This window comes from Lysinibacillus sp. GW247-5R2A (genome assembly GCF_059424475.1).
Map to the genome: position 1 here is coordinate 55,336 of NZ_JBWKZL010000006.1, position 115,343 is coordinate 170,678.

The 115,343-nt window shown below is 38.0% G+C and carries 108 protein-coding genes, 1 riboswitch and 1 other annotated feature (2 of these 110 only partly in view); of the genes, 25 read left to right on the top strand and 83 right to left on the bottom strand.

Annotation, left to right across the window (positions count from 1 at the left end; all coding sequences use genetic code 11):
- The 4 genes in view from AC07YC_RS10805 to zapA are tightly spaced (at most 59 nt apart) and all read right to left on the bottom strand, a layout consistent with a single transcriptional unit that may run on beyond the window.
- Positions 1-2,342 carry the 5' portion of an endonuclease MutS2 gene (locus AC07YC_RS10805; protein WP_494919342.1) on the bottom strand. Its footprint begins 25 nt before the window's first position, so 2,342 of the gene's 2,367 nt are visible here — the first part of the coding sequence; it begins with the start codon at positions 2,340-2,342; its stop codon lies off the left edge, out of view.
- Positions 2,343-2,360: 18 nt separating this feature from the next.
- Complete coding sequence (gene polX, locus AC07YC_RS10810) at positions 2,361-4,070, bottom strand: DNA polymerase/3'-5' exonuclease PolX (RefSeq protein WP_494919343.1); 1,710 nt, start codon at positions 4,068-4,070, stop codon at positions 2,361-2,363.
- Positions 4,071-4,129: 59 nt separating this feature from the next.
- Complete coding sequence (locus AC07YC_RS10815; RefSeq protein WP_025114525.1) at positions 4,130-4,669, bottom strand: CvpA family protein; 540 nt, start codon at positions 4,667-4,669, stop codon at positions 4,130-4,132.
- A gap of 5 nt (positions 4,670-4,674) precedes the next feature.
- Positions 4,675-4,935 (bottom strand): cell division protein ZapA, encoded by a 261-nt coding sequence (gene zapA, locus AC07YC_RS10820; protein ID WP_336635444.1) that lies wholly within the window; start codon positions 4,933-4,935, stop codon positions 4,675-4,677.
- Between the two features lie 135 nt (positions 4,936-5,070).
- On the opposite strand from zapA, the gene rnhC reads away from it, so the two are divergent.
- Complete coding sequence (gene rnhC / locus AC07YC_RS10825) at positions 5,071-5,997, top strand: ribonuclease HIII (protein WP_494919344.1); 927 nt, start codon at positions 5,071-5,073, stop codon at positions 5,995-5,997.
- Positions 5,998-6,202: 205 nt separating this feature from the next.
- On the opposite strand, the gene pheT is transcribed toward rnhC, so the two are convergent.
- The 3 genes from pheT to AC07YC_RS10840 all read right to left on the bottom strand — a co-directional run bounded on the left by pheT (position 6,203) and on the right by AC07YC_RS10840 (position 10,828).
- Positions 6,203-8,620: a phenylalanine--tRNA ligase subunit beta gene (gene pheT, locus AC07YC_RS10830; protein WP_494919345.1), complete on the bottom strand. Its 2,418-nt coding sequence runs from the start codon at positions 8,618-8,620 to the stop codon at positions 6,203-6,205.
- A gap of 12 nt (positions 8,621-8,632) precedes the next feature.
- Positions 8,633-9,670: a phenylalanine--tRNA ligase subunit alpha gene (pheS, locus tag AC07YC_RS10835; protein ID WP_336635441.1), complete on the bottom strand. Its 1,038-nt coding sequence runs from the start codon at positions 9,668-9,670 to the stop codon at positions 8,633-8,635.
- Positions 9,671-10,063: 393 nt separating this feature from the next.
- Positions 10,064-10,828, bottom strand: a complete 765-nt coding sequence (locus AC07YC_RS10840) for a TrmH family RNA methyltransferase (RefSeq protein WP_036119455.1) — start codon at positions 10,826-10,828, stop codon at positions 10,064-10,066.
- A 195-nt stretch (positions 10,829-11,023) separates the two neighbouring features.
- Here AC07YC_RS10840 and AC07YC_RS10845 point away from each other — a divergent pair, with 195 nt between their 5' ends.
- Positions 11,024-11,419 (top strand): (deoxy)nucleoside triphosphate pyrophosphohydrolase, encoded by a 396-nt coding sequence (locus AC07YC_RS10845; RefSeq protein ID WP_494919346.1) that lies wholly within the window; start codon positions 11,024-11,026, stop codon positions 11,417-11,419.
- Positions 11,420-11,426: 7 nt separating this feature from the next.
- Here the strand turns inward: AC07YC_RS10845 and AC07YC_RS10850 are convergent, their stop codons facing one another.
- From AC07YC_RS10850 to AC07YC_RS10860, 3 genes are all read right to left on the bottom strand, one after another.
- Positions 11,427-12,404, bottom strand: coding sequence for a sensor domain-containing diguanylate cyclase (locus AC07YC_RS10850; protein ID WP_494919347.1), 978 nt, complete (start codon positions 12,402-12,404; stop codon positions 11,427-11,429).
- A 27-nt stretch (positions 12,405-12,431) separates the two neighbouring features.
- On the bottom strand, positions 12,432-13,223 hold the full coding sequence (locus AC07YC_RS10855) for an alpha/beta fold hydrolase (RefSeq protein WP_494919348.1): 792 nt from the start codon (positions 13,221-13,223) through the stop codon (positions 12,432-12,434).
- A gap of 150 nt (positions 13,224-13,373) precedes the next feature.
- Positions 13,374-14,723 (bottom strand): FAD-binding oxidoreductase, encoded by a 1,350-nt coding sequence (locus AC07YC_RS10860; protein ID WP_494919349.1) that lies wholly within the window; start codon positions 14,721-14,723, stop codon positions 13,374-13,376.
- 163 nt (positions 14,724-14,886) lie between these two features.
- Here AC07YC_RS10860 and AC07YC_RS10865 point away from each other — a divergent pair, with 163 nt between their 5' ends.
- From AC07YC_RS10865 to AC07YC_RS10875, 3 genes are all read left to right on the top strand, one after another.
- The gene (locus AC07YC_RS10865; protein ID WP_494919350.1) at positions 14,887-16,296 is read left to right on the top strand and encodes a glycoside hydrolase family 18 protein; all 1,410 of its coding nucleotides are present in this window, start codon (positions 14,887-14,889) and stop codon (positions 16,294-16,296) included.
- 117 nt (positions 16,297-16,413) lie between these two features.
- A complete protein-coding gene (locus AC07YC_RS10870; RefSeq protein ID WP_336635434.1) occupies positions 16,414-16,581 on the top strand; it encodes a YfhD family protein in 168 nt (55 codons plus the stop codon).
- A 12-nt stretch (positions 16,582-16,593) separates the two neighbouring features.
- Complete coding sequence (locus tag AC07YC_RS10875; RefSeq protein ID WP_089985723.1) at positions 16,594-16,785, top strand: H-type small acid-soluble spore protein; 192 nt, start codon at positions 16,594-16,596, stop codon at positions 16,783-16,785.
- A gap of 50 nt (positions 16,786-16,835) precedes the next feature.
- Here AC07YC_RS10875 and AC07YC_RS10880 read toward each other — a convergent pair whose 3' ends face one another.
- The 3 genes from AC07YC_RS10880 to AC07YC_RS10890 all read right to left on the bottom strand — a co-directional run bounded on the left by AC07YC_RS10880 (position 16,836) and on the right by AC07YC_RS10890 (position 19,719).
- Positions 16,836-18,986, bottom strand: coding sequence for a bifunctional diguanylate cyclase/phosphodiesterase (locus tag AC07YC_RS10880; RefSeq protein ID WP_494919352.1), 2,151 nt, complete (start codon positions 18,984-18,986; stop codon positions 16,836-16,838).
- A gap of 190 nt (positions 18,987-19,176) precedes the next feature.
- The gene (locus AC07YC_RS10885; protein ID WP_494919467.1) at positions 19,177-19,353 is read right to left on the bottom strand and encodes an RNA polymerase sigma factor; all 177 of its coding nucleotides are present in this window, start codon (positions 19,351-19,353) and stop codon (positions 19,177-19,179) included.
- Positions 19,354-19,359: 6 nt separating this feature from the next.
- Positions 19,360-19,719 (bottom strand): sigma factor, encoded by a 360-nt coding sequence (locus AC07YC_RS10890; RefSeq protein ID WP_494919354.1) that lies wholly within the window; start codon positions 19,717-19,719, stop codon positions 19,360-19,362.
- A 236-nt stretch (positions 19,720-19,955) separates the two neighbouring features.
- Between AC07YC_RS10890 and sspI the strand changes: the two genes are divergently transcribed.
- Positions 19,956-20,165: a small acid-soluble spore protein SspI gene (sspI, locus tag AC07YC_RS10895; RefSeq protein WP_008179231.1), complete on the top strand. Its 210-nt coding sequence runs from the start codon at positions 19,956-19,958 to the stop codon at positions 20,163-20,165.
- Positions 20,166-20,243: 78 nt separating this feature from the next.
- Positions 20,244-21,623, top strand: coding sequence for an FAD-binding oxidoreductase (locus tag AC07YC_RS10900; RefSeq protein ID WP_494919356.1), 1,380 nt, complete (start codon positions 20,244-20,246; stop codon positions 21,621-21,623).
- A gap of 40 nt (positions 21,624-21,663) precedes the next feature.
- Here the strand turns inward: AC07YC_RS10900 and AC07YC_RS10905 are convergent, their stop codons facing one another.
- From AC07YC_RS10905 to AC07YC_RS10960, 12 genes are all read right to left on the bottom strand, one after another.
- Positions 21,664-22,176: a GNAT family N-acetyltransferase gene (locus AC07YC_RS10905; protein ID WP_025114512.1), complete on the bottom strand. Its 513-nt coding sequence runs from the start codon at positions 22,174-22,176 to the stop codon at positions 21,664-21,666.
- 17 nt (positions 22,177-22,193) lie between these two features.
- Positions 22,194-22,901, bottom strand: coding sequence for an amino acid ABC transporter permease (locus tag AC07YC_RS10910; protein WP_494919358.1), 708 nt, complete (start codon positions 22,899-22,901; stop codon positions 22,194-22,196).
- 11 nt (positions 22,902-22,912) lie between these two features.
- On the bottom strand, positions 22,913-23,617 hold the full coding sequence (locus AC07YC_RS10915) for an amino acid ABC transporter permease (RefSeq protein WP_336635429.1): 705 nt from the start codon (positions 23,615-23,617) through the stop codon (positions 22,913-22,915).
- A gap of 24 nt (positions 23,618-23,641) precedes the next feature.
- Complete coding sequence (locus tag AC07YC_RS10920; protein ID WP_494919359.1) at positions 23,642-24,466, bottom strand: transporter substrate-binding domain-containing protein; 825 nt, start codon at positions 24,464-24,466, stop codon at positions 23,642-23,644.
- Positions 24,467-24,485: 19 nt separating this feature from the next.
- Positions 24,486-24,764, bottom strand: a complete 279-nt coding sequence (locus AC07YC_RS10925) for a glutaredoxin family protein (protein ID WP_494919360.1) — start codon at positions 24,762-24,764, stop codon at positions 24,486-24,488.
- 12 nt (positions 24,765-24,776) lie between these two features.
- Complete coding sequence (locus AC07YC_RS10930) at positions 24,777-25,790, bottom strand: LLM class flavin-dependent oxidoreductase (RefSeq protein WP_494919362.1); 1,014 nt, start codon at positions 25,788-25,790, stop codon at positions 24,777-24,779.
- A gap of 21 nt (positions 25,791-25,811) precedes the next feature.
- Positions 25,812-27,164, bottom strand: a complete 1,353-nt coding sequence (locus AC07YC_RS10935) for an LLM class flavin-dependent oxidoreductase (RefSeq protein ID WP_494919363.1) — start codon at positions 27,162-27,164, stop codon at positions 25,812-25,814.
- A gap of 185 nt (positions 27,165-27,349) precedes the next feature.
- A complete protein-coding gene (locus tag AC07YC_RS10940) occupies positions 27,350-28,246 on the bottom strand; it encodes a LysR family transcriptional regulator (RefSeq protein ID WP_336635424.1) in 897 nt (298 codons plus the stop codon).
- A 306-nt stretch (positions 28,247-28,552) separates the two neighbouring features.
- Complete coding sequence (gene argF, locus AC07YC_RS10945; RefSeq protein ID WP_494919364.1) at positions 28,553-29,518, bottom strand: ornithine carbamoyltransferase; 966 nt, start codon at positions 29,516-29,518, stop codon at positions 28,553-28,555.
- A gap of 313 nt (positions 29,519-29,831) precedes the next feature.
- The gene (locus AC07YC_RS10950) at positions 29,832-31,337 is read right to left on the bottom strand and encodes a thiol-activated cytolysin family protein (protein WP_494919366.1); all 1,506 of its coding nucleotides are present in this window, start codon (positions 31,335-31,337) and stop codon (positions 29,832-29,834) included.
- 221 nt (positions 31,338-31,558) lie between these two features.
- Positions 31,559-32,647, bottom strand: a complete 1,089-nt coding sequence (locus tag AC07YC_RS10955) for a M42 family metallopeptidase (RefSeq protein ID WP_008179256.1) — start codon at positions 32,645-32,647, stop codon at positions 31,559-31,561.
- A 97-nt stretch (positions 32,648-32,744) separates the two neighbouring features.
- Positions 32,745-33,230 carry a dUTP diphosphatase gene (locus tag AC07YC_RS10960; protein WP_336635421.1) on the bottom strand — a complete coding sequence of 162 codons (486 nt, stop codon included), beginning with the start codon at positions 33,228-33,230 and terminating at the stop codon, positions 32,745-32,747.
- A 105-nt stretch (positions 33,231-33,335) separates the two neighbouring features.
- Here AC07YC_RS10960 and AC07YC_RS10965 point away from each other — a divergent pair, with 105 nt between their 5' ends.
- The gene (locus AC07YC_RS10965) at positions 33,336-33,728 is read left to right on the top strand and encodes a hypothetical protein (protein WP_008179260.1); all 393 of its coding nucleotides are present in this window, start codon (positions 33,336-33,338) and stop codon (positions 33,726-33,728) included.
- Positions 33,729-33,755: 27 nt separating this feature from the next.
- Here the strand turns inward: AC07YC_RS10965 and AC07YC_RS10970 are convergent, their stop codons facing one another.
- The 24 genes from AC07YC_RS10970 to citZ all read right to left on the bottom strand — a co-directional run bounded on the left by AC07YC_RS10970 (position 33,756) and on the right by citZ (position 57,527).
- A complete protein-coding gene (locus AC07YC_RS10970) occupies positions 33,756-34,019 on the bottom strand; it encodes a DUF1294 domain-containing protein (RefSeq protein ID WP_025114501.1) in 264 nt (87 codons plus the stop codon).
- Positions 34,020-34,151: 132 nt separating this feature from the next.
- Positions 34,152-34,511 (bottom strand): 50S ribosomal protein L20, encoded by a 360-nt coding sequence (gene rplT / locus AC07YC_RS10975; RefSeq protein WP_004226314.1) that lies wholly within the window; start codon positions 34,509-34,511, stop codon positions 34,152-34,154.
- A gap of 55 nt (positions 34,512-34,566) precedes the next feature.
- Positions 34,567-34,767 carry a 50S ribosomal protein L35 gene (rpmI, locus tag AC07YC_RS10980; RefSeq protein ID WP_004226312.1) on the bottom strand — a complete coding sequence of 67 codons (201 nt, stop codon included), beginning with the start codon at positions 34,765-34,767 and terminating at the stop codon, positions 34,567-34,569.
- Between the two features lie 31 nt (positions 34,768-34,798).
- Complete coding sequence (gene infC, locus AC07YC_RS10985) at positions 34,799-35,302, bottom strand: translation initiation factor IF-3 (protein ID WP_025114499.1); 504 nt, start codon at positions 35,300-35,302, stop codon at positions 34,799-34,801.
- A gap of 413 nt (positions 35,303-35,715) precedes the next feature.
- Positions 35,716-37,647, bottom strand: a complete 1,932-nt coding sequence (thrS, locus tag AC07YC_RS10990; RefSeq protein WP_494919370.1) for a threonine--tRNA ligase — start codon at positions 37,645-37,647, stop codon at positions 35,716-35,718.
- Positions 37,648-38,075: 428 nt separating this feature from the next.
- A complete protein-coding gene (gene dnaI, locus AC07YC_RS10995; protein ID WP_494919468.1) occupies positions 38,076-39,005 on the bottom strand; it encodes a primosomal protein DnaI in 930 nt (309 codons plus the stop codon).
- A 27-nt stretch (positions 39,006-39,032) separates the two neighbouring features.
- Positions 39,033-40,397: a replication initiation and membrane attachment family protein gene (locus AC07YC_RS11000; RefSeq protein ID WP_494919371.1), complete on the bottom strand. Its 1,365-nt coding sequence runs from the start codon at positions 40,395-40,397 to the stop codon at positions 39,033-39,035.
- Positions 40,398-40,413: 16 nt separating this feature from the next.
- Positions 40,414-40,884: a transcriptional regulator NrdR gene (nrdR, locus tag AC07YC_RS11005; RefSeq protein WP_008176873.1), complete on the bottom strand. Its 471-nt coding sequence runs from the start codon at positions 40,882-40,884 to the stop codon at positions 40,414-40,416.
- 182 nt (positions 40,885-41,066) lie between these two features.
- On the bottom strand, positions 41,067-42,089 hold the full coding sequence (locus AC07YC_RS11010) for a glyceraldehyde-3-phosphate dehydrogenase (protein WP_494919372.1): 1,023 nt from the start codon (positions 42,087-42,089) through the stop codon (positions 41,067-41,069).
- A 204-nt stretch (positions 42,090-42,293) separates the two neighbouring features.
- The gene (coaE, locus tag AC07YC_RS11015) at positions 42,294-42,887 is read right to left on the bottom strand and encodes a dephospho-CoA kinase (RefSeq protein ID WP_336635417.1); all 594 of its coding nucleotides are present in this window, start codon (positions 42,885-42,887) and stop codon (positions 42,294-42,296) included.
- A 13-nt stretch (positions 42,888-42,900) separates the two neighbouring features.
- Entirely contained in the window at positions 42,901-43,773 is an 873-nt protein-coding gene (mutM, locus tag AC07YC_RS11020; protein WP_494919373.1) for a bifunctional DNA-formamidopyrimidine glycosylase/DNA-(apurinic or apyrimidinic site) lyase, read from the bottom strand.
- A 12-nt stretch (positions 43,774-43,785) separates the two neighbouring features.
- On the bottom strand, positions 43,786-46,413 hold the full coding sequence (polA, locus tag AC07YC_RS11025) for a DNA polymerase I (protein WP_494919374.1): 2,628 nt from the start codon (positions 46,411-46,413) through the stop codon (positions 43,786-43,788).
- A gap of 57 nt (positions 46,414-46,470) precedes the next feature.
- Positions 46,471-46,617: a hypothetical protein gene (locus AC07YC_RS11030; protein ID WP_494919375.1), complete on the bottom strand. Its 147-nt coding sequence runs from the start codon at positions 46,615-46,617 to the stop codon at positions 46,471-46,473.
- 175 nt (positions 46,618-46,792) lie between these two features.
- Positions 46,793-47,209 (bottom strand): DNA polymerase I, encoded by a 417-nt coding sequence (locus tag AC07YC_RS11035; RefSeq protein ID WP_336635414.1) that lies wholly within the window; start codon positions 47,207-47,209, stop codon positions 46,793-46,795.
- A gap of 184 nt (positions 47,210-47,393) precedes the next feature.
- Positions 47,394-48,404: a protease modulator HflC gene (hflC, locus tag AC07YC_RS11040; RefSeq protein ID WP_494919377.1), complete on the bottom strand. Its 1,011-nt coding sequence runs from the start codon at positions 48,402-48,404 to the stop codon at positions 47,394-47,396.
- Entirely contained in the window at positions 48,404-49,366 is a 963-nt protein-coding gene (gene hflK, locus AC07YC_RS11045; protein WP_494919378.1) for an FtsH protease activity modulator HflK, read from the bottom strand. The genes hflC and hflK overlap by 1 nt, the downstream gene beginning before the upstream one ends.
- A 99-nt stretch (positions 49,367-49,465) precedes the next feature.
- A complete protein-coding gene (locus AC07YC_RS11050; protein WP_336635412.1) occupies positions 49,466-50,179 on the bottom strand; it encodes an LrgB family protein in 714 nt (237 codons plus the stop codon).
- Positions 50,176-50,544: a CidA/LrgA family holin-like protein gene (locus tag AC07YC_RS11055; RefSeq protein WP_036119530.1), complete on the bottom strand. Its 369-nt coding sequence runs from the start codon at positions 50,542-50,544 to the stop codon at positions 50,176-50,178. The genes AC07YC_RS11050 and AC07YC_RS11055 overlap by 4 nt, the downstream gene beginning before the upstream one ends.
- 381 nt (positions 50,545-50,925) lie before the next feature.
- Positions 50,926-52,458 carry a two-component system histidine kinase PnpS gene (gene pnpS / locus AC07YC_RS11060; protein ID WP_336635411.1) on the bottom strand — a complete coding sequence of 511 codons (1,533 nt, stop codon included), beginning with the start codon at positions 52,456-52,458 and terminating at the stop codon, positions 50,926-50,928.
- A complete protein-coding gene (locus tag AC07YC_RS11065) occupies positions 52,455-53,171 on the bottom strand; it encodes a response regulator transcription factor (RefSeq protein WP_324728880.1) in 717 nt (238 codons plus the stop codon). Before AC07YC_RS11065 ends, pnpS begins: the two co-directional genes overlap by 4 nt.
- Positions 53,172-53,224: 53 nt before the next feature.
- Positions 53,225-53,665 carry a MaoC/PaaZ C-terminal domain-containing protein gene (locus tag AC07YC_RS11070; protein ID WP_336635410.1) on the bottom strand — a complete coding sequence of 147 codons (441 nt, stop codon included), beginning with the start codon at positions 53,663-53,665 and terminating at the stop codon, positions 53,225-53,227.
- A 282-nt stretch (positions 53,666-53,947) separates the two neighbouring features.
- Complete coding sequence (gene mdh, locus AC07YC_RS11075; RefSeq protein WP_008176851.1) at positions 53,948-54,886, bottom strand: malate dehydrogenase; 939 nt, start codon at positions 54,884-54,886, stop codon at positions 53,948-53,950.
- 183 nt (positions 54,887-55,069) lie between these two features.
- Positions 55,070-56,332: an NADP-dependent isocitrate dehydrogenase gene (gene icd, locus AC07YC_RS11080; RefSeq protein ID WP_025114483.1), complete on the bottom strand. Its 1,263-nt coding sequence runs from the start codon at positions 56,330-56,332 to the stop codon at positions 55,070-55,072.
- 79 nt (positions 56,333-56,411) lie between these two features.
- The gene (citZ, locus tag AC07YC_RS11085; protein ID WP_025114482.1) at positions 56,412-57,527 is read right to left on the bottom strand and encodes a citrate synthase; all 1,116 of its coding nucleotides are present in this window, start codon (positions 57,525-57,527) and stop codon (positions 56,412-56,414) included.
- Between the two features lie 238 nt (positions 57,528-57,765).
- On the opposite strand from citZ, the gene AC07YC_RS11090 reads away from it, so the two are divergent.
- Complete coding sequence (locus AC07YC_RS11090) at positions 57,766-58,731, top strand: AI-2E family transporter (RefSeq protein ID WP_336635408.1); 966 nt, start codon at positions 57,766-57,768, stop codon at positions 58,729-58,731.
- Here the strand turns inward: AC07YC_RS11090 and AC07YC_RS11095 are convergent.
- The 8 genes from AC07YC_RS11095 to AC07YC_RS11130 all read right to left on the bottom strand — a co-directional run bounded on the left by AC07YC_RS11095 (position 58,715) and on the right by AC07YC_RS11130 (position 69,043).
- On the bottom strand, positions 58,715-59,104 hold the full coding sequence (locus AC07YC_RS11095; RefSeq protein WP_008176844.1) for an FxsA family protein: 390 nt from the start codon (positions 59,102-59,104) through the stop codon (positions 58,715-58,717). The genes AC07YC_RS11090 and AC07YC_RS11095 overlap by 17 nt on opposite strands.
- 226 nt (positions 59,105-59,330) lie before the next feature.
- Entirely contained in the window at positions 59,331-61,091 is a 1,761-nt protein-coding gene (gene pyk / locus AC07YC_RS11100; protein ID WP_336635407.1) for a pyruvate kinase, read from the bottom strand.
- Positions 61,092-61,116: 25 nt separating this feature from the next.
- Positions 61,117-62,076, bottom strand: a complete 960-nt coding sequence (gene pfkA, locus AC07YC_RS11105; RefSeq protein WP_008176840.1) for a 6-phosphofructokinase — start codon at positions 62,074-62,076, stop codon at positions 61,117-61,119.
- Positions 62,077-62,388: 312 nt separating this feature from the next.
- On the bottom strand, positions 62,389-63,345 hold the full coding sequence (locus tag AC07YC_RS11110) for an acetyl-CoA carboxylase carboxyltransferase subunit alpha (protein WP_008176839.1): 957 nt from the start codon (positions 63,343-63,345) through the stop codon (positions 62,389-62,391).
- Entirely contained in the window at positions 63,338-64,195 is an 858-nt protein-coding gene (gene accD / locus AC07YC_RS11115) for an acetyl-CoA carboxylase, carboxyltransferase subunit beta (protein ID WP_008176835.1), read from the bottom strand. The genes AC07YC_RS11110 and accD overlap by 8 nt, the downstream gene beginning before the upstream one ends.
- A 24-nt stretch (positions 64,196-64,219) precedes the next feature.
- Positions 64,220-64,861 carry a FadR/GntR family transcriptional regulator gene (locus AC07YC_RS11120; RefSeq protein ID WP_036119555.1) on the bottom strand — a complete coding sequence of 214 codons (642 nt, stop codon included), beginning with the start codon at positions 64,859-64,861 and terminating at the stop codon, positions 64,220-64,222.
- Between the two features lie 132 nt (positions 64,862-64,993).
- A complete protein-coding gene (dnaE, locus tag AC07YC_RS11125) occupies positions 64,994-68,077 on the bottom strand; it encodes a DNA polymerase III subunit alpha (protein WP_494919379.1) in 3,084 nt (1,027 codons plus the stop codon).
- Between the two features lie 21 nt (positions 68,078-68,098).
- Positions 68,099-69,043: a DHH family phosphoesterase gene (locus AC07YC_RS11130; protein ID WP_336635405.1), complete on the bottom strand. Its 945-nt coding sequence runs from the start codon at positions 69,041-69,043 to the stop codon at positions 68,099-68,101.
- A gap of 90 nt (positions 69,044-69,133) precedes the next feature.
- On the opposite strand from AC07YC_RS11130, the gene AC07YC_RS11135 reads away from it, so the two are divergent.
- A complete protein-coding gene (locus AC07YC_RS11135) occupies positions 69,134-69,439 on the top strand; it encodes a YtpI family protein (RefSeq protein WP_008176828.1) in 306 nt (101 codons plus the stop codon).
- A gap of 52 nt (positions 69,440-69,491) precedes the next feature.
- Here the strand turns inward: AC07YC_RS11135 and AC07YC_RS11140 are convergent, their stop codons facing one another.
- The gene (locus AC07YC_RS11140) at positions 69,492-70,799 is read right to left on the bottom strand and encodes a DRTGG domain-containing protein (protein ID WP_025114473.1); all 1,308 of its coding nucleotides are present in this window, start codon (positions 70,797-70,799) and stop codon (positions 69,492-69,494) included.
- A 152-nt stretch (positions 70,800-70,951) separates the two neighbouring features.
- Positions 70,952-71,635: a metal-dependent hydrolase gene (locus tag AC07YC_RS11145; RefSeq protein WP_494919380.1), complete on the bottom strand. Its 684-nt coding sequence runs from the start codon at positions 71,633-71,635 to the stop codon at positions 70,952-70,954.
- A 231-nt stretch (positions 71,636-71,866) separates the two neighbouring features.
- Between AC07YC_RS11145 and AC07YC_RS11150 the strand changes: the two genes are divergently transcribed.
- A complete protein-coding gene (locus AC07YC_RS11150) occupies positions 71,867-72,955 on the top strand; it encodes a M24 family metallopeptidase (protein WP_336635403.1) in 1,089 nt (362 codons plus the stop codon).
- A gap of 140 nt (positions 72,956-73,095) precedes the next feature.
- On the opposite strand, the gene ald is transcribed toward AC07YC_RS11150, so the two are convergent.
- Positions 73,096-74,211 carry an alanine dehydrogenase gene (gene ald / locus AC07YC_RS11155; RefSeq protein ID WP_336635402.1) on the bottom strand — a complete coding sequence of 372 codons (1,116 nt, stop codon included), beginning with the start codon at positions 74,209-74,211 and terminating at the stop codon, positions 73,096-73,098.
- Positions 74,212-74,613: 402 nt separating this feature from the next.
- Between ald and AC07YC_RS11160 the strand changes: the two genes are divergently transcribed.
- Positions 74,614-75,063: a universal stress protein gene (locus tag AC07YC_RS11160; protein ID WP_008176818.1), complete on the top strand. Its 450-nt coding sequence runs from the start codon at positions 74,614-74,616 to the stop codon at positions 75,061-75,063.
- Between the two features lie 58 nt (positions 75,064-75,121).
- On the opposite strand, the gene AC07YC_RS11165 is transcribed toward AC07YC_RS11160, so the two are convergent.
- From AC07YC_RS11165 to mbcS, 5 genes are all read right to left on the bottom strand, one after another.
- Positions 75,122-76,051, bottom strand: coding sequence for a class I SAM-dependent methyltransferase (locus AC07YC_RS11165; RefSeq protein WP_494919381.1), 930 nt, complete (start codon positions 76,049-76,051; stop codon positions 75,122-75,124).
- An 89-nt stretch (positions 76,052-76,140) separates the two neighbouring features.
- Positions 76,141-76,644 carry a thiol peroxidase gene (gene tpx / locus AC07YC_RS11170; RefSeq protein ID WP_036119564.1) on the bottom strand — a complete coding sequence of 168 codons (504 nt, stop codon included), beginning with the start codon at positions 76,642-76,644 and terminating at the stop codon, positions 76,141-76,143.
- A 137-nt stretch (positions 76,645-76,781) separates the two neighbouring features.
- A complete protein-coding gene (locus AC07YC_RS11175) occupies positions 76,782-77,411 on the bottom strand; it encodes an RDD family protein (protein ID WP_336635400.1) in 630 nt (209 codons plus the stop codon).
- Between the two features lie 12 nt (positions 77,412-77,423).
- A complete protein-coding gene (gene sppA, locus AC07YC_RS11180) occupies positions 77,424-78,437 on the bottom strand; it encodes a signal peptide peptidase SppA (RefSeq protein ID WP_494919382.1) in 1,014 nt (337 codons plus the stop codon).
- Between the two features lie 184 nt (positions 78,438-78,621).
- Complete coding sequence (gene mbcS / locus AC07YC_RS11185; RefSeq protein WP_494919383.1) at positions 78,622-80,205, bottom strand: acyl-CoA synthetase MbcS; 1,584 nt, start codon at positions 80,203-80,205, stop codon at positions 78,622-78,624.
- A gap of 187 nt (positions 80,206-80,392) precedes the next feature.
- A riboswitch (TPP riboswitch) is annotated at positions 80,393-80,491 on the top strand.
- 86 nt (positions 80,492-80,577) lie between these two features.
- Between mbcS and thiM the strand changes: the two genes are divergently transcribed.
- From thiM to thiE, 3 genes are read left to right on the top strand one after another with little or no spacing between them, the layout of a single operon-like run.
- On the top strand, positions 80,578-81,345 hold the full coding sequence (gene thiM / locus AC07YC_RS11190; RefSeq protein ID WP_494919384.1) for a hydroxyethylthiazole kinase: 768 nt from the start codon (positions 80,578-80,580) through the stop codon (positions 81,343-81,345).
- Positions 81,333-82,157 carry a bifunctional hydroxymethylpyrimidine kinase/phosphomethylpyrimidine kinase gene (thiD, locus tag AC07YC_RS11195; protein ID WP_494919385.1) on the top strand — a complete coding sequence of 275 codons (825 nt, stop codon included), beginning with the start codon at positions 81,333-81,335 and terminating at the stop codon, positions 82,155-82,157. Before thiM ends, thiD begins: the two co-directional genes overlap by 13 nt.
- On the top strand, positions 82,147-82,788 hold the full coding sequence (gene thiE, locus AC07YC_RS11200) for a thiamine phosphate synthase (protein ID WP_336635396.1): 642 nt from the start codon (positions 82,147-82,149) through the stop codon (positions 82,786-82,788). Before thiD ends, thiE begins: the two co-directional genes overlap by 11 nt.
- Before the next feature lie 73 nt (positions 82,789-82,861).
- On the opposite strand, the gene AC07YC_RS11205 is transcribed toward thiE, so the two are convergent.
- From AC07YC_RS11205 to ezrA, 5 genes are all read right to left on the bottom strand, one after another.
- Positions 82,862-83,080, bottom strand: coding sequence for an alpha/beta-type small acid-soluble spore protein (locus tag AC07YC_RS11205; RefSeq protein WP_008176803.1), 219 nt, complete (start codon positions 83,078-83,080; stop codon positions 82,862-82,864).
- Between the two features lie 152 nt (positions 83,081-83,232).
- On the bottom strand, positions 83,233-84,447 hold the full coding sequence (gene thiI, locus AC07YC_RS11210) for a tRNA uracil 4-sulfurtransferase ThiI (protein WP_336635395.1): 1,215 nt from the start codon (positions 84,445-84,447) through the stop codon (positions 83,233-83,235).
- Positions 84,447-85,601 carry a cysteine desulfurase family protein gene (locus AC07YC_RS11215; RefSeq protein WP_494919386.1) on the bottom strand — a complete coding sequence of 385 codons (1,155 nt, stop codon included), beginning with the start codon at positions 85,599-85,601 and terminating at the stop codon, positions 84,447-84,449. Before AC07YC_RS11215 ends, thiI begins: the two co-directional genes overlap by 1 nt.
- A 118-nt stretch (positions 85,602-85,719) precedes the next feature.
- Positions 85,720-86,187 carry a GNAT family N-acetyltransferase gene (locus tag AC07YC_RS11220; RefSeq protein WP_494919387.1) on the bottom strand — a complete coding sequence of 156 codons (468 nt, stop codon included), beginning with the start codon at positions 86,185-86,187 and terminating at the stop codon, positions 85,720-85,722.
- Between the two features lie 84 nt (positions 86,188-86,271).
- Complete coding sequence (ezrA, locus tag AC07YC_RS11225; protein ID WP_336635392.1) at positions 86,272-87,975, bottom strand: septation ring formation regulator EzrA; 1,704 nt, start codon at positions 87,973-87,975, stop codon at positions 86,272-86,274.
- Between the two features lie 162 nt (positions 87,976-88,137).
- Here ezrA and hisJ point away from each other — a divergent pair, with 162 nt between their 5' ends.
- Complete coding sequence (gene hisJ / locus AC07YC_RS11230) at positions 88,138-88,932, top strand: histidinol-phosphatase HisJ (protein ID WP_494919388.1); 795 nt, start codon at positions 88,138-88,140, stop codon at positions 88,930-88,932.
- Between the two features lie 24 nt (positions 88,933-88,956).
- Positions 88,957-89,436: a GAF domain-containing protein gene (locus tag AC07YC_RS11235; protein WP_336635390.1), complete on the top strand. Its 480-nt coding sequence runs from the start codon at positions 88,957-88,959 to the stop codon at positions 89,434-89,436.
- 82 nt (positions 89,437-89,518) lie between these two features.
- Here AC07YC_RS11235 and AC07YC_RS11240 read toward each other — a convergent pair whose 3' ends face one another.
- A complete protein-coding gene (locus AC07YC_RS11240) occupies positions 89,519-91,210 on the bottom strand; it encodes a sensor domain-containing diguanylate cyclase (protein WP_494919389.1) in 1,692 nt (563 codons plus the stop codon).
- Positions 91,211-91,871: 661 nt separating this feature from the next.
- On the opposite strand from AC07YC_RS11240, the gene rpsD reads away from it, so the two are divergent.
- Positions 91,872-92,474: a 30S ribosomal protein S4 gene (gene rpsD / locus AC07YC_RS11245; RefSeq protein ID WP_336635388.1), complete on the top strand. Its 603-nt coding sequence runs from the start codon at positions 91,872-91,874 to the stop codon at positions 92,472-92,474.
- Positions 92,475-92,804: 330 nt separating this feature from the next.
- On the opposite strand, the gene AC07YC_RS11250 is transcribed toward rpsD, so the two are convergent.
- The 4 genes from AC07YC_RS11250 to AC07YC_RS11265 form a co-directional block, all read right to left on the bottom strand.
- On the bottom strand, positions 92,805-92,990 hold the full coding sequence (locus AC07YC_RS11250; protein ID WP_036220879.1) for a hypothetical protein: 186 nt from the start codon (positions 92,988-92,990) through the stop codon (positions 92,805-92,807).
- Between the two features lie 67 nt (positions 92,991-93,057).
- On the bottom strand, positions 93,058-93,912 hold the full coding sequence (locus tag AC07YC_RS11255; RefSeq protein WP_336635368.1) for a malate synthase: 855 nt from the start codon (positions 93,910-93,912) through the stop codon (positions 93,058-93,060).
- A gap of 536 nt (positions 93,913-94,448) precedes the next feature.
- Entirely contained in the window at positions 94,449-95,645 is a 1,197-nt protein-coding gene (locus AC07YC_RS11260; RefSeq protein WP_494919390.1) for an MFS transporter, read from the bottom strand.
- A 91-nt stretch (positions 95,646-95,736) separates the two neighbouring features.
- The gene (locus tag AC07YC_RS11265; protein WP_336635366.1) at positions 95,737-96,285 is read right to left on the bottom strand and encodes a MarR family winged helix-turn-helix transcriptional regulator; all 549 of its coding nucleotides are present in this window, start codon (positions 96,283-96,285) and stop codon (positions 95,737-95,739) included.
- A 537-nt stretch (positions 96,286-96,822) separates the two neighbouring features.
- Between AC07YC_RS11265 and AC07YC_RS11270 the strand changes: the two genes are divergently transcribed.
- Both AC07YC_RS11270 and AC07YC_RS11275 read left to right on the top strand, forming a co-directional pair.
- On the top strand, positions 96,823-98,028 hold the full coding sequence (locus tag AC07YC_RS11270; RefSeq protein ID WP_008176772.1) for an iron-containing alcohol dehydrogenase: 1,206 nt from the start codon (positions 96,823-96,825) through the stop codon (positions 98,026-98,028).
- Positions 98,029-98,172: 144 nt separating this feature from the next.
- Positions 98,173-98,979 (top strand): cobalamin-binding protein, encoded by an 807-nt coding sequence (locus AC07YC_RS11275; protein ID WP_494919391.1) that lies wholly within the window; start codon positions 98,173-98,175, stop codon positions 98,977-98,979.
- Positions 98,980-99,031: 52 nt separating this feature from the next.
- On the opposite strand, the gene tyrS is transcribed toward AC07YC_RS11275, so the two are convergent.
- A complete protein-coding gene (gene tyrS, locus AC07YC_RS11280; protein WP_336635363.1) occupies positions 99,032-100,300 on the bottom strand; it encodes a tyrosine--tRNA ligase in 1,269 nt (422 codons plus the stop codon).
- Positions 100,301-100,386: 86 nt separating this feature from the next.
- Positions 100,387-100,595 (bottom strand) — a binding site (T-box leader).
- A 102-nt stretch (positions 100,596-100,697) separates the two neighbouring features.
- Here tyrS and AC07YC_RS11285 point away from each other — a divergent pair.
- Together AC07YC_RS11285 and AC07YC_RS11290 are read left to right on the top strand one after the other, a co-directional pair.
- On the top strand, positions 100,698-103,775 hold the full coding sequence (locus AC07YC_RS11285) for a transglycosylase domain-containing protein (RefSeq protein ID WP_494919392.1): 3,078 nt from the start codon (positions 100,698-100,700) through the stop codon (positions 103,773-103,775).
- Between the two features lie 111 nt (positions 103,776-103,886).
- On the top strand, positions 103,887-104,768 hold the full coding sequence (locus AC07YC_RS11290; RefSeq protein ID WP_494919393.1) for an NAD-dependent epimerase/dehydratase family protein: 882 nt from the start codon (positions 103,887-103,889) through the stop codon (positions 104,766-104,768).
- A gap of 52 nt (positions 104,769-104,820) precedes the next feature.
- Here AC07YC_RS11290 and argD read toward each other — a convergent pair whose 3' ends face one another.
- The 5 genes from argD to acsA all read right to left on the bottom strand — a co-directional run bounded on the left by argD (position 104,821) and on the right by acsA (position 111,045).
- Complete coding sequence (gene argD / locus AC07YC_RS11295; protein WP_494919394.1) at positions 104,821-105,951, bottom strand: acetylornithine transaminase; 1,131 nt, start codon at positions 105,949-105,951, stop codon at positions 104,821-104,823.
- A gap of 73 nt (positions 105,952-106,024) precedes the next feature.
- Positions 106,025-106,810, bottom strand: a complete 786-nt coding sequence (gene argB / locus AC07YC_RS11300) for an acetylglutamate kinase (RefSeq protein ID WP_494919395.1) — start codon at positions 106,808-106,810, stop codon at positions 106,025-106,027.
- The gene (gene argJ / locus AC07YC_RS11305; protein ID WP_494919396.1) at positions 106,773-108,005 is read right to left on the bottom strand and encodes a bifunctional glutamate N-acetyltransferase/amino-acid acetyltransferase ArgJ; all 1,233 of its coding nucleotides are present in this window, start codon (positions 108,003-108,005) and stop codon (positions 106,773-106,775) included. Before argJ ends, argB begins: the two co-directional genes overlap by 38 nt.
- Before the next feature lie 43 nt (positions 108,006-108,048).
- Complete coding sequence (argC, locus tag AC07YC_RS11310; protein WP_494919397.1) at positions 108,049-109,083, bottom strand: N-acetyl-gamma-glutamyl-phosphate reductase; 1,035 nt, start codon at positions 109,081-109,083, stop codon at positions 108,049-108,051.
- A gap of 234 nt (positions 109,084-109,317) precedes the next feature.
- Complete coding sequence (acsA, locus tag AC07YC_RS11315; RefSeq protein WP_494919398.1) at positions 109,318-111,045, bottom strand: acetate--CoA ligase; 1,728 nt, start codon at positions 111,043-111,045, stop codon at positions 109,318-109,320.
- Positions 111,046-111,374: 329 nt separating this feature from the next.
- Here acsA and AC07YC_RS11320 point away from each other — a divergent pair, with 329 nt between their 5' ends.
- Genes AC07YC_RS11320 through AC07YC_RS11330 form a run of 3 tightly spaced genes read left to right on the top strand, consistent with a single transcriptional unit; the run spans position 111,375 to position 113,839 of the window.
- Positions 111,375-112,007 (top strand): GNAT family N-acetyltransferase, encoded by a 633-nt coding sequence (locus AC07YC_RS11320; protein WP_336635356.1) that lies wholly within the window; start codon positions 111,375-111,377, stop codon positions 112,005-112,007.
- A gap of 24 nt (positions 112,008-112,031) precedes the next feature.
- Positions 112,032-112,679 (top strand): acetoin utilization AcuB family protein, encoded by a 648-nt coding sequence (locus AC07YC_RS11325; RefSeq protein WP_336635355.1) that lies wholly within the window; start codon positions 112,032-112,034, stop codon positions 112,677-112,679.
- Complete coding sequence (locus AC07YC_RS11330; RefSeq protein WP_336635354.1) at positions 112,679-113,839, top strand: acetoin utilization protein AcuC; 1,161 nt, start codon at positions 112,679-112,681, stop codon at positions 113,837-113,839. Before AC07YC_RS11325 ends, AC07YC_RS11330 begins: the two co-directional genes overlap by 1 nt.
- Positions 113,840-113,958: 119 nt before the next feature.
- On the opposite strand, the gene ccpA is transcribed toward AC07YC_RS11330, so the two are convergent.
- The gene (gene ccpA, locus AC07YC_RS11335; RefSeq protein WP_494919400.1) at positions 113,959-114,963 is read right to left on the bottom strand and encodes a catabolite control protein A; all 1,005 of its coding nucleotides are present in this window, start codon (positions 114,961-114,963) and stop codon (positions 113,959-113,961) included.
- A 174-nt stretch (positions 114,964-115,137) separates the two neighbouring features.
- Positions 115,138-115,343, bottom strand: the end of a protein-coding gene (locus AC07YC_RS11340) for a bifunctional 3-deoxy-7-phosphoheptulonate synthase/chorismate mutase (protein ID WP_008176746.1). Its footprint extends 880 nt past the window's final position; the window shows 206 of its 1,086 coding nt (coding positions 881-1,086); its start codon lies beyond the right edge, outside the window; the stop codon is at positions 115,138-115,140.

Below are 115,343 nucleotides of genomic sequence, written 5' to 3' on the forward strand. Positions count from 1 at the left end.
CCTAAGCCCCCTTCGCCGGCTTCACCAAAACGGAAGGATTTCACACGCTTATTGTTTTTCAAATAGCTTTGAATACCTTGGCGTAAAGCCCCAGTACCAACACCATGGATAATAGATACCCGACCATAATTCGCAAGTAAAGCATCATCAATATACTTTTCTGTCCTTAAAATTGCATCTTCATAGCGCTCTCCACGCAAATCCAATTCTAATTTCACATGGCCATTTCGATTTTTCACACCAGCTGTCCGTACAATAGGCTCTTTTTCAGGCTTAATATATTCCAAATCACTATCAGAGATTTTCATTTTTAAAATCCCCATTTGGACAACCCATTCAGTATTCGAAACTTTTTCTAACAAAGTACCTCTTTGACCATAGCTTAACACCTTTACCTCGTCTCCGACAACTAAGTTTTGCGCTCGGGCTTTTACTTGTGCAGCTTTTTTTAGTACTTTATTATCTTCAAGCGGTGTTGCTTCTTCCAAACGCTTACGCGCTTCAATTAGTTCATGCTCTTTAACAACTTGGTTGGCATTTTTTCGCATTTCTCTTAGCTCAGCAATAATGCCTTCCGCTTCATGTTTCGCTTCTTCTACAATTTTACGAGCTTTTTCTTTAGCTTTCTTATCAAGTGCCTCTTTACGCTCATCATAGGCTTGTAATTTATCTTGCAGCTCTTTACGTAAGCTCTCTGACTCTAACAATAATGCATGGGAACGCTCTGCATCATCTTCCGATTGACGACGTGTTTCCTCTAATGAAGCAATCATCGATTCAACCTCATGTCGATCTGTTCCTGTAAAACCTTTAGCACGCTCAATAATGGTTTCAGGGAGCCCTAAGCGACTGGAGATTTCAAATGCATTCGAACGTCCAGGAACACCAATTAGTAGACGATAGGTAGGACTCAATGTTTCTATATCAAATTCTACACTAGCATTGGCAACACCAGGTCGATTATAACCGTATGCTTTAAGCTCAGGGTAGTGAGTCGTTGCCATCACACGTGCACCACGACCATGCACCTCGTCTAAAATAGAAATGGCTAAAGCTGCCCCTTCTTGTGGGTCTGTACCTGCTCCTAACTCATCAAAAAGAACAAGTGACTCATCATCAAATTTTTGTAAGATGTCGACAATATTGACCATATGAGATGAGAATGTTGAAAGCGATTGCTCTATAGATTGCTCATCACCAATATCAGCAAACAATTGTTTAAACACAGCAAGCTGAGATCCATCCAATGCTGGTACTGGTAACCCAGCTTGAGCCATTAATGTACACAAGCCCACTGTTTTTAATGTTACCGTTTTACCACCTGTATTTGGACCCGTAATGACTATTGCCGTAATGTCTTTCCCAAACTCAATATCGTTTGGCACAGCTGTATCTATTGGTAATAGAGGGTGGCGTGCACGAACAAGTCGGATATAGCCATCCTGATTCATTTTAGGCATTGTACACTTATTGGCTTGTCCATACTTGCCTTTAGCTAAAATGACATCGATATCCCCTAATACCTTTACTAAGTTAAATAAATCTGGTGCTACATCTTGCACCATTGCGCTTAATGTTAGTAAAATTCGTTCAACCTCGGCCTGTTCTTTCATTTTCAAACGATGAATTTCATTATTCGCTTGGACAATAGAATCTGGCTCAATGAATAAGGTTTGTCCAGAAGAAGATTGGTCATGAACGATTCCACCATAATGATGACGATATTCCTGCTTAACGGGAATAACAAAGCGATCATTCCGAATTGTAACAAGTGTATCAGAAAGCATTTTCGATGCATTACTGCCACGGATTAAGCTCTCCAATTTAGAGCGTACCTTTGCTTCCTCTGAGCGTAAGGATTGGCGAATAGTTCGTAAAGTTGTACTAGCCGAATCTAAAACTGCCCCGTTATCATCAATACAGTTATTAATTTCATGCTGTAATCCCGTTAATACAGGCATTGTTTCCTTTTTGGCGATAAAATGGGGAATTTCAATCACTTCATCGGCTTCCAAATCCTCAATAAAATTGCGAAGAATTCTACTAGCTCGAATTGTACTAGAAATTTCCATCAGCTCTATTGCCGCTAACATGCCTCCTATTTGGGCACGTCTTGCAGATGGTCGAACATCAAATATTCCACCCATCGGTACATTACCTTTTACACGTAAAATGGATAAACCTTCGTCCATTTCTTCTAATAGTTGTACTACTTTATCAAAGTCAGTCTGTGGTACAAGCTCCTCGATGGCTGATTTCCCAATTGAAGAAGTACAATGAGTAGCCACTTGTTGCCGTACTTTATCGTATTCTAGTGTTTTCAATGCGCGTTCTGCAATCACTGAGAACACCTCCTCAACCTATTTATTTCGTCGTATGAACGCCTCAAATTGTTCACGCGTCCATGTATTCACAATCAAATCTTTTGGTATCCATGCTCTATTGGCATAGCGAACTCCAATATCCATAAAACGTAGATGGGCGATATCATGCGCATCCGTATTAATCGCGATGGGCACACCTGCTGCTAAAGCCATCTCTAAATGTTCCACACATAAATCAAGACGATATGGATTAGCATTTAACTCTAAAATTTTACCATATTCCTTCGCCCAGGCAATTAACTGTTGCATATCAGGATTATAGCCATCACGATCTTCAATAATTCGCCCTGTAGGATGGGCAATCATATGGACATAAGGATTTTGCATAGCTGTCAGTAGGCGTGCCATAATTTTTTCCTGCGTTTGTGTAAAACTTGAATGTATAGAAGCAATTACAAAATCTAATTCGCGCAAAACTTGATCATCAAAATCTAAGCTACCATCCGGTAATATATCCATTTCTGTCCCTGAAAATAAATGAAATTCTGGGTGAGCTACATTAAATGCCTCAATTTCCACTCGCTGTTTTTCTAAACGCTCTGGTGTTAAACCATTTGCGACTTTTAGAAATTGGGAGTGGTCCGTAATAACGCTATATTGATAGCCACGCGCTAGTAATGCCTTGCCCATTTCTGCAACAGAGTATGCACCATCTGACCACGTCGTATGCATATGCAAATCGGCCTTAATATCTTCTAGTCGAACCAATTTTTGGATATCCTCCGTTTTGTCAAATTCTACTGTCCCTGTACGCAAGCTTGGTGGAATCCAAGGTAAATCAAAATGAGCAAAAAATGCCGCTTCATCGTGAAATGTTAGAACAGATCCATCTTCCTGCTCCACACCATATTCACTAATTTTTTCACCTCGGGCTTTTGCAAGCTGGCGCATGCGTACATTATGGTCCTTTGAACCTGTAAAATGATGCAAAGCAGTCGCATATTCCGTATCCTTCACTAAGCGAAAATCAACGCTTACTGGCTCATCTAAGTCCAAGATCACCGAAATTTTTGTATCTCCTGCTGCAACGACTTCTTGGATGGCTAATGTATTTAATAATTGTTCACGGACTGCCTCAACCGCTTCCGTTACAACAATAAAATCAATATCTTTACTAATTTCCACTGCACGACGGAAACTTCCAGCTACAGAAAAACGTTCCACTTCCTCCATACTATCTAGAAGGGCCTCTATTTGTAAAACCACAGGCTCTAGCTGCCAAATGGGTAGACGCTCAGAGCGATTAGCTAAATTGGCAAGTTCCTTTAAAATTTTCTCCTCTGTTTTGGCAGCAAAGCCAGCTAATTCACGAACTTTGCCCGCTTCACAAGCCGCCTTTAAGCTTTCTGCTGAGTCGATGCCTAGCTCTTGGTGAAGCTTGGCTATCTTTTTTCCACCCAAGCCTGGCAACTTTAACAATGGCAATAACCCTTTAGGGACAATCTCTTCTAGTTCCTTTAGCAAACTTGACTCACCTGTTACCATCAAATCCTCAATAACAGCAGCCGTGCCCTTGCCAATTCCTTTTAGTTTTGTCACATCATCCATTTCACTTAATGAACGCTCGTCTCCTTCAAGTGCCGTAGCTGCTTTTCGAAAGGCGGATACCTTGAATGGATTTTCACCTTGTAATTCCATATACAGAGCAATTTTTTCGAGCGTGCGAATAATGGTTTTTTTATTCACCAATAATTCCTCCTATCGTAAAAACACTTCTCTCCAAACAGAGAGAAGTGCATAGTTGACTATTGCATATAAATATACCACCAGTTTTGGAACATCTTTGTAATAACCGGTGTATGCTCCAAAATAAGACCACTTAACAATGACTTCGACATTAAATTTTGTATGCTATCAATCGGTAGTAGTGCGCATACATATAGCAAAATAAACATAATTAAATAGTTTTCAATCATGCCGAATAGCGCTCCAAGCCAACGATTTACTGTGTTCAGTACAGGTAAATAAGCAATAAAATCAAAAATCGATGCCACAATTTGTAATGTTATTTTTACGGCAAAGAAAATTACCGCAAAAGCAATTACACGATAGAATGTGCGGTCTAAATCTAGACTGTCTATCACGACACCAAGACTACCTGTCTCAGTAACTCCTGGATACGGAACCCAAAATACAAATTTTTGTGCTAATGGCTTATAATAAATATACGCAACAATTAGGGCTACTATAAAGCTGACAATGTGCATCATTTGTACAATGAAACCACGTTTTGCACCGACACCAATTCCAGCTAACAGTACCACTAATATGATTAAATCTAACATTCTCTTCAACCCTTTAATTTTTTCAATTCTTCTTCCAGCTGCTCCAGCCGCTCTTTTAATAGTAAATAATCATGTACTGTATTTACTGCTGTCAGAACAGCAAGTTTTGTGCTATCAAGTGAGGGATTATGTACGTTCATCTCGCGCATACGGTCATCAACAATCGAAGCGACAAGTCGCATATGGCCAATGGATTCCAAGCCGACCATTTTATATGTATGACCATATATTTCCACAGAAATTTTATTCTTTTCTTGTTTTTCCATAGTCGCACCCCCCTATAAATTCGATACATGCAAGATTTTTTTGGCTTGCTAGCACCATCACACAAAAAAGCTATTTATTATCATACCATGAAAGGTATAAAATTGTGAACAATGAGGACAGAAAGGATCGATTAAATGTCAAATATTGTACTTTCCATTTCAACAAATATTCAAAAAGAGGTGATGGCATACTATGCATCCAATTATATTGAACGCAAGGCTGCTGGTGTAATCTTCGCCGCAAAACTACCAGATACCTCCATAACCATGTATAAATCAGGAAAATTAATGTTTCAGGGTGGTGGAGCTGAACGTGAAGCTGCCCGCTGGGGGACCATTGAAAAAACATCGAACTCGAAATTATCTAGTATTGGAGCAAAGGGTGATACACTACCCGACCAATTTGCAGCGATGTCCGTATTAGGCTCAGATGAAACAGGCACTGGTGATTATTTTGGTCCTATCACAGTAGCTGCCGTGTATGTACCTGCCTCCAAAATTGAACTGATCAATGAGCTTGGTGTCAAAGATTCAAAAATGTTATCGGATGATTATATGCGGAAAATTGCTCCTGATTTACGCGCAGCTTGCGTTCATAGTGTGCTTGTCTTACGCAATGAAAAATATAACAGCTTACAGGCAAAGGGCTACTCCCAAGGGAAAATGAAAGCCATGATGCATAACAAGGCACTGCAAAACACACTGACAAAAATGGCTCCAGAAAAACCTGAGTGTATTTTAATTGATCAGTTTGCAGAACGAGGCGTTTATTACAATTACTTAAAAAATGAACGAGAAATTGTACAGGAAAGCGTGTACTTTTCTACTAAAGCCGAGCAATTACATGTAGCCGTGGCTACAGCATCCATTTTAGCTCGTGCTGCGTTTTTAAAGGAAATGGATCGACTCAGTGAAATAGCCGGTTTAGAGTTAATGAAAGGGGCGTCTAACAAGGTAGATGTGCAAGCTGCACGTATTTGGCGTAAACAAGGCGAAGAATTTCTACGCTCCATTACAAAATGGCATTTTGCTAATACAGAAAAAGCGAGAAAGATGATTTAAAAAACATGAAGCTCCAAACGAAAAAAGATTGTCTAAATGACAGTCTTTTTCTTTACCCACATAAAGTAATTGTAGTTATTTTCCATGAGAAAGTCATTATCCGTATGACGGTGTAAGAAAAATGACAAAAGCCATCGAGAGTAAACTTCTCGATGACTTTTGACTAAGTCTGAGACTATCTAGTACGACAGTCTTTTTTATAATTTTAGCGTACTTCTGTACCATCGATTGTAGCAATTGCTTTTAGCACTTTATTGTGGGCAGCTACTACTTCTTCGTCTGTTAACGTGCGTTCTGGGTCGAAGTATGTGAGCGAGAATGCTACGGATTTTTTCCCTTGCTCCATTTTCTCACCCTCGTAAACGTCAAATACGCGGATATCCTTCAATAATTTCACACCAGCTACATTAATAGCTTTAACGACTTCGCCTGCAGTTGTTGTACGGTCCATAATAAGTGCGATATCACGAGACATTGCAGGGAAACGAGGTACTGGTTTGTAGGAAAGTGGCGCTTCTTGATCAGTTGCATTTAATAGAGCAACAAGATTCATTTCCATAACATACGTATCTTTTACACCCCATGCCTTTTCCTCTGCAGGGTGTAGTCCACCAATAATACCAACTTGCTCGCCATCCAATACTATACGAGCTGTACGGCCTGGGTGTAACCCATCAATTTGTGCTTTTTCAAATGAAATGCGATTTCCTAGGCCAAGCTTGCCAATAACACCTTCTATTACACCTTTTAAGACGAAGAAATCTACAGCTTTTTTCTCGCCTTGCCATGCGTGATCTAGCCATTTCCCTGTAAGGACGGCTGCAAGATGCTCTTCTTCGAAAGGTTGCCCTTCCTCCGATTGACCAAGGAATACTGAGCCAATTTCATATAGAGCTACACTGTCTGCTTGGCGGGCAACATTATAGGCTGCTGCTTCAATTAAGTGTGGAACTAGGCTTTGTCGTAATGTAGAGCGTTCTTCACTCATAGGCATTAGTAAACGAGTGACTGGTTCAGCTTTCAATGCAAATCGTTGTGACAGCGCATCAGATGTTAATGAATACGTCACAGCTTGATACAAGCCAGCACCCTCCATATAATTACGAACAACACGACGATTAGCTTGATAAGCGGTTAAACTACCTACTTGTGTAGCACCCTCTGGTAATGTCGTTGGAATCTCGTCGTAGCCATAAAGACGAGCAATTTCCTCTACGATATCCTCTTCGATTTTAATATCCTGACGACGTGTTGGTGCATCAATAATTAATAAACCATTTGCAGCTTCTACTCCGAATTTTAAGCGCTCTAAAATAGAAAGCATATCCTCTAATGCGATTTTCATACCTAAACGTTCGTTAATAAAATCTGGTGATACGACAACACGCGCTGGAGTTTTATCTAAATCGTCGACCACACATGTACCTTCCAATACTTCACCACCAGCTAATGCAGCAAGTAATGTAGCAGCACGTTCAGCTGCAGGTAAAACACGATTCGGGTCTACCCCTTTTTCAAAGCGTGCAGACGCATCAGATCGAAGGCCAAGGTGACGAGATGTTTGACGCACTGTTAAGCCGTCAAAATAAGCCGATTCAATGACAACAGTCGTTGTAGAATCTGTTACCTCAGAATTAGCACCGCCCATTACACCAGCAATAGCAACTGGCTCTTTGCCATTCGTAATAACTAAATCTGACGCTTTTAATGTACGTTCTTGGTCATCCAAAGTTGTGATTTTCTCACCCTCGGCTGCTTTACGAACAACGATTTCACCTGTTGCTAGGCTATCATAGTCAAAGGCATGAAGTGGTTGACCATATTCCATTAACACATAATTCGTTACGTCCACTACGTTATTATGCGGGCGTACACCTGCTGCCATCAAACGATTTTGAAGCCACATCGGTGACTCCCCAATTTTGACGTTTTTCACAACTTTTGCGACGTACATTGGGTTTGCTTGCATATCTTCCACACGAAGCTTTAGTAAATCCTCTGCTTTTTCGCTGGCGGCCTGATAAGAGATATCTGGATACTTTACTTCCTCTGACAGGATAGCACCCACCTCATATGCTACACCTAGCATTGAAAGTGCATCTGATCGATTTGGTGTTAAACCAAGCTCTAGCACTGTATCTCGTAAGCCTAGAATAGCCAGTGCGTCCGTTCCTACTTGCGCATCTTCTGGAAGCACGTAAATGCCCTCAGAGTACGCTTTAGGTACAAGCTTACCTTCAATACCTAGCTCTTGTAATGAACAAATCATACCATTCGATTCATGTCCACGAAGTTTAGCTTTTTTAATTTTAATACCGCCTGGCAAATGGGCACCTGGACGAGCCACAATTACTTTTTGACCAGCATCTACATTGGGAGCACCACAAATAATTTGTTGAGGCTCTTCTTCACCAACATCCACTTGACAAATATTTAATTTATCGGCTTCTGGATGTTTTTCCTTTGATACTACATATCCGACTACAACTTTTTCCATTGGATTTGCACGATCAATGACTGCGTCTACTTCAATTCCTGAACGTGTAATTTTTTCTGCTAATAGCTCAGGTGCTAAGTCCTGTGTATTGACATAATCTTTTAACCATTCTAATGAAACTAACATGTTTTATCCCCCTTACGCCTCTGTTCGCTCGAATTGTGATAAGAAACGAGTGTCACTCGTATAGAAATGTCGAATATCGTCGACACCATATTTCAACATGGCAATACGCTCTGCACCAATACCAAATGCGAAACCAGAAACTTTCTTCGGATCATAGCCAGCCATTTCTAAGACGTTTGGATGAACCATACCTGCGCCTAGTATTTCAATCCAGCCAGTGCTCTTACATACGTTACATCCTGCACCACCGCATTTAAAGCATGAGATATCCATTTCAACAGATGGTTCTGTGAATGGGAAGAAGCTCGGACGAAGTCGAATTTCACGTTCAGCACCAAACATTTTTTTTGCTAAAGTATCTAAAGTTCCTTTTAGATCACTCATACGAATATTTTCGCCAATTACTAAACCTTCAATTTGCATAAATTGATGTGAGTGCGTGGCATCATCATTATCACGACGGAATACTTTCCCTGGACATATGATACGAATAGATTCACCTTTTTTAGCTTCCATAGTACGAGCCTGTACAGGCGAAGTATGAGTACGTAATAATATTTCCTCGGAAATATAGAACGAATCTTGCATATCACGAGCAGGATGACCCTTTGGTAAATTTAATGCTTCAAAGTTATAGTAGTCCTTCTCTACTTCAGGACCCTCTGCAATTTCATAGCCCATGCCAATAAATAAATCTTCAATTTCTTCAACGACACGTGTCAATGGATGGCGATTCCCTACTTTTATTGCACGTCCAGGTAATGTAACATCAATCGACTCACTTGCTAATTTTTCAGCAATAGCCGCTTCTTCAAGAACAGCAGCTTTTGACTCTAATACTGCTGTTACGTTTTCACGAACATTATTCACTAAAGCACCCATTTTTGGTCGCTCTTCAGCTGATAATTTACCCATTCCTTTTAATAAATCAGTAATAGGTCCTTTTTTCCCTAAATATGCAACACGTACTTCATTTAATTCTTTTAGACTTGCTGCAGCTTCAATTTTAGCAAGTGCTTCTTGCTCTAATTGTTTTAATTGCTCTTCCATGATAAAACCTCCTTAGAAAATTAACGCCTGTTTTTAGGCATAAAAAAACTCGCCCCTAAAAAAGGGACGAGGACATATTCGCGGTACCACCCTAGTTATTGCAAGGCCAATATCCTTACAATCACTTCATTCACATAACGACTTGATCAAGCCGGCTTACCTTTACAGCATCAAGCTGGTCCCGGTAGCTGCTCGCGGGCTGAATTCAAAATTGCATCGGTACGGCGTTGGCTCTCAATCTCCGGCCACACGCTCCCTGTCGTCCATTCACAATTTTTACTACTTCCCGGTCATAGCATTTCATATTTAAACTTACATTTTAGAATTGATTATACAATAACGATCAGTTGCAAATCAAGGGGCAACTAGCGGAAACCCGCATGATTCTGTCGATTATTTCACAAAGCCATATAAAACTATACCAGTTGCCACAGCTACATTAAGTGATTCAGCCTGACCAAAAATTGGAATAATTATATTTTGGTCTGTCATTGCTAAAAGCTGTGGCTGAATACCACTACCTTCATTCCCCATAATAATCGCAAATGCACCAGTATGCTGAATGTCGCTATATGGCACGGCGTCTTCATCCAATGCCGTACCAAATACTGGAACTCCTTGATCCTGTAAAAAGTCTACACATTCCGTTAACTCTTCACGTACTACAGGGATGTGGAAATGTGAGCCTTGTGCAGCTCGTAACGTTTTAGGGTTGTAGACATCGGCACAGCCCTTCCCTAAAATAACGGCATCTAACCCAGCTGCATCGGCTGTACGAATCATCGTCCCAATATTGCCCGGGTCTTGAACAGCATCGATCAATAACACTTTACGCCAAGATGCCTTTACTTCCTCCTCTAATGCAGGCTGTTTACAAATAGCAAAAACACCTTGTGAAGTTTCCGTTTCCGCAAATTCCTTCGCTACTACTGACGTCACCTCTACAATAGCAATTCCATCAATTGGCCATAGCATCGGTAAATCTACACCTTCACGTACAATAATTTGCAGGACTTGCTCTTTATTTTTTAATGCTTCTTCTACAAGGTGAAAGCCTTCGACTATGAATTCACCTGATCGTTCCCGTTCTTTTCTTGTCGTCGCTAATTTTTTCCAATATTTCACTAGCGCATTTTGCGTAGATTCGATTCTCTTCATTGCTACCTCTTACCGCCTTTTTCCTATATATTGACCATTATTATACCTTAGTAAATACTAAATTTCATAGCTATGTGAGAAAACTGTTTTTTCTAGGACACGTGTAATTTTAATGCAGTGTCTAACAACTCCATCATGCTATAATGATACATACTTCGTAATAATTTTACAGTATCGAGAAAAAAGGTGAGCCAGATGAAAAAAACAATACATGTAGTTGGTGCCATTATTGAAAATGATCAACAAGAAATTTTCTGTGCTTTAAGAAATGCCCATATGGTACTCGCTAATTATTGGGAATTCCCTGGTGGTAAAATTGAACCCGGCGAAACTCCCCAGCAAGCACTTTATCGAGAAATTCTTGAGGAATTCAATTGCGTCATTCAAGTTGGTGATCTAGTGACCGAAACTCTTTATGAATACGAACAATTTTTTGTTCACCTAGAAACTTATCTAGCCACTATTGTTAAAGGTACGCCACAAATATTGGAACACGCTGAAGCAAAATGGGTTCCTCGTCAGCAATTGCTTAAGCTTTCTTTTGCACCTGCCGATTTACCTTCCATTGAAAAATTATTAGCGGAGCCATAACACATATTTACTTCATATCAAAAAAGTGAGTCACTTGGTTACGGCCATTTTTTTTCGATGCATACAAGGCATCATCCGCATTTTTTAGCAATGTCGTACCAGTATCTTCTGATGTGACGGTTGCCATTCCAATACTTATCGTCACCTGACCAGCTGGCCAATGATCTAATGCAACTGTTTTTCTAATTTGCTCCCCTACCTCTTTTGCTGCGGCAATCTCAGTTTCCGGTAAAATCATGACAAATTCCTCACCACCATAACGAGCAACGGTATCTTCTTTACGCGCTCGTTGTGTTAATAGCTGTGCCAATTGTGCAAGAACATCGTCACCTACTTGATGTCCAAACGTATCATTAACTTTTTTAAAATGGTCAATATCAAGAATACATAGTGAGAAAGGCTTAGCTGATGCATAATAACTATTGAGCTGTTGTTCAAGTTTATCTTGAAAGAATCTTCTATTTTTTAAACCTGTTAGTTTGTCTGTCTCCGACAATTCAATTAAAGTGGCATTCACGGCTAATAATTTTGCCTGTTGTTGTTCAATTTCTACATGAATTTGCTCCAAATTGGCTAATGCCTGTTCTTTTTCTTGGTAGGCTGCCTCTAGTAGCTTTTTAGCTGAACGTAACTCTTGTTCATAATCAATACGCTTTTGCATTTTGACTAAAATACAATCTATTCGCTCTACCGTATCTTCCGTGTACAATTTAGCATTCATTAGAAATGGTATAGCCATCCCTTCCTTATGTTTGAGATGAATAAACAATTCCTCGACTTGCTGTTCTAAATTTATTATCGGATAAAAGTACGAGTGAAAAATTAATTTATTAGCAGCAGATAGAAGTATCTCTAAATGTTGTTGCAGCAACTCCACCTGCTCAAAGCCTATCCAATTTAATAAGGTGTGATTGACCTCTGCAATTACTCCTTCGTGAGTGATGGAAAGAAAACCACATGGCGCATCATTAAGTCGTTGTTCCATTTACAATAATCCTTTCATTATTCTTCCCTACAAAAAACCCGTAATACACTGGATGGTTTCATTTGGGTGACTAATGTGAGGGTAATGTCCTTTCGCTTCCATTAAGCTAAAAGTACTGCTTTTAATATGTTTATGTAAATAATCTCCTACACTTATAGGCACAATACTGTCCTCAGAGCATTGAATAATTAAAACTGGGACTGTTACCTTTGATAATTCATTTCGATAATCCGATAAAAATGTTACCTCGGCAAATTCTCTCGCAATGACAGGGTCTGCAGATTTAAATGTTTGTTGGAGCTCATCCGTTAATGCTGGATTTTCAGGATTGCTCATTGCGATAGGAGCCATATAGCTTGCCCAACCAGCAAAGTTCATCTCCATCATATCTAATAATTCCGCAATATCACTACGCTCAAATCCACCCATATATTCACCATCATTTAAATAACACGGAGAAGGTCCAATCATAATCAATTTTTTAAAGTATTCAGGTCGTTTAATGGATGCAAGTAATCCAATCATAGAACTAATAGAATGTCCTACAAAAATACTTTCCTGTAATTTTAAAGATTCAATAACATCCAATAAATCTTGCACGTAGCCTTGCAAATTTTGATATTTCTCTGATGTATAGGCATTTTTATCTGAGCTTCCAGATCCGACATAATCGAATAATATAATTTTATATTTGTCCATAAATGCAGGCGTAATAAAACGCCACATGTTTTGATCACAGCCAAAACCATGTCCAAAAATAATCGGTTGATCTCCTTGTCCAATTACTTTCACATGATTACGAACAACAATATTTTCCATCCTACTGACTCCTTTTTAGAAATATATGTAATAGTTTTATTGTGACCTTTGGTACTGTAATTATCAAGATTAAATTCCACTTATAGATTGGACATGCTTTCACTATAAAAAGAGAGCAGCAATGCGTCCGCATACTGCTCATCTTATAGACTATAACCATTTGCTAATAGGCGGAATACTTTGTGGAAATTGAAATACATTAAATGGATCATATTTTGTTTTCACTTCTCTCAACCTTCTAAAATTACGACCATAATAGGCTGTTGGCCAATCTTGAATAAATCGATCTGGGAAATTAACATAATCGCCTGTGGTATATGGCGATAAAGCCCTCCGTATGTCCTCCACCCATTTTATATTTTGCCTTTCTTCGTCTGGTTTTTTCCAAGAGGTATTGTATTCTTGAGCCATTATTGCATTTCGGTAGAAATAGGCTGTGTGATTGGGCGCAATTTCACTGACGGCTCCTCTTAAGGATTGCTGCCAAATTGTCGTATTAGGGTTAGGAGCATGCGTTAAAAAATCCTTCATTCTCTTAATGGCCTCAAAAGGAAGCGGTCTCTCAATAAAGGAGCCTGATCTTTTATAGAGCACTGGTTGATTACCACTTGGTAGATCAAAAAATTCTACAGCCTTGATATAGGGTACTTCCTTTATCCCTATATTTATTGGTGAACCTGCCTTTCTTAACGGTCGAAGAAGTTTTTTTAATTCCGCTGCGGAACCCACAAATTCTCCTTGAGATACGATCTCCCCAACTTCCTTCGTCTTTAATTCAATTTGTGATGTCAGACGCCTATCAGTAAATGGAGCCCATTTTTGCCATGTATCAAAAGCAAGCTCAAAATCGCTCCATCCCCATGTGATGGAAAAGAGCGAAACTTCACTGATAGCATGGAGCTTGAATGTGAATGAAGTGACAATACCGAAATTGCCACCACCGCCACCACAACTGGCCCAAAAAAGGTCATTATTGTGTTGCCTATTTGCTTGGATCTTCTTGGGCCCATCCTCCCCACTTGCAATCACTATCTCTATTTCAAGGAGATTATCACAAGTTAGCCCAAAAAGTCGTGACAGCATGCCAATCCCTCCCCCAAGGGTTAAGCCAACTACGCCAACGCTACTTTCTGTACCAGCAGGTATTGTTACACCTTTTTCCCATAATTCTCTGTATACCTTCCCTAAATTGGCACCAGCCTCGATTTTGGCCGACATGTCTTGGAGATTAATCGTCATATTATTCATGTCACTTATATCAATCACAAGTCCCTTATTTACTAATGAAAAATTTTCATAGCTATGCCGGCCACTGCGAACCCTGAAAGGTTCACTGTTTTCCCTTGCCCATTTTAAGGCATTGACCACATCTTTTGTTCTTTGACAAAATACAATTAAACTCGGATATTTGGAATTATTTAAATTATTATTCGTCCGCGCTTGTTCATAATTCGGATCTTCAGGAGTAACGATTCTACCTGTAAGTTTCGCTTTCTTCACCTCAAACCCCTTCCCCATACCACCTAATTTATGTCATATCCTATGCTAGATATCCTAGGGAAAGAATTTGAAGCCTTAAGCTTTTGTATATCACTTATAAAATACTCATTTCATCATTTGAATCATATGATGCAGTAATGAACTATCATTTAGGAGGTGTTCTATGATTATCCATGTAGTAAGTGCTGGGGAAACGCTTTGGCATATAGCCAATCGTTATGGGGTATCTATGCAATCTATTACCCTGTTAAATGCGTTAGCTACACCAGATCAATTAGCCATCGGACAATCACTTGTTATCCCTTCATCGTATACCACTTATACCGTGAAAGGCGGAGATACCTTATGGTCGATTGCCCAACAATTCGGCGTTCCGCTACAAGCAATCATTGCAGACAATCATCTAACGAACCCTGATATGTTAACACCTGGCACTAAATTAATTATTCCACCAGTCGTTCATATTGTGCAGCCTGGTGAAACTTTATGGCACATAGCTCAAAATTATGATACGACCATCCAAGCAATTATTGCTGCAAATCATATTAACAATCCCAATATGATTTATGTTGGTGCCCAACTAATCATCCCAAGAAAATTACCACTTATCGAAGTAAATGCCTATTCTTACCAGCCATCTGAGGAAGCAATTGATTCCATTAATGCTGTTAGTCATCTACTTACTTATTTTAGTCCTTTTGCTTACAAGATGAAGGAAGACGGTACATTACAGCCTATAAATGATGAAAAAATGATAGCAGCTGCACAGGCTAAAAACATCATTCCTATGCTAACCCTCACTAATTTTACTTCAACAGAAGAAGGCTCTAATTTGGCACATGTTGTCTTGTCCAATGAAGAGTTACGTGTCAAAGTGATGAATAATGTTTTACAGGTGATGCAAGAGAAGGGCTATCAAGTTTTGAATATTGATTTTGAAAATGTTTTGCCTGCTGATCGAGAAAATTACAATGCATTTATCCAATTAGCAGTGGATATGCTACATCCAAAGGGTTATCTCGTATCAACTGCACTGGCACCTAAAACCAGTGCAACACAAGTTGGAACGTTATATGAAGCACATGATTACGAGGCACATGGTCGAATAGCAGATTTTGTAGTTTTGATGACATATGAATGGGGATATCGTTTTGGATCTCCTCAAGCCATTTCTCCTATTAATGAGATGAGAAGAGTTGTTGAATATGCACTTACAGAAATACCTGCGGATAAAATTTTATTAGGCTTTGAGCTCTATGCCCGTGATTGGTTATTACCTCATGTCAAAGGTCAAGAAGCCGAGACATTTAGTCCACAGGAGGCTCTTAATCGAGCCATTAAATATGGTGCCACCATCCAATATGACCAAACAGCGCAATCCCCATTTTATCGTTATGTCGATGAACAAGGAAGAAATCATGAGGTATGGTTTGAGGATGCGAGAAGTGCACAAGCTAAATTTGACATGGTCAAACAATATAATCTTCGAGGAATTAGTTATTGGGCTTTAGGTTTCCCATTCCCACAAAATTGGGTACTTTTAAATGAAAATTTTTCTATAAAAAAACCTTGATTTTTTTATTGTGCACGCAACTAATAAAGATATGCTACATTTCCCGATTTTTTCCCATGATAAAAAGCTCATTTCAGAGCCATATTAAGATATACCAATTTGAAAGGAGCAACTCACATGGGAAGAGACAATAAACAAGGTCAAAGTAACAATAAAGGTTCATTACCTCAAACGCCAAAAAACCAGAAAATCGCCCCTAATAAGGTTAGTGAGGAATTTTCTCAAGAGTTCATGGAGCTGATAAATACAGTAACGCAAAAACAGCACAACAAGAAGCAAAAATAAGGGGGGCTTCAGTTGGATTTTCAACGTGCACATGAAATTGTCGCCTCACCGTTAGAATATGAAGTGAGCTATAATGGCGTTTCCGTTTGGATCGATAAAATCCATGCTGATGAGAAAACAGCGACTGTTCTCCTGCGTCGTTCTTTAGGGGAAAGTTCAGATGTGGATATATCCGAACTTAAGGAAGAATATCTCGTTCACTAGAAAGGAAAGAACCTGCTTCATTTTTACCTAAGCAGGTTCTTTGCATTGCTTTACATACTATAATGTTCTTTATATTGAAGCTGCGTTAAGACTTCATCTACATGGTGGTGCAAATCATGAAAAGTTTCCGAAATTTGCTGAGGTGAAATCGGTCTACTAAATAAATAACCTTGAATATAATCACATCCACCTTCCATTAGAAACGACAGCTGCTCAACCTCTTCGATGCCCTCCGCCACAACCTTCAAGCGTAAATGCTTCGCCATTGAAATAATCATTGACACAAGAGCCTCATCATTTGGATTATGCTGAACATTTCTCACAAAAGTACGGTCAATTTTTAGACAATCAATGGGAAAATCCTTTAAATAGGATAAAGATGAATATCCTGTGCCAAAATCATCGACTGCTATTTGAATACCGAGCGCCTTTAATTCATGCAGTAGCTGTGTCATTTGATCAATATTCATTGTCATACTTTCCGTAATTTCTAATTGCAAATGATGAGCATCCAATTTCGAACGCTGTAATATATCACCCACCATTTCAACTAAATCCTGTTGAAATAATTGTCCAAGTGAAAGATTCACAGCCACTTTGATTGGAGGTAATCCTTGTTCTTCCCATTGTTTCGCTTGCTGACAGGCTGTTTCTAATATCCATTTGCCAAGAGGAATAATGAGACCACATTCTTCTGCAATCGGAATAAATATTTCAGGTGACACAAATCCTCGATTTGGATGTCGCCAGCGCACTAATGCTTCAACTGACTCAATCGCACCACTCCTTAAATTTACCTGTGGTTGATAATCTAAATAAAATTCGTTATTGGCTAACGCATTATGTAAATCTTGCTCTAACAATATACGATCTGCTATTCCTTTAGACATGTATGGCTTATAGAAAAGAAATCTTTGCGGTATTTGTCTAGACTCTCGCATGGCTAATTGAGCATGCATCAATAGCTCTTCACCCGTCCACTTTTCCTCCTGTAAGGCAATTCCCATATTTAAATTGCCATTTAACGAAAATAATTGTACTTGTAAAGGTTTTTTCATGGCACTTTTTAAATTCAAACAAAATTGTAATAGCTCTTCAATTGTCTTTACATGGTTAATATAAATGACAAATTGGCCCTCTTGTAGTTTGGTGGCAAAATAATGCGGTGGTAGGATCGTTTGTATACGTTCTGCCACTAGCTTCATCATTTTATTAGAATGACTGATCCCTATGGAAGAACGAATGGCTGCAAACCGATCAATTTCAATGGCAATAATCGCCTTTTGATGTCCATTTTCATGTAATTTTTCTTTTAATGTTTTAAGTAAAAAGTGCTCATTTGGTAATAGTGTAATATCGTCATGATAGGCTTGGAATTGTAGCTCCCGTTGTGATTGTTCAAGATCCTTCTTTATTTTTAACAGTTGTTGAAATGGTTTTTCAACAGATGTATAATAAATCGCCTTTAGGAAAAAGTAAAACGCTAAAAATTGATAGATAAGGGCGGAGAAATCCCATATCGCATGCGTATCTTGGCTTATAATAAAAAACGTATCACTTACAATGAGCGAGATAGCTGCACTGATGAGCCACATGGAACGCTTTGGCATTTTCTTAAAAAACCTACTAATAATGTTAATCGTTATTAGTTGAAGAACAATAGAAAATAGGTGTACGATATTATCAAGATGATCTATCCATTGCAATGGCAATAATTTTGGTGAGATATATACAAGGAGAATACTTGCTATAACAAAAAGTACAGAACCGCTATAACTAAGAATTCGATGCTTCATTGTTAATTGTTTTTTAGGGTATAAAATAATGAATAAAAAGCCGAGTGATAAGTAAAAACGTATTAATATATGTAAAGTATCCTCCATAAAGGCCCATCTGATGGAATGATTATGGGTAAAAAATAAACTGACTAATTCAAGTAATGCTAATATAAAAAACACATTTCCTATGTATAAAGTTTGATTTGATAGTAAGTGGGAAAAAACTAAATACGATTGTATGGCAATTGCCATCGTAAATACAATAATTAATACTTGTATAATCAATTTTAAATTTGTATAAATTTCACCTTGAAAAACACCATATATTTGATTGCTAAAACTTAATAATGGTATGACCAGCAGTAATGGTAATACCATGTACCAAACCTCTTTTTTATCGATCTGATTAAACCATTTGCCCAACACAAACCCTCCATACTACTATGTAAAAAAATCGCTAGGTATTTTTAACTATCATAATTGAATAATTTATGTAAAATTGTATTTTTCTTTGACTACTTACAAATCATAACACTTTTATCGTAATTTGTATGCATTCAAGTGAAGTATGCTAATATTCATTTTATTACAATATTAGCATACTTTTGATATATTATTGCTTTTTTCTCACTTCAAAATCCTTATTTCTTATCTTCTTAATGATTCTTTGCCTTCTTTTTTTACTGGCTTCTACTGAAAAACCTAGTATATTAGCGATGTCTTGATCACTGAGATTTTCTACATAATATAAGTATAAAATGCTCCTTTCTTCCTGTTTAAACTGGCACATCAAACCTTATAGAAAGTTGGAACTTTGTGGATAGTTATATTCCTCCCGCTCAAACTCATGACGAAGAAAATCAAGGGTTTCATCATCCACTGTTGCTATTTTCTCTACATAGTTTTTTTCCTTTATTAATTCATTTAATAGTTCTCCTTTTATTGTGGAATAAATATAACCAGATAATTGTCCTTTTGTTGGATCTGCCTTTAGCCATGCCTTCCAAACAGCAATAGCCGCTACTTGACGATAATAATCATAATCTTTATAAATTCTCAAACTTGTAAGAATAGAGCTAATCATCGGTTGCACGCTTTCCAAGACTTCCTCAAATGATTGGGTAGTTGTGAGCTTTCGATCGTTACGAATGGTCACTTGTCTCTTCCTATCGACTATGCACAGTCTAATATTCCTAGGTGACATTATCTTAAACCGGTTATTTCTCGAAATCGAATGTTCACTTTTATCATTTGATCGCTTAATATGGTTCAAATTCCTCTCAGTATTCATCATAATTACAGCTTATTTTTGTAAATTTGATATATTTTCTTTGGCATTTCGTACATATTAAAACGATACTTGGACAAATTACTAGTAAGGAGGCGAAATAGATGAATTTTCAAATTAGAGATGCGATTACAGCCAATGTACACGGTCAATCTGCAGCAGAAATTAAAGACATTGTTGAAGATGCCATTAGCCGTGGAGAAGAGCATTTACTGCCAGGACTTGGGGTATTTTTCGAAAAATGGTGGAAGCAATCAAGCTCCACTGAACAGGAAGCATTCGTTCAAAAGTTAGAAAAAGCATTTGCAAACTGATTTTTTATAAGCAATGCATTCCATTTCCAATAAATGCATGATAATGTTTTACTTATCAGAAAATTTGGAGGGATTGGAATGACTGTTGCAGTAGAATTTATTGTCAATCAACTCAAACAGGTATTATTAGAAGAACAAGTGTCAACAAACGAAACGGTACGACAGCTACATGGTAAGGATGAATCCCATCATCCGATGAGCTTACCTGATATCGTTGTTTTTCCCCGTTCCACCGCTGATGTCAGTGCCATCTTAAAAGTCGCGCATGCACAACGTGTTCCAGTTGTACCATTCGGTGTTGGCTCAAGTCTTGAAGGAAATGCAATTCCCATAGCAAATGGTATTTCAATCGATTTCTCTGAAATGAATGCTATTTTAGAAGTTAGACCTGAAGACCTTCTTGTAAAAGTACAGCCAGGCGTCACACGTTCACAATTGAATAAAGAATTAAAAAAGCATGGGCTACAATTTACAGTGGACCCTGGTGCTGATGCCACACTAGGTGGTATGGCAGCTACTAATGCTAGCGGCACTACTGCGGTTCGCTACGGTGTGATGCGCGATCAAGTTCGCGATTTAGAAGTAGTACTGGCAGACGGCTCTGTCATCCATACAGGAAATTTGGCAGCGAAGTCCTCATCTGGCTATCATTTAAACGGTTTATTCGTTGGCTCAGAAGGTACGCTTGGTTGCTTTACAGAGCTTACACTGAAAGTATATGGAATACCTGAATTTGTGACCGCAGGGCGGGCTGTCTTTAATACAGTCGGTGATGCTGTCAGTTCCGTCACAGCATTATTACAAACAGGAATATCAGTTGGTCGGGTGGAATTGGTCGATGAGGCCTCCATTCAGCAAGCCAATATTTATAATGACACTGCCTTTAGCGAAAAGCCGACACTCTTTTTAGAGTTCCATGGAAATGAAGCAGGTATGCATGCAGACATAGCATTTGCTACAGAAATTTTTGAGGACCTTCATTGCCTATCTGTTGAGTTTGAACACGATAATGCTGGACGTAATAAGCTTTGGGAAGCACGCCATTCATTGGCCTATGCTTATATGCATGCTCATCCTGGTAAAAAGCTTATGTCGACAGATGTTTGTGTTCCTATTTCCATGCTTGCAGAAACTATTTTATATGCTAGGGAGCAACTAAATACTGTTGGACTAGCAGGAGGAATTGTCGGGCATGTAGGAGACGGTAACTTCCATGCACTGTTAATGTTAAATCCCGATGATGCGGAGGAGCAGGCAAAAGCCGATCGCTTCAACGAGCACATCGTTCAATATGCACTACTTCGTGGAGGCACATGTACAGGAGAACACGGTGTTGGAATTGGCAAGATGAAATATCAGGCTACTGAACATGGTAGCTCCCTTGCTGTCATGAAAAGTATTAAGATAGCACTTGACCCCCTTAACATCATGAATCCAGGGAAAATTTTCTCCCTCTAGCCATAAGAAACCGCTGATTCCAATAATCAGCGGTTTTTATTTATAAATCATAGCGGAAGCTCTTTACTAATATATCTCCCTTATAAAATTCCTTCGACTCATCTCTTACAAAACCTAATGATAAATAAAGATTAATGGCAGCCTGCATAATATCTCCTGAATGCAAATATAGGGCTTGATCCTGTCTCTTTCTTGCAAAGGAAAAGCTTTCCTGTAATAATTTCTTGGCCACTCCCTGCCCTCTCCCTTTTGGATGGACCCCCAATAAACGCACGATGGTCGATTGAATATTAAGCTCAGGCAGCCCATATGCTTTCTCCGCATCGGTAAATAATTGTAGTCCACCTAAAATCTCATCCCCTCGCTTTGCAACTAGTATCGTTTCGGCGTTTGGATTGCCAACGGATGCTCGAATATCATTTAAATACGAAGCCCAGTTCTCTGGGTCCTTATAATCCTTTTCATATTGCCCATAGCTTTCTACTAGAACCTCAAGATAATTTGCATAATCTTCCTCTTGTAAATGTTCAATAACAATTTCCGCTATTGTCATATATTATCCCCTTTCTACTATAGGCCACTTTTACTATAGGCCGTTACTCTTTTTTCAATACGATGTGAGATCCATTCTGTAATAATTGAAATCCCCCAATAAATGATACCAACCGCAATGAAAGCCTCTAAAAACTTCAAGTTCACAGAAGCAACAATGTTCGCCACTCCTGTCAATTCTTTAATCGACAGAAAAAAGGCTAATGATGTAGCATGTAAAAAACCAATAAAGACATTCGTAAAATTAGGAATGGACTTACCAAATGCTTGGGGTAAAATATAACGTCGCATTGCTTGTGTAAAGGTTAAACCTATTGCATACGCCGCTTCCAATTGCCCTTTCGGTACACTTAAAATACCAGAACGAATAATTTCCGATGCATAAGCACCTGCACTGAATGTTAGTGCAAGTATGACAAAAAATAATATTGGAATGGAGCTGGATTGAAATGATAAGTGGAAAGTATTGGCCACAACATCCACAAGCATGGGTAATCCAAAATAAACAAGCATGATATGCATGATAATAGGTGTGCCTCTGAAAAAGGAAACATAAAAATTTAAGAAGGGTGTCAAAAATTTTATTTGTTTTATCCGCACAAAGACTATAAGTATTCCTATTACAATGCCTAATAAAACAGGTGTAAATGTCATGAATAGAGTTAGCGGTATTACTCTACTAATTTCTCGTAATGCCACTAACACAAATGCAATATCAATGGTCATAGCACTTCCCCCTAATGAGTGGCAACTTCTTTTGGCATATAGCGGTTGAAATAACGTTCATTGAATTTGAATATTTTTTCAAGAATTATGACAATCGCAAAGTAAACGATCGATAATGCCACATATATTTCAAATGCCCGAGTTGTGGACGCGATTAAAGTTTCTCCACGCCCAACCATATCCATTACACCTATGGAAAAAGCGAGTGATGTATCTTTTAACGAACTAATCATTGTGTTCGCTATATTTGGAAAAGCAACGCGGATTGCTTGTGGGAAAACAATTCGTAGAAAAGCCTGAGGACCGCTTAAGCCTACGGAATAGGCTGCCTCCATTTGCCCGCGGTCAACAGTTAATATGGCTGCACGAAATATTTCAGCAAAGGCTGCCGCATTGCTCAAAGTATACGTAATAATGACAAAATACATCGCATCCATTCGAGTAACATCAATATGAATGAGCTTGAGGAGTGCTGGTACACCATAAAATACTAAAAACAACTGCACTAAAATGGGTGTGCCACGAATAAATGAAATATAAATTGTAATAAGTTGCTTTAATCCTGCTACGTTTAGAAGCTTTGGTATAGCTAGCATAATTCCAAGCACCATACCAAAAAGTATGGAGAACACTAGTATTTCAGCTGTTACTGGTAAATACTGAAGCAATGTCGGAAGTACTTTCGCAATAAGTACGAAATCAAAATTATTATCCATACTTCTTTCTTCCTTTCCTGATTGTTAGAAGTCTACTGTGTAATCATCTCCTAACCATTTCTTACTTAGATCGCTAATCACTCCCTCTTTCTTTAGCTCAACAATGGCATCATCTAAACGCTCTTGTAACTTCACTTCATCCTTATTTAATAAGAAATAAACCTTCGAATTTAATAATGCATCCCCAACGACCTTTTGCTGTGCCTCATTGCTTTCGTTATAGTATTTCACCGCAAAGGGTGTCGTAATAATGGCATCAATACGGCCACTTGCCAGTTGATTATTCACATCGACTGAACCTGAAGAATAAACGATATTTGCGCCTAAATGATGGTCCTTATTATATTTTTCAATAAAGACAGCGGAGTTACTTGTTGGCGAAACGCTCACATTCTTTCCTTTCAAATCTTCAATAGATTGAATCTCATTATTCTTTTCATTAACGGTCACCTTTAATGGGAAAACATTATAGGGTTCTTTATTAAATAAAAACTTTTCTTCTCGTTCACTATTAACTTCCATTTGATGGGCAATAAAATCTATTTTTCTTGTTTCTAAACTTAGTAATAAATTTGAAAATTCCATTGTTTTCAATTCGAATTCATATTCAGGTAGCTTTTCGTCGATTGCTCGAACTAGTTCTACATCATAGCCGGTTAAGTTTCCTTTTTCATCTATAAAACAAATATTTGGAAATTGTGTACCTGTACCGACAATAATTTTTTGGACATCTTTCCCACCCTGTGCTGTTTTTTGTTCATTTGAACCTCCGTCCGATTTTTCCGAACTCGCACATGCTGTTAATAGCGTCATCAGTAAAAGTAACAGCAAAAACAATATTTTTTTCATATATTTCCCTCTCCTTTTTCTATATATGTGAGGGTAAGCCCACGGCAAGTGCATTCTTTACATGCTCTAATCCAATTTCTTTTATGGCTCTATAGACACCACTTTCACTCGAGCCAATTTCCACAATCGGCACATAACGAACGCCATATTTTAAGTCAAGAATGTCTCTAAATGTATCATTATTAGTTACATCGACTGTTTTATAGGTCATATGCTGTTCATATAAATACGCTTTTATATCATCACAATAGCTACATCCCTGCTTTGACCAAACAATAATATCTCTTGTCACTGTCATTAATTTTCCTCCTTAGCTTACCGTTACTTGTTGCTGTAGCTTTAAATGAACAGGACTTAAAAGCTCAAAGGAGCGTTGCCGTTCAAATTCCTTTCGTACAGGCGTGTGTAAAATGAATTCATCTATTTCATATTGCACGTGAAAATGATCCAGTAGATTTTTAATTTCTTCTGGCGACCCATAAACGATATCCGCATCATATTGTTTGACCGTATATGCCTCTCCAGATTCCTGCCCAAATTTTTCTGCTAGCTCTACTGATTGTAAAGTCAATGTTCTACCGCTTGCTAAATGGACTTTTATAATTTTTTGCTCTTCAATCAAGCCTTTTGCCTCTTTATTTGTCGGTGCTGCAACGGCTGCAATCGAGACAGCAAAGTGACCATTTGGATGATGTTCACGATAAATGCTAGACGACTGTGCCAATAATTCATTGTCGCTATTAATAAATCGGGCAAAGACAAATGCAATACCAAGTTTCCCTGCAAGTTCTGCACTTTGCGGACTTGCCCCTAATAAGAATAGAGACGGCTTTACTTTCGGAATGGGTGTTGCTTGCACGCCATGGAGATTATGATTCGTAGGTACGTTTTGTTCAATTAATTGCTGTAAAAATGTTAGTCTTTCCTCAAAGTCCTCTCCTTGATTGAGCGTGCCATATTGTAAAGCTTTTGTAGAAAGCGGTAAACCACCTGGTGCCTTCCCAATGCCTAAATCAACGCGCCCCGGCTCTAATGATGCAAGAACATGAAAATTTTCAGCTACTTTGTATGGACTGTAATGCTGAAGCATGACTCCACCAGACCCAATGCGAATAGACGCGGTTTTTGCAAGTAAATAGGACACTAATACTTCTGGAGATGACCCTGCCAGTGCATCCGTATGATGATGCTCCGAAACCCAAAAACGAGAGTAGCCTAACTGTTCTGCTTTCTGTGCCAATGCGACCGTTTTTTGTAAGGTTTGCTCATTGGTAGCTCCATCAATAATTGGACTTTGATCTAATATGCCTAATGTATAACTCATACACAGCCTCCTTAATTTCACTTATTCAAATAAATTTACTAGGTTTTTAGACAGACGTTTGATATACCGGCTTTCTTTAAATGGTAAACCTAAATTCCCACGTAATGTATCTGCTTCATAGTCTTCTCGATAAAGTCCTCTAGCTTGTAAAATCGGTACTACTTTATCAACAAAATCCTCTAAGGCACCTGGTACCGTTACACCAATTATGAAGCCATCTGCTGCCTCCTGCTCAAACCATTCCTGTACAAGATCTGCCACCTGCTCTGCCGTTCCAAAAAATGCTGTTTTAGGAGTTGCCTCTCGTAAAGCAACCTGACGTAATGTAAGTCCCTCCTGCTTAGCATAGCGTTTAATATAATCAGTCGTACTTCTAAAGCTATTGGCTCCAATATCACCTAGCTCAGGAAACAGTGCGTCCACATCATATTGTGTAAAATCATGATGATCAAAATAACGTCCAAGATAAGCCAAAGCACGGTCAATGGAAACTAATTCAACAATTTCCTGGTATTTTGCCTCTGCTTCCTCCACTGTATCGCCAATGATTGGGGAAATACCGGGAAAAATCTTTACCTCATCTGGATTTCGCTCAAATGCTGCAATCTCTGCTTTTACTCTTTTATAAAATTTTTGAGATTCTTCAATAGATGCTCCATGTGTAAAAATGGCATCTGCATCCTTGGCAGCCAACCGAATCCCAGCATCAGATGCCCCAGCCTGGAATATAACTGGCTGACCTTGCTTTGTTCGTCCAATATTAAGTGGACCTTGGACTGAAAAATACTGCCCTTTATGATGTAGCGTGTGCAATTTTTCTGGATCAAAAAATTGGTCGTTTTCGATATCTGCAATAAAGGCATCATCTTCCCAGGAATCCCATAAACCTTTGACAACCTCTAAATATTCTTCAGCGATTTGATAGCGTTCTGCATGACTAGGATGTTGTTCAATCGTTTTATTGTAGTTCAAAGCTGTACTTTCTAAAGGAGTAGTGACAACATTCCAGCCTGCACGCCCTGCACTAATATGATCTAAAGAAGCAAACTGGCGTGCCACTGTGAATGGTTCGCTATAGGAAGTCGATACCGTTCCAACTAACCCAATATTGTTAGTTGCTACAGCCAATGCTGATAATATCGTAATAGGCTCAAAACGATTTAAAAAATGAGGAATCGATTTTTCATTAATAAATAAGCCATCCGCAATAAAAGCAACGTCAAATTTCCCTTCCTCTGCCTTTTGTGCCTGTTGAATATAAAAAGGTAGGTTGACACTTTGATTGCTCGCTACCTTGGGATGACGCCAACTTGAAATATTACCACCTACCCCGTGAATAATTGCTCCAAAACGAATTTTGTCTTGTCTAGCCATATCCATTCCTCCTCATTTTTATTTTTTACTAAACATAGTGGTTAAGTATGTTTTTGTGTTAAAAAAATATTTATTTACGATTACTCATAAATAAATTTGGATTGAGAATGATATTACAGTTCATTCAGACAATTTGCAATAGCTTCAGTAATAGAAAAAATTTAGCGTTTATATAAAAAATTTTATCACTTCACCATTTGTACCCTTTCAAAATCCTTCGCTGTCTGGCAAATTGTCTCCCAAAAAGCTGAAGTCAATGTATCTTTATTTTTATAAGTTAGGAAGATATGTTGATTTATATCCAGTAAATGCTTAATATCTACTTCAATAAATTCGCCGCTTTCAAGTTCATTTTTGACACAAAGCTGTGGTAAAAAGCTAATGTATTTTTTTGTGCGAATGAAAGCCTTAGCGACCTCTAAATGGTCGGTTCGAACCTCTATATTGGCTGCTACACCCTCTACCTCGAACATTTTATGCACATAGTTCCAATCAAACGCTCCACACTCAAAAAACACCATTTCCTGTTGTGCCAATTCTTTCGCTTCGATGCATTCATATTGTGGTAATGGATGTTCACAATGCTTCACAAGCTTCACCGCATTATTTAATAATAACTCGTTGAATATCCCCTCTCTGTGCACATACTGAATAAAAGCTACATGAATTTGGTGACTCTCTAATTTCTCTAATAGAGTAGCTGTTGAACCTGTCACCAATTGAAAACGCAAATTAGGAAACCGTTCTTTCCATTTAGGCAACGCATACGCTAAAAAATATTGGGCTGTAACGCCATTTGCACCAATACATACATCATCTGTTTCCTGTGTCTTTTCCAATTGCTTCTTTCCTTGCTGAAATGTTTGTACGATTTGAGTCGCAAAAGGTAAAAAATCTTTACCTTTATCTGATAAGGTTACACTTCGTCCCTCTCGATAAAATAACTCAACCCCTAGCTCCCGCTCCAATGATTTGATGCGTGCAGTCACAGTCGGTTGAGAAAGAAACAAGACGTTGGCTGCCTTATGCGTACTCTTATAATGGACAACATATAAAAAAGCCTCGATATGATCTATATTCATGTGAATTCCATCCCTTCACTCCTTATTTACTCTATTATATAAAGAATTCTTTATATTCTCTATAATTTATAGGAAAACTTAGTTTTTAGTCCTATATCCCTCGATACAATAGAAAAAAGTAACCCAGCGTCTCCCAGGTTACTTAACTATGTAGCGATGTAGCCATCCATCTTGACAACAAGCATCGCGCGTGGTGAACATCCCTCTGTCTGTCAGCCACTTGTATGTTATTCACATAGACACCCTCTGTTGCCCATGTAAACTCTATTTATTGTACTTCTCGCCCCGAAAAGTAATGGTCACATTTTACGCTAGAATCGATGCAAGAACTGCTTTCTGTGCATGAAGTCGGTTCTCAGCTTGCTCAAAAATATAAGAATGAGGGCCATCAATAACTGATGTTGCCACTTCTTCCTCACGATGTGCTGGCAAGCAGTGCAGGAACATGTAGTTCGGTTTTGCATACGCTACAAGCTCATCATTAATTTGGTAATCTGCAAAATCTTGCAAACGTTTTGCTGCTTCTTCCTCTTGGCCCATTGATGTCCAAACATCTGCATAAACAACATCTGCATTTAATACTGCCTCCACAGGGTCATGTGTCACCAGAATTGTGCTGCCATTTGCCGCAGCGATTGCTTGTGCCTTAGCGATAACTTCCGCATCACACTCATAGCCCACTGGTGTCGCCACAGCTACATTCATCCCTACATGTGCTGAAGCAACTATTAAAGAATGCGCTACATTGTTGCCATCTCCCACATAGGCTATTTTAAGCCCCTTTAAATAACCTTTGTTCTCTGCAATTGTTTCTAGATCTGCTAAAGCTTGGCATGGATGATAAATATCTGTTAATCCATTGATAACAGGAATAGCTGCATGCTCTGCTAGTTCCTTCACCATTGCATGGGAATTTGCTCGAATCATAATGCCATCTAAATAGCCTGATAAGACATGTGCTGTATCGTAAATGGATTCACCACGACCTATTTGTAAATCACGCGCATGCATAAACATACTTTTTCCGCCTAGCTGATTCATACCTACTTCAAATGAAATACGAGTACGCGTTGAATGTTTTTCAAAAATCATACCAAGTGTTTTGCCTTCTAATAATCTTGGGCATTTCCCGTCTTTGGTAATCATTTTAAGCTGTGTTGCTAATTCAATAAGTTCTTCAACTTCTTGACTTGTATAGTTTAGCAAAGTTAATAGGTCTTTTCCCTTTAAACTAGAAACTAACTTTAGCTGTACTTCTTCGAGTAATTTCATGGCCTTCGCTCCTTGTATCATTGCTGTTGAAATCAGTATAACATGCATAAATATAAAATCAACTGAATTTTTATAATTTTATTGAAGAAATATTAAATGTGACTAAAATTCGTCAACTTGAATATTTATGCATATCGACAATTTTTTCTATTGAATTCTTTGTAGAGATTCACTTGAGAAAGAGCGTTAAGAATAAAGAAAGAAAAGGGAAAGCCGTTATGAAAAGAATTTGAAAACGTTAAAAACCTCCTAACAATAATTTGTTAGGAGGTAAAATTTCTTTATACATGTTATTACCTGTCTATATTGCTACTTACTCGATACTACCTGATGGGTATAATGTAGTTCCTCCAATGGAGACTTTGATTTCATTAGACATTGGGACATTATATTCATCAATAACCGTTCTCCACCATTCCCATGCAAGACCTGTACATTCTCTTGCATAAATTCTTATATTTTTTGAATTAGCCGGAAGCGGTATGACTGTAGAGAAATGAGCGGTTTTGTCCTTCCAATTGCCATCCCAAGCTTTATGGGTTAATACTTCATTTCCATTTTCATCGTACGAGAATTCGTCCCAAGCTACTTCAAATTGAGCAACGTATGCACCATAATGATCGAGGATGATCTTTCCTTTAGAATATTCCGTAGCTGTCGTCTCGATATAATCTGTATTATTATGAACAGCAGCAATTGAATGATCCTTTAAGAAAACGCTTGTATAGGAGATCGGATAAGCTGGATTTTTAAGACTAAATTCTCCATTATCTTTAATTACTTCTCGAATATCATTAAAGTCCTTTGAAACAATTTGATTATGCTTTTGTGAATCTCCGCCTAATACTACAGCCGTAAAGGAACTTTCCTCAAAAATATCCTTGTATTGTGCACTAGTTTCTACATTCGTATTAGCATTCTTCAGTAATGCTTTAAAAGCAGCTTGTACATCCTTACTCTTTGAGCTTGTTTCTAATTTCACATAAATTGTTCTCCCATAGGCTACATTCGACACCATAACAGGAGGGGCATCATTGCTTACTCCTTTACGAGTTAACTCTGCAAAATTAACGCTATCATCGAAAAGATCTGATGGATTGTTAGGCAATTCAGCACTTACGGTATAAAAAATTTGTTTGTATGCCGCAACCATCACTTTTTTCTCTCCATTCGCAATCGCATTAAAGTCAATTCCCAGTGAATTGTCGAGAACTTGGGCGTTTACATTCAAAGCGCTTGCTATTTGAGATTTGCTATAAACCATAGATTCTGAATATTGTAGTCTTGCAGGCAAAGTATGTGTTGTGGAATACTTCTCACTCCAAGTAGACACTAACTCATCCACTGCACCAGATACATTTCCATATGTCGGATTATCCACAGTTAAAGTATTTTCCCTTTTCATGCCAGGTAAATCAATGCTAATATTTAGTGGTTTTCTTTTAGCCACCAATAAGCTAGGTTGATTGTCTACAAAAGCTTGGTTGGCAAGTTGTAATGCTCCTGGATATGTACGATTCGCCATAGAATCAATAATTGATATATCCACTGGAGAAGTTGTTAGTGATTTCTTGTTACGCTCCACCACTATAAATTTATCATTTGAGCTAACACCTTCTTTAGGAACAAAGCTATCCACCCTGTCACCATTCACTGCTAATATTTCCCTGTTGTTGTAATTCAAGTTTGCTATACCCATATCAATATCACTAGAACTATTCGTATCAAGTGTTTCAGCAAATGAAATACTTGGATAAGTTAGAAGGCATAAACTAATAGATAAACCTAATAAAAACTTGATTGTTTTTTGAATTCCCAAATTAATCCACTCCTTTTATAGGAAATTATACCATATAAAAATAATTTTTAAATATAGTATTTTCGTTTCATTTTCATCGTGCTCATAACATGTACTTATGATTAATATTCATAACTATTATGTTAAATCGTTGCGATTCCTTTTTTAACCAACAAAAAAGCCTCCTAACATTTAGTTAGAAGGCAAACCACATGTAATTCTATTTAGTTTTTTCCATTCAATTAATCGAATGTAATTTTATTGACTGCATCACGGTCTAATTTTTTAATGACTTCCACCATTAATTTAACGGCATTATCATAATCATCACGATGTAGGATACCTGCATGTGAATGGATGTAGCGTGTTGCAATACCGATGGATAGTGCTGGTACGCCATTTGCAGTTACGTGGATAGAGCCTGCATCTGTACCACCGCCAGCCATTGCTTCAAATTGGTATGGAATATTGTTCTCGTCTGCTACGTCTAATACGAATTCACGTAAGCCACGGTGTGACACCATAGATGCATCATAGACAACGATTTGAGGGCCCGCACCCATTTTACTAGTTGATTCTTTAGCTGTTACTCCTGGAGTATCTCCCGCTACACCTACATCAACTGCAAATCCAATATCCGGTTGGATTTTATGTGTTGCCGTTTTAGCTCCACGAAGTCCAACTTCTTCTTGCACATTTCCTACTGAATAAAGAATATTAGGATGTTTTTCATTTTGTAAAGCTTTCATTACATCAATAGCAATGGCACAACCAATGCGATTATCCCAAGCTTTTGCTAATAGATATTTTTCATTTTTCATCACATTAAATTCGAAATATGGTGTTACCATATCACCAGGACGTACGCCCCACTCAAGCACTTCATCTTTAGAAGCGGCACCAATATCAATAAACATATCTTTAATGTCTACTACTTTATTGCGCACATCAGCAGGTAAAATATGAGGTGGTTTTGAACCGATAACCCCAATTACTTCATCGCCTTTACGTGTCGTAATCGTAACGCGCTGTGCCAACATAACTTGGCTCCACCAGCCACCAACTGTTTGGAATTTGATAAAGCCTTTGTCATCAATTTGTGTAACCATGAAGCCTACTTCATCTAAATGTCCTGCCACGACGATTTTAGGACCGTTTTCATCGCCTACTTTTTTAGCAATTACACTACCTAAGTTATCTGTTTCTACAGTATCTGCATAGGGTGCAATATATTTTTTCATGACCTCACGCGGTGCACGTTCATTGCCTGCAATACCATTTGCATCTGTTAAATCTTTAAACATTTGTAATGTTGGATCTAGTTGTGTCATCCTTTTGCCTCCTACGTCTTGTATCTATTTTATTATACTTCGTTTACCGAAATATTCCTAGCTTAATCGTCTGAAAATTGGTGTATTTCTTAATTATTTAATATCCTGTCCGTTGACGATTATAATTTTCTTCGTTTTTTTCAATATACGCACGAACTACATCTTCGAAGGTAAAACCAAGATTGTACGCAAGTAAACCATAGCATTGCCAAATTGCTAGATATCGATCCTCTGTCGGTTGTTGGATAAATGCTAAAATAGCACCTTGTGTCTCTAAAAATATTGCTGTTAAATGTCTCTGTTCTTCTATCACTGGCCATTTTTCGATTGTTGTATAGTTCCTTAATAAGCCCAAGGAAAGGATAAAATGAATAGAATCTACATATTCTTCTAAAATGACTTCTCGTGCTGAAGGCCCTTTTGTGCTCCAAAATTTAAAGCAGCGCGTTTCATTGGCTAGCTCAGCTAGCTCTACCATTAATGCTAGTCCTTTTTCTTGAAATACATCCTGCTGAATATTTTGAGTTTGCTCAATAAAATCATCCAGCTCTTTTTGCATCATAAACAATTGTTGTATATTCATTTTTTTCTCCTAAATTTCTAAAAAATATTTAAATAAAAGTGAAACTATTTGACCTCCCTAATCGTATAGGAAAGAATAACCTTTCTTCAAGGGGGAAATTTAAACATGTTGCCGTTACTAATTCGACTTGCTGTAATTGCGCTTATTATTTATGTATTTTATAAAGCGATTCGTTATATAACTGATCCTAAACGCAAACTTGATGAAGCCTATGAAAAAGGCCAATACTACTTTTATGATGACGTTAAAAATGTCCGGAAAAATTTCTTTATTTCCTATAAGGGTGCTCTTTTTGAAGGTGAAAAATATTTAGGTACAACTGAGGATGCTTTCGAGGTTGTCACTATTTTTGTTGGCGCACGTGATACCGCAACTTTGCAGGGCTTTACAAAAGGCGACTTTGAATATTTACAGCAAGAAATTCTATTGAATTATCCAAGTGCAAAAATCAATTGGAAGCAGCCCATTGAACAGCTTATGCGTAACACATCCTCTTGATGAGGATGTGTTTTAAAATGTTTTCATTTATAACCAAAGCTGTACGATAATAAAAATTTGGATGGCTGCAAGTAGAGGAAATCCAAATGCAAAACTATTATGGCGTGTTTTATGACGGAATAAATACATGCCAAGCACCCCGCCCACTGCTCCTCCTACGATGGCTAGTGTAAACAAAGTACGCTCTGCAATACGCCATTCATGCTTTTTAGCACGCGATTTGTCCATACCCATTAAAATAAGTAACACAATCGATATAATACTCATATAAGCTAATAATGCTTGTCCCATTCTCTACTCCTTTATTAACAAACGTATATTATTAATCTAACACAAAAAAGACTGATGGAAAAATCCATCAGTCTTTTTTACACCTGTCGCATCCGCTTTCGGTGAAGAAACAATATTTAACTGAGTCAAATATTATTTAGCTACAGCTTTTTTAGCAGCGTCTGCTAATTGAGTGAATGCAGCAGCATCAGTTACAGCAAGGTCAGCTAACATTTTACGGTTAACTTCGATACCAGCAACTTTTAAACCGTGCATTAAACGGCTGTAAGAAAGACCGTTCATACGAGCAGCTGCGTTAATACGAGTGATCCATAATTTACGGAAATCACGTTTTTTCTGACGACGGTCACGGTATGCATATTGACCTGACTTCATTACTGCTTGGTTAGCAACTTTATATAATGTATGTTTTGAACCGTAGTAACCTTTAGCTAATTTTAATACTTTTTTACGACGTTTGCGCGTCACTGTTCCGCCTTTTACGCGTGGCATATGAATTACCTCCTGCTTTTCATTAAAAAATGAATGTTAGTATTTTTGTAGTCAATTATTTCATGTAAACAAGTAGAGATTTGATGCGTTTGAAGTCACCAGATGAAACGATGTTTGCTTTACGTAGGTGACGTTTTTGTTTCGTAGATTTGTTTGCGAATAAGTGGCTTCCATAAGCACGGTCATATTTTAATTTACCTGAACCCGTTTTTTTGAAACGTTTCGCAGCTCCACGGTGAGTTTTCATTTTTGGCATGTCGAATTCCTCCTAAACTGTTCGTCTAATATTATTTCTCGTTCTTTGGTTGAAGAACTAAGAACATGCTTCGGCCTTCCATCTTCGGTTTTTGTTCTACCGTTGATACTTCAGCACAAGCTTCAGCAAAACGATCTAACACACGTTGACCAATATCTTTGTGTGTAATCGCACGACCTTTGAAACGTAGGCTACATTTTACTTTATCGCCTTTTTCAAGGAATTTAATCGCATTACGTAGCTTCGTTTGGAAATCATGTTCATCGATTGATGGGCTCAGACGAACCTCTTTCATTACGATGACCTTTTGATTTTTACGAATTTCACGGTCTTTCTTTTGCTGTTCAAACTTAAATTTACCATAGTCCATGATACGAGCGACTGGCGGCTTGGCTTGAGGGGCCACAAGGACAAGATCCAAGTTTACACGAGTGGCGATTTCTAGCGCTTCATTACGTGTCTTTACACCAAGCTGGTCACCATTGTGATCGATTAATCGAAGTTCACGTGCGCGAATGCCTTCGTTTACATACATGTCTTTGCTAATAGTAATCCACCTCCAAGTAGTTGTCGCGAATACATGGTTTGGGCAAAGCCTTGCCCGGTTGAACGGTACATCCTCTTGTCATGTCCATAAAAAAAGGACGGACATTTTGAAGATGTCCGCCCGCTATATGTGCATGCGCAAGTTTACGCAAAACAATTCAACGTGTCATACCTGTTCACAGCCTTTAAAGCGTTGTATCAGGTGAGAAGCGGGCAGCCTCTACTTCAACCACAAACTTTGTATTCATTAACCTTAATTATATTAGCATGTATATGATAAGCTGTCAAACACTAATTTTCTTATCATACCTAGATTGACCTAATCTTAAATAATTTATACAACAGCAAGATTCATTTTATACAAAAAACCTCACTTATGCAAGTGAGATTTTTTAGGAAAGATTATTTTGTAATTTCCGCTTTTATAGCTGCTAGGAAATTCTCAAAGCTAATTGTTTCGGAATCTTTAGAGCCATAACGGCGAACATTTACACCATTAGCTTCAACTTCTTTATCACCAATGACAAGCATATACGGAATCTTTTTCATTTGTGCTTCACGGATTTTATAGCCTAATTTTTCTTCACGATCATCCATTTCCACACGTAAGCCCGCTGCCGTTAATTGCTCTTCAATTTGTTTTGCATAATCGAAGTGAGCTTCATTCGATACTGGAATGACCTCTACTTGCACTGGAGCTAACCAAGTTGGGAATGCACCTTTATACTCTTCAATTAAGAAGGCAACGAAACGTTCCATTGTTGAGACAACGCCGCGGTGAATTACGACTGGACGATGTGGTTTGCCATCTTCTCCAACGTAACTTAAATCGAAACGTTCTGGTAATAAGAAGTCTAGCTGAACAGTTGATAAAGTTTCTTCTTTACCAATCGCTGTTTTTACTTGCACATCCAGTTTAGGGCCATAGAATGCTGCTTCACCTTCTGCCTCGAAGTAATCTAAGCCAAGCTCATCCATTGCTTCTTTTAACATGCTTTGTGCTTTTTCCCACATAGCATCATCATTGAAGTATTTTTCAGTATCTGCAGGGTCGCGATACGATAAACGGAATGAATAATCATTTAAATCGAAATCTTTATACACCTCTAAGATTAACTGCACTACTTTTTGGAACTCTGCTTTAATTTGGTCTGGGCGAACAAAGATATGTGCATCGTTTAAAGTCATTCCACGTACACGCTGTAGGCCAGAAACTGCTCCTGACATTTCATAGCGGTGCATTGTACCAAGCTCTGCAATGCGTAATGGTAAACTACGGTAAGAATGCATGCTATTTTTGTAAACCATCATATGGTGAGGACAGTTCATTGGACGCATAATTAATGTCTCGTTGTCCATTTCCATTGGTGGGAAAATAGAATCTTGGTAATGATCCCAGTGACCTGAAGTTTGGTAAAGCTCTTTTGAACCTAATACAGGTGTATAAACATGCTTATACCCAAGAGATAATTCTTTATCGACGATATAACGCTCAATAACACGACGAATTGTTGCACCATTTGGTAACCAAAGTGGTAAACCTTGGCCGACTTTTTGAGAAGTTGTAAATAGCTCTAATTCCTTCCCGATTTTACGGTGATCACGTTCTTTTGCTTCTTCTAGCATTTGTAGGTGATGTTTTAATTCTTCTTTTTTGAAGAAAGCCGTACCATAAATACGTTGGAGCATTTTGTTATCAGAGTTTCCTCTCCAATAGGCACCTGCTAATGATAACAGCTTGAATTCGCGAAGTTTACCAGTAGATGGTACGTGAATACCACGGCAAAGATCGAAAAATTCCCCTTGATAATAAATGGACACTTGCTCATCTGCAGGGATTGCTTCTAGTAATTCTAGTTTATATTCATCGCCAATTTCTTCATACATCGTTTGTGCTTCCGCACGACTTACATTTTTACGTTCTACCTCTAGATTTTCAGCAATAATTTTTTTCATTTCCTTTTCAATTGCTGGTAGATCTTCGGCAGTGATTGGTGTAGGAGAATCAATATCGTAGTAGAACCCACCATCGATAACAGGTCCAATACCAAGTTTTACATCAGGGAATAAACGTTTAATTGCCTGTGCAGTTAAGTGGGCTGTTGAGTGACGTAAAATTTCAAGTGCTTCTGCATCATCTTGTGTGATAATGGCAATGGCAGCATCTTCTTCGATAGGTGTTTTTAAATCTACTAATACACCATTAATTTTACCTGCGTAAGCTTTTTTTCGTAAGCCAGGGCTGATTGATAAGGCTACGTCATCTGTTGATGTACCTTTTACAAATTCCTTTACAGCGCCATCTGGGAAAGTTAATTTAATCATTTCTGACATATTCGTTGCACTCCTTTGTTATGGTTGAATACATAATGATTGATGAAATGTTGACTAATAAATCAAGTGATACGGCTGCTTCTATGAGCGCTCTTCCCCTCGAATTGGGCGAGGTCTCTCCACAAAATAAAAAAAGCCCCGTCCCTCACGAAAGGGACGAAGCGTATGCTCGTGGTTCCACCCTTCTTCCTTCCGACTTATTAAGTCAGACGAAGCTCAAGGCTAGCTAACGGGCTAGGGACCGGCGAAAGATTATCCCTTTCGCTGCTCAGTAGGTAGTAAATGATGCGTTCATACTAGGAAGCTTTCAGCCGTTGACTTCCCTCTCTAGAAGCTGATACACAAAATTCATGTCCTCATCAATGCATATTGATATTTAGTATATGAGTCAGTATACGCTCGATTGTCGAAAAATGCAACTACCAATGTTACATCCTACGGTTATTGCCACGCATTTCAATTGGCTCTGTTAAGGCTTTAATACGCTCCATTATACGGCCCGCCTTGACAACCTCAATATCACCTTTTTGCGATTGGGCTAAATGGTGCTCTAATTCTCCATAATTAAAATTAGATGTAATAAACGTTGGCAATTGCTCAGCCATTCGATAATGGAAAATAGTTCCTAAAATTTCATCCCTTGTCCATGCGGTCATTGTTTCTGCCCCTAAATCATCGAGCATTAAAACAGGAGCCTTTTTAATATAATCTATTTTTTCATTCAATGTATTATCGCCAATAGCATTTTTCATTTCCCGTAAAAATTCTGGCACGAAAACAACAACTGAACGTATTTTAGTAGACGCTAATTCATTGGCAAGTGCACCAAGTACAAAAGACTTCCCTACGCCGAATTTACCGTATAAGTAAAAACCTTTTGAAGGTAAATGACCTGATTCTTTTGTCGCTTTAACAAATTGCGCTGCTTTTTGGGCAATCATCACTCGAGACTCATCATCAATACTTAAATCGTGAATCGTTGCTTGAAGCACATCTTTCGGCATATGCATACTAGCAATCATATTCGCGACATCCCGACGCTCTTCTTCTCTAATTTTTTGCTCACAGCGTACATAATCCATTTCAACTGTATTCCGAACTACCCTTAAAGTAGGAAGGAAGCCTTTTAAATAGTTTGTACAATGTTCTGTGTTATCACAACCACAGCATTCCGTAGATTGACTAATAAATTCATGGAGCTTAGGTAAATTTCGTTCGATATTATCGTAGCTTAATTCATCTGCATGACGTGCTAGAAATTCTTGTACGCGTGGATTTTCTAAAATTTCACGTCGCATGGCTTCATAGCGTTCTTGAAACGAGGGTACATTAATAGCTCGTTTTAATGGTCCATTTATAGGTTCGATTGTTGCTCACCTTCTTTACTATTCACTTTTCCCCAGCATCTCTAATATTTTTTGACGTTCTTTTTCAAAATCTATCGTGCTAGAAGTACTTTCCTCTTGTTTCTCATCACGTTTATAAAACCACTCGGGGACTTTTTCTTCTCGTTGATGTCCTGAACGTCCCTTAGCTCGCTGGCTTGTTTTAGTGGATGTTTGAGGTTTGTTTTTCCAAGTTGTATATTTATCATGCTCTTGGCGTGCAAGTTCCATTGCTTCTTTAGCAGTTTGGATATTTTTACGCACCCAATGATCCGCAATTGTTTCCACATATTTTTTAGGTAACTTCATATCCGTTGTTAACATAACATACTCAAGTAACGCATTGACTACCCCAATCGGCATGCCATGCTGCACAATTAAACTTTCTGCAAGTTGCACAGATGTTTGCAAAGGTTCTTTCCCATTATTAATGTCACGCAATACTTGAATAGGAGCCGTAGTCTCTAAATAGTGTTGTAACTCCTGATCCTTCGATTTTTGTCCGGTTTCTTCCACTGGCAACGGCTCGCTAACTCTCGCTATTTTGGGGGGCTCTTTTGACATTGTTAACTTGTAGAAATCAGCAGCTGCCTTGCGTAAGCGCTCCTGTGAAATCCCTAAATCATCGTCTAAAGCAAGAATCACTACTTTTTGCATATCAAGCGCTGTTAAATGATATAAAAATGCCAGCTTAGCAATAGCCTCACGAACTTCTAATGTCAGTAAATTGGATGGCACCAATTGCTCAGATAAACCTGCTTTCAACAGATCGAAGTCAAATTGCTCCAAATAAAAAGGATACACCCTTTGTTGTTTATCCTTACGATTCGTATCCACTTGTAAATCTGATGGAATATTGGAATGAACGGGCTTATAGACATCTATAAAGGCACGAGATACATCTTTAAAATCCGCGTCCCTCACAGGGGATATAAAACGTTGCCGTAAATTACGATATGCCTGCTCTCCAATTTTGCTAAATAAAAACATCGATAACAACGGGTCTTTCATAAAGCTTTCCGCATCTAATGGGCGCTGCAGCTCATATAAAAAACTTCGCTCACCAGCATTTTCTTTTTTCCATGTACGTAGTAAACCAATCGCTTCAAGGGCTATACGCGCCTCAAACACTTTACCAATAGGCAGCCCGAGCACATTCATTAAATAATAATGTGTCATTTGCGGCTTTGGTATCTGCTCTGCTTCTGCCCATAAAGTTAAATAAAGGCTTATAGGGTCTGAGCCCGTTAACGGTTGATAGAATAATGTTACTAATTGACGCTCTTGAGTAGAAAATGCATGAGGTAGACGAATGTCAAAAGGATCGCCAGGCTGCAATTCCTTAAATAAATGAATCAACGTCATTCATCCTCTCTATTTTCTATGATTTCTGCTCCGTTTGACGTTGAATAATATCTTTAATCTCCTCGATAAAGACATTGATATCCTTAAACTGTCGGTAGACCGATGCAAAACGGACATACGCCACCTCATCAATTTTGGCTAAGCGATCCATTACCAATTCACCGACATCTTCTGAGCGTACTTCTGAATTTCCTATACGACGAAGATCTTTTTCAATTGATAGGACAAGCTGCTCCAGTATATCAAGCGCAACTGGGCGTTTCTCACAGGCACGAATAAGTCCACGAAGTACCTTTTCACGGCTAAATTCCTCTCGTGAACCTTCTTTTTTCACTACAACTAATGGGGTCTCTTCAATTTTTTCAAACGTTGTAAAACGGAAGCCACATGACTCACATTCACGACGTCTACGAATTTCTTTATTATCATCTACTGGCCTCGAATCCACAACACGCGTTCCGTTAAATTGGCAAGATGGACATCTCATATAATTACTCTCCTGGTTTACAACAATTTAATATTTCTATTATAACAAATTTCCTACATATAAGAAAAGTGCATTCACGTAGTGAGCTCATGATAAACCTAAAGCACCTAAAGTACAAGGAAAGTTTTTTAAAAAAAGCACATTGAAACCAGTTAGATTTCAATGTGCTCAAAATGAAAATATTATGCGTTTACCGTTTCTAATGCATTAGCCACTTTTTTCACTAGGTCAACAACGCGTGCAGAGTAACCCCACTCATTGTCATACCAAGCAAGTACTTTCACTTTACGGTTACCTAATACCATTGTGGAAAGTCCATCAACTGTTGATGAGTAAGTCGTTGTGTTGTAATCAGAAGATACTAGTGGTTCAACTGAGAAATTTAAAATGCCTTTCATTGGACCTTCTGTTACAGCTTTTACGAATGCTGCATTAACAGCGTCCACTGTTACATCTGTATTTAAATCTACTACAAGGTCAACCAAAGAAACATTGGGTGTTGGAACTCGAAGTGCCATACCATGAATTTTACCTTCTAACTCAGGTAAAACTAATTTTAATGCTTTGGCAGCGCCTGTAGATGTAGGAATAATTGATTGTGCACACCCACGTGCACGACGTAAATCTTTATGTGGATTATCTAAGTTCTTTTGATCGTTTGTATAAGCATGAACAGTTGTCATTAAACCATTATCAATACCAAATGTATCATTTAACACTTTCGCTACTGGTGCTAAGCAGTTTGTTGTACAAGAAGCGTTTGAAATTACATCATGTTTAGCAATATCAAGTTTGTCATCATTCACACCTAAAACAATTGTTACATCTTCGTTTTTACCAGGTGCTGTTAAGATAACTTTTTTCGCGCCAGCTTCTAAGTGCATTGCTGCTTTATCACGTTCATTAAATTTACCTGTAGCTTCGATAACGATATCAACACCCATTGTAGTCCAAGGTAATTTTAATGGATCGCGTTCTCTAATAATTTGAACACGTTTGCCATTTACAACTAAAGCATCGCCTGCTGGTTCTACTGTACCTTCAAATGTTCCGTGATTTGTGTCATACTTAATCAAATGTGCTAACGTTTCTGCTGGATAGCTAGCGTTAATAGCAACAATATTTAAATTTTCTTGTACGATCGCTTGGCGGAAAACCATACGTCCGATACGTCCGAAACCATTAATAGCAATTGATACTGTCATTTAAAAATCCTCCTGTGAGTACATACTCAGATTAATTATATACTTTATGGTGATTAGTATAACACAATTTTAAAAAAGATGAACATTAAATAGTCATATTATAAAAGTTCTTATTTTCTGAAAAATTATCTTTTATTATGGCATTTGCCCATAAAAAAATGTGTAGCAAGATTTACTTGCTACACATTTTCAGCTTGAAACACTTTAAATTACATCCCAGAAAGCTAGAATTTTCTTTAATTGTTCCTCTGTATTTTCCAGATTTTCATTATTATAAATGACCGCATGAGCTCCCTTTTCTTTGACAGACATAGGCAACTGTGAGTGCATGCGTGCTAAGGCATCCTCTTTTGATAATTGATTGCGTTCCATTAAGCGTCGAAGCTGAACCTCTTCACTTACCGACACTACAATGATACGCTCTACAAAATGCTGAAGCTTACTTTCAAATAACAGGGGAATATCCATGACAACATGCTCATGGCCACCTTCTAAATAGGCATCGCGTTGTCGTAGCATTTCCTTTCTAATGGCCGGATGCATAATATCATTTAAAATTTTGCGTTTGGCAGGCTCATGAAAAATAATATCTCCAAGCATTGTCCGATTTAAATTGCCATCCTCTAGTAAAATATCTTGGCCGAAGTTTTCTGCAATAAATGCCAGTGTCTCCGTTCCTGGCTCGACGACATCTCGCGCTACAATATCTGCATCAACAATCGGCAATCCTAGTTCGAGCATCATTTTTGCTACTGTACTTTTTCCGCTTGCAATACTTCCTGTAAGTCCGATAATCATTGTTAAATCCCCTTTAATGTTGACAATTTGGGCAAAAAACCGATGTTCGCCCACCAATCGTCATCTGACTTGTCGCCGTTTCACATGCTGGGCATATCTTTTTCCCATACATTTTCAAACGATTCTGCATGCTCCCAGCTTCCCCATTAATATTTCGATAATCAGAGATGGTTGAACCACCTGCTTCAATACTTTGACGCAAAACAGCAACGATCTCCTCAAATAGTGCTCGTTTACGCTTCTCACTGATACGGTTCATTTTTCGAGCAGGATGAATTCTTTGAGCAAACAGCGCCTCCGTTGCATAAATATTGCCACAGCCCGAAACGACTTGCCCATCCATAATCACTTCTTTTACGGCTTTATTCACATATTTCGGTAATGTTGATTTTGTTATAAAAAAATCACACGCTAAATCATCAAACGGCTCTGGCGCCATTTTTGTTAATGGTATATGATCTTCAATTTTTGCCAAAAATCGCAATTCACCAAAGCGTCGTATATCCGAATAAATTAAGTAACCACCATCAGCCATTTTAAATGTAGCATGGATATGCTTTTGGAATTTTGCTTCATCGATGTCTTCTGGTGAATTCACAACAAACCATGCCCCTGTCATTCCTAAGTGACTAACAAGTACATAAGGAACCTCATCTTTCAATAAGTGAAAGAAAATATATTTCGCACGTCGTTCAATGTTTGTAATCGTCATTTCAGACAACGTTAATTCAAATGCATCAGGCTCTGCTTGCTTAACAATACATTGTTTCCCCTCACTAAAAGAAAAGTGTACCCTTTCAGATAGCTGTACATGTTGAATTGTACGTCCTTCAACCTTTGGCTTCAATGCCTGGACGACACCTTCTACCTCTGGTAATTCAGGCATTTGAACCCCTCCTTATTTTGCTTCATACCATGTTGAACCATGGTTAAAATCTACTCTTAGTGGTACGGAAAGCTCGATTGCATTTTCCATTACCTCTGGCACAATTTTTTCTAGCAACGCAATCTCTCCCTTAGGTGCTTCAAAGATTAACTCATCATGCACTTGTAAAAGTAGCTTCGCCTGCATATTTTCCTTTTTTAGTCGAGCATCCATATCAATCATCGCTTTTTTAATAATATCCGCAGCACTTCCCTGAATCGGGGTATTCATCGCCGTACGCTCAGCAAAGCTTCTTAAATTAAAGTTTGAGCTCGTAATATCTGGTAAATAACGACGTCTATTTAAAATTGTTGTAACATAGCCATTGAACTTCGCATTTTGCACAATATCTTCCATATATTGTTTAACACCAGGGAAACTAGCGAAATATTTCTCGATAAACGTTGCCGCTTCCTTACGGGTAATATCTAAATTTTGTGATAGACCATAATCACTGATACCATAAACAATGCCAAAGTTAACAGCCTTCGCTGCACGACGCATATTACTATCAACTTCATCTTCAGATACATGGAATACGTCCATTGCTGTTCGTGTATGAACGTCCATCCCTTCACGGAATGCCTCTACAAGGTTTTTATCCTCCGACATATGTGCGAGTACCCGCAATTCGATTTGCGAATAGTCCGCTGAAAACAGTATCCAATCCTCATTTGAAGGAACAAATGCTTGACGGATTTTACGTCCCTCCTCTAAACGGATAGGGATGTTTTGTAAATTTGGATCTGTTGAGCTTAGTCGTCCTGTAGCGGTTAATGCTTGTTGGAAACGAGTATGCACCTTGCTATCCTTTTCATGGATTTCCTTTAGCAGCCCTTCAATATAAGTAGACTGTAATTTACCAAGCTGACGATATAACAGAATATATTCAATAATGGCATGCTCAGATTTTAACTTCTCTAATACATCAGCAGCCGTTGAATAGCCCGTCTTCGTTTTTTTAATAACAGGTAGACCTAATTTATCGAATAAAATAACACCTAATTGTTTTGGTGAATTGATATTAAACGTTTCTCCTGCCTCCGCATAAATTTCTTGTTCAAGCACAACAAGCTTTTCATTAAGCTCTTGGCCCATCTTTTCTAGCGTAGCACGGTTAACGGTAATGCCTTCACTTTCCATCTCACCTAAAATGGCTGCCAGTGGCAATTCCAAGTCTTTATAAAGATCAAATTGTTCATTTTCCTTTAATAATGCCTCTAGCTTCGGCTGTAATGACCAGACAGCATAAGCTTTTCGGCTAACATGCTGTGCAAGCTTATCTATGTCAGGTATAGCACGTTTGGCTCCCTTGCCATAGACCGTTTCATCAGCTTGTACATCATAATACCCAAGCTCCCTTGCAAGAGTGGCAACATCATCCCCACTAAGTCCAGGATTATTAATATACGAGGCAAGCACTAAATCAAAATCAACGCCAGCTAATTGAATACCTGCTCGTTTTAATGCTGCTTGAGACGCCTTGGAATCAGACATATATTTTATTTTTGAGGAGTCCTCTAACCAGCGACGTAATATATCTGATTTTGCCGCAATGTCAAACGGAATGTATTGAGTCTTGGTCCCATCAGATAGGGCCATTCCAAGTAGCGCACAAGTGTGGTAATGTTCATTCTCTAGCTCAACATGTACAGCCATCACATCTTGCAAGTCTTCTTGTCGTACTTCTTGCACTTGTTCAAAATCAAAAGGTGCTTGCTCTTGCTCCTGCACAGTAAAATCACTTTTCTCGAGCAGTGATTTAAAGCCAAGCTCACGCCATACATTGATCAATTCTTCTTCATTCGGTCCATGGTACGCGAGATCAGTTAGTGAAATGGTAATTGGGGCATCTGTAAAAATCGTTGCCAGCTTCTTGCTCATCTTAGCCTGCTCTTCATTGGCTACCAGCTTTTCTTTCATCTTAGAAGCTTTCAATGTATCCATCGCCTCGTAAAGTGCCTCAACGGAGCCATGCTCTTTTAATAGTTTGACAGCCGTCTTTTCACCAACACCTGGCACACCGGGAATATTATCTGAAGAATCCCCCATTAAGCCTTTCATATCAATAATTTGTAGGGGCGTTAACCCGTACTTTTCGGCAATAAAGGCTGGCGTGTTTCTCTCAATTTCCGTAATCCCTTTTTTCGTAATATAAACCGTTACTTGCTCTGTCGCAAGCTGTGTTAAATCGCGGTCTCCAGATACGATAATAACATCCATATCCTGTGAAGAAGCCTCTTTTGCCAGCGTCCCAATAATATCATCCGCTTCGTATAGGTCTTGCTCATATTGCTTAATTCCATAAGCATCAATTAGCTTGCGTATATAAGGGAATTGCTCTGATAATTCTGGTGGGGTCTTTTGTCGTCCACCTTTATATTCTGTAAAGGTTTCATGGCGGAAAGTTGTTTTTCCAGCATCAAATGCCACTAATATTTGCGTTGGTTGCTCTTCCTCTAATATTCTTTGTAGCATCGTTGTAAAGCCGTATACAGCATTCGTATGAATACCACTATGATTCGTCAACAATGGCAACGCAAAAAACGCGCGATATGCTAAACTATTACCGTCCAATAATAGTAATTTTTCCTTTGTCATTATATTATCCTCCTGCGTTGTCTTCTACTTCCTTCTACTTTATCATAACAATACATTTCAAGTAAAAAAAGCAGACGGATCCTCCCTAAGGTAATCCGCTACTTTTGACTCGCTATCCGTCACTTTCGGCTCGCTATCCGTCACTTTCTCGGTTTTATCCGTCACTTTTGGCTCGCTATCCGTCACTTTTAACATGCTATCCATCACTATTGCATTTCAACCTAGTAGCAGGTCATGTCCTGTCACAGAATCACTGTATATTATTGAAGTAACTTGTTCGCCCTCGATAGTATGGGTTTCCTCGTGTTCAACGTATAAGACGTAAAAAAACTCCCATTCGCAGAGAAAGTCCCAGTGAATGAAAGTTCTATTATTGATATTATTGATTGGCTGTTCGATGAAAAATTTCTTCATATATGATCGTTAAGATAAATGCATTCATAAAGGCAAATACTAAAAATAATGGCATTCCACCCAGTTGTGGCTGTGTTAACTCTTTACTAAATACCATTACAGCACTAATTTGAGCTAAAAAGAAAATGAAGCCAATACCGACTTGCCAAATAGGACGCTTGATCTTACGTTTTTCATACCAAAACAACCTTTTAAACAGATTTCTTACATCATTTGCAATAATAATACTAACTAAAAAGATACTTACAAAAAATACAGGTATATGATAAACACTCTTTGTCATCCATGCAAAATCAGATAGGCGGAAGAACAGAGTCAATAACGATGCTATACTACAAGCAATTCCTACATTTTGGAGCCAAGTGCTAATTCGCAATTTCACAGCTATTACCCCCAACAGTTCTTTTTAAACATTATCATTCTATCAAATTATAGGCTGTTGGGGAATAGAAATTTGTATGTTTCTATTATTTTCACAATATAACAAGTCAATTGTAGGGATATTTATAATTATCATAGTAACTAAAAAGTCGCCTTCCTAATAGGAAAGACGACTTTGCTAACTATTATTTTAAATAACCAGATAAAATTTTTGCATAAGGTGATGATGCTGGCAAAATAATGACCGTATCCTCTCCAACCGTTTTCTTATAGGATTCTAACGTACGGTATAAAGAGTAAAATTCAGGATCTTGAGAGAATGATTTATTGTATATTTTCGCAGCTTCTGCTTCTCCCTCAGCTTGAATAATGGATGCCTCCTTATTCGCTGTAGCTAACATTTCCTGCACTTGTTGATCCGTTTGGGCTTCGATACGTCGTTTATCTGCATCTCCTTCAGAAAGATATAATTGAGCCGTTGATTCACGCTCTGAAATCATGCGGGTAAATACAGACTGTTCATTTTCTGCCGGTAAGTCTGTACGACGAATACGTACATCCACTACTTCTACACCATACTTGTCGTTTTGTAACAGTTCATTAACTCGCTCTGTTACACGATCGTTGATGCTTCCTCGTGAAGATTTTTCATCATTAATAATTTCATCGTATCGCAGTTGGCCAAGCTCTGTTCTTATGACGGAGTAAATAAACTCCTCCATCCGAGTCTCTGCCTTACTAAGTGTACCCGCATTCGATATTAATGCCTTTGGATCTGTAATACGCCAAACAGCATAGTTATCGATGATAATTCTTTTTTTATCCTTTGTATTAATTTCTTCCTCTGAAATATTATAGGTCATCTGATTTTTTGGTAATCGTGTAACACTTTGAATAAAAGGTATTTTCATTTTCAAGCCCGGATCTCGTTCAAATTTCACTACTTCTCCAAACTGGCGAACAACGGCATATTCAGATTCCTTCACAATATAAACATTCGCAAAGATAATGATAGCTGTAGCAAAAACAACTGTTAATGTGATGACGATAGACAGGTACTTTTTAGGGTTGAGCGGGCCTTTTTTCTCCATTTTCACGACATTGTCTCCCGAATCACTGTCTGCTGGAGCCGCTTTTTTGCTTTTTCCTGATAAAAAATTGAGGAATTTGTCAAGGTCCTTATTTTTTTGGTCCATTAATTACTGCTCCCTTCTTTTTTATCTGATTGTGCCTGCTGAGGCTGTAATGGCTGTAGTGGTAAGTACTTCATCGTACTGCCATCATCATTCATAATGTATAGTTGCGCCTTCGGTAAGACGTTTTCAAGTGTTTCTAAAATTAATCGCTCTCGTGTAATTTGTTGATTTCCTTTATATTGCTCATACATCTTATTAAAGACAGCTACATCACCTTGAGCTTGCTCGATACGTGCTGTTTTCGCACCTTGTGCCTTGGAGATAATAGCATCTTTTTCACCTTCAGCTTCACTTTTACGCTGATTCATATACTTTTGTGCTTCATTCGTTTTTGTATTCTTTGTTTCACGTGCATCCGTTACTGCTGTGAAGGCAGCACGCACTTCCTTGTTTGGTAATTCAACGTCTTGTAACTTCACGCCTAATACGCCAATACCAATATCATATTTTTCGATTAAGGACACTAGTAAATCACGTGTTTTTGCTTCAATTTCAGCCTTCCCATCTGTTAATGCTGCATCAATGGTTGAGCTACCAATAATTGAACGAATGGCGCTTGATGTGGCGCTATGTAAAATTTCTTCGGGGCTTTGTGCGTTAAATAAAAATTTACGAGGGTCGGTAATTTTCCATTGTACAACAAGATCAGTTAGTACAATATATTCATCTCCTGTAATCATCTTTGTCTCAGCATCATAAGCTTCTAGCTCTCCTGCCTTATTTTGCTTATAGCCAAACTGTAAACTGAACGTTTCTTTCGATAAAATTTCAACTGATTGAACTGGCCAAGGTAATTTAAAATGAAGTCCTGGGTTTGTAACCATTTCATCAGCACGGCCAAATGTAATGACAACCGCTTGTTCTGATTCATCTACTGTGTACCAGGATGTAAATACGGTAATAAGTGCAATAACTCCAAAAATCCCAAGTCCAACCATCATTAGTGTCCTTTTCACACTCATGTCTGTTCCTCCCTTTTTTTGATTACTATTATGTACGGAAGAGTTTTATAAAAAGTTTCAAAATATAGTGAATTTAGCATAAAAAAATCCTGCTACCTTTTATGGTAACAGGATATTAATAACTAGATGTTCGAAGACTGGGAAAATGGTTGTGGTTAATACAATGCTAATTAAAGCAGCAACAATCATTGCTAAGCTGGCAAATGTACCCTCTAGTTCACCAAATTCAAAAGCTCTAGATGTACCTGCCCCATGCGCGCCCATTCCTAACATTAAGCCTCTAGACGATGGGTTATGGAATCGACATATTTTAATAACAATAGGTGCTAATAGGCTTCCTAAAATGCCTGTCGTCATAACAAAGACAGCTGTTAAAGTAGGAGAGCCTCCAATCATATTTGAAATGTCCATTGCAATAGGTGTTGTCACTGAACGTGGCACTAAACTATGCACAAGCTCATTGTTTAACCCTACTACTAAGGCCATTATAAAAGATGAAATAATGGCGACTGTGGAGCCAACCGCAATACTTATAAAGATTTCGAAGGCATGTTTTTTTAATAAATTGACATTTTTATAGATAGGAACCGCAAAAGCAACCGTTGCTGGTCCTAGTAAATTCGTTAAAACACTAGCTCCTGCATTATAAGTTGTATACGGTATGCCTGTTAGTAATAATAAGATAATAATAACGATCGGCGTCACCAGCATAGGTGTCAGCCATTCCTTTTTATATTTCTTATAGATCATTTTACAAATATAAAAAATAATAATTGTCCCAAGTAAGCTACTACAAGCTATCCATAAACTCATACTGCATCACCCTTCTTTCGACGCCCTAGCCATTGTGCCGTATAGCCCGTTACAAACATCACAATAATCGCGCTTCCAACAATGACCAACACAACTTTCATGCCCTGCACACCGAATAATGCATCATAATCGATGACTCCAATGGCAGATGGAATGAAGAAAAGTAAGAGTTCACTTAGTAATAATGCTGCCCCTAGCTCAATCCATTCAAGCTTAATAATATGAAACTGTAAAAGTAAAAATAATAGAACGAGTCCTATTATGCTCCCTGGAATCGGCAAGTGAAGTAGGCGTGCAATACTATTCCCAATCAATAATAGGAAATAAAGAAAGCCGATTTGCACGATACTTTTGACGATTTTCATGGTCATCCTTCTCTCATTTTTTTCTCTGCTTTAACAGTCAGAAAAACACGATTCAAATGAAAAGAAGTTATGATTTCACTGACTGTTCAAGCTTTAGTTTGACCAACAATCTACTACAGATTGATGGTAAACTTTTATGCTACTATACTTTACACCTATTTATCCTCTCTGTAAAACAGAAAAAGAATCTAGTGCCTAATAATTAGACAATAGATTCTTCTGTGTTGAAAATAAAACAGTTATTAAAAAATCTGTCATCACCAAATTAAATGGTGAGCGCGATTTTTTAGTTTATAGTCTTAACAATCATATAAGGGGGTTTCTAGTTATAAGTATAGTTCCCAAATATGAATGTAACATTTTGTTCATGTAAAGGATTTGTTAATTTTTCGGAATCATCACAATCATTGTTGTCCCTATGCCCACTTCACTTTCTACTTGAATACGTCCATGATGGGCCTCTACAAGATGCTTGACAATTGCTAAGCCTAAGCCTGTTCCACCTGAATTTCGGCTTCGTGCGCGATCAACACGGTAAAAGCGCTCAAAGACTCGGGCGATTTCATGCTTTTCAATTCCGATTCCTTGATCTTCAATTTCGATAATGCCATGCGTTTCATTTTCCTTTAAACGAATAGACACCGTTGTATTTTCTGGAGAGTAGGTGATTGCATTGGTAATTAAATTCGTCACGATCTGAATAATACGATTGGCATCTCCCATTACTTGTACGTCACGGTCAATATCCACTTGAAAGCTCATATTTTTTTCATCTAATCGCGGCGCTGTTAGCTCTGCTCCGCGAATCAGCACATCCTGCAAGCCCATTGGCATAATGTTGACCGTGAAGCCATGCTGTTCAATTTTAGAAAGCTCTAACAAATCCTGAATGAGCATTTGAAGACGATTACTCTCTTTATAAATAATTTCTAAGAAAGATATTAACATTTTTTCGTCTTTATAGGCACCATCCAATAAGGTTTCAGAAAAGCCTTTAATAGAGGTAATAGGTGTTCGCAATTCATGGGATACATTGGCAACAAAATCTTTGCGAATTTGCTCTAAACGGACAAGCTCCGTTATATCATGCATGACAATAACAACGCCTAGCCATCGTCCATGGTCCCCAATAACTGGTGCTCCATATACTTCTTTATTATAGAGCTCCTGCTTTATCTCCATTTTAATTTGCTGTCGATAAGGCATCTCTGTAAGAAAAACGTGATCGATAAACTGCTCTAATGATTTTGGTAAGCCAATTGTCCGGAATACCTTTCCCTGAACTTCATCAATCTGCATTCCAAAACGTTCTAAAAATACGCGATTCACGATAGAAATATTGCCTTCACGCCCAATCATCATGAGAGAGCTACCCATATTTTCGATTAACGTTTTCAGTCTCTCTTCCTCTACTTCACGAACAGTCGTAATATCCTGTAGATTACGAGCCAAAATATTAATAGAATGACTTAATGGAATCATACGTTCATATTCATTTTCCTGGGCACGTGCACGATAGTTCCCCTTTGCAAGTTCAAGAGCCGTTTCCGTAACATTATCGATTGGTGCTGTAAAATTCCGTATCATATAGCGACTGACAATCCCAATTAAAATCAGGGTAATCGTGAAGAGAATGGCCAATATGATATAGAGTTTGGCACGTACAAATGTCAAAGAATCCTCTAGATCTAAGCTCTGTGATGCAAATAATGCTTCTTGATCTTCCTCTGAAAGCTGGAGCCTGCGTTCATCTATTACTTGAGTCATTGATGCTTGTTTATGAGTATTTGCATCCTCATTGTATTGCTTAATATAAACAGGAAAAAGCTGACCTATAACAATCATTAGGACAGCTAATATCGTTCCAAGTAAAAGCATGAATGTCAAAAATAAGCGGTTGCTCATTGATTTCATGACGTTTTCGGCTCCTCAAATTTATAGCCAAGCCCCCTAATTGTTTTAATAAACATCGGCTTACGGCTATTTTCTTCAATCTTATCGCGAAGGTGGCTTATATGAACATCCACAATTCGAGTATCGCCAGCAAAATCATATTTCCATACAGCACTTAATAGCTGATCGCGTGTTAATACACGATTTTTATTTTCAAGTAAGTAAATGAGTAATTCAAATTCCTTTGGCGTAAACTCCAGTGCCTCATCTTGTAAAAAGACTTCAAAGCGTTCTGGAAATACACGCAATTGTCCAAACTCAAACATTTTCTCTTGAGGCTCATCTTTCTCCTCTGATACAACATTTTGAGTAAAACGTCTTAACACTGCCTTAACGCGTGCTAATACTTCCCGTGGACTAAAGGGTTTAGTCATATAATCATCTGCGCCTAATTCTAGACCAAGTACTTTATCAAATTCGTCATCTTTTGCTGTTAACATTATTATAGGTGTATTCATACGCTGCTGGCGTATTTGTTTGCATACTTCCATACCATCTAGTTTAGGTAGCATCAAATCTAACAGAATTAAATTAGGCTGTATGTCAATTGCTTTTTCCAGACCTTCTTGTCCATCTGCAGCTGTTTCCACTAAATAGCCAGCCTGTTCTAAATTATATTTCAATAATGTTGCAATTGAAAATTCATCTTCAATAACTAATATCGTTTTCGTCATAATATAATGCCTCCGTTAGTGATTTGAAACCCCCATTTCAAACCTCAAGACGTCTATAATGCAAGTGGTGGTGTCACCAACAACATACCTTCAATCACAAGCTGCTTTTGCTCATTATAAGAGTGTACAGACACAGTAATCGTATTTTCGTATTTATTGACTTCTGTTACCTCTAAAAGCGTATCAAACAATTCATAATGATAGAGAGGCCCTAAATATTTTAAATGTTGCTCAATAATTCGTGCACCTGGTCCTGGAATATACTTTGACACAGCTGAAGTAATAATACCATTTAACATGATGGTCGGGACAATCGGTTTTTCAAAAGGTGTCATCGCCGCATAATCATGTTGAATATAAAGTGGATTACTATCGTTCGTGAGCCCTAAATACAGCAACAGATCTCTATCCTCAATCTTTTCAGTTATATGGATCTTTTCGCCAACTGTAATTTCATCGATTGTCAGACCAAGTTTACTATTTTTTTGAAGCAAAGATACGCCAACCCCTTTTCTATCATACTACATTCATAGTATCAATTTTATGCCAAAAGTACAACGAAAAGCCGAAGTACCTTAACCCTATCACACTTATGCACAAAAAAACGAGCAGGAATTACCTACTCGTTTTCTTAATTCAGCAAATACTCATGTACCGATATTGAAACTTCAGATATTGAGACATTGCTTATATTTTTTTCGATAGCTGAAATAGGGAGATCGACATGCTGCCCTAAAGACTCTGGCGGCAAGCACCTTGAGTCGGACATCATTAATCTACACTAAAATTTTCATGACGTTGCGTACTGCATCTGCCGATTGGTCTAAAGCTGCTTTTTCTTTGTCTGTTAACTCAAGCTCAAAGATTTTTTCAATACCATTTTCGCCAAGTAATGTAGGAACACCCAGATATAAATCGCTATAGCCATATTCACCTTCTAAATAAGCAATAGATGGTAGAATACGCTTTTGATCTTTAATAATAGCTTCAGCCATTTCAATCAATGCTGCAGCAGGTGCATAGTAGGCAGAACCGTTTCCAAGTAAGTTAACGATTTCTGCACCACCATTACGAGTGCGATCTACGATAGCTTCTAGACGTTCAGCAGGGATCAATGTTTCTAATGGAATACCACCTGCAAATGAATAACGTGTTAAAGGCACCATCGTATCTCCATGACCACCTAATACAAAACCAGTAATGTCTTTTACTGAGACATTCAATTCTTCTGCAACAAATGCACAGAAGCGCGCCGTATCAAGAACTCCAGATTGACCGATAACACGATTTTTTGGGAAACCAGTTTCCTTATAAACTGTATAGGTCATGGCATCAACTGGATTAGTAAGGACAATAATTGTGGCATTTGGTGAATGTGCGGCAATCTCTTTGGACACTGTTTTCATGACGCCTTGGTTGATTTGTACAAGATCATCACGACTCATACCTGGTTTACGGGCTACCCCAGCTGTAATAATGACTACGTCAGAATTAGCTGTATCTGCATAATTTGATGTACCTTTTACATAAGCATCAAAGCCTTGTATTGGCGCTGCTTCCCACATATCTAGAGCTTTTCCCTTTGTAGGATTTTCTGCTTGTGGGATATCTACTAATACAACGTCACCAAGTTCTTTCTGAGCTGCTAAAAAAGCTGCGGTAGCACCTGTAAATCCTCCACCGATTACTGATAATTTTTTTCGTTTCAGAGACATTTGAATACGCTCCTTTAAAATGGGGTTATATATTTTAAAAGAGGGAGGAGAAATACATCTCACTCCCTCGATTAAACAAGTTCATCGTAAATATTTTATTTAACGAAAATTCACTTTTACCCTAATTATATCGGCATATAAAAGCATACTTTTACGTGAAAATTTCTATATCAGAATAGAAAATTATAAGTTTTTGATTAACTCATTAGCGAATTCTGAACATTTCACTTCTGTAGCGCCGTCCATTAAACGAGCGAAGTCATAAGTTACAACTTTAGAAGAAATTGTATTCTCAACAGATTTAGTGATCATGTCAGCAGCTTCTTGCCATCCTAAGTGTTCAAGCATTAATACACCTGAAAGTAATACTGAAGATGGGTTTACTTTATCTAAACCAGCATATTTTGGAGCTGTACCGTGAGTAGCTTCGAAGATCGCATGTCCAGTAACATAGTTAATGTTAGCTCCTGGAGCGATACCGATACCACCAACTTGTGCAGCAAGTGCATCAGAAATATAGTCACCATTTAAGTTCATTGTAGCTACTACATCGAACTCAGTTGGACGAGTTAAGATTTGTTGTAAGAAGATATCAGCGATAGAATCTTTTACTAAGATTTTGCCAGCTGCTAAAGCATCAGATTGAGCTTTGTTTGCTGCTTCTTCACCTTGTTCAGCTTTGATTGCATCGTATTGGTTCCATGTGAAAGTTTGATCAGCAAATTCTTTTTCTGCTAATTCATAACCCCATTTTTTGAATCCACCTTCAGTGAATTTCATGATGTTACCTTTATGAACTAAAGTAACAGATGGGCGTTTATGTTTAATTGCGTATTCGATAGCAGAACGTACTAAACGCTCAGTACCTTCTTTAGATACAGGTTTAACACCGATACCAGAAGTTTCTGGGAAACGGATTTGATTTACACCAAATTCAGATTGTAGGAAGTTGATGATTTTTTGAGCTTGTTCTGAACCAGATTCGAATTCAATACCAGCGTAGATGTCTTCTGTGTTTTCACGGAAGATAACCATATCAACGTCTTCTGGGCGTTTAACTGGAGAAGGCACTCCATCAAAGTGACGTACTGGGCGTAAGCATACATATAAGTCAAGTTGTTGACGTAATGCTACGTTAAGAGAGCGGATACCACCACCGATTGGTGTAGTAAGAGGACCTTTGATTGCAATTAAGTATTCATTAATTTTGTCTAAAGTTTCTTGTGGTAACCATTCACCAGTTTGGTTAAATGCTTTTTCACCAGCTAAAACTTCTAACCATTCAATTTTCTTTTCACCGTTATAAGCTTTTTCTACTGCTGCGTCGATTACGCGTGATGCTGCTGCCCAGATATCTGGACCAATTCCATCACCTTCGATGAAAGGAATTACTGGATTATTTGGTACATTAAGTACGCCATTTTCAACTACAATTTTGTTTGACATTCTGTTGCCTCCTAAATTCATAATCATAGGACTGTGTTAGTGATAACACAGTCCCAAACATTCTAGCATATTTTCCAAATTAGCGCTCGCTGATTGGAACATATTTTTGCATGCCTGGTCCAACATACTCAGCACGTGGACGGATTAGGCGGTTATTTGCATATTGCTCAAGGATGTGTGCCACCCAACCTGAAGTACGTGATACTGCGAAAATTGGTGTGAACAGGTCATGATCAATACCTAAAGAATCATACACTGACGCAGAGAAGAAATCTACGTTAGCTGGTAATTTCTTTTGTTCAACGATCATGTCATGGATTTTAACTGACATTTCATAAAGCTCTGGTTTACCAGTTAGTTCAGTTAATTTTTTAGACATTACGCGTAAATGTGGTGCACGAGGGTCGCCTTTGCGATAAACGCGGTGACCGAAGCCCATGATTTTTTCTTTGTTGTCTAATTTATTTTGAATGTAAGATTCAACATTTTCAAGTGAGCCAATTTCAGTTAGCATCTTCATAACTTGCTCATTTGCTCCACCATGAAGTGGTCCTTTTAAAGCGCCGATTGCTGCAGTTACACCAGAATAAACGTCTGATAATGTAGCTACACATACACGTGCAGTGAATGTAGATGCATTTAACTCATGGTCAGCATGCAATACTAGTGCTTTGTCGAATGCTTCAATTTCAATATCTGCTGGCTCTTCGCCTTTAAGCATGTATAAGAAGTTTGCCGCATATCCTAGTTCAGGTTTTGGTGAAACTGGTTCTAAACCTTTACGAACACGTGCAAATGCAGTTACTACTGTAGCAATTTTAGCTTGAAGACGAATTGCTTTACGGTAGTTTGCTTCTGGATCCATAACATCCGCTTCTTCATCGAATACACCAAGTAAAGATACTGCAGTACGTAGTGCAGCCATTGGATGTACAGTTGAAAGTGGGTATGTTTTGAATTGGTCGACAATCGCTTGCGGAATTGACATATTGTCTGCCAATTGTTGTTTTAACTCAGCTAGCTCGTCCGCTTTTGGTAAACGAGTATGCCATAACAAGTAAATTACCTCTTCAAATGACGCATTTTGTGCTAAATCATCAATGTTGTAACCAACATATGTAAGTGTGTCATCGATAATTGAACTGATTTTAGATTCCGCTGCTACGATACCTTCTAATCCTTTAGTTGCTGACATAAATTATCGCTCCCTCATATTTATATTTTGTTGTAAATGCGTTTTTTTCTTGCATTTACGATTTTTGCTCATATGAACCATTAAGTAAATCGCTTACATTGCTATTATAATCATTTTTGACAGCTTTGTGAATGAAAATCCTCCAAATAAAGAAAAAGACGTCCGAACGACTATATATTTGTCCTAAAGAGATTTTATTGTATTTTTTGACATTATGATTTGAGGTGAATTTGTTAAAATGAGGAATTTAAAGTATTTTTCATACGAAAGAACCACAAGTATTTTACTTTTCATTTTTTATTTAGTCATACTTTGGTTTGTATTACCAGTATCACTTGCGATTTTTTTGTCATTTTCGACGTACCCTGTCATAAATTTCTTGCATAAATATTGTAGGGTTGCCTATTGGATAGCAGCAATAATTGTGGAGGTATTGATTTTAACTTGTATTTTTTTGCTTGTCGTCATATCCATCAATAGTGTGATTGTTATCTTTCCGGAGATTCGTAATACATTACAAAACTTCCCACTTTTCAGTGAATATGAATCGATGTTTATACAAGTTTTAAAGGAGAAATCACTTTCTATTTTTGATTCGATCATCATATATACAGCTGATCTTTTCCAATTATTAATGAAACATGTCATTGAGGTATTCATTTTCTTGGTAGCTTATTACTTCGCTCTCCTAGAAACGCGTAAATCACGCTATTGGTTTTTTCAATATGTGCCAAAGAAATTTCGTCAAGAGTGGCAATCACATTTCGCGAAAATCATGCAACTTTTCCATTATTTTTTATATGTGGAATTTCAATTATTTACAATAACCTTACTTATTCTTTGTGGAGGCTTTATGATCCTTCAATTTGAACAAGCTATTATTAAAGCTTTTATAGTAGCCTTCGCAGATGTCCTGCCATTTTTCGGTATCGGTGTATTTCTTGTGCCGATGAGTATTTATTTTTATTTCAATGGAAATACATTTTTATGTGTAGCCATTTTACTGTTGTATTTATTTGTACAATTAACAAGGCAGCTAGCTGAATCAATGCTTTGGTCTAACACGCTTCAATTACGTACATTCCATACATTTTTCATCAGCGCCGCCTCTATTTTATTATTTGGCTTTTATGGAATATTACTTAGCCCGATCTTTTTATTTTTAGCGGTTAAGCTAAAAGAAAACTCTATCTTTGAACGATAATAAATTGACCTTTTTTCATTTTTTTACGCATCCAATAATAGACAACGGGTTGGAACATTTTTCGTGAAAAAGGCAGAAGCAGTAGTAAACCAATAAGATCCGTCATAAATCCCGGTAATGCTAAAAGCAGTCCACCACTAAAAGTTAATAATGTATCAACCAACGCAGATCCTGGAGCCTCTCCACGTGCTAATGTATTTTTGACATTTTGGACAGAATTCATACCTTTATTTTTCATTACATAAACCCCAAGTACACTAGTGGCAATAATGAGTAATAATGTACTTAAAACACCAATGTTTTGTCCAATAACTATTAATAACGCCAATTCGGCTAATGCGTAGACAATGAAACCAAGAAAAATTTTTCGCATATTTTTCTCCTTTCTACTTGAAAAGGTATACCTTTTATACGTTATTATAGCCCATTTAGTTTCATAAAAAAATGAATGCCTCTCATCAAATAATACCAAATCACTTATCTTTCCTGATGGAGATATAAAAAGTAGCTTTCCATATAGCACGAAATATAGTTAATTTGTACAACCCTTATTAAAAAGCTCTAGTACAACAAATCGCACTAGAGCTTTTTGTTTATAATTAAAGAACGCTAGCATGTCCTTTATAGATAACGCCTGTTTCAGCGTCCATCGTAATTTCTTGACCATGGCGTAATAATGTTGTTGCTTCTTTTACGCCTACAATTACTGGAATACCAAGACTTAGTCCAACTACTGCAGCATGACTAGTTAGTCCACCTTCTTCAGTAATTAGCCCAATGCAATTTTCTATTGCTGGCATCATTTCACGGTCTGAACCAACTGTTACAAGGATACTTCCTTCCGTATCATAAGCAAGTGCCTCAGCCGCATTTTTAGCAATAACCGTTTTACCTACAACCGATGCCTTGCCAATCCCTTGCCCACGAGCAAGTAAATCGCCAATAATGTGTACTTTCATTAGGTTTGTAGTACCCGCTTCACCCACTGGCACACCTGCTGTAATTACAACAGCATCACCATGTGTGACAAAACTGTGTTTCAAGCTTTCATCTACAGCTAATTCTAAAATCTCATCTGTTGTTGTAACACGTTGGCAAACAATTGGGTGTACACCCCACACTAATGTTAATGTTTGGGCCGTATGTGTTGAGCCTGTTACTGCAACAATTGGTACACCAGGTCGGTATTTGGCAATCATTCTAGCTGTATTTCCACTTTCTGTTGGGGCTAATACGGCTTTGACACCTAAATTAATGGATGTATAAGCGACTGCTTGTGAAATAGCTTCTGTCATATTGGCTTCTTTTTCACGACTACGTGTAGAAACAATCGATTTATAATCTAATGAATTTTCAGTACGTTGAGCAATTTTATTCATTGTTTGTACTGACTCCACTGGATATAGACCCGCAGCAGTTTCTCCTGATAACATGATCGCATCTGTACCATCGATGATGGCGTTCGCTACATCACTTGCTTCTGCACGTGTTGGACGTGGGTTACGTTGCATAGAATCCAACATTTGAGTAGCCGTAATAACTGGTTTCCCTACTTGATTACATTTTAGAATTAATTTCTTTTGTACAAGAGGTACTTCTTCTGCTGGAATTTCAACACCTAGATCTCCACGTGCTACCATCAATCCATCGGACACAAGGATAATCTCATCGATATTATCGACACCCTCTTGGTTTTCAATTTTCGGGATGATTTGGATATGCCCACCGCCATTTTGCTCAAGTAACTCACGAATTTCAAGCACATCTTTTGCTCGACGAACGAATGAGGCAGCAATGAAATCAACACCTTGTTCAATACCAAATAAAATATCCTGTGCATCCTTTTCAGTAATACCTGGAAGTTGTACAGAAACACCTGGTACGTTGACACCTTTTTTATTTTTCAATACGCCAGCATTTTCTACAATCGTATGAATTAAACCTTTTTCAACATCTGTAGCTAATACACGTAATTGGATCAAACCATCATCAAGTAAAATAATTGAGTTTTGTTCAACATCTTCTACTAGCTGCTCATAAGTAACAGAAAAGCTTGTCTCCGTACCTTCTACTTCAGTCATTGAAATATCAATCACTTGGCCAGCTGATAAATGAAGCTCACCATTTTTCATGTTATGCGTACGAATTTCAGGACCTTTTGTGTCTAATAAAATCCCTACTGGTTTATTTAACTTTTGTGCCACTTCACGAATTAAATGAATTCGTCCCGCATGCTCTTCATGAGAGCCATGTGAAAAATTCAAGCGGGCTACATTCATACCTGCTTCAATTAATTTTTCTAATGTTTCTGGTGACTCACTTGCAGGTCCAATTGTACATACGATTTTTGTTTTTCTCATTTTTGCCCACTCCGTTTATAACAAATTATATTGATAGTTCTTTCATAAGTGTGTATAGACTTACATCTGCCTCATGATTTTTTTCAAAAGCCTCCGGCATATCATAATCGATAACCTGATGATTGCGAATACCTACCGCTCGGCCATACTTGCCTTCCATTAGTAACTCCACTGCATGTGCGCCAAACTGACTTGCCAATACGCGATCACGTGCAGTTGGGGAACCACCACGCTGAATATGACCTAATACAGAAACGCGTGTTTCTTTACCAGTCTTTTCTTTTATCAACTTAGCTAGTTCATTTCCAGACATAACGCCTTCTGCCACAATAATGATACTATGCTTCTTCCCACGTGCTGCACCACGATCTAAGCGTGCCACAATATCATCTAAATCATAATCCTCTTCTGGAATTAAGACTGTTTCAGCTCCGGCAGCAAGTCCTGCCCATAAAGCAATATCTCCTGCATCACGACCCATAACCTCAACTATGAAAGAATTTTCATGAGAAGTAGCTGTGTCACGAATTTTATCGATGGATTCTACTACTGTATTGAGTGCCGTATCAAAGCCTATCGTATATTCTGTTCCTGGAACATCATTATCGATCGTTCCTGGTACACCTACAGCAGGGAAGCCTTTTTTCACTAAATCCATAGCCCCTCTATAAGAACCATCGCCACCAATGACAACAAGTCCTTCAATTCCGGCAGCTCGTAAATTTTCAATGCCTTGTAGTTGCACGGCATCTTCTTTAAATTCTGGACATCTCGCAGAATTTAAATGGGTACCACCTCGCTGAATAATACCACCAACCGAACCTAGATCAAGTTCTTCTAAATAACCTTTTACTAAGCCCTCATAACCATGTTTAATTCCGACAACATCAATTCCATGAAATGCTGCCTTACGAACAACCGCTCGAATAGCTGCGTTCATTCCAGGCGCATCTCCACCACTAGTTAATACAGCAATTTTTTTCATTGTCGAACCTCCTGCAGTTACTATTATTATTCACATTAACATGAAAAAACAAACTATGTAAGGGTTCTGAGACTACAAAAACATAACTTTTACATAAAAAATGAAAAGAATGCGCTTTCACACACTCTTTCCATCCAAAAACATCCTAAATCTAACAAATTTTCAAGAAGTCTGACGTTCAGATTGCGTAACTAGCTTCTTTAATTTTTATAGCTTTTTAATATGTTAAGAAACAAATTTTGTCTCTTAACGAGCAAATTCATATCCCCATATTTTTGATGCTATCAGAAGATAGCCTTCCAAAAATGTGTTTTATACTTCTGTATATTGTCCGATTTTTTTGAACTTCTCATAACGATCTTCAATTAATTGTTCTCCATTTAGAGAATTTAATGCATGAAGTGTAGTGCTGATGCATTCTTTAATATAAAGTGCCTGTTTTGCTACATTGCGATGGGCACCACCAATAATCTCTGGGACGATACCATCTATTACACCAAGCTCTTTTAAATCCGGTGCTGTTATACGCATTGCTTCAGCCGCTTGCTTAGCAAGGCTACCATCACGCCATAATATCGACGCCGCTCCTTCAGGAGAAATAACGGAATAGGTTGAGTTTTCTAGCATAAAGACACGGTTTGCAACACCTAATGCTAATGCACCACCACTTCCTCCTTCTCCAATCACAATACTGATGACTGGTACTGTTAAGCCTGCCATTTCAACAAGGTTTCTAGCGATTGCTTCACTTTGCCCACGTTCTTCAGCAGCTTTACCTGGATAAGCACCTTTTGTATCAATAAAACAAATTATCGGTCGATTAAATTTTTCTGCTTGCTTCATCAAACGTAGGGCTTTACGATAACCTTCTGGGTGAGGCATACCAAAATTACGTCGTATATTTTCTTTTGTTGATTTTCCACGTTGGTGTCCGATTATTGTTACAGGTTGCCCTTCAAAAATACCTATTCCACCAAGGATTGCAGCATCATCACCAAAAGTACGATCTCCATGCAATTCAATGAAATTCTCACATATTGCTTCAATATATTGTAAAGTGGTAGGTCTTTCTGGATGTCTTGCAACTTGCACACGATCCCACGGCTTCATATTCGCATAAATCGATTGCTCTAATTGTGATAACCGTGTTTCTAGTTTCTCGATTTCACCTGTCATATCGACATCAGCTTCAGTAGCTATTGTTTTTAATTCATCAATTTTTTCTCGTAATTGGATAACTGGTTCTTCAAACGCTAAATTTTTAGACATGTTGCACGCCGCCTTTCGTATGCATTTTTACAAGTAAAGAAACTTGTTTACGTAAATCTTTGCGAGGGAAAATGGCATCAAGTTGGCCATGCTCTAATAAAAATTCCGCTGTTTGGAAATCATTTGGTAGTTTTTCTCTTACAGTTTCTTCAATAACACGACGGCCTGCAAAGCCAATTAGTGCTTGTGGTTCTGCAATATTTATATCACCAACAGAGGCAAAGCTTGCTGAAACCCCACCAGTTGTAGGATGTGTCAAAATGGAAATAAACAACAAACCTTGATCGCTATGACGCTTTAGGGCAACGCTTGTTTTTGCCATTTGCATTAAAGATAGTACACCTTCTTGCATACGCGCACCACCACTAGCCGTAAAGATAATAAATGGCACACCTAATTCAGTTGCTTTCTCTACTGCACGAGTAATTTTTTCGCCCACAACTGAACCCATGGACCCCATACGGAAGTGAGAATCCATAATGGCAACAACAATTTCTTCTCCATCCAATGTACCAACGCCTGTTAGTACAGCTTCATTCAAGCCTGTTTTTTCTTGGTCAGCTGAAATTTTCTCTACATATGCAGGGAAATTCAATGGATTGCTTGTTTGTAAATGATCGTCCATCGAAACGAATGAACCTTCATCCAAGAAATAGTCCACACGTTCTTGTGCAGTCATTTTGAAATGATGACTACATTTTGAACATACTTTATCATTCTTTTCTAGTTCTTTCGTTAATTGAATATGGCGGCATTCAGGACATTTTGTCATTAATCCTTCTGGAAATGCCTTTTCCTGTCCATCCTCTTTCTTTTTTCGATTACCACTAAATAAGCTACGTATTGCCATGTTTGACTCCCCCTTTGTTGTTGTCTAAGTGCTTTGTACAGTACTCATCCACTGCTCATAAGCTTTTAGTGCTTCTTTTTCGTACCCTAGCTGCATCGATTTCAACATAGTTTGAATGATTATTTTTTCATCTTCTGTTGAGTTTCGATTTAAACGGTCGCCATCATAAGCTGCCAATTGAAACCAGATTTTTAATGATAAACGATTACCTGTTGTGATTAAAAGTTCTCGCAATATATCACGACAATTAACCATACCTTCTAATTCTAGTTTCACAAAAAAACTATCCCACACAGGTAGTGTGCGAAGAATCTCCGTACAACTTATTACGCGAATAGCTTCCTTTTCATGAATTTGTCGCGTAAATTCGACATCTTTTTTTGATTTTTCATCTTCTAATATAAACATCGACAGGATTTCTACAAGCTGATGCTTATGTGTGGAAGCAAGAAAAGTACCGCCACCATGTCTCGTTTCTATAAGACCTAGCAATTCTAGACTTCGCAATGCCTCTCTGACAGAGGATCGCCCGACACCTAGACGCTCAGATAAGACTCGTTCGGAGGGAAGCTTTTCACCTGCTTGAATTTTTTCCAATTTAATGAGTTGACGTAGTTGTTGGACGATTTCTAAAAACACTTTTTTTTGTTCGGTTTTTTTATCCATACGACTAACTCCCCTTATCAAAAAAGTGGTCAGACCACTTTTTAACGTTGACTCTAGCTTACAAAATAACTGCTTAAAAGTAAAGAAAAAACTGCATAAAATTTAATGCAGTTTCTAAATTTTTGTTTCATTTTATATCTTTTTCGTCGCTTGCGCATGTTTTACTTTAATTTGCGGTTTTCCAAAACGTCTTTCTATAGTTCCTTCTATAAACAGAATTTCATCTTCTATTAACAAGTCTTGAACGAATTGGAAAACTTGCGGGAATAACGTAGCGGAAACAGCTCCATGCTCATCCTGTAACTGGACAAAGGCCATCTGCTCTCCTTTTTTTGTACGAATTTTTTTTACTTCTTCAATGACACCAATCATTTTCACATACGTACCATCTCGCATCTGCTTTAACTCACGACAAGTACTATTTACATCAGCCCAATATAGTCTTTCTTGTGTAACGGGATGGGCAGAAATGTAAAAACCTAAACTTTCCTTCTCATGCATCAATTTTTCCTTTTGTGGCATATCATCCACCTGCATATATTTTGGCTTTCCAAAGCTATATTCTGTAGCAGTTGATATATCGATATCCTCAGTTGGTCGTAGAAGTTCAGCGTGTTTTAAAGCAGCATCTATTGTCATAATCAGTACTGCACGGTCTTTCTCTAAATAATCTAGGGCTCCAGCATAAATTAAGGCTTCTATTACTTTCGGTTTAAAATGCTGTGCACTTAATGCCACAGCTAAATCAAAAAGATTATGCAATGCCAGAGGGTTTGATTGGCGCAAAGTATGGATATTCTCTATAAAAGTATGAGGGACGCCTTTAATTCCTGATAAGCTATAACGTATTCCCTCTTGCTCGACAGTAAAATATTTTGTACTGTCCTTTAATGAAGGGGGATAAAATGGGATACCTTTGTCCTTGGCCTCTTGCACTAGCTGTTGAATTTTATCTATATTTCCCGTCGCATTAGATAATAATGCGGCGTAAAAGCTTTGAGGGAAATGAGCCTTTAAATATGCCATTTGATAGGAAATAACACTATAGGCTACAGCATGACTTTTAGGGAATCCGTAATCGGCAAAGCGGACAATTAATTCGTACACTTCTGTCGCTACCTGTTGATCGTAGCCTTGTTTTAATGCCCCTTGCACAAAGGAAACCTGTTGCTCCTCTAGCACTTGGCGATTTTTCTTACTAACTGCACGGCGAAGTAAATCTGCTTGTCCCATTGAGAATCCTGCAAGCACAGAGGCAATTTTGATAATCTGCTCTTGATAGACAATAACACCAAAAGTCTCTTGTAAAATGGGCTCTAGCACAGGGTGAGGCATAACAACCATTTCTTTGCCGGCTTTTCGTTTAGCATAGACAGGTATAAATTCCATTGGACCTGGACGATAAAGTGCGTTTACAGCAGCAATATCTAAAAAGTGGGTAGGATGAATGTCACGTAATGCTTGTTTCATTCCTTCTGATTCTAATTGGAAAATACCTGATGTATCACCTTTTTGCAATAATTGAAAAGTCTGTTCATCATGCATAGGAATTCGTTCAAAATCAATCCACGGTCCACCGGCTTTATAAATGGACCAACGCATTTGCTCCAAAATAGTAAGATTACGTAACCCTAAAAAATCCATTTTGACGAGACCACATGACTCGATATCCCCCATCGGCCATTGTGTGCAATAGATACCTTCATGTCCATCCTCTATAGGGACTGTATTTACTAAGGGGGATGGTGCAATAACAACGCCTGCCGCATGGGTAGAGGAATTTCTCGGTAGCCCCTCTAATTTTAGCGCTACGTCAAACCATCGCTGATGTTGCTCATCCTCAGAGAGCCAGACCTGCAAATCATATGATTCTTCAAAAGCCTTTTGTAATGTAATGCCTGGTTTATTCGGTATCATTTTCGAAATTTTTTCCAATGTCTCTGCGCCGAAACTAAATACTCTCGCGACATCTCGAGCAACTGCTTTGGCAGACAATGTACCGAATGTAATGATTTGCGCTACATGGGCTTTACCATACTTTTGTGCAACGTATTGGATTACTTGATGTCGTTTACTATCGACAAAATCAATATCTATATCAGGTAAAGATATCCGTTCAGGATTTAAAAATCGTTCAAATAATAAACCATAGGCAAGGGGGTCCACTTGCGTAATAGCTAAACTATAGGCAACCAGTGACCCAGCGGAAGAACCACGACCAGGTCCAGTCAATATGCGATTGTCTTTCGCAAAGCGCATAAAATCAGCTACTACTAAAAAATAATCAGCGAAGCCCATTGAACATATTATTTCAAGCTCATATTGTAATCGTTCTCGGTAACCATTCGGAATATCCATCTGGTTGAACCGCCCCTCTAATCCGGCAAATGCTTCTTTAACAAGTAAGCTCTCAGCTGTTTCACCATCTGGCACAGGAAATTTAGGCATTTGTACAGACATTTCTGGGATGATAGCGTGACAGCTAGCAAGCATTTGTCCACAAGATTCAAGCCACTCTGGTCGATCAGCAAACCAACTTTGCCACTCCTGTGCTGTAGGTGCAAAATAACCTTGTAAATTAGCTGTTAGCATCGTATCGCCAAGCTTGTCTCCTGTATCGATAGCTCTTGCTACCTCGTATGCAAAATGATCATCAGGACGTAAAAAATAACAGCTTTGAACGGCTACAAGTGGGATCGTCTGCTCTTCACACCACTCTATAAGTTCTTTCTCATTAGCTTGCGTTACCCCTCCAGGTCTGGTAATTCCCATATAAAAATGATGCTGAAAGAGATGGGCTAAGGCAGATACTAAAGCCTGCCAATCTTCTACATCACCTATATCATCAGAAGAAAGTAATGCCAAGCAGCCTGCTGCATAGCCCTCTAGCCATTTCCAAGGCAGCACTTCATCTTCCCTAATTGAAACTGCACTACTTATCTTCAATAAATGCTGATAGCCCTCCTCAGATTGCGCATACAGCACAAGAGGGAACACTTTGTCATGCCATTGCACATTTATAGAAAGGCCAATGACAGCATGTATATTTGCTTGCTGCATGGCTTTACAAAAAGGCAAAAGCCCGTACAATTTCGTATTTACGATTGCACAGGCTTGTGTCTTTTGTTCTTGTAAAAAAGGAATCAATTGCTCAAGCCGAATTGTGCTTTTCAATAAATCCGCGCTCGTATGCATCTTTGTGTATACGTGTGTCAAATGAATCCCTTCCTTTTCTTTTTAATGATACGCTTTACAAATCTCTTGTAATCTGTCGATGACGTCATCTGCCTCTTTCCATGAATAAGCCGTAGCTCCAGAAGCGAGCGGATGTCCACCACCATTAAACTCTTTTGCTAATGTATTAATAATAGGACCCTTCGAACGTAAACGCACACGAATTTGATCCTCTTCTTCAATAAATACAACCCACGAACAGATCCCTTTAACACTTCCTAGGCATCCTACCAGCAACGATGCCTCTGATGGTACAACATCATGTTCTGCTAATAATTCTTTTGTTAGCTTTACATGGGCTGCTCCATACTCATCCATTGTAAAGTTCTGATAAATATAGCCTTGTAAATTCAGCAGTTTTTGCTCCATTTCATACATACCATCAAAAATTTGATTTCGATCAAAATCATATGTAATCAGGTCTGCGGCTACTTTAAATGTCTTAGCAGTAGTACTTGGGAATTGGAATCTACCTGTGTCCCCTACAATTCCTGCAAATAATAATCGTGCAGCAGTATCTGACAGTTGCCAGTTCGCCACTGCCTTACCTTCCTCATACAGCTCGTAAATCATTTCACTGCAAGAACTTGCTGCCGTATCCACCCATAAAAGATCACCATAGGCATCATCATTTGGATGATGATCAATTTTAATCATCATTTTTCCCTTTGTATAGCGTTGATCGTCAACACGTTCTGTATTAGCTGTGTCAGTCACAATGACTAAAGCATGTTCATAAACGTCATCCGCTACTTGATCCGGCTGTGCCATAAATGTTAAAGAAGCATCATGGTCTCCTACAGCAAAAACCTTTTTCTCCGGATAATTTGCTAAAATCAATTCTTTTAACCCAAGTTGTGAGCCATATGCATCTGGATCTGGTCGTACATGACGATGAATAATGATTGTTTCATAGGCAGCAATTGTGTCGATGATTTGTCTTTTCACAATAAATTCCTCCAAAATGATAGTAAGAACCGTTAGCATTTTTTCAAAATTATCGTTACAATAATGTCTAGTTATGCTAGGAGGTTTACTATGCTCAATTTAATATTTGTGTTTGCGATAATTATATCTTTTGTCTTTTATTTTTATTTTAAAACAAAACAATTCCGTTCTTCATTACCAATCGCTAAAAATTGGTATAAAAGTAAGGCGAATATCGGCTTCGGTTCCTTCCTACTGTTTTTCGGATTCAATCAAGCCTACTTATTCCCTAGCTTATATACATTTATAATTGTAGCAATTCTTGTCGTGCTAGGCATCTTTGTTGTGGTGGAAAATACGAAAAAAGCGCGTCATTATGGTCAGTTTGTTGAGGAAGAATTCCGCATTAATCGATAATATGTAACAAAGGGATGACCAAGCAATTGCGCTAGGCCATCCCTTTCAATCCTTAACGTTCTAAAAGCTGGAACATCATCATTGCCTTACCAACAAGTATTTGTTGATTATACACTTCAAAATCCATTTTCACAAACTTACGACTCATGTCTAGTATTCGTGGCTTGACTGTAAGTGTACTCTCCATTTGTACTGGTTTAATAAAGTAAATGGTCATATTCTCGGCTACTGCATCTCCACGTTTTCGACGCTTTAATGCAAATGAACCCACTTCAGCTAATAGAGTCGTGAAAGCACCGTAAGAAATCGCCCCGTATTGATTCGTCATTTGCGGTGTAACTTTAAACTCCACAACGAGCTCTTCATCACCAAGTACCTTCATCTCATTTTTCACTAAATCATCAATAGTTTCACCATGCTGTGGCTGTCTTTGAGCTAGCTGTAATGCTTTAAGTACGTCCTGACGACTAATGACTCCTTGTAAAATGTTATCATCATTTACGATTGGTAACAGATCAATGCCTTCCCAAATCATACGATGCCCGGCTGAAGCTACACTCATCTTCATGGAGCCAGCAATTGGATTCTTCGTCATAACCTTTTCAACTAGCTCATTTTCTTCTCGTCCAATAACGTCTTTTACAGTAATCATTCCGACAAGTTTATTTTGATGAGTGACAACTGGAAATGCACCGTGTGTTGTGCGTTCATTCATCTTTTGGAAATGACGGATGGTCTCATCATTTTTCAACGCTGCTGTGTCAGTCATTGGAACATAAATATCTTCAATAAATAAAATATCCTTTTTGATGAGCTGATCATAGATCGCTCGGTTAATCATTGTTGCTACAGTAAACGTATCATAGCTTGTCGAAATTATTGGTAAATCCAATGAATCTGCAAGCTGTTTATTGGCATCCGTTGTATCAAAACCACCTGTAATTAAAACAGCAGCACCTGCTCGTAGGGCATTTTCATGGGCTTTAATACGATTCCCTACAATCAATAAGCTACCCGCATCTGTATAGCGCATCATGTCTTCTAATTGCATGGCCCCTATGACAAATTTCGTTAACGTTTTATGTAGACCAGATTTCCCACCTAAAACTTGACCATCTACGATATTGACAATTTCTGCAAAAGTTAAGCGTTCAATATTTTCTTTCTTTTTCTTTTCAATACGAATTGTTCCAACACGCTCAATTGAACTTACTAAGCGACGGTTTTCTGCTTCTTTTATAGCACGATATGCAGTCCCTTCACTCACTTGCATTTCCTTCGCAATTTGACGTACTGAAATTTTATCGCCCACTGGTAGTGACTCGATGTATTGTAAAATTTTCTCATGTTTTGTAGACAAAATATCACCTATTTCCTAAGCTTCAATTCTGCTCTTAGTGTACCATATTTTTTATAAAAATATTTAATATAAAGTGATCAAATTGTTTAAAAACCCCCACCATTTCAACTACCAGCGTGGTGTCAATTCATATAGTACAGCATTATCAACGATTAGGAACAGTTTACTTTCTCACCAGCTTTTAAAATTTGAACCTCTGAATTTTGTACTAAATCAGCAAAAACCTGTGGATCTTGCTCGATAGGTGGGAATGTATTGTAATGGATAGGTACGACAACCTTAGGCTTTAAGAATGAAACTGCACATGCAGCGTCTTCTGGACCCATTGTAAAATTATCACCGATTGGTAGGAATGCTATATCTATTGGATGTCGTTCACCAATTAATTTCATATCACCAAATAGAGCTGTATCGCCTGCATGATAAATTGTTAACCCTTCAACAAATAGTAATATCCCTGCTGGCATACCCATATAAATAATTTCATTTGTATCTGTTACATAAGAAGAGCCATGGAAAGCTTGTGTAAACTTCACCTTCCCAAAATCAAATTCCTTAGCCCCTCCAATATGCATTGGATGTGTTTTTACTCCCTGCCAGGAAATCCAATTGGCTAATTCATTTGGAGCAATAACTAGCGCATCTTTTTTCTTCGCTAGTTCTACGGTGTCTCCAACATGATCATTATGACCATGTGTTAATAAAATAATATCTGGTGCTTCCTCAGCAACCTTTAAATCTGTTTGTCCATTACCGTTAATAAAAGGATCAATTAAAATTGTTTTCCCATTTGTTTGTATTTTGACAATAGAATGTCCATGATAGCTTATTTCCATCTTCATGTCCTCCTTGATTTATAAATGAAAACCCCTCCATTTTAATTCGCTACCCATGCGCTTTTTCCCTTTTTTTGATATGCTTGTACAGAGAATAATCGTATCACTTCTAACAATTTTATACGTTGTTAGATCACAATTATTCAGTGATAAAAAGGAACAGCCATTTTCTTTAGAAAGTCGAAGGTTCCTCATTAAAATTTCCCATGTACTAAAAAGGAGGACATATTTATGTCAAAGGTTGAAGAAATCCAAAGTTATTTGCAGCAAAATCACATTGATGCGGCATTTATCACTACACCTGACAATGTTTTTTACGTTTCAGGCTTTAAAAGTAATCCACATGAGAGATTACTAGGTGTCATGATTTTTAAAGATGCTGAACCTTTTCTAATTTGTCCGCAAATGGAAATTCCAGATGCAAAAGCGGCTGGCTGGTCTTATGAGGTTATTGGCCACCAAGACACTGACAATTCGATGGAGGTCCTTGCACAAGCCATTACATCACGTAACATTCAACCAACTACGTTTGCCATTGAAAAGGCACAGCTCATTGTGGAACGCTTAGAGGCCCTACAGCAATCCTTCCCACAAGCAAATTTTGTACGTCTAGACGAAAAAATTAATGCAATGCGCGTAATTAAGGATGAAAGTGAATTAGACAAATTACGCAAAGCTGCAGAGTTAGCTGATTATGCTATTGAAATCGGTTGCAAGGAAATTGCTGAAGGTAAAACAGAAATGGAAATTTTGACAGCCATTGAAAATGCTATTCAAGATAAAGGTTGTAAAATGTCCTTTGAAACGATGGTACTGAGCGGACCAAAAACAGCCTCTCCTCATGGTCATCCAGGTGCACGAAAAATAGAAAAAGGGGATATGGTACTATTTGACCTTGGTGTCATTTACGATGGCTATTGCTCAGATATTACACGTACAGTTGCCTTTGGAGAGCCAAGTGAAGCACAAAAAGAAATATATCATGCTGTGTTAGCAGCTAACCAAAATGCCGTTTCAGCTGTGAAACCGGGTGTCCGTGCTATGGACTTAGATAAAATCGCACGCGATACGATTACCGAAGCAGGATTTGGAGAATATTTCACACATCGTCTTGGACATGGTCTTGGCATTTCTGTACATGAATTCCCATCTGTTACAGGAACAAATGACATGACAATGGAAGAGGGCATGGTCTTTACGATTGAGCCTGGAATTTATAAATCAGATGTAACAGGTGTACGTATCGAGGATGATGTTGTTGTAACAAAAGATGGTGTGGAAGTATTAACAAAATTCCCGAAAGATTTAATCATTCTATAAGATAAAAAGGAAGCATTCAAATACCTTCCTGTCTTTTTACTCCATTGAACTATGATCTTTACTAGAGAAATATTTGGAAGAAAAATAACAAAATCCTTCGAGAGTGAATTTCTCGAAGGATTTTTTATTTTTACATGTAATTATTGAATAAGCTCATCCACATTTACATATGGAAGTCCTTGTGAATCTGCAACAGCTTTATATACTAGTTGTCCATCTAAAGTATTAACACCTTTTTTCAGTGCAATATTGTCTAGGCAAGCTTGTTTATAGCCTTTATTCGCAATTTGAAGTGCGTAAGGAATTGTATTATTTGTTAAAGCAATTGTTGATGTACGTGGTACTGCTCCAGGCATATTCGCAACTGCATAATGTACAACGCCGTGTTTTACGTATGTTGGATCATCATGTGTTGTGACACGATCTGAAGAAGCAAAAATACCGCCTTGGTCAATAGCTATATCCACTACTACAGAGCCTGCTTGCATTGATTGAATCATTTCTTCTGATACAAGCTTTGGTGCTTTTGCGCCTGGAATTAATACGGCACCAATTACTAAATCGGAAGTTTTTACAGATTCTGCAATATTATAAGGATTAGAAATCAATGTTTGAACATCACGACCAAACATATCTTCTAGTTGGCGTAAACGTTCAGGGCTTAAATCGATAACTGTTACGTCTGCTCCCATACCAACAGCGATTTTCGCAGCGTTAGTTCCTGCGATACCACCACCAATAACTGTTACTTTACCGCGTTGTACACCTGATACGCCGCCAAGTAAAATACCTTTACCAGCATGATTTCTCTCTAAGAACTGTGCGCCGATTTGTGTAGCCATTTTACCTGCTACTTCACTCATCGGTGTTAATAATGGTAGTGAACCATTTGCTAATTGAACGGTTTCGTAGGCAATCCCTACAACCTTTTTATTTAAAAGTGCCTGAGTCAATTCAACTTCTGGCGCTAAGTGTAAGTAAGTGAATAAGATTTGACCTTCATAGAAGTAATCATACTCAGAAGCTACAGGCTCTTTTACCTTCATAATCATCTCTTGTGACCAAGCTTCTTTAGCCGTTTGCACAATATGGGCACCAGCTGCAATATAATCAGCATCCGTAAAGCTTGATCCTAAGCCTGCTCCAGTTTCAATGTACACCTCATGGCCTGCATGTGTTAAAGTAACAACTCCTGCCGGTGTCATTGCTACACGATTTTCATTGTTTTTAATTTCCTTTGGAATACCAATTTTCATAGTTTCCTATCCCCTTCCATTACGTAAAAAATCAGCATCATTTATGTAATTAAAAATTGATGCACCCCTTGCAATTCCATATTACCAAACAAATAATAAAAAAGCTTTAATTAAAATAAATACAAATAAAATTTCTAACATTTCCAAAATACAAAATATTTAAACGGTGATTTCACATAATAAATTATTATATTTATAAAATAAAAAGGAAAATTATAGTGATATATACTCCTCCATTACGAAAGCCATAATTACGTTTACACGTTGCTAATAGTGGGAATTAAGTAATTATATTTTCTTCATGAAATGCCTTCACATTTTCATAATTTTTCTTCCGGAAAGTATTTCCTTTAGAAAATCATTTGGTATAATCAACATATACAAATCAGGGAGGTTTTTCAAATGGCTAATCATTATAAAAGCATTGTGGTTGCAGTAGACGGTTCTAAGGAAGCTGAATACGCTTTTCGTAAATCAATTGACGTGGCGAAGCGTAATGAGGGTTCTGTATTAAATTTAGTGAATGTTATTGATACACGTTCATTCGCTGCAATTGAAGCATACGACCGTTCCATTGCAGAGCGTGCTCAAGCATTCTCTGAAGAACTATTAAATGGTTACAAAAAGCAAGCTGAGGATGAAGGTATCGCAAACGTTAACCTAATCATCGAATATGGTTCTCCAAAAAATATTATTACTAAAGAGCTTTCTAAAATTGTAGACGCAGATCTAATCATTTGTGGTGCAACAGGTCTAAATGCAGTAGAGCGTTTCCTAATTGGTTCAGTATCTGAAGCAATTGTACGTTCAGCTAATTGTGACGTTCTTGTCATCCGCACACCTGAAAACTAATCAGCAATACATAAAAAGGTATCCTACTGTAGGATACCTTTTTGAATTCTATGAGCAATTACTTGCCCTCTTTCCACATTTTCACTTTTTCAAAGAATAAAGCAAGTGCCTGTTTGTTTTGTATATTTGGTACTTTTGCTAAAAGCACTTCTTTAGGTGATTTACATTCCTTCGATTGCTTTTGCAAGATGACAATGCTCTTTTCTAATGATTTATTGGCAAACATGGAATCAGGTAGTTGAATAATCGCTTGAATCCAAGCATGCTTTTGAATGTATTTATGCAGTTGCTTAGACTGCTCTGAATCAAAAAGATGTGATGGCGCAAGGAAAAATAAGTAGCCACCTTCCTTTGTATAATTCATAGACTGCTCAATAAATAAATGGTGGGCATAGCTCATTCCCTCAGGCGCGCACAATTCATATTCAAGGGCAATTTCTTCATTCGGATAATAACCAACTGGTAAATCACATACTATTGCATCAACAGGATTTGCCAATAAATCTTGTAAGGCATCCTGACGATATAAAGAAATCGGTTGCTCTGTTAAATCAGCTGTAGCTGCAGCCAAACGTATAAGTAGCTCATCTACCTCTACACCAGTAGCCTCCACTTTACCATCCAATAAATTCATAACTGTTAGTAATAAATTTCCCGTACCTACTGCTGGATCCATAATCGAAATTTTGTCATGCTCAAGTCGTTCAGCAAAGATTTGTTCAACAAAATAGCCCACTAATAATCCTAACGTATCAGGCGTCATTTGATGGTTTGGTTGAGAACTTTTACGCATTCCTTTTAGAATGGCAATTTGAATAGACTTGCGGATATCCTCTTTTGTCGCATCCTTTTGTGAGAAATCCACTTCTCCATCCAGCCACGCCTCTAGCCCATCTAGTAACCCCTCTAACAAAGTTGTATTGTGTTCTTTTTCGATTTTTTCAGCATGCTCATTTAGCATAGCAAATAATTTCTCGATGTTTTCCATAGATAACTTCCTTTCAAGCAGAAAAGAGCCGTGACAAACACTCGTCACAGCCCCTTTGTCTAGTATTATCTTAGCCTAAAAGCAGGCCATTATGCTAGTGCTTTAACAGCTTCAATAGCCGCTTCATAGTTTGGATGGTCTGTTGCCTCAGGTACATACTCAACATATGTTACTTTATTGTTTGCATCCACAACAAATACTGCACGTGTCAGAAGACGTAATTCTTGAATATACACGCCATAAGCCTCACCAAATGAAAGGTCGCGGTGATCAGATACTGTTTGAACAGCATCAATACCTGCTGCCCCACACCAACGTTTTTGAGCGAATGGAAGATCTACAGATACTGTATAAATTACTACATTATCGCCTAAGTTAGCTGCTTCTTCATTGAAACGACGTGTTTGCGCATCACATACACCAGTATCTAATGATGGTACTACACTAAATAGACGAATTTTCCCCTCTGAATCTTTTAATGTTACAGGTGAAAGGTCATTCGCTAATACTGTAAAATCTGGTGCAGAATCGCCCACCTTTACTTCATTACCTACTAGTGTCACTGGACCATTTTTAAATGTTACTTGTGCCATATAAACGCCTCCTAATCTTCATATGTACATAATATTACTAAATGAAGGGAATTAATTGCAACTAAGATAGCTTACTTTCTTCTAAGTGTTAACAAGTCATAGAAAAGACCGTCTCTTCATTTGAGACAGTCTCTTGTTTATTGTTCATTTTTTTCTTCTTCTAGTTTTTCTAGCTCAGGTTTTCCCACTTGTTCACTAGACACTATATGCTCTTCCTTTTTCTCTATAGAAAGTGGTACCAAGTTCTTTTCAATATAGACTTTCTCATGCACCACTGTTGTATCGGCGAAATAGTCATGCAACCCTTGATTGTCTGGCAAAATAACTACCAAAATATAAAGAGGCATCACAATATTATTAATAATACGCCCAATCCATTCACGGAATAACACATCTGACCAAGTAAGGTTAGCATGCTTTAATGAAATAACACGTAGCCCAAATACCATCTTCCCTAGCGTTTGACCAAAAAATTTCGTCATAAGGACAAAATAACTGTAATAAAGAATCGCCGATATAATGGAGATTGGAGCATACCAAACTGATTCTGATAAGGACCAGTCCATTAAATAAAAGATAGGGTTAATGAGTATGCCAACTACAGCAGATACAATAAGCCCATCCAATAAAAATGCCCACAATCTGATCCAAAAGCCTGCCGTTTTTAATGTGTAGTTTTTTTGACTTGTTGAATCTTCCGTGCCATTGTTAAAAAAGCCAATTTCCATTGAGGGTGAACCTTGCATAACAACTTCATTGTTTGTCATTGAACTCCCTCCTTAATATTCACCGTATAAATACATCATTTTTGGTGCATTGTAATCTGTCATAATTTTCATTAGCATTTTTTCCTCTGCAGAAGGACCGAACATAGAGCCAATTTTCATACCAACATAAGATTGCCATCCGCCCATATCATAGGCATATTCAAATAATACAGCATCTTCTAGTCCAAAATCTGCGCGTAAGGCTGCAATGGCAGCTTCTTCGTCGCCAATTTCATCAACTAAACCGGCTTCAAGTGCTTTTGTACCGCCAAGGATACGACCATCCGCCACCTTCTTCACATCAGCTTCTGACATATTACGTCCTTGTTCAACGATATCTACAAATTCTTCGTATGTTTCATTGATCATATCCTGCATCATTGCTCGTTCTTCTGGTGTCACATCACGCATTGGACTTAGCATATCCTTATGCTCGCCAGATTTAAACGTTTCGAATTTGACACCTACTTTTTCAGCCAATGCTTGGTAATTAATAGATTGCATGATTACACCTATCGAGCCTGTTATCGTATCACGATGAGCAAATATTTTATCTGCTGGTGCTGAAATATAATAACCACCCGATGCTGCCATCGAATCCATCGATACATAAATTGGAATTTGTCGTTCTTCTTTAATTTTCAATAGCCTTTTATAAATTTCAGCAGATTCTTTTACCCCTCCACCCGGAGAGTTAACACTTAAAACAATTCCTTGAATCGTATCATCGTACAAAATATTATCCAATTGGTCTAGGAAGAATTGATGATCATATGCAACAGGCTGCCACAGTGAACTTGATCCAATATCTTGGATTGTTCCATCTACCTTTAAATAGGCAATCCTTTTATCATAATTATCTCCTTCAATGACATTTTCATATACATCTAGGTTATTTCCTGCCATTAAACTATCAAAATTACCTAGGAAATCTGCTTTAAATAGCGCAAAAATGGTATTAATCCCTAATGAAAATAGTAAAAGAACACCAGCCACTATTAATGCAACCCACCTTTTAACATTCATGTCTTTCCGCCTCCTTAACTCGTAATACGTATGACTTGCTCATTTGTTTCATTTTTTTGCAATAATATGCAAAAAGATTTATTCTATTTATTTCCTCATAATACCTTACCTAAAAATAAAAAAAAAATCAAAGTTCATTTCTTTGCATGAACTTCGATTTTCGACATTATTTCCTAGGAAATGATTATTGTACAAGATGTATTAATTCTTGTTCTCTTAATTCGACACGTCTAATTTTACCAGATGCAGTTTTGGGTAACTCAGTAACAAATTCAATAGCCCGTGGGTATTTATAAGGTGCCGTTAATGCTTTGACATGATTTTGAAGGGTTTGAATAAGCTCTTGATTACCATTAACACCATCATGAAGAATAATAAATGCCTTAACGATGTTCCCGCGAACTGTATCGGGACTTGCAATGACAGCAACCTCTTTCACAGTCGGATGCTTCATCAGCGCATCCTCTACTTCAAAAGGTCCAATCGTATAGGCTGAGGAAATAATAACATCATCTCCGCGTCCTTCAAACCAAAAATAGCCGTCCGCATCTTTATAAGCTCGGTCCCCTGTTATATACCAATCACCACGAAATTGTAAATTAGTACGTTCAGGATCATTTAAATATTTTTTAAAAAGTGCAGGTGTTTCTCGATGAACAGCAATATCACCTACTTCTCCTATAGCAACTGGCTCGCCAAAATCATCTACAATGTCAACGGTATTGCCTGGCGTAGGTTTGCCCATCGAACCAACTCTTGCCTCCATACCAACCATAGTTCCTACAAGAAGAGTATTCTCAGTCTGACCATAACCATCTCGCACTTGTAGATGGAAGGTGTCAAAGAATTTTTTAATGACTTCACTGTTCAATGGCTCACCTGCTGAAACAGCTTGTCGAATTGAACTGATGTCATACTCTTGTAAATGTTCAAGTGCTGCCATAAAACGATATTCTGTCGGTGTGCAACATAAGACGTTCATCTTAAATTTTTCAAGCAATGCTAAATATGTTGCAGCGTCAAACTTTCCTGTATAAACAAATGCAGTGGCACCGCTGCCTAAAATCGCGAGGAACGGACTCCAAATCCATTTTTGCCATCCTGGTGCTGCAGTTGCCCAGACAATATCATTTTCTTGTACTCCTAGCCAATGTGGGGCTGTTGTCCGTAAATGTGCATAGCCCCAGCTATGCGTATGAACAGCAGCTTTCGGGTTTCCTGTTGTGCCACTTGTGTAAGCTAAAAAGGCATGGTCTGTACTTTTTGTTGGTGAAGAACTTATGTAAGTTGTTGGTTGCTTTCGCATTTTGTCTACTAACGGCTGCCATGGTTCATGTGCATTTCCGATAACAAATTGCTGTATATTTTGTAAATTTCCTACTTGATCAAATTGCTCAATATAAGGCTCAAAGGCTACAACGGCTTTAGCATCAGCATGATGAATACGATACTCAATATCTTTTGCTCTTAGCATTTCAGAGCTTGGAATGATTGTTAAACCCGCTTTTAATGCAGCAATATAGACAATGTATGCTTCTACTGAGCGTGGTACCATCACTAAAATGACATCACCTTTAGTTAATCCATTTTTTGTAAAGACATGTGCCGCCTGATTCGCTCTTTCAAGTAAATGTGCGTAGGTGATAAATTGTACATCAGAATGCTCATCATAAATAATCAATGCATTTTTAGTTGAATCCTTTGCATATTTTTCAAATTCATCTGTTATGTTATACCATTCTGGTGCTACTAATTCTTGTCTATTCATGGCAAATGCCCCCTTTTGTTAAGACACATTATACTCCTTTCTTAGTATTTTCAATGGTTTACACTTGATTTAAGTAAAGTCATGACAACTATCATGCTTAGCTATATGGCATCAGTCACGTTTTGTCGATAGGAAAACTTGCTATTGAATACATATGAAAAGTATGGTACATTTTGGTCAACTAAAAGCAAGATTGCAGGGGGACTCATAAAGAGTTGAGAAGGTAAAACCTGACCCTTTGAACCTGTTAGTTAATACTGACGTAGGGAGCAATGAACATCGTTTTTTCAGATGAAAGGCTCTTTTTCGTGCATTTTTACGTAAAAAGGGCCTTTTTTGCATGCTTACGTCCACCCATAAAGGAGGACTACAATGATTTTTCAAACAATTCGTCAACAACAACCGCTTATTCACTGTATAACTAATTATGTCGTGGCTAATTTCCAAGCTAATGGTCTATTAGCATTAGGTGCCTCTCCTGTCATGGCTGATGATAGCCATGAGGTGGAGGAAATGGTCGCCATTGCAGACGCTCTTTTAATCAATATTGGTACACTAAATGATCGAACAAAAGAGTCGATGCTGTTAGCAGGAAAAAAAGCAAATACCCTTGCCATTCCTGTTATATTAGATCCGGTTGGCGCAGGTGCCACAGTTTATCGCAAGGAAACCGTACATCAATTACTTTCAGCTATACAATTTGCAGTCATACGCTGTAACAAGGGAGAGCTTGCGGCATTAGCCAATGTGGAATGGCAACAAAAAGGTGTTGATAGTGGTGAGGGATTTATTGTCATAGAGACTGAGGCTATATTATTGGCTCAACGCTACAACTGTCTAGTCATTGTTACAGGCAAACATGATTTTTTAACAGACGGTGTGCAGAGCCAATGGATTACTGGTGGAAATTCACAAATGACCGAAGTAACGGGTACAGGCTGTTTACTTAGTGCTATATGTGGAGCAGCCTACTCTTCAGGAGATGATCCGTATAGCCAATTAGCGGAAACACTGACATATTATAAAAAAGCAGCTGAGTTAGCATCTGCATTTACAGAGGATATTGGGGATATTCAAATTGCTTTGCTTAATGCCTTACATCGTCTTTCAAAGGAGGGTGAGGCTTCATGCATATTGTAACGACAATTGCAGGCTCAGATAGTGGCGGTGGCGCTGGCATTCAGGCTGATTTAAAAACATTCCAGGAATTAGGAGTTTTTGGCACCTCCGTTATTACAGCATTAACTGCTCAAAATACACTTGGTGTAATGGGGGTTTTCCCGATTGACGTTGACTTTGTTGAAAAACAATTTCATGCATTACTAGAAGATTTTTCGATTGCTGCGATTAAAACAGGGATGCTTTATTCCTCGGAAATTATTCAAGGTATTGCACACATTATTGACGATTTAAAAATCCCACTAATTGTTGATCCCGTTATGATTGCAAAAGGTGGAGAAAGCTTACTGCAGCAAGAGGCAATCGAGGCCATGCGCATGTTTTTACTACCCCTTGCTACAATTGTGACACCAAATATACCGGAAGCAGAGGCACTTACGGGAAGAAAAATAAATCAATTCTCTGATATGGAGGAGATTGCTCAATGCTTTTTCCAACTAGGTGTTCAATGTGTCATCATTAAAGGTGGGCATCTACCTAATTCGTTATATGCAATTGATTATGTATTTATAAAAAATGACAAATCATTTTCCATGCAGTCTCCTCGTATTACGACGAAAAACACACATGGTACAGGTTGTACTTTTTCAGCAGCCATCACGGCTTTTCTTGGTCAAGGTTTGACCATTGAAAAAGCTATTATCGAAGCTAAAAAATTTATACAATTAGCCATTATGCATGATTTAGCCATTGGTAATGGTCATGGCCCCACAAATCATTTTGCTTATCAGCTACATAAAGGTGCCTGCGAGGTGAAATTACTTGAAACGTGAAGATTTACAGCTCTATTTTATTATGGGTACAAGCAATGTTTCCCAACAGGAGCCTTTAGCTGTACTCGAACAAGCGCTGCAGGCTGGCATTACTATGTTTCAATTACGCGAAAAGGGTCCTTACGCATTAACAGGATTAGCTTATGAGCAATTTGCCCGCCAATGTCAAAAACGATGTCAACATTATCGTGTGCCGTTTATTATCAACGATGATGTGGATCTAGCGGTTCGACTTGGTGCTGATGGTGTTCATATTGGCCAAGATGATGAACAGATTGCCATTGCACGTAAAAAAATGGCAAACCGGCTCCTTGGCGTTTCTGTACATTCACAGGAAGAACTACAAACGGCTATTGACCATCATGCGGACTATGTAGGAATTGGACCTATTTTTGCCACAACATCTAAAAATGATGCACAGCCACCATGTGGCACTAATTTTTTACAGCAAGCTTCCAAATACCAACCTCACTTGCCTATCGTAGCCATAGGTGGAATAAATGGGACAAATGCTAATATTGTTTTGCAAGCTGGGGCTGATGGAGTTGCTGTTATTTCTGCTATCTGTGACAGTAAGGATATTGAACAAACAGTATCCATGTTTAAGTCTTTATTTCGCATAAAAAAATGATTGATAAACAAACTAAAACCAGTGCCTTTTACGGTCACTGGTTTTGAGTTTATAAATGCTTAGTTAGCATTTATTAGTTGTTGTTGTTTGGCATACCTTTTAATTGAGATTCTGCCATTTGTACAAGACGTTTAGTGATTTCACCACCAACGGAACCGTTAGCACGAGCTGAAGCGTCAGCCCCTAATTGAACACCAAATTCTTGTGCAATTTCGTATTTCATTTGATCAAGTGCTTGTTGTACACCAGGTACTGCAAGCTGGTTTGAACTGCGGTTGTTGTTTGAAGCCATGTTTCTCACCTCCTTGTGAATATAGAATGTGCGTTATTAGATTTTTAATACAAAAAAAATAAAGGTAAAATGTACCTCTATTGGCATTTGGGGAACTATACAAAAAAAGCCGTCTCAAATAAGCTATTTGAGACGGCTTTTGAAATTTTGATTTATAAAAGATCAGCAAACTTATCTTGCTTTTGCTCTTCTTCTTTCTTAGGGAAGATATAGACCTCACGATTTTTGACCGCGCGTGCTATCAGTTCATCAAAATCAGAAAAGCTTTCGTAATGCTCAACCTTTTCGAGCTTAGGCTTTGTTTTAGGACTTGCAGGCGTAAAGATTGTACAGCAGTCCTCAAAAGGCTGAATAGATGTTTCATATGTGCCGATTTGTTCAGCTAACTCAATGATTTCTAATTTATCTGATGAAATTAACGGTCGTAAAATAGGTGTATTCGTTACTGCATTGATTGCTGTTAAGCTTTCAAGTGTTTGACTTGCTACTTGTCCAAGACTTTCTCCTGTGACAATCGCAAGAGCACCGATTTCTTCTCGCACTTGATCAGCAACCTTCAACATCATACGACGAGTTGTTGTCATCGATACATTAGAAGGTACTTTTTCTTTAATCAGAACTTGTATTTCAGTAAAAGGAATAACATGCAATCGGATATTAGCACCAAATTTCGTTAGCTCATTTGCAAGCACTTTTACTTTTTCCAATGAATTTTCGCTTGTATAGGGTGGACTAAAAAAGTGAATGGCTTCTAAACGGACTCCGCGTTTCATCATTAAATAACCTGCAACTGGACTATCAATCCCACCTGAAAGCATTAACAATGACTTCCCGTTTGATCCTACAGGCATTCCACCTGCACCTGGAATGACTTGTGCCATCATATAGGTTGCATCATGGCGGACTTCTACACGTAGCTCAATATCAGGTCGCTTCACTTTAACAGATAAATTATTAAATTGAGGTAAAACATATCCACCAATCTCCCGTTGAATCGCGTGTGATTCTAATGGGAAGGTTTTATCGGTACGTTTCACTTCCACTTTAAACGTATATGGCTTTTCTTTAAATGTCTCCATTATTGTAATCGCCAGCTTTTTCATACTTTCCATATCTTTTTCACATGCTGCAACAGGACTAAATGATTGAATACCAAAAATTTTAGGCAAACCTGTTACTAATGTTTGCATTTGTGCTTCATCCTCTATCGCAATAAACATTCGATCACGTTCTGTACGAATATGGAGATGTCCTAAATCCGCAAAAGCATGACGGATATTTTCACGTAAACGGCGGATAAAATCCATCTTGTTGCGACCTTTTGTAGAAAGTTCACCATATCTAATTAAAATTTCTTTCCAAATCATTACTTTATTTCTCCTTTAAGCTCTAGCATTACTTCTGCTAATACTTGTTTAAACTTTTCAATATCTTCGACGGTGTTATGTGCACCAAAACTAATACGGATGACACCTTTTTTATAATGCTCATCTAGATGCAATGCTTCGACAACATGACTGGTTTTAGTTTGCTTCGAAGAACAAGCACTGGATGTTGATACAATAACGCCTCGTTTTTGCATCGCATTAATAATGACTTCCCCTTTTAAATCGCGAACACTGAAAGATAAAATATGTGGCGCTCCCTGCGGAGTCGATAAAATATGAATAGCTTCTCCATATTCGTGTAGCTGTGCAAGTATTTCATCATGCCATTGACGATAATTTTTTGCATGGTCATTCATGGTTTCAACCGCCATACGAGCTGCCTTTGATAAAGCGACAGCTTGTGGAACAGCCACAGTCCCACTACGCAATCCAAATTCTTGGCCACCACCAAGTGCATATGGCTGCCATCTTATCGCTTTACGGAATGCTAATACACCAGAGCCTTTAAAGCCATGAATTTTATGGCCTGAGATTGAAATACAATCTGGTCCCTCTTCACCCTTAAAGGATACAGGCAATTTTCCAAAGCTTTGGACAGCATCCACATGTAAGGCTGCGCGACTCATTTCATGGATTAATTTAGCAGCTTTCTCTATCGGTTGAATCGCACCCATTTCATTGTTTACATGCATCATACTTACTAAAATTGTATCTTTTCGTATTTTTGTACGAAGCTCATCCAACGAAATAACACCACGCTGATCAACATTTAAATATTCCACTTCAAAGCCCTCTTTTGAGAGCTGTTTAACAGTCTCTAAAACAGAAGGATGTTCTATTTCAGTCGTTAAAATATGCTTTCCTATATGTGTATTGCTACGTGCTATCCCAAAAATCGCCGCATTATTCGATTCCGTACCACCTGAAGTAAATAGCACATTTTTTGCTTCAGTTTGCAAAATATCTGCTACTTGCTCACGTGCACGCATTAATAAATCATTTGCTTCAACACCCATCGCGTGGATAGATGCAGGATTGGCATAATACTGCTCATTCACAACCATAAACGCCTGTAGAACTTCTTTTAATGGTTTTGTTGTGGCACTATTATCTAAATAAATTGTATCGTTCATTATATTTTCACACACTTTCAAAACGTTGATGTAACGGTTTTTATCATAACGCAATCTGTGGAGATTGACCACTAACTTTAACGATAATTCATATTTTAGTCATTAGAAAGGATCGCACTTACAATTTTTTTAACATCGTAATAAATTCCGTTGGCGTACTAAATTCAAGCTCTTTCACGAATCCTAATTTTTCATAAAGGAATATCGCTCGCTTATTGAATTGGGCAACTGTTAAACGGAGTGGCATACCGTAGTCTTGCTGGATATTCTTGATGATGAATGAAAAGAATTTTGTACCAAAACCTTTTCCTGTTAGCGTTGGCTTCATGCCAATACCAATATCTATATACTCTTCTGAATAAGCGTTAAAATCATGTCCTTTTGGCACTTGGGCAGCTGACCCCGTGCAATAAAAACCGATTAATTCCTCTTGTTCATTCATAATGGCGAAGTAAGGATTATCAAAAAATTCTCGTAAGGCTTCCTCGGATAATTCATTATTATAAAAATCATAGGGCTCTTCATATTGCCAACATATAATTTCGTGAGCATACTTTTCATCCATATTTCGAATTAATAGTTCCACTCGTATCACATCCTTTTACAAAATTTAAAAAGAAAGCTGCCTAAAAAGTAATTGCTATACTTTTTAGACAGCACAAATGTAGTTTTAATTTTTTGCCATAGACTGTTCTGCAACCATTTCTTGGATGCGTTTTAATGCACCTGGCTCCATTTCTTCCACTGCTGTCCCTGCTTCCTCTAATGCTTTGGAATAACGGAATTGATGGAATGCTTCCTCAGCCTCTTTTAAACGTGCATTTAATGTCGGGTTAGATGCACGATGACGATTCCCATACTGAATAATGCGTTCAATAAGCATTACATTCTCTATTAATTCATGAGCTTTTGCTTTAACATCCTCAACACAAAGTGTCGCAGCAGTTAAATTATTATGAACTGTTCCCATATTAAGCGGAACTTCCTGCAGACTTTGCATAACAACATATATATGCTCTGCCGCTTCATCAAGTCGTGCGTCCATCTCCTCTGGGACTCCTGGAATATTCGCCTTATTTAGGAGACGATCCGTATCTTGTAATATTTTCTTTAAGTTTTCGACTTGAGCACGGGCCTTATTTTCATCAATACGAAGTTTTTTCATTGTATTAGACAGATGACCTTGCTCTTCATGGATTCGTTCAAGCTCTTCACTTATTTCTATTAATTCTTCTTGCAAGCTTGAATACGCAGACTTTTCTTCTTTGACACGCATGGCTAATAAATCATAACGACGTTGCAGTGCTTCCAATTGCTTTAATGCAGCTTTTGGAATTTCAGCATCCTTTTCGTTTAAGTGATAGCTTTGTTGTACATAGTTTGCCTCATCACTCACTGATTTTGTAGACGTTATAACGTTTGTGATTGAGCTTAATAAACGATCACAATTTTGATCCACATAATTTTTGGCAATAACCTCTTTTTCCAGTAAATCATAAAAATGATCGATTTCTTCATTTATTTCTGTTACACGAGGTTTAACAACCATTAAATTTAGCTCTGCTAGGTCATTTTTTAACGAAGTAAATTCGTTTTCATACTTATTTAATGCTTCTGCTAATTCTAAATGCTGCAGATAGTAAGATTGGTCTTCCATTTCCCGTTGACCATTACGCAATTCCTGAACTGCTCCCGGGAGCTTAACTTGTAATTCCGTCAAAATTGTTGGGACATCATTAATATATTCGAATGTCTGCTGTGATTCCTGATTTAAGCTAATCACAATTTCCCTTGCTTGCAAGTAATTACCCTCATTCGTCAGAACATCAAATTTGTCAAACTTCTCAACAAATTCCTCTAGCTTTTTCTCCAGTGCAGGTAATGCTACACCGAAGGAATGCTGGTGTGCTAGCAATGTTTTTCTCGCAGAACGGTAATATTCCTTTAACTGTTCAATTTCAATTCTATTTTTTTCTTCGCTGCCAATTAATTCATTTAATTCCTCTAAAATTTTATCTTTATCTTGGTCACATTTTAAGATATAGTCTTCGATTTCACGTTCAATTAATGTCGCTTTTTTAAAACGAAGTCGATTAATTTGATCTTCTGCATCAAATAAAAGTGAATCGATTTTAGTCATATGTACATCGATGACTTCATCCCAAATATTGCGCCATCGTTCAAACATTTCTTCCGTTTCACCGTTCATGTTCAAAGATTTTACTTTTGAAATTTCTTCATTTATAGGTTTATGTTGTATTTGTAATTTTTCATTTTCAAGTTTTGCAATAATTGCAACATGTTTTCTTCGCATCATAAATCCTACTATGGCTAAAATTAATAGTAGGATAATCGGAATGATGATATACTCCATCGTAAGCCTCCTATTCTACAATAAACGAATTGGCTAGTTGTATTTATTATATACTATGTTTTCGCCTTTTGTACTAAAATTTAAGTGATTTTCAGAAAACTGTATTTTTGCTATTGTAAAATATTAAAATAGCGGTCTATAGATCTAAAGGAGTGGTACATTTTGAAACGTGATGGGCATATACATAGTCCTTATTGTCCACATGGCAGTTCGGACACGTTCATTCAATATATTGAAAAAGCAATTTCTCATAATTTCACAGATATAACGTTTACAGAACACGCCCCATTACCAGACGGTTTTATTGATCCTACACCACAGCAAGATAGTGGGATGAAAGCCGAGTATCTTATGCCATATATTGAAGAATTACAATGCCTGCAAAAACAATATGCAAAAGATATTCGTATTCGTATTGGGTTAGAAGTTGATTATATCAAAGGATTTGAACAAGAAACTCGTCATTTTCTTGATACATATGGACATTTTTTAGATGATGCCATCTTGTCCGTTCATTTTTTACAGTGGGAGAACACCTTTGAATGTATCGACTTTTCTCCTGAATGTTTTATTGATTTCTCTAAGAAAGTTGGCTCTGTTGAACAGGTGTATCATTTATATTATGATACAGTCCTACAATCTATAAAGGCAGACCTTGGTTTCTATAAACCAAAACGAATTGGACACCCATCACTTATTCATAAATTTCAGCTAGCACATCATGAGAAAATAAATGACGACACTCGAATTCATCAAGTTTTAGATATTATGAAGCAAGATGGCTATGAATTAGATATAAATAGTGCTGGTTTAAGTAAGCCATTGTGTCAGGAGCCCTATCCACCACTTGCCTTTATCAATTATTGTCATGCTATTGAATTACCTTATGTATTTGGTTCAGATGCCCATAACGTGGCTGATTTACATCAACATTATAATGTTATATTACCGATCTAAATAACTTTTAAACGAGGTGCTTATATGTTTACACAAATTAATTATGAAGGATCTATTGCTGACCAATATCTTACACTATCTAAGCAATTAGATGCACTACTAACTGGCGAAACCGATCAGATTGCAAATTTAAGCAATGCTTCTGCCATTCTTAATCAATTTCTAACAAATATTAACTGGGTCGGCTTCTATCTCTTACAAGAGGATGAGCTTGTACTTGGACCATTCCAAGGTCTGCCTGCCTGTGTTAGAATTCCGGTTGGCCGTGGAGTTTGTGGAACTGCTGTGGCAACAAAAGAAACGATTGTTGTCAAAGATGTACACGATTTCCCAGGACATATTGCCTGCGATGCTGCCTCCCAATCTGAAATTGTCATACCCTTAATGAAGCAAGGTGAGATTATTGGTGTACTTGATATCGATAGTCCTACTGTAAATCGCTTCTCCCAGGATGATCAAGATGGCTTAGAGCAATTTGTTCAAACATTACTGCTTCACATATAAGATGTTAAAAAATTGCCCTGAAATGCATTGTCATTTCAGGGCAAATTATTTTATAGTACCATTTACATGAACGCCATCCATCTTATTGGTTTGTTTGAAAAGAATCACCATGGATGCAAAAACGATTTTTACCACTATTTTTTGCTTCATATAAAGCCGTATCGGCATGTAAGAAAACAGATTGGAATGCCGGTCGGTCTTGATCATTCCATGTAATGAGACCTGCTGAAATCGTTACTTGAGGGTCCGTGGCACTTGGGATTACTTCAACGATGGTTGCTGCTAATTCTAAAGCTTCTTTTTCACTGATATTAGGGACATATACAGACATCTCTTCGCCGCCCCACCTTGCACAAATTCCTCGACTACCTATTGTTTCCCTCAACTGAGCGGCAATCTGCATAAGAATTTTATCACCTACTTGGTGACCATACGTGTCATTAATTCGTTTAAAATTATCAATATCAATAAGTAAAAACATACCGGATTGATCATATTCAAGCGACTTTTCTACAAAATGATCTAAGTAACTACGTGCATATAGCTTTGTTAAATGATCCAAATCGACCATTTCCTGAAGCTGTGTTCGTAAAATAGAGTTTGCAATTGCTAAAGATGAGTGATGGATTAAAGACTGCATTAATTTAAAGCTATCAAACGAAAAGAAATACGGCTCTTTATGTAAGACGATACTAAAGCCATTAATCTTTTCTTCCATTAGAATGGGGATAGCCATTATGGAACGATAATCAATTTGTTTAGAGGTTAATCGACTAAAATCAGCTATAAACAGCGGATCATTAGTTTGAGTAAAATGTTGTTCAACATGCTTAATATACGTTTGACCCTCTTCAGAACTAAATAACGAAGTACTTGCCCCCGTTACTTCAAAGGTGTCATCTTTTTTAAATGCGAAGCAAACTTCCATTGGTTGAAAAGATTTTAGTAACTGCTTTTGTAGGAAAAGTAACATTTCATGAATGTCAATCCTCATATTTAAACGATGTGATGTTTCATTGATAAGTTGTAAGTCACTGACGAGGCGATGCGACTGATGATATAACTTTGCATTTTCTAGTGCATTTCCTGACGCCTGTGCAAGCATCCGTACAAAATCTTTTTCAGTCGTTGAAAAAAGGTAAGTAGTTGGAGCACTTACTTGTAATATACCATAAATTGCCTGCCTTCCTTTAATAGGTGCATTTAATAATCGGCAATTTAAATCACTCGCAAGTTCAGTTGTTAATTCTCCTGATACAAAAGCCTCAATAGTTGTAGGTCTTTCGGATAAATAATCAAAAAGCTTAATATCGATGGTCGTGTGTCGGTCTTGATCATTCGATAATATAAGCTCTACATTAAATTCAGGGAAGTTATCCCTTATATTTTTCAATACATTTTCTAAAATTAAATCAATATCCATTGTTGAATGAAATAAATCAGTCATGTTATATAGTTTTCTATATTGGTCTTCATTTATTTTTACATCTAAATTATCTCTCATCATTTGAAGAACCTGAGAAAGTATTTCTATACATTTTTCGCCGTAATCTGAGGTCATAAAGTCTGTCCAAGACTCTGTTGCCTCCACAAGTAATACACCAATGGGATTATTGCCCTCTGCTTGGAAAAGCACCATATCTGTCATCATTGAATAGGCCTGTCTTGCCTTTAATATATAAGGAATTTTCACTACTTTTTGTTGATAAAAACTAGCTTCGATCATCAGCCATGACACAGCATTTAGCTTTGTTTCAATTGTTAATGAAGCCATCTCCTCAATAGGTATTAAAGAATTACCTTCAAAACTAAGAAAAGCTACATTATCAATTTCCAAGTGTTTCTTAAGACACTGTTTTAATGAATAAAAATACCCATTAAAACTAGCTTGTTCTTCATTAGAACTCACCCAAAAGCTCAAAACATCAGATTTTATATATTTTAGCGTTTGTAAATGGTCTGTCATGAAATCACCTTTTCTATATAACGTCCAAATCAATTACTATTAACTTATAATATATTATACATAATTTGTGTCATTTTGACTATGTAAATTCTCCCTTACTTTTACATTTTAGATTTTACAGCGTATCTTTAACTATTTCTGACACATAAGGAATGTACAGTGAGGAATTTTCTACTATACGCCTGTTACAAAATTTTAAATACTAATAATTGACGTACATGTCCTAAGCAGTTACAATGAAGTTTGTGTAAAATAAACGCAGCAGTGGTATAAGCTTATATTGTATTTTATTCCTCTATTTTCTTCTGTACAACTACTTAGATAGTCAACTATTAAAAATAGATGGTGTATTGCGTAACCTAACGGCTGCATAGGCGAAAATACATGAAAATAAAATGCGTGTAAGAATGGGTACTACTGGTTTTTGTTTTACAACAAAAAAACCAAATTTAAAGGAGGAGACAACAATATGTCTCGTTATACAGGTCCATCTTGGAAATTATCACGTCGTCTTGGTATCTCACTAAGCGGTACAGGTAAAGAAATCGAAAAACGTCCTTACGCACCAGGACAACACGGTCCAAACCAACGTAAAAAATTATCAGAATACGGTTTACAACTTCAAGAGAAGCAAAAACTTCGTCACATGTACGGCATGAACGAACGTCAATTCCGTACATTGTTTAACCGCGCTGGTAAAATGAAAGGTGTACACGGTGAAAACTTCATGATCCTTCTTGAAACTCGCCTTGACAACTTAGTTTACCGTTTAGGTTTATCTCGTACTCGTCGTGGAGCTCGTCAATTAGTTAACCACGGTCACATCTTAGTAGATGGCAAACGCGTTGACATTCCATCATTCAGCGTAAAACCAGGTCAAACGATTTCTCTTCGTGAAAAATCTCAAAACCTTGCTGTTGTAGGTGAAGCAATCGAAGTAAACAACTTCGTACCTGACTACTTAACATTTGACGCTGACAAAAAAGAAGGTACATTCACTCGCCTTCCAGAGCGTTCTGAGTTATCAGCAGAAATCAACGAATCATTCATCGTAGAGTACTACTCTCGTTAATTTTTTAACGATAGAAATCTTCGGATTCTTAAACCCCGTTACCTTGGTATACCAAGTGTTTACGGGGTTTTTGTTTTGTATTTCACTTTCGATTTTCACATTTTTTATGGGGGTTTTTGGGGGCAGACAGGAGTAATTAGCTTCATATTTAACCTCACGTACTACAGCCTTTCATATTATAACTAGTCGTTTTTACTTCAACAAAATTATTTACTTCTTCAATATATATAGTTGCAGACTAGCCGCTTATCGATAAAAGAAAAACCAGAATGGATTTCTCCATTCTGGTTAAAGTCATACTTTTTGGGCTTCCTATAAATAATTCATTAATTATAATCGCTCTAAATCTTGGTACTCTTTCATATAAGGACCATCCTCTGCCACAAATGAATGATACATGGCCTTTACTGCAAAATTTTTCTCTAAACCCATTTCAGATTTTAGCTTTTTTAATTCATCATGCAGCGCTCGATGTTCATTGATAAGCTTTAGCATAACTGTTTTATTATATTTCATTACATTCGTCCTTTTGTTTAATGACAACTTTAAAATAATTAAATGCTGTTTATTCGATTTTTTCCTTCTAAATACGCATTAATGCACCATTAGGCTTTGGTAATTCTTGAGCAGATATTTGATTCATTTTACAAAAATGTTGAAAAAATTGTTGTGCCTGCTCCCGTTCATTTGGATCACTTTTCAACGACATGATATCAAGTAAAATTTGAGCCATCCATATATTTTCAAAATAACGGTATTTACCTGTATTCCATGTCATTTTGTCAGGGGATTTTTCGTTTGTATAATATTTCCAAAAAAGCAGCTGATCCGATTCCTGTTCTGTCAGTTGAATTCTGTATGTTGAATGAGCAGGAATATATCCGTTTTCACAAATTTTACCGACAAAATCTTCTTTCACCATATAGACACCTAAGATGCGTCTTTCTTTTTCAAGCTTAGTGGAATCTATTGCTGTTAATAGCACAGCGCTATTTGGGTGCAAGCGGCTCGGCTTGTTCGGTTTTCCTTTATTATTGCCACTTTTTAAGACTCCTGAAAAAACTTTCCACTCTGAAAAAGCAGTATTCTGTTCCTCTGTATCACACCAAAAAACCATTTGTGATGCAGGATGAAGTTTATGGTTTTTCATAAGTTTTTCATGTTCCAAGCGAAGTGCCAGTTTTTTTCGTTGTAGATTTTTTTCCTCTTCCTTCTTCAATTCCGCTTCTTTTCTTTCATTTTCCTTTTTTTGTATAATTTCTTCGAGTGACTTAGCATCACTTTTATCATGCAGCTGTAGATGTTTTCCAAAAACATCAGGGAAAACAAACTTTTTATTTTCAGATGCGAAATCGATTTCAATACTAGAATCATTATGCTTAACGATACTACCTACACCGAAACGCTTGTGCGTAACTTTCTTATTAATTAGATTCATTATTCTAGTCCTCCTTATGGAATAAAAAACTCGGTTTAAAAGCTTACATCACTGTGCTGATTTTTTTCTTTAGCTTAAAAAAGGTATTAAAAAAGTACCCAAATTCTTCTGTAAAAAGGACATCGGATTTTGAAATACAATTTCAAAAAAATGATTATAAGACTATTATAACATTTTTTGAAAATTTCACAAATTTATTGTTGACAACATATTTTATTGTAAGGTAAAATTATAATTTATTCTCTGAATTTCTTTAAAATAAAGACCTCCAACAAGTCTCGAAACTTCTGGAAAGTGCCAGTATAAAAACCCCTTGTCCTGCACCTCTAATCGAAAACAAATAGTCTAAGTAAATGATTCCACAATTATGTACCATATAAAAAACCCCATTTTTGCAAATGATTATTGCAAAAATTAGGGTCAGAATTTGTTTAAACCAAGCTTATCGCTCTCTCTAGATACCAAACTAAAATTTAGCCTGATTTGTCTATCAAGATTCAGGGCTTTTTCATCATTTATTCGTAAGCTATGAACAATCAATTCGAACCTACGCTTTTTCCACTTTTAATCATTAGCGCAGAAACTAATCCAATACTAAGTGTAGTAGCGAGTAGAAGGAAGGCTACAGTAAAGCTACCCGTTTGGATTAAATAAACAGATATGAATGGTGCAACACTTGTTCCAGCAAATAAAATGACAGTATACATAGAGACCGCAATCCCTCCCATATTCCACCCTAACTGACTAACAAGTGTTACTAATGAAGGAACAGCCAGTGCAATCCCACCGACAAATAAAATACTAATGATCGTTAAACCAGCGATAGTTGAAATAAAGCTCATCACTGTTAGCGAAATAATCGAAAGACATAAGGCCATTTTTAATACACATAGTACATTAAACCGCTTCGCTAATTTACCTGCAAATGGTGACATCACCATTCCTACTATCCCAAAGGCACGAATGTAAATGAGGTTTTGACTATTCATACCGAAGGAATCACTCGTTAAATATGCACCTAAAATAATGTACATACTGACAAATGACATTAATAATACAAACGCAATGATATAACTAAATATCAAATTTCTATTGGTAAAAATAATACCGATTCTCTTCAGAGGAGCCCATATATTTTTAGATTCGTTCTGAAGTACTCCCTTCGGTAAGATCCACACGACTAACAAAGCAGTTATAACATACACTGCAGCAAGCACATAAAAAATGACGTGCCAATGACTATGTTCACTTACATATCCACTAAACACCTGCCCAACTATACCCGCAACAAGAAATCCCGTACTGATAAAACCAATGGCCCCAACTTTCCGATCATTGGGAAAAATCTCAAGAGTATAAGCAAGTGCTACTGGTGAAAATGTTGCTGCCGCAAGCCCTTGTAATCCTCTCAATAAAAGAATAACAGAAAAATCATTAACTAACCCTAGAAGTAACGTGATCATGCTTAGTGAAAAAAGCCCAAATACAATGACATTTTTTCGACCATATTTCTCTGATATCGCACCATAGAAAAAACAACCTAGTGCAAATCCAAGTGAAAAAACACTTGATGTAAAGCCTGCTTGAGCCAATGAAATATTAAAGTAATCACTGAATAAACTAATCAGAGGTATTGTTAAATAGAGACTCGACATCACTACCATACCTGTCCAAGATAAAATAGTTGTCATTAAAGCATAATTTTCTCGATTACCCGAAATTACAATATTCATTCAATAAATCACCCTTTTTAGTTTGATTAACTTATAGTTAGACAATCTAATTAAATGATTAAAAATTAAACTGTACCAACATAGCTACAGTTTAACGCTCCACATTTAGTTTTCTTTGTATAGATGTTAATAATTTACTCACTAGCTTCTCAAATACTTTTCGTTCATCAGGCTCCAAATCGATTAAATTAGAAGCACATGACGACCAGTATGTCGGTAAAACTTCAGCTATAAAAGTACGACCTTCCTCCGTTAAACTTACATAGATCTTCCTCCGATCTTCCTTACTATGATTTCGTACAACAAGATTTCTTTTTTCTAACCAATCGAGCATTGACGTTGCAGATGCTCTCGTAATTCCCAGTCGTTTGGCTAAAGCAGACGGAGTCGCACGTCTTTCCCCATGTAATGTCAGTAATAGCAATAAGTCCAATTTACTTTCTGTAATACCAAAAGGAGCTAACTCATTGTCTGTTACATCTAAAACATAATCGCTTAACCATAACAACATTAAACCCAATTTTGCATCTTCAGGATTGGTTTCAGTTGATGAAGACATCTGAATCAGTTCCACATACGGCTCTATCCCTAAGGCTGGTAAATCATCTTCATTCATGTACGTGTTCTTAAGTTTTGTCATTGAATCACCTTTTAATTAGATTATCTAACTATCAACTATTCTAACTATAAATTTGGTTGAAGGCAAGCACTTTTATTTCCACAAACTTCATCAAATTAAAAGCTACTCCTTTTTTAGCGCAAACACAATACCACTCAACAATCATTATCCCTTCTCATTTTGTGACAATTTTATGTACTTTAAAATAGTAATTACATAGTTTCAAAATCACATATCCACTACCTTAATATTAAAAACAAAATATCAGTTATTTACTATTCCTAGACCACTACAAATAGAACCTTTTCCCCAAAAATATATTTTACTTTTATAGTAAAACATTTTCTAAACCATATTATAATCAATACTCTTATACAATTCTTATTTGTAAAGAACCTTTTAACAAGCTAACTTTTTTGTAAAATAATAACAAGGATAAAAAGAACAATTTTAATAAAAATACGAGTTGAACTTTAACAAAAAATAGAATACGATGAATTCCGAAAGGTGGTTCACCATCATTCAAGCAATAATAATTTTTAAAAAGGGGTTGGAAGTATGTCAGACGTTCTAAAGCAATTTGTTATGCCGAAAACAAACTTATTTGGACCTGGAGCAATTCAAGAAGTTGGTAAACACTTAAATGATTTAGAAGTGAAAAAGACATTAATCGTAACAGATGAGGGCTTACACAAATTAGGTCTCTCTGAACAAATTGCAAACATCATTACAGCTGCTGGAATTGATGTAGCAATTTTCCCTAAAGCAGAACCAAATCCAACAGATCAAAATATTGAAGATGGCATTGCAGCTTACCATGCTGAAGGCTGTGATTCAATCGTTTCTCTTGGTGGAGGGAGCGCTCATGATGCAGCAAAAGGTATCGGACTTATTGCTTCGAATGGTGGACGCATTCACGATTATGAAGGCGTGGATAAATCACAAAATCCACTTGTGCCATTAATTGCTATTAACACAACGGCTGGTACTGCTAGTGAAATGACTCGTTTCACTATTATTACAGACACAGCACGTAAAGTGAAAATGGCCATTGTTGACAAACATGTGACTCCGTTAGTTTCGATTAACGATCCAGAACTGATGATTGGTTTACCTCCTGCTCTAACAGCAGCTACAGGTGTAGATGCATTGACACATGCTATTGAATCATTTGTTTCGACAAATGCTACACCAATTACGGATGCTTGTGCTGAGAAGGTACTTCAACTAGTTCCCGAATTCCTACCACGTGCCTATGCAAATGGAGCTGATTTAGAAGCACGTGAACAAATGGTATATGCACAATTTTTAGCAGGTATGGCCTTTAATAATGCTTCACTTGGCTATGTCCATGCAATTGCTCATCAGTTAGGTGGCTACTATAACCTACCTCATGGCGTATGTAATGCGATATTATTGCCACATGTTTGCCGCTACAACGTAACAGCACGTACGGAGCGCTTTGCTCGCATTGCTGAATTATTAGGTGAAAATGTGGAAGGATTAAGTAAACGAGATGCTGCTGAAAAAGCTATTTCAGCCATTGAGAAGCTATCAAAAGATTTGAATATTCCTAGTGGCTTCCGCGAACTAGGTGCAAAAGATGAGGATATTGAAATTTTAGCAAAAAATGCGATGCTGGATGTATGTGCTGAGACAAATCCTCGTAAGGCAACACTAGAGGATATTAAACAAATCATTACAAATGCAATGGGCCCCATCGTGAAAAAAGAGGCATCGCTTGAAGCTGTTGCTCTTTCATAATTAAATTTAAAAACAAAAGGTGGAGATAAACAAAGCATTTTCTCCACCTTTTTCCTATGCACTAAGATAAAAAGAACGGACATACATTGTTTAGAATGCAAACTCTCGCTATACTTTTCTTAAAAAAGAATAGGAGATAACAATATGCGTTTAATCTCGATATGCCCTAGCAATACGGAGCTTGTAGCCTATTTAGGACTGACAGACCAGCTTGTTGGAGTAGATGATTTCTCCGATTGGCCATCCAGCGTTAAAGATTTGCCACAGCTCGGCCCAGATTTATCTATTAATATGAACGATTTAGAGGAATTACAGCCTGATCTTGTTCTTGCTTCATTAAGTGTGCCTGGAATGGAGAAAAACATCGAGGAATTGCAAAGAAGAAATATTCCACATCTTGTTTTTAATGCTAACTCGTTAGAGGAAATTGCTCAAGATCTCCTTTTACTCGGGAGAGCTTGTCATGTAGAAGAACGTGCTAAAATAATTGCGGACGAATATTTGCAATCGATTGACAAAATGCGTACAGTTGCAAGCTCCCTCATGAAGAAACCCACCCTTTATTGGGAATGGTGGCCGAACCCTATTTTTACACCAGGAAAAATAAATTGGCTAACAGAAATTAGTGCTATTGCAGGTGGAGTCAATTTATTTCAGGATGTCGAACTAGCCAGTGTTCAAACAGATTGGACAGATGTTGTTAAACGAAAGCCTGACTACATCATGATGGCTTGGGTAGGCGTAGCTTTTGAGCGTATACAGCCAGCCAACTTATTAAAGCGCCCCCACGCTAGTGAGCTACATGCCGTGAAAATGGAACAGCTCCATGTGATGGAGGAATGGCTTTATTGTCGCCCTTCTCCCCGCCTTATTGAAGGGGCTATAAAGCTAGCTAAAATATTGCACCCTCAACAATATGAACATATAAAATTGCCAAGTTTTTTATCATAAAAAAACAACATCCCCTTTTTTGGTCAGGGGATGCTGTTTTCAATCATACCAATTACACAAACTTCACCATATGATATTTTTTCTTACCGCGACGAACAATGCTAAATGCATCCTCTAGACGATCCTTTGCATCAAAGACATATTCTAAATCCGTCACTTTTTCTCCATTGACACTAATTGCACCATTTGAAACGTCCTCACGCGCCTGACGTTTCGATGATGAGATGCCAGCTCCAACTAGAAGGTCTACAATATTTTTATCTTCTTTAGCCATTTCAATAGAAGGAACATCTTTAAAGGCATCCTTCATTTCTTCAGCAGAAAGTGCTTTTAAATCGCCTGAAAATAAGGCTGCTGTAATACGGATAGCTTGCTCTAGTGCCTCTTGACCATGAATTAATCGTGTCATTTCCTCAGCAAGTGCTTTTTGGGCCTTACGTAAATGTGGCTCTTCCTCTACAGAAACAGCTAATGCTTCAATCTCTTCACGAGTAAGGAATGTGAATATTTTCAAGTATTTGATTACATCTGCATCCGCAGCATTGATCCAGAATTGGTAGAACTCATATGGAGATGTTTTCTTCCCATCTAACCAAACAGCACCACCAGCTGTTTTACCAAATTTTGTGCCATCAGCTTTCGTTACTAATGGAATCGTAATCCCAAAGGCTTTAGTTTCTTCTTCATGAGTTTTACGAATAACCTCTAAACCTGTTGTAATATTACCCCATTGGTCAGAACCGCCTACTTGAATACGACAATTGTAGTGGTTGTATAAATGATTGTAATCAATCCCTTGAATTAATGTATAAGCAAACTCTGTGAAAGATATCCCCGTATCAAGTCGAGAAGCAATTGTATCTTTTGCCAACATGTAGTTAACATTAATTAATTTCCCATAATCACGTAAAAATTCAATCGTATTTATATTGCCGATCCAGTCACGATTGTTCACAAGCTGAGCGCCATTACCATCTTCAGCAAAATCAAAAATACGTTCTAGTTGACCGCGGATACCTTGAACATTTTTATCGATTTGCTCCACCGTTTGTAATTGACGCTCTTCTGAACGACCTGAAGGATCTCCTATCATGCCTGTTGCCCCACCCACAAGTAAAATCGGACGGTGACCAGCTTTTTGGAAGCGACGTAAAGTTAAAAGTGGAACAATATGTCCAATATGCATAGAATCTGCCGTTGGATCAACACCACAGTATAAAGAGACAGATTGTTCTTCTAATAATTTTGCCATACCATCAGCATCTGTTTGTTGATATAGCAGTCCACGCCATTCTAAATCTTGTAATAATTCGTTTGTCATGATGATTCCTCCTAATTGATTGAAATTCGCTACGTGCATGGACAAATTCATGAGATAAAAAAAATCCCTACACGCAAATAATTGCATGCAGGGACGTTAAATTGTAAATTAACGCGGTACCACCCGGCTTGAAGATGTCATCCACCTTCCACTTCATTCAACCGCCTTTATCGCAGGCGCGCACGTCTAAGCTCCAAGCACGTAATTCATCTCTACATTATGACCAGTTTTCACCAACCACTGGCTCTCTAAACAGGGAATATAGAAACTACTCCAAACTCTTCATCACTAGAAAACTATAACCATTATTCTATACGAATCTATTTCAATGTCAATAACTATGTTCGAGCTAAAACAATATGTGCTATAATAAACAAGATTTTAGGAGGTCGATACATTGAAAGATTGGATTGAAAAAATCAATGCAAAGATCGATACATTAATTGAACAAAAATGGATGAAGAAATTACGTATTTCAGGTAGCGTTACCTGGAACTTATTTTTACTATTTTTAGTCTTTGCATTGGTTGGCACTGTATTTGTCGGTTCAGTAGGAGCTGGTTATTTCGCTTCTCTTGTAAAAGAAGAGCCCTTACGCTCAAAGGAAGAATTACGAGATCAAATTTTTAGCTATGAAGAAACAAGTGAGATTTATTTTGCCAACGATATTTATATCGGAAAATTACGGACAGATTTAGATCGCCGTGAAACTTCACTTAAAAATGTTGCACCAGATGTTCTTAATGCTGTACTAGCAACAGAAGATGAATATTTCCGTGAACATAACGGAATTGTACCAAAAGCGGTTATACGAGGCTTATTACAAGATGTTACGAATTCTGCTACACAAACAGGTGGCTCTACCCTTACGCAACAACTTATAAAAAACCAAGTATTAACCAATGAAGTTTCCTACGAACGTAAAGCAAAAGAAATTTTACTTGCTATGCGTTTAGAGCATTTTATGACAAAGGAAGAAATATTAGAGGCTTATTTAAATATTATTCCATACGGTCGTAACTCTTCAGGGCGCAATATTGCAGGTGTAGAAACAGCCGCGGAAGGGATCTTTGGTGTGAAAGCTAAAGATTTATCACTAGCGCAAGCAGCTTATATAGCTGGTATTCCTCAGGCGCCATTTGCTTACACACCGTTTACAAATACGGGTGAACTGAAAAGTGAGGAAGCTTTAAAACCAGGTATTGATCGTATGAAAACAGTTCTTTATCGTATGAAAGAAGCTGGTTATATTGACGATGCACAATATAAAGAAACACTTAATTATGATATTGCTGCTGACTTCCGTGGTCCAGAAATGCGAGCGGAGGATCGTTATCCATGGCTTACATATGAGCTTGAGAGTCGCGCAAAAGATATTATTGCAGAAAAACTCGCAGAAGATGACGGTATTGACCCAGAGCGATTAAAAACAGAAAAGAAATTAAAAGATAAATATAAAATCTTAGCAGATCGTGATGTTCGCTCAAAAGGTTATCGTATTTATTCAACCATTAACAAAGATATGTATGATGCCATGCAAAAAGCTGCTAAGGACTTCCAATATTATGGCCATACGTATACTGGTAAAGGGAAGGACCCTGTAACTGGTGAGGAAGTTGATGTCGAAATGCCCGTACAAGTGGGTAGTATTTTAATGGAAAATACGACAGGTCGAATTTTAAGTTTTGTAGGTGGTCGAGACTTTAATACGACTCAAGTTAACCACGCAACACAGGCTTATCGTTCAAATGGTTCTACGATGAAACCCTTACTGGTTTACGCCCCTGCTATTGAGTACGGCGTAATTGGTGCAGGTAGCCCACTCGTTGACGTAAAATTCTCAATCGGTAAATGGAGCCCAAGTAACTATATTACTAGTGATGAACGAGGACTTATTCCCGCACGTGAGGCTTTAGCAGATTCTCAAAACATATCAGCGTTACGTTTATACAATGATATTATTAACAAACGTCCTGCTGATCTATTAGTAAAAATGGGATTCACAAAATTACACCCCGATGATTTCACTAACCTAGCAACTGGTATCGGTGCTTTAAGTGAGGGGACTACAGTAGAAGAGAATACGAATGCCTTTGCTACTTTTGCAAATGGTGGTCAATTCGTTGATGCTTATATGATTGATCGAATTGAAGATCAAGAAGGAAATATTATTTACAAACACGAAGTAGAACCCGTTCAAGTTTTCAGTCCAGAAACGTCCTATATTGTGACGGATATGCTACGTGACGTATTAACAAAAGGAACAGGAACTCTTGCACGTAATACATTAAAATTCTCTTCCGATTTTGCTGCAAAAACAGGGACTTCTCAAGAGTATAAAGATGTTTGGTTAGTTGGTTATAACCCAAATGTATCTCTAGGTGTTTGGATGGGTTACGACCAGCCTCGTACATTGTATGCATTTAATAATACGTACCAACAGCCAAGCGTTCGTGTCAATAAACTATGGGGTACTTTAATGAATTCCGTTTACGATGTGGCTCCTGAGTTTATTGATCCGCCAACAAGCTTTAAGGCACCTAAAAATGTGGTGACTGCTTCGTTCTGTGGTATTTCTGGGATGGCTCCTTCAGCAGCCTGTGCAGACGCAGGTTTAGTCCGTTCAGACTTATTTAATGCGAAAGTATTTTTACCTACACAACCAGATGATAGTTTAGCTGCTTCAAGTGTTGTAACGATTAAAGGAAAAACTTATAACGCATTACCAAGTACACCAGCTGAATTTGTTAAATCAGGTGGCGCAGGTATTAATCAAGCGTTCATTAAACGCATGTTAGGCCGTCTTGGCGGTAATCCAGCAAGTTTACTACCAAAGAATTCAACTTTATCAAATTCATCTGTTTCAGCAGTTGATTTCCCTGCAGATGGCAGTGCACCTGCAGCGGTAACGGCATCCGTAAATGGCTCAACTTTATCTTGGACGGAGTCATCAAACGATGTAGTTGGTTATCGAATTTATAATGTTACAAATGGTGGCAACACATTAGTAACGTCCGTTCTTGAATCTACACAAAGTGTTACGGTTGCTAGTGGACAAGCCTATGTTGTAGTGGCTGTAGATATTACAGGCTTAGCATCACCACATTCTAATGTAGCCTCTACTGGTGGTAGTGATGATGAACCTGACCCAGAAGAGGATAATGGTCAAGAGACAATCCCACCGACAACACCGCCTACAAATGGCAATGGGTCTGGTAATAATGGGAACGGTTCAAACAATGGAAATGGATCAGGAAATGGCAATGGTTCTGGCGGCAATGGCAACGGCTCCAACAATGGCTCTGGAGGCAACGGTAACGGCTCGAACAACGGCAATGGTTCCGGTGGTAACGGCAACGGCTCCAACAATGGCAATGGCTCTGGAGGCAATGGTAACGGTTCAGGCCAACCGGAAGATGGCTCAAACGGCGGAGACAAAGGCAATACAACTCCCCCAGAAACATCAAGCCGATAATCCATTTCGTTTCAGTATCAAACAGACTTACTACAATTCACTTTTGATTTGTAGTAAGTCTGTTTTTTTGTCATTATTAAGAAGACTACTATTTTGAAGGAGAGGGAAAATATGAACATATTAGTTTTAGGTGGCACACGTTTTTTTGGAAAAAAATTAGTGGAACTTTGCATTGAGAATGGACATGATGTAACGATTTTAACACGCGGTCAAAGCGGCAATCCTTTTGGGACAGCTGTCAAACAATTAATAGTTGATCGGGATGACCATGACGCATTAGAAAATGCTCTCGCCGATACAACGTGGGATATAGTTTATGATAATATTTGCTACTCTCCTAACGAGGCACATACCATTTGTGAGCTTTTAAAAGGGAAAACGAAAAAACTTGTCTTTACGTCTACTCTTTCAACCTATGAAGTAGATGGCAAGGTGAAAAAGGAAGAAGATTTCGATCCTTACCATTATCAAATTCTTATGGGGAATCGAGATGAATTTTCCTATGGCGAAGGAAAGCGACAGGCTGAGGCTGTGTTGTTTAAAAAAGCTTCATTCCCAGTTGTTGTCGTACGTTTCCCTATTGTTATGGGCGAACATGATTACACACGTCGCTTGCATTTTCATGTTGAACGTATTTTACACGATCAGCCAATCTCATTACCAAATATCGATGCACAGATGAGCTATATTACAGATGAGGAAGCTGCTGAATTTTTATATTTTGTAGGCGTTACTCCTATAGAAGGACCATACAATGCTACGGCTTCTGGTGCCATTTCATTGAAAGAACTTCTTGCATTGATTGAAGAAGAGAGTGGAAAGCGCGCAAAAATTTCGCTTGTTGGTGGAGATGAAGAATCACAATCACCATATGGTGTACCAGATGATTGGTATATGACGAATGCGAAAGCAGAGAAAGCAGGATTTACATTTAGTCAGCTTCATGATTGGTTGCCAAATTTAGTTAAAACTTTAGTGAAACAACTTCAATAAATAAGAAAGACAAAGAGTCTGCTCAATACGCAGCAGATTCTTTGTCTGTATATTAATATAATATAGTCTTTAATATAGCTACGGCTTCATCAATCTCTTCCTTCGTTACCGTTAATGGTGGCAATAAACGAATAACATTTGGACCTGCTCCCACTAACAAGAGACCCTTCTCCTCTGCCGCTGCGATATAAGCCGCTACTTCTGTTTCACCACAGCCAATTCCAAGCATTAAACCCTGACCCTGAATGGTATAGTTAGAAGGTAAATGCGCTTTTAATTGTGCGACAAAATACGCTGATTGATCTTGTACTTGCTGTAAAAATGCCGGCTCAAAAACATGGCTTAAAACAGCTTGAGCTACATTCATAGCAAGAGGGTTGCCACCAAATGTAGTGCCATGTGCACCTGGACTAAAGGTTGCATAAAGCTCAGCAGTTCCTAGCATTGCCCCTACTGGGAAGCCACCACCTAAGCCTTTCGCTAATGTCACAATATGGGGCTTTAACACAGTTTGCTCAAAGGCATAGCGTGTTCCTGTTCTTCCTATTCCTGTCTGTACTTCATCAATAATAAGTAATATCCCCTTGTCATCGCATATTTTCGCAATCGCGGTAGCGAATTCTAACGATACACAGTTAACGCCACCTTCTCCCTGAATCATCTCCAGCATAATGGCTGCTACAGAGTCATCAATAGTAGCTTCTAGTGCGGCAGCAGCATTGAATGGCAATATCGTAAATTTTTCAACGAGTGGTCCAAAGCCGTTATGTATTTTGCCTTGACCTGTTGCAGACATTGCTCCAAATGTGCGACCATGGAATGATTTTTCGAAAGTAATAATGTGATTTTTCCCTGTATGCTTACGCGCTAATTTAATGGCCGCTTCATTTGCCTCCGCTCCACTATTACAGAAAAAAGCATGTGCAAAATGTGTATGAGCAATTAATTTTTGAGCCACAGTTTCCTGACCAGGGATATCAAAAAGATTTGATATATGCCACAGCTTTTCACTTTGCTCTTGCAGTGCCTGCACAATGGCAGGATGGGCATGCCCCAGACTTGCTACTGCAATACCACTAGTAAAATCTAAATATTGTTTTCCTGTAGAATCCTCTACAACGGTGCCCTGCCCTTTGACAATTTGTGCACGACGTTTACCGTAGTTCCCGAATAAAGCACTCATATTATCATCTCCGCTATTATTTGAAATGGTCTTCTTTCAACATCTATACTTTTAATACGATCTTATTAGAACACTAGGTAGCATGAAGTTTGTCGGAAGTGACAATTGTAGTGCCAATCAATGTCTCTCCCACAATTTGCACGGAAGGGATACCTGCACGTAAACAATCGATAGCTCCTTGTACTTTCGGAATCATTCCCCCATAAAGATGCCCTTGTTCTATCCATTGATGAATGAGAGAGGGGGTTGCCATTGTTTGATATTCATCATGAACTCGAATACCGCTTACATCTGTTACAAGTAATAAGCTATCTGCCCCTAAGGCTAATGCTATTTCACTTGCGACTGTATCACCATTAATGTTTAAAGCCAGACCTGCTTCACTTGCTCCAACACAAGCAATAACGGGTATAATTCCCACTGTCAATAAAGTTTCAAGTAAGGCTGAATTAATGGCTTTTACTGCTCCAACAAAACCATACACGTCTTTATCCAAATAATCCGCCACCATTAATTGACCATCAAATCCGTTTAACCCAATTGCCTCAATGCCAGCACTTGTTAATTCATGAACTAAAGCAGGGTTAACCTGCCCAATCAAAGTTGATTGGACCACATTCATAGCTGCCTCATTTGTCACACGTATACCATTTAATGTATGCGATTCTATGCCTCGAGCAGCTAATTCACGATTAATAGCTGGGCCCCCGCCATGAGTAATAATAAGCTCCACACCGCTATCTTGAAGCTTTTTAAAGTTTATAAAAAAGTCTTTTTTTAAGCCCTCTAGTGTACTACCTCCGAGCTTGATTACCATTCGTTTACGAGCGGTATGATGCGTTGATTTGGACGTAGTCATAGGTTAAGTCACATCCCCATGCATGCCCCTTACCTTCACCCATACCAAGGGACACATATATTTTCACTTCATGCATTTTTAAAATTTGTATTAACTCATCCTCCGAGAAAGGGATTGGTTCGCCGTTTTCTACCATTGTAGCGCCACCAATTTGAATCGTAATTTTGTCTGGATTTACTGTGGCACCACTATACCCTACCGCTGCAATAATTCGTCCCCAGTTCGCATCACAGCCAAAAACAGCAGTCTTTACAAGTGGTGAACCTACGACGGTCTTGGCAATCTTTCGTGCCTCTTCATCTGAAATTGCGCCAACAACCTCTACTTCAATAAGCTTGGTTGCCCCTTCCCCATCCTTAGCAATCATTTTTGCTAAATCTTCTGCTACTGTTTTCAATGTGTAATAGAAATTTAACCAATCTGGATGCTCAGGTGTTAACGTCTGATTTCCGGCGAAACCGTTCGCCAATACAACAACAGTGTCGTTTGTAGATGTATCCCCATCTACTGTAATGGCATTAAACGTGAGGTTGGTAATATCGGATAATGCACTTTGTAATACATCAGATTCTATTTGGGCATCCGTCGTTATAAAGCCCAACATTGTTGCCATATTTGGTTCAATCATGCCTGAACCCTTCGCAACACCAGCGATAATGACTTCCTTTCCATCTACCGTTGTACTATAGCTTGTGTTTTTCATAACCGTATCAGTCGTTAAAATCGCCTGTGCAAAGTCAATGGCACTTTCTAAATTGTCCTTCGGTTCTAGCTGTTGAAGACCGTTTATTACTGGCTCCAACTTCATCATTTCGCCAATGACACCCGTTGAACAAACTCCCACCAATTCAGGAGCAATTCCTAGTTTTTCAGCCGCTTGCGCCTGCATGGTTTGGGCATCCTTCACGCCCTGCTTCCCTGTACAAGCATTCGCATTACCCGAATTCACGATTATCGCCTGCATTTTTTTTGTTGTGTAAACAACTTCCTTTGTTACTTTTAACGGGGCTGCCTGCACAGCATTTGTTGTAAAAACACCAGCAACACTAGCTGGTACCTCGCTTACTAAAATCGCTAAATCTTTCTTCTTATGTTTTAAACCACAATGTAACCCAGCTGCCTTAAACCCTTTTGGTGAAACGATATTTTTACTTGATAACTTTTTCATTACATTTTTTGAAGTAGTAACTGTCATCCATAATTCCTCCTTTTTTTCATCAAACTAAACATGGGAAGTGTTAAATAAAGAACGGTACGACATCCAGACCTGTCGTTTGCGGTAAGTCAAATTGTACATTCATATTTTGAATAGCTTGGCCAGCAGCCCCTTTGACTAGATTGTCAATCACACTAACAATCGTGGCACGATTTGTACGAGCATCTACTTTCACCAAAATATCGCAATAATTGGATCCCTTAACACGATTAGTCCCTAAGCTAGTAGCATCTGTAACAATTCGAACAAAGGGATGCTTATCATAAGTCTCCTGCAGGCAAGCAACCAACTGAGCCTCTGTAACGCCTGCCGTTACAGGCGCATAGGATGTTGCTAAAATCCCTCGTGTCATAGGTACTAAGTGAGTATTGAAAGTAATATTTGTTTCTACATGAGCAAACATAGATAAAGCTTGTTCTATTTCTGGTATATGTTGATGTGTATTTACTTTATAGATAGAGAAGCTCTCATTCGTCTCGCTAAAATGAGTTGTTTGTGACGGCTTATTGCCAGCTCCTGAGATGCCACTTTTCGCATCAATCACTAAAAAGCTCGGATCGATTAAGTGTTCTTTCACTAGTGGTAGTAATGATAACAACACCGCTGTTGGGTAACAACCAGGGTTAGCAACAAGAGTAGCTTGCCGTATATGCTCTGAATTCCATTCCGTTAAACCATAAACACTTTGCTGCACCGTATTAAATGGCGCTGCTTTTTTGCCATACCATGCTTCATAGCTTGCCAGATTTTTCAATCGGAAATCACCAGATAAATCTATTAATTTCGGACCCGTGTTCACCAATGATGGTAATAATTCACTTGTTACGCCAGATGGTGTACTTGTAAAAACTACATCAAATTCCGCTAAAGTATCTTCCTCTATTTTTTGTAAAGGCCTATCAACAATCGTCATAAGATGACCAAATTTTGAAGAAAAAAGAACTCCCTCCTCGGAAGAAGTAAATAATGCGAGCTGCTCTACAGCCGGATGATTATGTAAAAACCGAATAAGCTCTAGCCCACCATAACCTGTTGCTCCAACAATTCCTACTTTCAATGCACTCACCTCTAAAATAAGTTAAAAACAGTATACGTCTGCATAAATATTAAGTCAACTGAATTTTTATTTATTTCTGTATTTTTTTTGTACAACAGTAAGTCTCTTTAAAACACGTCTTCAGTATTGTAAATGCAGAAAAAAGAAGGCAAGAATCCTTTCAACGATTGAATGAACACTTACCTTCTTTTTATGCATATATTGTATAAATATCAATTGATGTCGTTTACTTTATCAGTCTTCCATCGTCGATAAGTCACCCGTAGGTAAATTTAACTCCCACGCCTTCAGCACACGACGCATAATCTTACCACTACGTGTTTTTGGTAGTTTTTCCTTAAATTCAATTTCACGTGGTGCAGCATGAGCCGATAAGCCTTTCTTAACAAAATCTCTTATATCCTCAATTAATTGATCTGATGGTTCAACACCCTCTCGTAAGGATACAAAGGCTTTTATGATTTCCCCTCGTACTGGGTCTGGTTTACCAATGACTCCTGCTTCAACAATATCTGGATGCTCCAATAGCTTGCTTTCCACTTCGAATGGTCCCACACGCTCTCCGGCCGTCATAATGACATCATCCACTCGACCTTGGAACCAGAAGTATCCGTCATCATCCATATAGGCAGAATCTCCAGATACATACCATTGCCCTTTCAAGAAATAAGATTCATAGCGCTCTGGATTGCCCCAAATTTGACGCATCATAGCTGGCCAACCCCGTTGAATTGCTAAATTCCCCATTGTAAACGGCGGTACTTCGTTTCCAGCATCATCTACAATCGTCGCATGAATACCTGGAAGTGGTTTTCCCATTGATCCTGGCTTAATATCCATTGAAGGGTAATTACAAATCATATGCGCTCCTGTTTCTGTCATCCACCATGTATCATGGATTCGATGACCTAATTCTTCTACTCCCCAACGAATCACTTCCGGGTTCAATGGTTCACCGACAGATAGCACATGACGTAAAGATGACAGGTCATAGCTTTCAAGCAAGCCGCTCCCTGCCCCCATCAGCATCCGGAATGCAGTTGGTGCACTATACCATACCGTAACACCATAATCTTCAATGGCTTGATACCATGCTTGCGGTGAGAATCTTCCTCCAACAATCACCATTGTCACCCCATTTAGCCAAGGACCAAAAATACCATAGGCTGTCCCTGTCACCCATCCTGGATCAGCAGTACACCAGTAAATATCATCCTCACGTAAATCAAGAACCCATTGCGTAGATTGGTATTGTTGAAGCATTGCATTATGAACATGTAGCACTCCTTTTGGAGCACCGGTTGATCCAGAGGTATAGTGAAGAATCATCCCATCTTCTCGATCTACCCATTCCATATCAAACTGAGCTGAAGCTTCTTTCATTCGATGATTAAAGTCTAGAATTTGGGATGTTTCTTCAATATTTTCCCCTATTAAAAAGATGTGCTCGAGATGCGGTAATTTAGCGATAGGTACACGTTCAAGTAATGCCGGTGTAGTAACTAATACTTTCGCCTCACTATCTGCTAGCCGATCATACACAGCGCCTTCCATAAATGCTTCAAATAATGGTCCAACAATAACCCCCATTTTCAACGCACCTAATAATGAAAAATAAAGCTCAGGAGAACGTGGCATAAAAATAAATAAACGATCACCTTTTTGTAGATTAGTAGCTGTTTTAAGAACGTTGGCAGCCTTGTTCGTTAACCTTTTCATTTCATTAAATGAATAAGCCTCTTTACGTTTACCATCATTAAAATAAAGGGCAACTTTATTTTTACGATGTGTTTCTGTGTGGCGATCAATTGCCTCATACGCCATATTCACTAACCCTGTTTCGTACCAGCTAAATGCTTTTTCCGTATCAGCCCAATTATGAGATTTTGCCACTTCTTCATAATTCATTAAATGGTGCTGACCAGCAAAAGCCGTTAACTTCTCCTTCATTTTCATCCCCATGAAACTACCCCTTTCGTTGCTTTCACTTGAAACTGTTCATTTGCTATTTTCAACAATCCCCTCTGCTGAAATAATAAATTTACGTTGCAAGTAAAATATATATGAGCTTTTGTTATATAACAGTTTACCACATTACTAATGATAGAATTCCTAATTACACTACTTTCATCTGTTAAATAACAGAAGCAATGTATTATATTTTACACGAATTTAAGGAGATTGTCTTAATATTTTCACTTTTCCAAAAATACAGGTATATTTTGCAAAAAAAAGCGTTTTTACGCATGAAATCAGCTATAATGGAATTATTAAACTCAGGTGGTGGCATTATGGAACATAAAAAAACTTTTTTTTCTGTTAAAAGGGAAACTAAGCATGGGACTGTGTATGTGGAAGGACCAGTTCCTCCAGAAAAATTAGCTACATATTCTTTCCATGAGGGCTTGGTTGCCTTTAGACCTCCAAAACAGCAACAACAAGCTATTATTGAAATTGCGGGGCTCCCTGAAGGGCGTATCGTTATTATTCGAAACGAAGATATCGTTGTAGGCTATGTGACCTATCTTTATCCTGATCCACTTGAACGATGGGCAGAGGATCGAATTGATGACATGATTGAATTAGGTGCCATTGAAGTGATTCCCGCCTATCGGGGAACCGGTTCTGGAAAGGCATTACTAGCCGTTTCATTTATGGGTGATGAAATGGAGGATTATCTGGTGATCACTACCGAATATTATTGGCATTGGGATTTAAAGGGGACTGGCTTAAATGTTTGGGACTATCGCAAAATGATGGAGAAGATGATGAGCTCTGTCGGATTCGAATATTTTGCTACGGATGATCCAGAAATTACATCACACCCAGCAAATTGTTTAATGGCGCGTGAAGGTAAACGCGTGCCTGCTGAAACAATCGAAAGATTCGATAGGCTTCGTTTTAGAAATCGTTTCATGTATTAAAACCAATGCAAAGGGGATACGTATATGATCGTAGAAGAAATTATGAATGAAGAACCTTACACATTAGCTCCTACCAATACCGTGTTGGAAGCACTAAAGCTAATGCGTGACAAAAAAGTTCGCCATTTACCAGTTATAGATGAGGAACGTCACGTTCTAGGAGTGATTACAGAGCGGGACATTAAAGAAGTTTTACCATCATCTTTACAAGATGAACCCAATTCTCCTGTCTTTCAAGCAAAAGTAGAAGAAATAATGGTTAAGGATCCGCTTGTTGGTCATCCACTTGATTTTGTTGAAGAGGTCGCTCTTACCTTCTATGAATCTAAAGTAGGTTGTTTACCTATTGTCTCTGGAGGGAAATTAGTAGGAATAGTTACTACAACGGATTTACTCTATACATATATAGAGCTAACCGGTGCTACGGAACCTGGCTCAAAAATTGAAATTCGAGTAGCTGACACGCCAGGTGTTTTATTTGAAATAACAAAGATATTTCATCATCATCATGCCAATGTTCAAAGCGTCTTAGTGTATCCTGATTCTGAAAATACGCAAAATAAAATTTTAAGTGTCCGAGTAAAAACACTGAATCCTTTAGCTATGATTAAAGACCTTCGCAAAGAAGGCTTTGATGTACTATGGCCCAATTTACCAGGTGTTTCATTATAATGAAAAAGGCCGTATTCGTTTACTCGCCAGAACAACTCGGATATAAATTTTCAGATACACATCCTTTTAATCATAAACGCTTGACGCTAACGATGGATTTACTAAAAAATATAGATGCTCTCGATGATGTAGATATTATTCCAGCACGTGTTGCCACAGAAGAGGAGCTACTGCTTGCCCATGACTCTAAGTATATTGATATCGTGAAGAGGGCAGGACATGGAGAATTATCGGTAGCCCAATGTGAAAGCTATGGTATCGGCACAGAAGACACACCGATTTTTGAAAATATGCATGAAGCAAGTGCCCAATTAGTCGGTGGAACGTTAACGGCCGTGGATTATGTAATGGAAGGTAAGGCTGAGCATGCCCTCAATCTTGGAGGAGGGCTACACCACGGTTTTCGTGGTCGCGCATCAGGATTTTGTATTTACAATGATAGTACGGTTGCCATTCGATACTTACAGGAAAAATATAATGCCCGTGTACTCTATGTCGATACAGACGCACATCATGGAGACGGTGTACAATGGAGCTTTTATGAGGACCCGAATGTTTGTACATTGTCTATTCACGAAACAGGGCGCTACCTATTTCCTGGAACAGGCAATATTACTGAGCGAGGCAACGGACAAGGGTATGGTACCTCCTTTAATTTCCCTATGGATGCTTTTACAGAGGATGAAAGTTTCCTAGAAATCTATGAACGATCTATGCGAGAGGTTTTCGAATATTTCAAGCCAGATGTTGTGCTCACACAAAATGGAGCAGATGCCCATTATTTTGATCCTTTGACACATCTTCATGGCACTATGAATATATATCGTGAAATTCCAAAGCTCGCACACCAATTAGCCCATGAATATTGCGATGGTAAGTGGATTGCGGTGGGTGGAGGTGGCTATGATATATGGCGAGTTGTTCCACGTGCTTGGTCCATGCTCTGGTTAGAAATGACTGACCAAGCGTTACCAACGGGACCTCTCCCACAGGCATGGCTTGACCGCTGGCAACCTGAGGCTCCCGTTCCTTTTATTCCAACTTGGGAGGACCCGAATCCTTTATATGAGCCCATACCGCGTAAGACAGAAATAGAAGAAAAAAATGCTCAAATGTTAGCAAAAGCACTACATCTTATTCGCAATGAAAAACGAGATTAGCACCTTTCCTCACGATCTTTCGTGGGGTTTTTTTTCATTGGTTTAAAGCCACATCCCCTGCACTCCATTTTAAATGAAAAACACGCAAATCCTCGATAAGATTTACGTGCTTCTGAATATTATTTACTTTTGACAGATTGTCGATGTTCAATACGATGGGGTAAAATTACCGCCTCATCCTCGACTGTCTCCTTACTCATCAATTTAGTAAGTAAGCGCATAGCAACAGCACCAATGTCGTACAGTGGTAATGCAACACTTGTTAGTTGTGGACGAACCATTCGTGCTAGCTTAGAATTCTCAAAGCTAATCACTTCGATATCCTCTGGAACATTTTTACCTGCGTCTTGTGCACCATGAATTAAACCAATTGCCAATTCATCACTGCCCGCAAAATAGGCTGTAGGTGGTTGTTCAAGCGCTGATAAAATCTCCCAAGCTTCTAAGCCCATGTCATAGCTAGATTCTTCAGCAGCAATTAATGCTTCATCTATTGGTAGGCCAGCACCCTGTAATGCTTTCTTATAGGCTGCTAGCTTGAATTTTCCGTTAATTGTATACGAAAGTGGGCCCGTTACGAAACCAATGCGTGTATGTCCATTTTGAATCAGTAAAGATATCGCTTCATAAGCCGCTTGGAAATAGTCAATATTGACAGTAGCTATTGTTTGCGATTCATCTACAGAGCCTGCTAATACAATTGGGACCGGTGAATGATCCATTGTTTGTTGCATCTTTTCTGTTACTTCATCACTCATCATCACAATACCGTCTACTTGTTTGCCAAGCATCGTATCAAGTAACTGTAACTCTTTATCTTCATGTTGATCTGAGTTGGCTAAAATAATATTGTAACGGTACATTGTGGCTATATCCTCTACACCACGAGCCAGCTCTGCATAAACATTATTTGCAATATCTGGGATAATCACGCCAACTGTTGTTGTTTTCTTACTTGCTAATCCACGCGCTACTGCGTTTGGACGGTATTCTAATCGTTCAATTACTTCAAGTACTTTTTTTCGTGTTGCTGGTTTTACGTTTTGATTACCATTGACTACACGAGAGACCGTTGCCATAGAAACATTTGCTTCTCTTGCAACATCATAAATTGTAACAGTCATCGTACGTGCCTCCCTTTTTTCCTATTATAGCCTTATCATACGATAATTTTCATATTATTTTCAAGAAGAACTACGTAAAAACCAAGTACTAATAGTCCTATTCTAGACATTATTTTGTCACGATATAACAAACACCGCCTGCCAAAGTAAGCAAGCGGTGTTAGCTGTTAACAATTAAGCATGGATTTCATGATTTTTCATGAATTTTTGTAGTGTTTCATAGAATGCGTCGAATGTTGGGATGTCCATTTGTTGTTGTGAATCAGAAAGTGCTACAGATGGATCTGGATGCACTTCTGCCATAACACCATCAGCACCGATTGCAATGGCTGCTTTGGCACATGGTAACAATAAATCACGACGTCCTGTTGAGTGTGTAA

Bases quoted from the DNA above. Each gene is read 5' to 3' on its own strand.
- AC07YC_RS10815 (WP_025114525.1), bottom strand. From the start codon at position 4,669: ATGTTAGATTTAATCATATTAGTGGTACTGTTAGCTGGAATTGGTGTC.
- zapA (WP_336635444.1), bottom strand. From the start codon at position 4,935: ATGGAAAAACAAGAAAAGAATAAAATTTCTGTGGAAATATATGGTCAT.
- rnhC (WP_494919344.1), top strand. From the start codon at position 5,071: ATGTCAAATATTGTACTTTCCATTTCAACAAATATTCAAAAAGAGGTG.
- pheT (WP_494919345.1), bottom strand. From the start codon at position 8,620: ATGTTAGTTTCATTAGAATGGTTAAAAGATTATGTCAATACACAGGAC.
- pheS (WP_336635441.1), bottom strand. From the start codon at position 9,670: ATGGAAGAGCAATTAAAACAATTAGAGCAAGAAGCACTTGCTAAAATT.
- AC07YC_RS10840 (WP_036119455.1), bottom strand. From the start codon at position 10,828: ATGAAGAGAATCGAATCTACGCAAAATGCGCTAGTGAAATATTGGAAA.
- AC07YC_RS10845 (WP_494919346.1), top strand. From the start codon at position 11,024: ATGAAAAAAACAATACATGTAGTTGGTGCCATTATTGAAAATGATCAA.
- AC07YC_RS10850 (WP_494919347.1), bottom strand. From the start codon at position 12,404: ATGGAACAACGACTTAATGATGCGCCATGTGGTTTTCTTTCCATCACT.
- AC07YC_RS10855 (WP_494919348.1), bottom strand. From the start codon at position 13,223: ATGGAAAATATTGTTGTTCGTAATCATGTGAAAGTAATTGGACAAGGA.
- AC07YC_RS10865 (WP_494919350.1), top strand. From the start codon at position 14,887: ATGATTATCCATGTAGTAAGTGCTGGGGAAACGCTTTGGCATATAGCC.
- AC07YC_RS10870 (WP_336635434.1), top strand. From the start codon at position 16,414: ATGGGAAGAGACAATAAACAAGGTCAAAGTAACAATAAAGGTTCATTA.
- AC07YC_RS10885 (WP_494919467.1), bottom strand. From the start codon at position 19,353: ATGTGCCAGTTTAAACAGGAAGAAAGGAGCATTTTATACTTATATTAT.
- sspI (WP_008179231.1), top strand. From the start codon at position 19,956: ATGAATTTTCAAATTAGAGATGCGATTACAGCCAATGTACACGGTCAA.
- AC07YC_RS10900 (WP_494919356.1), top strand. From the start codon at position 20,244: ATGACTGTTGCAGTAGAATTTATTGTCAATCAACTCAAACAGGTATTA.
- AC07YC_RS10905 (WP_025114512.1), bottom strand. From the start codon at position 22,176: ATGACAATAGCGGAAATTGTTATTGAACATTTACAAGAGGAAGATTAT.
- AC07YC_RS10910 (WP_494919358.1), bottom strand. From the start codon at position 22,901: ATGACCATTGATATTGCATTTGTGTTAGTGGCATTACGAGAAATTAGT.
- AC07YC_RS10915 (WP_336635429.1), bottom strand. From the start codon at position 23,617: ATGGATAATAATTTTGATTTCGTACTTATTGCGAAAGTACTTCCGACA.
- AC07YC_RS10920 (WP_494919359.1), bottom strand. From the start codon at position 24,466: ATGAAAAAAATATTGTTTTTGCTGTTACTTTTACTGATGACGCTATTA.
- AC07YC_RS10925 (WP_494919360.1), bottom strand. From the start codon at position 24,764: ATGACAGTGACAAGAGATATTATTGTTTGGTCAAAGCAGGGATGTAGC.
- AC07YC_RS10930 (WP_494919362.1), bottom strand. From the start codon at position 25,790: ATGAGTTATACATTAGGCATATTAGATCAAAGTCCAATTATTGATGGA.
- AC07YC_RS10935 (WP_494919363.1), bottom strand. From the start codon at position 27,164: ATGGCTAGACAAGACAAAATTCGTTTTGGAGCAATTATTCACGGGGTA.
- AC07YC_RS10940 (WP_336635424.1), bottom strand. From the start codon at position 28,246: ATGAATATAGATCATATCGAGGCTTTTTTATATGTTGTCCATTATAAG.
- argF (WP_494919364.1), bottom strand. From the start codon at position 29,518: ATGAAATTACTCGAAGAAGTACAGCTAAAGTTAGTTTCTAGTTTAAAG.
- AC07YC_RS10955 (WP_008179256.1), bottom strand. From the start codon at position 32,647: ATGACACAACTAGATCCAACATTACAAATGTTTAAAGATTTAACAGAT.
- AC07YC_RS10960 (WP_336635421.1), bottom strand. From the start codon at position 33,230: ATGAATATACAACAATTGTTTATGATGCAAAAAGAGCTGGATGATTTT.
- AC07YC_RS10965 (WP_008179260.1), top strand. From the start codon at position 33,336: ATGTTGCCGTTACTAATTCGACTTGCTGTAATTGCGCTTATTATTTAT.
- AC07YC_RS10970 (WP_025114501.1), bottom strand. From the start codon at position 34,019: ATGGGACAAGCATTATTAGCTTATATGAGTATTATATCGATTGTGTTA.
- rplT (WP_004226314.1), bottom strand. From the start codon at position 34,511: ATGCCACGCGTAAAAGGCGGAACAGTGACGCGCAAACGTCGTAAAAAA.
- rpmI (WP_004226312.1), bottom strand. From the start codon at position 34,767: ATGCCAAAAATGAAAACTCACCGTGGAGCTGCGAAACGTTTCAAAAAA.
- infC (WP_025114499.1), bottom strand. From the start codon at position 35,302: ATGTATGTAAACGAAGGCATTCGCGCACGTGAACTTCGATTAATCGAT.
- thrS (WP_494919370.1), bottom strand. From the start codon at position 37,647: ATGTCAGAAATGATTAAATTAACTTTCCCAGATGGCGCTGTAAAGGAA.
- AC07YC_RS11000 (WP_494919371.1), bottom strand. From the start codon at position 40,397: ATGACGTTGATTCATTTATTTAAGGAATTGCAGCCTGGCGATCCTTTT.
- nrdR (WP_008176873.1), bottom strand. From the start codon at position 40,884: ATGAGATGTCCATCTTGCCAATTTAACGGAACGCGTGTTGTGGATTCG.
- AC07YC_RS11010 (WP_494919372.1), bottom strand. From the start codon at position 42,089: ATGACAGTATCAATTGCTATTAATGGTTTCGGACGTATCGGACGTATG.
- coaE (WP_336635417.1), bottom strand. From the start codon at position 42,887: ATGATTATCGGACTTACAGGAAGTATTGCAAGCGGAAAAAGTACAGTA.
- mutM (WP_494919373.1), bottom strand. From the start codon at position 43,773: ATGCCTGAATTACCAGAGGTAGAAGGTGTCGTCCAGGCATTGAAGCCA.
- polA (WP_494919374.1), bottom strand. From the start codon at position 46,413: ATGACAAAGGAAAAATTACTATTATTGGACGGTAATAGTTTAGCATAT.
- AC07YC_RS11030 (WP_494919375.1), bottom strand. From the start codon at position 46,617: ATGGATAGCATGTTAAAAGTGACGGATAGCGAGCCAAAAGTGACGGAT.
- hflC (WP_494919377.1), bottom strand. From the start codon at position 48,404: ATGGACCAAAAAAATAAGGACCTTGACAAATTCCTCAATTTTTTATCA.
- hflK (WP_494919378.1), bottom strand. From the start codon at position 49,366: ATGAGTGTGAAAAGGACACTAATGATGGTTGGACTTGGGATTTTTGGA.
- AC07YC_RS11050 (WP_336635412.1), bottom strand. From the start codon at position 50,179: ATGAGTTTATGGATAGCTTGTAGTAGCTTACTTGGGACAATTATTATT.
- AC07YC_RS11055 (WP_036119530.1), bottom strand. From the start codon at position 50,544: ATGAAAATCGTCAAAAGTATCGTGCAAATCGGCTTTCTTTATTTCCTA.
- pnpS (WP_336635411.1), bottom strand. From the start codon at position 52,458: ATGAAATCAATGAGCAACCGCTTATTTTTGACATTCATGCTTTTACTT.
- AC07YC_RS11065 (WP_324728880.1), bottom strand. From the start codon at position 53,171: ATGACGAAAACGATATTAGTTATTGAAGATGAATTTTCAATTGCAACA.
- mdh (WP_008176851.1), bottom strand. From the start codon at position 54,886: ATGTCTCTGAAACGAAAAAAATTATCAGTAATCGGTGGAGGATTTACA.
- icd (WP_025114483.1), bottom strand. From the start codon at position 56,332: ATGTCAAACAAAATTGTAGTTGAAAATGGCGTACTTAATGTACCAAAT.
- citZ (WP_025114482.1), bottom strand. From the start codon at position 57,527: ATGTCAGCAACTAAAGGATTAGAAGGTATCGTAGCAGCGGAATCTAAA.
- AC07YC_RS11090 (WP_336635408.1), top strand. From the start codon at position 57,766: ATGAGGAATTTAAAGTATTTTTCATACGAAAGAACCACAAGTATTTTA.
- AC07YC_RS11095 (WP_008176844.1), bottom strand. From the start codon at position 59,104: ATGCGAAAAATTTTTCTTGGTTTCATTGTCTACGCATTAGCCGAATTG.
- pyk (WP_336635407.1), bottom strand. From the start codon at position 61,091: ATGAGAAAAACAAAAATCGTATGTACAATTGGACCTGCAAGTGAGTCA.
- pfkA (WP_008176840.1), bottom strand. From the start codon at position 62,076: ATGAAAAAAATTGCTGTATTAACTAGTGGTGGAGATGCGCCTGGAATG.
- AC07YC_RS11110 (WP_008176839.1), bottom strand. From the start codon at position 63,345: ATGTCTAAAAATTTAGCGTTTGAAGAACCAGTTATCCAATTACGAGAA.
- accD (WP_008176835.1), bottom strand. From the start codon at position 64,195: ATGGCAATACGTAGCTTATTTAGTGGTAATCGAAAAAAGAAAGAGGAT.
- AC07YC_RS11120 (WP_036119555.1), bottom strand. From the start codon at position 64,861: ATGGATAAAAAAACCGAACAAAAAAAAGTGTTTTTAGAAATCGTCCAA.
- AC07YC_RS11135 (WP_008176828.1), top strand. From the start codon at position 69,134: ATGCTCAATTTAATATTTGTGTTTGCGATAATTATATCTTTTGTCTTT.
- AC07YC_RS11145 (WP_494919380.1), bottom strand. From the start codon at position 71,635: ATGGAAATAAGCTATCATGGACATTCTATTGTCAAAATACAAACAAAT.
- AC07YC_RS11150 (WP_336635403.1), top strand. From the start codon at position 71,867: ATGTCAAAGGTTGAAGAAATCCAAAGTTATTTGCAGCAAAATCACATT.
- ald (WP_336635402.1), bottom strand. From the start codon at position 74,211: ATGAAAATTGGTATTCCAAAGGAAATTAAAAACAATGAAAATCGTGTA.
- AC07YC_RS11160 (WP_008176818.1), top strand. From the start codon at position 74,614: ATGGCTAATCATTATAAAAGCATTGTGGTTGCAGTAGACGGTTCTAAG.
- AC07YC_RS11165 (WP_494919381.1), bottom strand. From the start codon at position 76,051: ATGGAAAACATCGAGAAATTATTTGCTATGCTAAATGAGCATGCTGAA.
- tpx (WP_036119564.1), bottom strand. From the start codon at position 76,644: ATGGCACAAGTAACATTTAAAAATGGTCCAGTGACACTAGTAGGTAAT.
- AC07YC_RS11175 (WP_336635400.1), bottom strand. From the start codon at position 77,411: ATGACAAACAATGAAGTTGTTATGCAAGGTTCACCCTCAATGGAAATT.
- sppA (WP_494919382.1), bottom strand. From the start codon at position 78,437: ATGAATGTTAAAAGGTGGGTTGCATTAATAGTGGCTGGTGTTCTTTTA.
- mbcS (WP_494919383.1), bottom strand. From the start codon at position 80,205: ATGAATAGACAAGAATTAGTAGCACCAGAATGGTATAACATAACAGAT.
- thiM (WP_494919384.1), top strand. From the start codon at position 80,578: ATGATTTTTCAAACAATTCGTCAACAACAACCGCTTATTCACTGTATA.
- thiD (WP_494919385.1), top strand. From the start codon at position 81,333: ATGCATATTGTAACGACAATTGCAGGCTCAGATAGTGGCGGTGGCGCT.
- AC07YC_RS11205 (WP_008176803.1), bottom strand. From the start codon at position 83,080: ATGGCTTCAAACAACAACCGCAGTTCAAACCAGCTTGCAGTACCTGGT.
- thiI (WP_336635395.1), bottom strand. From the start codon at position 84,447: ATGATTTGGAAAGAAATTTTAATTAGATATGGTGAACTTTCTACAAAA.
- AC07YC_RS11215 (WP_494919386.1), bottom strand. From the start codon at position 85,601: ATGAACGATACAATTTATTTAGATAATAGTGCCACAACAAAACCATTA.
- ezrA (WP_336635392.1), bottom strand. From the start codon at position 87,975: ATGGAGTATATCATCATTCCGATTATCCTACTATTAATTTTAGCCATA.
- AC07YC_RS11235 (WP_336635390.1), top strand. From the start codon at position 88,957: ATGTTTACACAAATTAATTATGAAGGATCTATTGCTGACCAATATCTT.
- AC07YC_RS11240 (WP_494919389.1), bottom strand. From the start codon at position 91,210: ATGGCTTCATTAACAATTGAAACAAAGCTAAATGCTGTGTCATGGCTG.
- rpsD (WP_336635388.1), top strand. From the start codon at position 91,872: ATGTCTCGTTATACAGGTCCATCTTGGAAATTATCACGTCGTCTTGGT.
- AC07YC_RS11250 (WP_036220879.1), bottom strand. From the start codon at position 92,990: ATGAAATATAATAAAACAGTTATGCTAAAGCTTATCAATGAACATCGA.
- AC07YC_RS11255 (WP_336635368.1), bottom strand. From the start codon at position 93,912: ATGAATCTAATTAATAAGAAAGTTACGCACAAGCGTTTCGGTGTAGGT.
- AC07YC_RS11260 (WP_494919390.1), bottom strand. From the start codon at position 95,645: ATGAATATTGTAATTTCGGGTAATCGAGAAAATTATGCTTTAATGACA.
- AC07YC_RS11265 (WP_336635366.1), bottom strand. From the start codon at position 96,285: ATGACAAAACTTAAGAACACGTACATGAATGAAGATGATTTACCAGCC.
- AC07YC_RS11270 (WP_008176772.1), top strand. From the start codon at position 96,823: ATGTCAGACGTTCTAAAGCAATTTGTTATGCCGAAAACAAACTTATTT.
- AC07YC_RS11275 (WP_494919391.1), top strand. From the start codon at position 98,173: ATGCGTTTAATCTCGATATGCCCTAGCAATACGGAGCTTGTAGCCTAT.
- tyrS (WP_336635363.1), bottom strand. From the start codon at position 100,300: ATGACAAACGAATTATTACAAGATTTAGAATGGCGTGGACTGCTATAT.
- AC07YC_RS11290 (WP_494919393.1), top strand. From the start codon at position 103,887: ATGAACATATTAGTTTTAGGTGGCACACGTTTTTTTGGAAAAAAATTA.
- argD (WP_494919394.1), bottom strand. From the start codon at position 105,951: ATGAGTGCTTTATTCGGGAACTACGGTAAACGTCGTGCACAAATTGTC.
- argB (WP_494919395.1), bottom strand. From the start codon at position 106,810: ATGACTACGTCCAAATCAACGCATCATACCGCTCGTAAACGAATGGTA.
- argJ (WP_494919396.1), bottom strand. From the start codon at position 108,005: ATGACAGTTACTACTTCAAAAAATGTAATGAAAAAGTTATCAAGTAAA.
- acsA (WP_494919398.1), bottom strand. From the start codon at position 111,045: ATGGGGATGAAAATGAAGGAGAAGTTAACGGCTTTTGCTGGTCAGCAC.
- AC07YC_RS11320 (WP_336635356.1), top strand. From the start codon at position 111,375: ATGGAACATAAAAAAACTTTTTTTTCTGTTAAAAGGGAAACTAAGCAT.
- AC07YC_RS11325 (WP_336635355.1), top strand. From the start codon at position 112,032: ATGATCGTAGAAGAAATTATGAATGAAGAACCTTACACATTAGCTCCT.
- AC07YC_RS11330 (WP_336635354.1), top strand. From the start codon at position 112,679: ATGAAAAAGGCCGTATTCGTTTACTCGCCAGAACAACTCGGATATAAA.
- ccpA (WP_494919400.1), bottom strand. From the start codon at position 114,963: ATGACTGTTACAATTTATGATGTTGCAAGAGAAGCAAATGTTTCTATG.